This is a genomic window from Allomuricauda sp. d1 (assembly GCF_039592695.1).
GTDB lineage: Bacteria > Bacteroidota > Bacteroidia > Flavobacteriales > Flavobacteriaceae > Flagellimonas_A.
The window spans coordinates 689,878-805,220 of record NZ_JBBUTK010000001.1 but is presented as its reverse complement, the minus strand read 5'-3'; the positions used below and the strand labels follow the sequence as shown (position 1 = coordinate 805,220).

Here is a 115,343-nt window from a genome sequence, read left to right as displayed (position 1 = left end):
ACTGTTTCACGTTTATGCTATATCGATTTCTTAAAATAATATCGTCACTCGCAATGAATCGAATGGGGAAATTAGTTATTTCACTCTCTATAAGTCCTTGGGTCGTGGCAATCATAATGGAATTGGATGAAGTGGTGTTATAACAAACCCTATCTTGTTTTTCTCGTAGACGTTCTTCTACCAAGGGTGGGTTTTCTGAAATCACAAATAAATCCGTTGATGGATTGAAAGGTGATATTATCTGATAGGTCTCTTCATATTCATATCTAAAGTATGTTGTTTCATTGTTATCAGAGCTTCCATCTACCGAGATTTCGACCCCATCAGTACCATTTTCATTTACTTTTCTTGAGACACTTAACATATCTATATTTGCCGTGCTGGGCATATTTTCTTGTTTTGACTTATATATTTTGCCGTCCGAAGTTTCAATCTGCAATTGGTAAGACTCATTTTCAATAGCAGCAAATGATTGCAAAGAAAGATAGTTGCCCGGTGCGACCTCTTCAAATAAAAACTCATTTTGAGACCCCTCTACAATTGCTATGCGTGCATTTTCTTCTGGTCGGTTTGCTTGATTTTCTATGGGGGTGGTTCGTGACAATACTATTTCTTGCCTACCGAATTCATCGGTTAATGTGGCCTCTACAACAAGTATATTCTCAAAAGTTATTGTTTCGGGCTCGAATTCTTCTATACAGCTTGCCATTGTTAGAAATAGAAAAAGCATTGATGTCTTGAATGATTTAAAAAAACATAGTTCTAACCTGAGTCTGTCACATTTTCTTTTCATCCTCATCTATTCCTCCCAAAAATCAGGGACCACATTGGTTCCTAAGTTATTGCAATTGCCACATGCAGGAGAGACAATTTCATAGCTCACAGCATTATTAAAGAAACCTTCATTGATTGCGACCAATCTGTAGCCAAGACCAAGTAAAACTTTCAATTCTTCAAATTCTTCTCCTACAGGCATTATAGGAAACTCTCTGAAAACACAATCCTCAAAATATCTGGGAAAATCAACATCGGGAAAAATATCCCTGTAATTAAAAAAAATACGCTTAGAGCTTACGGAAGCTACCTCAAAAAAACCTAAAACCTTTTGGTTGGGGTCCGATGTCGATGATATGTTGCCCTCAACAAAACCTGGCTGTATCTGTGCAAAAAGATTGTCTAAATCTGAAATGGTCGACAACGTCTCATAAAATGCCTGTATTTCTCTTGACTGAACGAATTGTTTTACCAATATGCTATACCTGAACCGTAATATCGGGTTGTCATTTGGAATGAAATGGACAGGTGTATTGGTCACTCCATCTCCAATCAAATTATTGGTACTGGACAATATGATGGAATTGGACACACCGCTGGAATAGCAGACCCGCTCTTCTTGCATCTTTGGCACTGTTTCTAACACAGGTGGATTTTCAGAGACAATCACTAGGTCAATACGACTTGTCGCAAAAGGTGCTATCACTTGATAAGTCTCTTCAAATTCATAGCGAAAAAAGAAGGGGCCTTCACCGTTGCCCGAGCCCGTAGCCAGTATTTCTACACCATCCGTTCCGTTTTCATTCACAACCCGCCTTGCTGTCACCTCATCAACTTGCCCAGTGGCCGTTATTCGTTTTTCATTTGATTGATATGACCTTCCATCTGCGGTGGTAATGTCTAATTGATAATCTACGCCATCTTCAGCATTGAACTCCTCTATTGATACATATTTTCCATCTTCAATCTCTTCAAAAAGGTATTGCCGTTGATTAGAGTCTGTAATACTTACAGAAGCCCCACGTTCTGGAGCTATTGAATCATTTTCAATGGGTGTCGTTGTTGATAATATGATTTCATGTTTTTTAAATTCATCGGTCAGCATAGCTTCTACGACCAAAATGCTTTCAAATGCTATACTCTCTGCCTGAAACTCCTCTACACACCCATAGAGGTTTAAAAAAGCAATAAATAACAATGCTCTTTTCACGAATGTACTACCGTTCAGTATTGTCGCTGTTCTTTTCTGCACTGTATGTCAAAACTTGAAATTATAGGTTATAGAGGGTACCGGAATGGCAAAAATTGAACTCTGCAATGCCTTTATTTCGCCCTGCTCGGTCACAAAAAACACTGAATAGGGATTGTTTCTGCCCAGAACATTGTATACAGAAATCGTCCAGAAGCTATGGGCCAATTTATTTTTCTTGTGATTGCCTTCAATATTGAAACCTAGATCTAATCGGTAGAAATCAGGAATTCTAAATTGGTTTCGGTCACTGAAGGCCACAAAATTAGATCCACCAAAATTAAAATTACCAATAGGAAAGGTGACCGGTCGACCAGTTTGATACACAAAATTTGTGGATAAACTAAACCTTCTGGTGAATTTATAGTTTGCAATGAGACTAATATCATGGGGTTTATCAAAATTTGACGGAAAAAACTCGCCGTTGTTGACGCGCTCTTCATCAAACTCGCTGTCTAATTTGATAAACGACCTTGAATAGGTGTAGCCCAGCCATCCATTTAGCTTGCCCTGGTTTTTTCGGATGAGAAATTCAACTCCATAAGCTTTACCATCACCTTGAAGTACCTCTCGCTCGATATTCTCGTTGAGCAGAATCTGAGAACCTGTTTTGAAATCCAATATATTATCAGAAGTCTTATAAAAACCTTCTAAACTGATTTCGTACTTATTCGAATTAATGTTCTTATAAAGACCCAAAGAAGCCTGATATGCCATTTGTGGCTCTATATTTAAATCTGACAACTTCCATGTGTCAATAGGTGAGACCGTGGTATTGTTCGATAATCTATGTATGTATTGGTATGAGTTGTTGAGAGAGGCTTTAACGGATAGGCTTTCGCTCAGCAAATATCGGCCTGAAACACGCAATTCTGGCCCGATATAGGTTTTTATGACTTCATTATCATCAAATTGCAACGTGTCAACCACTGTCTCTTCACCTCTTGGGGCATTTTCATCATAGACAAATTGCGTGCTGGGGCCCAAAGCATTAAAAATATTGAGCCTGCCACCGATATCAATACTTAATTTATCATTTATGTCAATTGTAGAGGATATAAAAGCTGAAGATTCGAGTGCCTGCTCTTTTGGAATGGATAGCCGCTCTACGGAAGATTCACCTCCCTTAGGTTCTAAATCTCCTGGACGTATGCCATATAACTTGCTCGATATTCCATAATCCAACGAAACACTCGGCGATACCAAACTCTTGAATTTTGCCCTAAACCCTGTTTCTTGCACTTTGTAACCTAACTCAAAATCATTGTTCGCATCACCATCGAATTCGATGCCAAAACCATATTGGCTATAAGCAAAATTCAAATCGAGGCTTGTTTTGGTTTTAAATTGGTGATTCCAATTGAGGGACAAAAGCTTGTTATCATACACATACAATGAGTCAGAGGTAATACTAAAGTCATCCCTGCTCAGATAGCCAGTCGCTTTAACCTGATTATTCTCATTGATTTTATGCTCGTACACAATGGTTGCATCATAAAAAGAAGCTTCACTATCGTTAAGCGACTCATCGTTTAAAGAGCGCAAAATCCAATTAGAGTACGCCCCCCTTCCCGCAAGCATTACACTGGCCTTTTCGTTGATTACAGGAACCTCGACTGCTAAGTTTGCCGTGACGGGCCCAACGGATCCCTCACCAGAAAATTTTTCTTTTTCCACCTCTTTTGTGGTCAAATCAAATACCGATGATAGCCTACCACCATATTCGATTGGTATACTGCCCTTATAGATTGTCGCACTGCCCAGCACAAATGGGTTCAATGCAGAAAAAATACCAAAAAAGTGTTGTGGGCTGTACAGTACGGCATCATCGAATAAAATTAGGTTTTGATCCGATTTGCCTCCTCTAACATTGAAACCGGCCGAACCCTCACCTGCGGTTGAAATGCCCGGTAAATTGGTGGCGACCCTAAGAACATCCCTCTCCCCAAGTACTAAAGGAATGTTTTTTGATTCCTCAATGTCAATTTCTTCCACTCCGGTGTCGGTTTCTTCCACATTTTCATAAATATCTGCACTCAACACTACCTCATCAAGCTGTTCAACCTCTTCATTCAATGTCAAGTTTAGTGCTCCATCATTGTAAATGATTACCCTTATAAAAATATTTTCAATACCCAGTGAGCGTGTCTCAAGCAAATTAAGACCGGGGGGCAGCAAAATTGAATAGTAGCCTTCATCATCTGTCACCACGCCAGTTTTTGCGTCTTTTAAAAGTATGGAGAGATCTGGTATCGGATTGTTTGTCTTTGCATTCTTTACATACCCTGATAAGGCATACTTTGATTTATTATCATAGTCTGTTTCCTTCCCTATTCGATAGGTTTCCACCCTTTTTTGGGTTTTGACCTTTTCATTCACCAAAATGGGAGCTTGGGGAATATTGGTGATCTCTTGCTCTTCATGCTCCACCGTATCCTTACCAACACCGAAGAAACCATCGGGCAATTCATCATATATGAGATTGTTCTGGGTAAGGATGATTTTGCTGCCGAGAACATAAAAATTTAAAACTGTTTTATTCAATACAGCATCTAGAATCTCAGTTACATCTGCATCAGAAAAGATTCCGCTTACTTTGATGTCTGAAAGCCATTGTCTGGAATAATAAAAACGGTAGTTTGTTTTTTCTTCAATATCCAACAAGACTTTTTCAAGAGCCTCATTTTCAAATGAAAGGGAGATACGCTCTGGATTTTCTTGTGCTATAAGCGATGAAAAAGTGCAAAGCACCGACAGCATTATAATAAAAATCCTCATTCTTGAATTATTTCTCTTTGTTTGCGATAGAAATCATTCATTTTGCCTACCAATGATACCAGATGTGAATCCTTATCGTTTTTGTACAATCTTTTATTAAAATATAATCTGTATTCTTCCTTAAATTCTGGAAAGATGTTCTTGAAATCACTTGGGTTTTTAATCAAATAATGGCTGTTCAAGAACTTTAATATATATTGGCTTTTGGCATTTTTAAATTCGTAAAAAACATTGCCCTCTCTTAGAAGTTGAAATCGCTTTTTATTGTATTTCTTTAGCAACACCATATTTTTAGATTCAAACAGAACCTCGCAATATCCTTCAAAGTCAACGCCGTTTTCTTTAAAATTTAAAAAAGTGTACTCCTTGCTATACATATAAAACCTATCAACCTTGTTTTTTATCAAGATTAAGGTACCACTGCTCAGCTCATGTTCAATTTTTGTCAGGAGCTCATTTTCATAAACATTGAGTTTCAATTTAACATCAGAAAAATAAGAGCCATCATAAAAAATTGAACCATTCACAAAGTCTTGATTTCCATAGTAAGGGTGGTCTTCATCATTTGCCAAGCGGTATTTCGCGGCTAGTTCAATACCGTTATAGAGTGAGGTATTCGCTATACCTACCCTATCATCAAACTCTTTCAAGATTGTAGCTTGGTAAGTGGGCAATTGTGCGGTCAATTGGCCATAGAGCAAGAGAGACAGAAATAAAAAATACTTGTTCGTAACCTTCTTATTGATTGTAAAGCAATTTTTTGCGGGAAAAGCAGTGAAAATGTATGTTCATTAGTCAAGCCCAAAATACAAAATAGAAATGCAACGACAAATTATCTTTTCTTTGGTTTGAAAATAAATATGTCTTCTGAAGCCTCTTTTATCTCTTTTTCATTCATCATCATTGTGCGGAATTCGCCCTTGATATACATTTCTGCCTGATCTTTGTAATGTTTGCTTAACGGGTTCCCGGATTGCCCAGTTGGGAGAATACCCATACTGTTCTCAATATCTGAAAAGTCAATGATTCTTCGTGTTGAGGGGCCAGAACTTACCCGATAATGCAGTGTGCTATCATAAGGAAATGCCATGTTGTTGATGACCTCGCGGCTACCATGCACTGAAAACGGCCCCACATTGAAATATTTTCTAAGTGATGCCACCTCACCAATGGGGTGTTTATGCTCTAAGGTGTGTACTTTGTGCCATTGCCAGTCAGAAACCTTGGGGCCAAAGTCTTTTTCTAAGGATTGGTAGGCCTGTAAGAACGATTTAAGTACAATGTCATATCGCGTTTCTTTAATGTCTTCTGTGGTGGCATCATCCCACCAATACCCTTCTTCCATCATGGCGCCTTTGGCAATATGCCGCTTTACAAGGTGGGTCGAAAGAAATTGCTTGAATTGCTCAGCACCCATTTCGTCTTCAAAGGTGTTCTTCAGCACAAAATATTCACAACGGTGGTAGAACGTGCCCGCAATGGAGTTCAACGGGTAATCGCCCTCCCATTTCTGAAGGATATCCAATAACTTGACCTGCTCTTCTTTAATATCCTGTACCTGCATTGATTTCAGTAATTCGGCAAGGATCACAGTGTTCACTGTGGAAGTTACATCCAAAACCATTTCTTTTGTCGAGGCCAAATCCCAATCATTTTTTGCTTCCAACAAATTGACAATACGCCTTGCCCTGTTCTCGGGCAAGTAGTAGCCAGGATACAACATTCCGGCAATGCTGTCGGGTTGGTTATTGGCGGAATAGACATAGCCCCAAGGGGGATTGATAGCTTGCGGATTTTCAGAAAAATCCAAATAACGAAGTGGTTCTTGTTCACCTGAAGCACCGTTCAGAAAGAACTTTGTTGACAGGCTATCGGGCATCTTATACAATTTTGCCGATGCCCACCATGCCACATTGCCTTCTGCATCACCGTACATCACATTCAGCCCGGGAGCATGAATCTTTGGCAGTGCATCCTGAAATTCAGTGATATTGGTCGCATGCGAAAGACCGTACAGTGCCTGAAGTACTTCATGGTCATCAAAGCTGGTGTACACCCATGACATGGCCACAGGTTGCCCAGCGGTAACTTGGTCTGCAATGCCATTAAGAATGGGGCCATGGCGTGTCTTTTTGTAGGTAAATTGAACAGTCTCACCATCCTTGACATTGATTGTTTTATTTACATATTCGTAATCGGCCCATCCTTTTTCGGTCTTGTATTTTGTGCTATCGGATGGATGGGGTTCTTCGTAATAAAAGTTCATGTCATCATTTTGAAACATGGTCAGCCCATAAGCCAGCTTACGATCGTGCCCCAGCAATGGAAAAGGCACTCCCGCCAAATGGTATCCATATTTCTCATAGGTAGGTGTGCTCACATGCGCTTCGTACCAAACCGAAGGTTGGGCAAAACCAATGTGCGGGTCATTCGCCAAGATGACTTTGCCATTCTTTGTCTTTTCAGGGGCAATGACCCAACTGTTGCTGCCCTCAAACTGTGGCACGGGCAAATGCTCAAGTGCTTCTGTCGTAAGGGCTGTGATAGTTGAAGCGACTGAATCCAGTTTTTTTGGGTTATGGTTCCGTATCCACACGGTTGAAGTGTCAGATGCAATGGCCAAATCGTTCATGTAGGCTTCTCCCCATTGATTTTTGAGATTAGTGAGCAGCGGGTCCGTTTTATGGGCCATGGCAAAACTAAAGGCCATGTAACCCACTGTATTGTAGACATCTTCAAGAGTGAAGGATTCTTTGTCCAATCCCGTTAGGTAAAACTCCACAGGTGTCGGGCCATCTTCAATGAACTGGTTGATGCCATCAAGATAGGCTTCTGCAAGCACTACCGCTTCAGAATTTTTATCCAACCCTTTCAAAACTTTTTGGGTATTCTCATCAATGCCCAAAGCCAGAAAGAATTTATCGGTTTTAATCAGTTTTTCACCAAAGACTTCTGATAAACGGCCTTTGGCGATTCTACGCAGCAGTTCCATCTGCCATAAGCGGTCTTGGGCATGCACATAGCCGAGCGCCCTAAAGGTATCGCTCTCGTTTTGGCCATAAATATGGGGAATGCCATAGGTGTCAAAATATACCTCGACATCGGTTGAAAGCGATTTCAATTCTTTCTCGCCTTCATAAGTGGGTGTCAACGTATTCAGAAAAATAAAGAAAGAGAAAATGAGAAGTGCGACAAGGCCAAGGATGACCCAAAGCACTTTTTTGAGTTTTTTCATTGGGGGCGGTTGATAATTGGTCCTAAATTACTTATTTCATTGTTAATTGATACCGATCAAGCCCAGATTTCAACCATTCTTCATACGTTTCAGAATCTACGTATTGCACAGCTTCGTTAAGGATTTCTAAATCAGGTGACAACAAAACATAATACGGCTGAGAGGCTGCGTTAAAGTTAATGGTCTGAAAGGTGCCCCATTTTTGTCCGACAGTTTCTATGGATTTAATCCTTCCAGAAGGATATTGAAAATCAAACTGTTCACTTTCAGGAAGCTGTTTTCGGTCATCAACATAAAGTGATATCAAAACATAGTCATCACGAAGCAAGGGATAAATTCTCGGGTCGCTCCACACCTTTTCTTCCATTTTTCGGCAGTTGGCACAGGCCCATCCGGTAAAATCGAGCAAAATCGGCTTGTTCTCAGCTTGGGCATGGGCAACACCAGCGTCAAAATCCTTAAAGCAATCTAATCCCAAAGGGCAATCACTATCCGTTACCTTAACACTGTAAAAGTCAGGGGGCGTAAAACCGCTCAATAATTTTAAATGGGTCGTGCCCGTCAACCCAAGTATCAGATACACGGCAAATGCAGCACTTAAAACCCCTGTGGCCTTCCTTCCCAAAGAGAGTTTTTGTCTTGGCCCGTCATGTGGAAAGCGAAATATGCCAAAAAGGTACAGTGCCAATAGTATGAACAGCACGATCCAAATGGCCAAAAAGATTTCGCGCTTAAAAATGCCCCAATTGCCCACCAAGTCGGCATTGGATAGAAATTTGAAGGCTAAGGCCAATTCTAAGAATCCGAGAGTCACTTTTACGGTAGTCATCCATCCACCAGACTTAGGCAGTGAATTCAACCATGCCGGAAATAGGGCAAACAGAGCAAAGGGCAGTGCCAAGGCGAGGCCAAAGCCTGTCATACCGGCAGAGAGATTCACCGCGATATTTCCCTCAGCCAAGGTGGTGCTCCCCAACAGTCCGCCTAGAATCGGACCCGTACATGAAAATGAGACAATGGCCAGGGTCAATGCCATAAAGAATACACCCAACCCTCCTCCTACTTTCGCTGAGGCCGAATCCAATTTATTGGCCCAAGAGCTGGGCAGCGTGAGTTCATAATAGCCAAAGAACGAAAACGCAAAAAACACAAAGACCACGAAAAAGAAAATGTTGAGCCAAATGTTGGTGGCAATGGTATTGAGAATCTGTGAGTCAATGGAATCAAAAAGATGAAATGGCAGGCTCAACAAAAAATAGATCAACACGATAAAAAAGCCATACAATAAGGCATTTTTGACCCCTTTTGTGCGATTGCCGGTATGCTTTGTGAAAAATGATACCGTCAATGGTATCAATGGAAACACACATGGGGTCAATATAGCGATCAAACCACCCAAAAAGCCCAGGCCAAAAATCATCCAGAGACCAGAACCAGCCGTTGGTCCTGAGAGCGAACCCCGTGTCAACAGCCCCTTGTTCTTCAAATCAATCTTCAGGGCCTTGCCCATGGCGGCGCTTCGCTCGTCAATGGTTTGGGCAGTAGCGGCAAATTGGCTTCCATCCAATGTAATCTGAAATACCACATCTTTTGGTATACAGACTTCTTTACAGATTTGATAAAAGAGGTTTACGGTTACCTGTTTTACCTCTGGGTCAAGCAATTTTATGCGCTGGGTAAAAATGGCTTCCTTTTTGAAAAAGGTTTCGTCCACTTCAAAAATATCGCTGTACTCGGTTATCGTTTCACTCTCTTTGGTTTTCCCAAGCAGTTCATAATCCACACCAGCTTTCTCAAAAGTAAATTCACTGGGCATGGACCCGCCCTCGGCCGTGTATTGCGAATAGATGTGCCAACCCTCATGGATTTTCGCCTTGAAAATCAAATCGTGTTCCGTATCAGATATCTTTTTCACTTCATGGCTCCACAGAGCAGGATTTTCGTCCGACTGGGCATATCCGATGGTAGACATCGTAATAAATAGTAGTATCAGCGGCACCAAATTCTTTATCATACAATCGTCAACTTTAAAATATTTTTTGTTTCTCGGGTTACTTTGAACCTGTCGTCGGCCCTACGCCCGATCACCCAGACAATCTCATCGCCTGAACAGAGTAGCCACTGTTTTTCTTTGGATAGGATGTCAACTTTTTCGTCCTTAAAAAACTTGGCCACCTTTTTCTTGCGCTTCATACCGAAAGGATAAAAATAGTCGCCATTTTGCCACTTTCTTATCAATAACGGATAGTTTAACGTTTCCTTATCTACGTAAATAGTGTTTTTCGAGGGGTTTTCCAACGTATCGACGGTCTCAATTTTCATCTGAAAAGGATCGTGGACAACAGTTTGTGCTTCACCGATTTGATGATGTTCTGAAACAACTTCTCCGTTTTCACTCAAAAGCAAATAGTTGCGGTCTTTGACCAATCGATGTGTTTTAGATGCTAAAAATTTACCGCTTGGGGCTTTCAGCAAGTCTTTTAAATTCTCGATTTCCGTGAAGCCATACTCTGAGAACAAAAAATAGAGACTTGATGTTATTGGTTGTATTTCTTTAAGTTCTTCTATTTTGATTTTTATGATGTTATCATATTCTATGAAAAGTTTTTGTTTAATTATTTTTATTTGCTCTTCAAGCCATACCTGTGTTTGGTGCAAGTGGCTTTGTGTGGATTGAAAATTCTTCAAAAATGCGGGATGCAACTCCTTCAATAATGGCACCACCTCATGGCGAATTTTGTTGCGCAAATATTTGGTTTCGGCATTGCTGCTGTCTTCTCGCCATTGCAAATCCTGTTCTTTGGCAAAGGCAAGTAGCTCTTTTCTAGAGAACGGAAGCAATGGACGGATAATATTCCCGTTTTGTTCTGGAATGCCCGAAAGTCCGTCAATACCTGCCCCTCTGGAGAGGTTGATTAGAAAAGTCTCTAAACTGTCATCAGCATGGTGGGCGGTGAGCAAGAAGTCAAAATTTTTGTTCTTTTGAAGTTCTTGAAACCAGGCATAACGCAAATCGCGGGCCGCCATTTGTACGGAACCTCCCTTTTTGTTGATATAGCCAAGTGTATCAAAAGTTCTAGTAAATACTTGAACATCAATCCTTTTTCCCAATTCCTCGACGAATTGCTGATCACCGTCACTTTCATCGCCCCGAAGTTTAAAGTTGCAGTGGGCCAGGGCAAACTCCAGTTGCAGTTTATAACAAAGGTGGGCCAGCACCACGCTATCCAATCCGCCGCTGCAGGCCACCAGAATTTTGCCCTTTGAAAGAAATGGCAGTTTGTTTTCAATATGTTTTTTGAAACGTTCAAGCACAATGCAAAATTATGAAATACGAAATGGGAAATACGAGGTATGAAGTTTGAAGTACGAAATACGAAGTCAGAGGTACGAATGTAGAATTAAGGATGATGTAAAAATATTGGAATTAACAATATCAACAATAAAAGTACACTGCGCACAGCATAAAGCGTAAAGCGAATAGCGAATAGCGAATAGCGAATAGCGAATAGCAAAACTACCCTTCTAGCACACTACGCATCGCCTTGGCCTTTAGCAAACACTCTTGATACTCTTTTTCTATGCTCGATTTGGCGGTGATGGCACTGCCTACAGAATACGACACATAGTTGTTTATGGCATTGTACAAAATGCTGCGAATCACCACACTGAAATCAAAATCCCCACTCGGATTGAAATATCCGACCGCGCCACTGTAAAGCCCACGTTTGGTCTCTTCCAATGCTTCAATGAGCTGCATTGCCGAAATCTTGGGAGCACCCGTCATGCTGCCCATCGGGAAAGTTTTTTTGATGATTTCAATCAAGTTCATCTTCTCATCGACCGAACAGCTGATGGTCGAGACCATTTGATGCACCTGTCTATACGAATGTACGTTACACAATTCTTCAACTTTTACCGTGCCCCTTTTTGCAAATCGGGAAAGGTCATTGCGGACCAAATCGGTAATCATAATGTTTTCAGCACGCTCTTTGTCGTTGGATGCCAATTCTTCTTTGAGCATCTTATCTTCCTCGAAGTTTTTTGACCGGGGCGCAGTACCCTTAATGGGTTGTGAAATGATTTTGGCCCCCTTTTTTCTGAGATATCGTTCTGGCGATGCGGAAAGCAAGTAACGTTCACCCAATTTCATAAATGTGGCAAAAGGTGGGGTGGATATTGAATTTAGCTTCAAATAGGTAGAAACTGGGTCAATTTCAGTATTAAGGGCATAGAATTCTTGGCAAAAATTCGCTTCGTAGACATCGCCTCTATGAATATGCTCCAACAGTCGCCCCACTTTTTCAAAATACGCATCCTTGTGAATGCGAAGCTTGATTTTAATGCCCTGTTCAACACATTTTTTAGGCTTGGCTGAGGGATTTTTTATCTGTTTAAGATCTTCCTGCAACTCGTGAAAGCAGCTTTCTTGATAAAGAAGTTCTGCAGTTCCATCGTTAAAACGAATTATTTTGTCAGGTACGAAAAAGTCAAGCTGTCGAAAGCCCAGTCCATCATAATTATTAGAGCTCAATTGCTCCAATTCATTTTTTAAGTCATAGGAAAAATATCCGAAGAGCCAATCCCCGAGATTCTCCAGCTTGGCTTGAAGCATCTCTAGGGTATGGAAGGATTTATTATTGCCTCCTACGGCCAAAAGTGCATCAAACGCACCATACTTGTCGGCATGGTTGTTTCCATCAAGCCAAATCGCATTTTCATACTGAATGGCCCAGCCCAAAAGATGTTCTTTAAGCGGTTCGTTCAGTTTGACCTCAAAAAGTTGCTTTTTGCGCAAAGCATCTGAATTTACAGGGTACTCGAGAACTTGTTCAAAGCTTCTTGGTGTGATTTCTTCAACTTCTCATCGATGATGCCATCGGTATCATTAAAACTATGGTTGAACGAAGGAAGGGAGAAAGTTGCGACAATTTCTGCGCCGAAACGGGGCAGCATTTTTTCTATGGTTCCCAATGCGTTTGCACCACCGCCCCTCCCGGTTGAGGTCGATAACAAGAAAACTCTTTTTTCGGCCAAGAACTTGCGTTCCAATCGCGATAGCCAATCCAACAAATTCTTGAAATAGGAAGAGGGATTGCCATTGTGCTCGTTCACACCGATAATGAGTGCGTCAACACTTTGCATGTCATTTTTCAATTCGACCAACGAATTTGAATACCCTTTTTGTTGTTCAACGTCAGCGCTGTACATGGGGAATGGGTAATTTGACATATTCAAAAGTCGCACCTCATGCCCTGACACCAAAGACACAGTGTGGCGAACCAAGCGATAATTGATGGATGTTGAAGAATTACTACCGGCAAATGCTAAAATCTGGGCCATATTATCTAAAAATCATGATTTTGCTAAAATAGCCCAAATGCAGAACAGTTGTTTGAATTTTGGTTAATTTTGCTGCGCAAACATCCAAAGCGGCTGTTCTGCAAGTATATAGGGCAATGAAACCGAAATCTACAAGACTGTTTTTTATTGACGCCATGCGTGCATGGGCAATCCTCATGATGTTGCAAGGGCATTTTATTGACGGTCTGTTGGACACCATCTTCAGAAATCCTGAGAACCCCATCTACACGATTTGGTTATACTTCAGGGGCATTACGGCCCCCGTGTTCTTTACCGTATCCGGATTCATTTTTACCTACCTTTTGGTTCGGGTGCCGCAGACGGGGTGGAACAACCCCCGTGTAAAAAAAGGAATTCGAAGGGGCCTGCAATTATTGATTATCGGGTATTTGCTTCGATTGAACATCTTCGGGCTCTTTGAAGGCAAAATCTATGAAGGTTTTTACTTGGTAGACGTACTGCACTGTATCGGTTTGTCGATTTTGGCCATCATCGGGGTTTACGTATTGACCGAAAAATGGAAAAAGTTCGCCTTCCCTTTGGTCTTGATTGCCATCACCCTTGTGCTGTTCTTGTTTGAACCGCTATATAAACAATGGTCATTTGCCTTTTTGCCCAGTGGTTTGGCCAACTACTTTACCAAGGTCAACGGGTCTGTGTTCACAATCATACCTTGGCTGGGGTATACCGCTTTTGGAGGGTTTCTTTCTCTGCTGTTCACGCGCTTTAAAGACTCAAAACATCTGTACCCGGCCGCAATCGTTCTTTCTGTGATTTCTGGAATAGAATTGATTTTCTTTTCTTCGGATGGATTCATCAAACTCTACGAACTAACGGGAATCGATTTGTTCTACATCATTCAGTTGAACAATTATTTGTTTATCCGTCTGGGGGATGTCTTTCTGGTCTTTGCGGTTTTTATGCTGCTGAGAAGTCTTTTGACAAACACTACCATCCTCAAAATCGGACAAAACACACTTTCGATTTATGTGATTCACTTTGTGATTCTCTACGGAAGCTTTACCGGATTGGGGCTTTACCGTTTCTTTTACCACGAATTGAATCCTGCAGTGGCCATATCGGGGGCCGTGGCTTTTATGGTAGCCTGTACTGCATTGGCACTTTGGTATGATAAAAACGAAAGTGGCGTTAAGAGTCGAATCACTTTTGCGATCAATTCTATTGGAGTGCAAGTGGTCATCGTCTCTAGAATGGCCTCCCTTTTAATCAGGGAATTGCTTGTACGCATTAAAATGGTGTTGTACCGCTTGTTTGGTTTCGTACAAAACTGACCATCCTACTTCAAAAAAATCACCTTAAACATGCAACGCCCTATCTTCTGTAGCGGCGAGTGCAGCTTCCTTGACCGCTTCGGCATAGGTCGGGTGTGCATGGCTCATTCGGGCCATATCCTCGGCAGATGCCCTGAATTCCATGGCAGTGACCGCCTCAGTGATCAAATCGGCACATCGGGCCCCTATCATGTGTACCCCCAAAACCTCATCGGTATTCTTGTCGGCTAAAATTTTGACAAACCCGTCAATGTCCATGCTGGCTCGGGCGCGGCCCAAGGCCCTCATGGGGAACTGCCCCACCTTGTAATCAATACCCGCTTCTTTGAGCTCTTCCTCGGTTTTGCCTACTGCTGCCACCTCGGGCCATGTGTACACGACACCTGGAATCAAATTATAATCGATATGGGGTTTTTGTCCAGCCAAGATTTCGGCGACCATGGTGCCTTCTTCTTCTGCTTTGTGGGCCAACATGGCGCCACGTACCACATCACCAATGGCGTAGACGTTTTTGATATTGGTTTGAAGATGTTCGTTCACTTCAATTCTTCCTTTGTCATCGATTTTCACACCGGCAGCTTCAGCATTCAGTCCATCGGTATAGGGTCGTCGGCCAACGGAAACCAAACAGTAATCGCCTTTGAACTCGACTTCTTCCCCTTTTTTATCATCTGCTTTTACAATGATTTCATCACCCTTTCTTTCTACAGATTTCACCCTATGGGAAAGATTGAACTTCACTTTCTGTTTTTTCATCACCTTCATCAATTCTTTTGAAAGTGAACCATCCATCGTAGGAATGATACGGTCCATATACTCAATGACCGTGACCTCAGCGCCCAATCTCTTGTACACTTGCCCCAATTCAAGGCCAATGACGCCTCCACCAATGATAATGAGGTGTTTCGGAATCTCTTTGAGGGTCAAAGCCTCTGTTGATGTAATGATGCGCTCTTTGTCAATTTCAATGAATGGCAAGGTTGACGGTTTTGACCCTGTGGCAATGATGGTATTTTTTGCTTCTATCGTGGTGGGCTTGCCTTTTCCTTTTTTGATTTCAATGTGTGTGGCATCTTTAAAACTGCCAAGCCCTTCAAAGACATCAATTTTATTTTTATCCATCAAGAACTGTACACCTTTTGTGGTCTGCTCCACGACAGCATCTTTACGGGCTATCATTTGTTTGAGATTGACCTTGACCTCTCCGGGAATATCGATACCGTGCTCTTCGAAATGTTTTATGGCATCTTCGTAATGGTGTGAAGAATCGAGCAATGCTTTTGAAGGAATACAGCCCACATTCAGGCAAGTACCCCCCAGAGTGGTATATTTTTCGATGATAGCGGTTTTCATTCCGAGTTGGGCACAGCGAATTGCCGCGACATATCCACCAGGCCCAGAGCCGATAACGGCCACGTCATATTGACTCATATAGTGTCTTTATAAAAATTTATAGAACAGATAATCTAAAACGAATGTAAAAATACGAATGTTTTAAGGAAAACAGGATGCCTTTACACAGGTGCCAAAGGAAATTTCAATGCAGCAAAAGAACCCACCCAAAGCCCGGCGACAAGAGAAAAATTCTGGAACACATCAAACCAAAATGGATTGGCACTTTGTGGGCAGCCCGTGATAAAAAACAATTGTGCCAACAATCCGAACGAAATAAGCACATGCGGCCAAAAATTTGAACGTACCACAATGAGTGAGGCCTTAAAACCGACTATGCCACCCGCTGCCATCAAGGCCATAGTTTTAAAAGCGATATCTGCTCTATTTGAAACACAATAATTGATTTCTTTAAAGAAGACATCTTGCACAAGCGTAGTAAAGAGCAAGAGTGAAAATGCGCCAATGATAGTGGCCAACGCTGTCAGAATCAAACGTACTTTTGGTTTCATTGGTTGTATGGCTTTCTGATTGATGTTGCTATAGAACAGAAAATTACCCAACCAAATTGTTGCACATTTCAGTTTTAACGCATTTTTAGGTTAAACTTTTACAAAAGACGGCCGATTTTGGACATCATGGGCCAAAATCGTAATATTACCGCTACGCAAAACCAATCAAATGGCCCAAAAGGACAAAAAAGCCAAGTATCGAGAAAACGAAAAAATCATTGAAAACAGGGAATTGAACATCTGGGAAGCCCTAATCCCCGTCTTCGTTTTGGTAGCGATGTTGGCCTATAACGTCTATGTGTTTGGTGATGATGCCTTGAGTGGTTCCAATCAATTCATTCTGTTGTTGGGCGGTGCGGTAGCCGCCATTGTAGGTTTCTTCAACAAGGTGTCGTACAAACGAATGTTGGCCGAGGTGGCAGAGAATGTGCGTTCAACGACCGGTGCCCTTCTCATTCTATTGATGGTTGGTGCACTTTCGGGTACTTGGTTGGTCAGCGGTATTATTCCCGCCATGATTTATTACGGATTGCAAATTTTGAATCCGACTATATTTTTGGCGGCCTGTGTCATTATTTGTGCCATTATTTCGATAGCCACTGGTAGCAGCTGGACGACGGCAGCAACCGTGGGCATTGCCCTGATTGGCATCGGTGAGGCCTTGGGCATATCATTGGGCATGACTGCTGGCGCCGTACTTTCTGGGGCCTATTTTGGGGATAAAATGAGCCCGTTGAGTGATACCACCAACCTGGCCCCGGCCATGGCAGGTGGAGAGCTTTTTTCGCACATACGCTACATGGCCTTGACGACCATTCCGACCATTTCTATCACCTTTTTGGTCTTTATCATCATTGGGTTTACCATTGATACCAACGGTGTGGCCGACACTGATGCCATTTTGAACACCATCGGTTCAACCTTCAATATCAATGGTTGGCTGTTCATCGTTCCGATAGTGGTGATTTTGTTGATTGTCAAAAAGGCCCCTCCCCTTTTGGGATTATTGGTGGGAACGCTCTTGGGCGGAGTTTTCGCTTTGATTTTTCAACCCGATATCGTTGCCAGAATTGGTGGTGGTGAGCTGTTGGACTTTACTTCAGGATACAAGGGTATTTTGAACGCCATCACGGTTGACACCGCCATCGAAACCCCTGACCCTGCTCTTAATGATTTATTTTCTTCAGGGGGAATGGCGGGCATGCTGGGCACCATTTGGCTTATCGTCTGTGCCATGGTCTTCGGTGGCGTTATGGATGGTATTGGAGCGTTGGAGCGTATCACCAAGTCACTGTTGAACATGGCAAAGACCACATTCGGCCTTTTTGCAAGTACTGTGGGAAGCTGTTTGGCACTGAATGTCACGGCATCTGACCAATACCTGGCCTTGGTCGTGCCCGGTAAAATGTTCTCAAAAGCATATGAAGAACGTGGCTTGGCACCAGAAAACCTAAGCCGCACGTTGGAGGATTCAGGAACGGTGACCTCGGTATTGGTACCTTGGAACACCTGCGGTGCTTATCATAGTGGCGTTTTAGGGGTGGCCGTGGGCGATTATTTTTTCTATGCCATTTTTAATTGGATGAGTCCATTTATGACATTGTTGTTTGCTGCCCTAAAAATAAAGATCAAGCAATTGGCCGTACCGGCCCGGGCATAAATAAACGCATTTTCATAGTTGGTTTTCGAGGCTTCGTTTCTTAACTTCACGCCATAAAATTACCTAGCAATGGCATCAATTACTTTAGGCGGCACACCGGTCAACACTATAGGAGAACTACCCCCTACACAGACAACCGCACCTGACTTCACATTGACAACATTGGATTTATCTGAGGCTTCGATGGATGATTACAAAGGAAAAAAAATAGTGATGAATATTTTTCCAAGTGTTGATACGGGCACGTGTGCACAATCCATCCGACAATTCAATCAAGAGGCAGCTGAGCTTGAAGACACCGTGGTACTTTGCATTTCTAAAGATTTGCCTTTTGCCCAAAAAAGATTTTGTGGCGCAGAAGGCATCGAAAATGTAGAGATGTTGTCAGATTTCAGGTCGGGAGCCTTTGGAAAAGACTATGGGGTTGAGTTTGTTGACGGGGCATTTAAAAATCTTCTGTCCAGAACAGTGGTGGTCATCGATGAATCTGGAAACATTCGTCATACCGAACAGGTTTCAGAAACTGCTGATGAGCCCAACTATAAAGCTGCACTTGAAGCCTTGATGGATGCCTAAACAATCATTCTTCAAGAACCGGGTCAGAAGTATCGGGTTTGCACTAAAAGGGCTCTTTCTTTTGCTGCGAACAGAACCCAGCATCAAAGTACAGTTTGTCATAGCACTGGTCATGACAGCTGCAGGATTCTATTTTGAAATCTCTGCCACCGAATGGATTTTACAATTGTTGGCCATCGGCTTGGTCATGGGCATTGAGGGCATGAACACCGCGGTTGAAAAATTGGCTGATTTCATACACCCTGAGTACCATCAAAAAATTGGTTTTATCAAAGATGTTTCGGCGGGCGCGGTAATGTTGGTATCGGTGTTGGCAACAGTCATCGGCCTTATCATTTATCTGCCCAAATTCTTCTGAGCAAACGTCCGTTTCAATCCCCACCCACGTAAATTTGTAACTTAGTCGCTTATTTTTGCACCTACATGGCCAAAAAACGAAGAACATCCAAATCAAAATCTACCAAGAAAAAACGCTCATACCGGCTGTCAAAGCAAAACAAGATCATTCTGGGCAGTTTGCTGATCGTGTTGAGCATCGCCCTGTTTTTTTCGTTCATATCCTATTATTTCACATGGCAGGCCGATCAAAGCACTTTAGATCAATTTGCAGATAGAGATACGGAAGCAGAAAATCTGTTGAAGAAATTTGGTGCCAATGTCAGCCACTTTTTTATGTACCGTGGCTTCGGGCTTGCATCCTTCGTTTTTCCACTTTTATTTTCTGTCACAGGCCTTTATATGTTTTTGGGTCTGGATGGAAAAGGATTGTTGGGCAAATGGATCTGGGGCCTCCTCGGTGTCATCTGGACCTCGATTGCATTGGGCTTCTTCGCGTTCGAGCAACCGCTGCTAGGTGGATTGATTGGCTATGAAATGAATGATTTTTTACAGGATTACATTGGCAAAATCGGCATCTTCTTGCTTTTGACCTTTGTTTTAATCGTGATCATGGTGCGTTTGTTCAATTTTTCCCCGGAAGGTATCGGCAATTATCTGCGCGACAACTTCAAATCAAAGGAAAAACCAATCACCAATGTTGAAACCAGTTTAGATGAGAGTCCACTGGAAATCAGTCTAGACGACACCCCCGAAGAAAAAATAGATGCCTACACCCACAAAGACGAAATACCGCCCCTGAAAGATGGTTCTGGCCTTGATGTCAACCTGCCCGAACAAGAGGAAGAAGAAATAGGCCTAGAAGTATCAGAAGTTGCAGAAGAAAAAGAGGAATCGACCATCAAAGCCGAAAAAATGGTGAAGGATTTTGGGGAGTTCGACCCAAAACTCGAACTGGGCAATTACAAATTCCCTACTCTTGACCTGTTGGACCCGCACGGGGTTTCAGGGGGCATCACCATTAACCAAGAAGAACTTGAGGAAAACAAGAACCGCATCGTCAGCACCCTCAAGAACTATAAAATTGGCATCGCCCAGATCAAGGCGACCATCGGCCCCACGGTTACCTTATATGAAATCGTGCCCGAGGCGGGTATCCGGATTTCAAAAATCAAAAATTTGGAAGATGACATCGCGCTTTCATTGGCTGCTTTGGGCATTCGAATTATCGCCCCGATACCGGGCAAGGGCACCATTGGTATAGAGGTGCCAAATAAGAACGCAACTATAGTTTCCATGCGTTCGGTCATTGCATCAAAAAAATTCCAAAATGCAGAGATGCAGCTTCCGATTGCCTTTGGCAAGACCATCAGCAATGAGACCTTCGTGGTCGATCTTGCCAAAATGCCCCATTTATTGATGGCGGGGGCCACCGGACAAGGTAAATCCGTAGGGTTGAATGCCGTGATTACTTCCCTCCTCTATAAAAAGCATCCTGCCGAAGTAAAGTTTGTTCTGGTAGACCCGAAGAAGGTCGAACTGACATTGTATAATAAGATTGAGCGGCACTTTTTGGCAAAATTGCCTGATTCTGATGAAGCCATCATCACCGACAACAACAAAGTCATCAATACGTTGAACTCCCTGTGTATTGAAATGGACAACCGCTATGAACTGCTCAAGTTGGCCATGGTAAGAAATGTCAAGGAATACAACGCCAAGTTCAAGGCCAGAAAGTTGAATCCGAATGACGGACATAAATACCTTCCCTACATCGTTTTGGTCATTGATGAGTTTGCCGACTTGATCATGACGGCGGGTAAAGAGGTCGAAACACCCATTGCCAGATTGGCACAATTGGCGAGGGCCACGGGCATTCACCTGATCATCGCCACCCAACGGCCTTCAGTAAATGTCATCACAGGTATCATCAAGGCAAATTTCCCCGCAAGGATTGCATTCAGGGTTACCTCAAAAATCGACTCCCGTACCATTTTAGATGGCCAAGGTGCAGATCAATTGATAGGTCGCGGCGATATGCTCTTTACCCAAGGCAATGATGTGACCCGCATACAATGTGCTTTTGTTGATACTCCAGAAGTCGCAAAAATCACAGAATATATTGGCGCACAACGTGCTTACCCCGATGCACACCACTTACCGGAATATGTCGGAGAGGATTCTGGCACGGGTATTGATTATGATATTTCGGAGAGAGATTCGATGTTTCGAGATGCAGCCGAAGTCATTGTGACAGCTCAACAAGGGTCAGCATCCCTTATCCAAAGAAAGTTGAAATTAGGATACAATCGGGCAGGGAGAATCATCGACCAATTGGAAGCTGCAGGTATCGTGGGGCCCTTTGAAGGCAGTAAGGCCCGACAAGTTTTGGTGCCCGATATGAGCTCGTTGGATCAACTTCTCCAAAATGAAACAAAAAACAGACATTAAAGTGACATACACCATGATAAAAAGAACACTTGCGCTATTGACACTCTTTGTTTTAGCATTTTCTATGCAGGCCCAAAATGAACAAAAGGCAAAAGCCTTGCTTGACGAGGTCTACAATAAGGTGAAGGGATACGACAACATCTACATCGATTTTAAATATGCCCTAGAAAATACCGAAGCTAACACCAAAAGTGAGACCCGTGGCGATGTGACCATCAAAGGTGAAAAATACAGGGCCAATCTTTTCGGTTCCACGCAGCTTTACGATGGTTCAAAAATCTATACTATTGTGCCCGATAACGAAGAAGTTACCATAGATGACAGGTCTGAGGACAGCAACACGGTGACACCTTCAAAAATGTTGACATTTTATAGGTCAGGGCATAACTATGAGTGGGACATCACCCAAAATGTGCAGGGAAGAAAAATACAGTACGTGAAATTGATTCCCATTGACACCAATACCGAAATCAAAAGTATTTTGTTGGGCATAGATGCCGAGACGAAGCACATCTATAAGCTTATCGAGACTGGTCAAAACGGTACCAAGACCACTATTACCGTTAATACTTTCAAAACCGATCAACCCTTGTCAGAAACCTTGTTTACTTTTGACAGGGCCAAGTATAAAAGCGACGGCTATTATATCATAGAAAATTAGTTTCGTGCCTTGCAAATCATAGATCGATATATCTTATCGAGGTTTCTGTTCAATTTCTTCAGTTCGTTTGCGATATTGATGTTCATCTTCATATTTCAAACCATCTGGTTGTTTATTGATGATTTGGCCGGAAAGGATTTGGACTTACTGATAATCGGAAAGTTTTTATTCTACTTAACGCCCAATCTTACCGAAAAGGTATTGCCACTGACTGTGCTACTCGCATCAATACTCACTTTCGGCGCTCTTGCAGAAAACTATGAATTTGCGGCCATGAAGGCGTCTGGCATCTCACTACAAAAGGCCATGCGCAGCATCATTGTTTTTGTCAGCATCTTGGGAGTGGTCACCTTCTTCTTTGCCAACAATGTCATACCTGCCTCAGAACAGAAAATATTCAACATGCGCCGCAATATTGCCAAGGTAAAGCCTGCAGCCGTTATCGTAGAAGGTGTTTTCAGTGATATTGAAGGCTCGAACATGAACATGCGGGTGGATAACAAAACTGGAGAAAAAGACAGAATTCTAGAAGGTGTCATCATCCATCAAAAATCAAAGTCAAATGTCAACACCACGGTTATCAAGGCCAATGACGGTGAATTGGTCAGTGATGAACAATCAGATTTGATTCAATTGATTTTGAATGACGGCAATTATTACGAAGAAGTACAGTCAAAATCCAGAGAAGAAAAGCGCAAATATCCTTTCGCAAAAGCTCAATTTGAAACCTATATCAAAAACATTGACATTTCTACCCTGAACAACCAAAACATAGAGGAAGAATCGGATATTACAACCGATAAGATGAAGAATGTCATCCGCTTGAACAAGGATATCGATTCTTTGAAAGACCACAACATCAAACAGGTAAAGGCTTTTTCAAAAAACATTGGCAGCAGGTTGGGTGTCTATAATTTGGCCATAGAAGATTCATTGAAAATTGAGGAATTACCAAAGAATTTGGCAGACAAGGTCAATGATGTAAGAACAAAATCTATGGATACCGTAAACTCTACCGAACAATTGGTCGATGCATTACCTGAGTGGCAGCGTTTGCAAGTCTTGGAAAATGCCAAAAATTCGGTCAGCAACATTTTGACCACGGTCAGCACAAAGAAGTTGGAATTGAACAAGCGGTACGAGGTCTATCACCGTCACATACTCTCATTGCACAAAAAATTTGCATTGGCGTTCTCTTGCATCATTCTGTTCTTTGTGGGAGCCCCTTTAGGAGCAATAATCAGGAAGGGGGGGTTGGGTTTGCCTATGGTAGTGGCCATCATTCTGTTCTTGGCCTATTATTTTATCGGGGTGTTTGCTGAAAATTCAGCAAGAAAAGGGGCCATGAACCCCATATTGGCAGCATGGCTGTCCACTTTGATTATGCTACCTTTGAGCATTTCATTGACACGTCGCGCCACTGCGGACAGGGGCTTGATGGAGTTTGGTAACTTTATGGAACGATTTAGGGCAATTTTCAGAAGAAAAAAGAAAGCTACAACATGAACGAAACTGCAACACAAACAGTAAAATTGAATACCATTCAAGAAGCCATTCAAGACATTCGCGATGGTAAGGTGATCATTGTTGTTGACGATGAAAACCGCGAAAACGAGGGTGATTTTGTAGCTGCAGCTGAATTGGTGACCCCTGAAACCATCAATTTTATGGCCACACATGGCAAAGGCTTGATTTGCACGCCTTTGACCGAAAGCCGTTGTAAAGAGCTGAACTTGCATAAAATGGTGACCCATAATACAGATCCGCTGGGAACGGCCTTTACCGTTTCTGTTGATCTGAGGGGTGGTGGCGTTACGACAGGCATTTCAGCTTCTGACCGTGCCAAAACCGTGTTGGCATTGTTAAATCCTGAAACGAAGGCCCATGAACTGACCCGGCCGGGGCATGTGTTTCCATTGATTGCCAAAGAGGGCGGGGTGTTGCGCCGCACCGGCCATACCGAAGCTGCTATTGACTTTGCACGATTGGCAGGCCTAAAACCGGCTGGGGTGATTGTTGAAATTATGGGCGACCACGGCGAAATGGCGCGCCTGCCCGAACTGATGGAAATCGCCAAAAAATTCAATCTCAAAATTGTTTCAATTGAAGATTTGGTGGCCTATCGGATGGAGCATGATAGTTTGATAGAGCGAAAAGAAGCCTTTGACATACAAACCCGTTTTGGAAAATTCAGGCTGCGCGCCTACAAACAAACCACAAACGACCAAGTGCATATTGCCTTGGTCAAGGGTACATGGAAAAGTGGTGAACCCATACTCACGCGCATCAACTCTACTTTAGTGAACAATGATATATTGGGTACGCTGACCAACAATCCCGATGAAAAGCTATCGGCCATGTTCAAGGCCTTGAATGCAGAAGAAAAAAGTGCCATGATTTTTATCAATCAAGGGTCGCAATCAAAAAATTTGTTGAGCAGGTTGGTTGAATTCAAAAAGTTACAGGCACAGGGTATCAACAAGGCTCCAAAAATTGAAATGGATACCAAAGACTTCGGTATCGGTGCACAAATCTTGCACGATCTGAACATCTCAAAAATCAGGTTGTTGAGCAATTCAGAACAAACCAAACGTGTGGGCATGGTCGGTTATGGGCTTGAGATTGTGGAGTACGTACGTTATTGAAGCTTATGTGTTTATAGTTTAGAAGTTTATTGTAGTAATTTGTAAACCCATAAACTCTTAAACTCTTAAACTACTGAGCACTTCCACCATTCTTTTTGCCCGCTCGTTCACCTCATCTTTAGACCATCCCAATTTAATCAGGCACGAAATATTGCGCCCAACCCAATGGTCGGAAAGAGAAAAATCAGTTTTGGAAAAATCTTGGAGACCATTTTGAACTTCCTCTGGAAGCTTCCCTAACGATTTTTGGTCTATGAGATGTTCCCATTTTCGATAATAGTGCCAATTGTTGTCATACCAGTAAAAACAACCGTCCACTCCCCCATCCGACAATGCCTTGTGGGCCTTTCTGGCATCGTTTTCTGTGGGGAGAAAAAAATTCAAAAACGAATAATTCTCGACTCCGCCTTCGGGCACCTTTCTAAAACTGATTTCAGAAATATTGGATAATGCTTTTCGTAAAATGGAATACTGTTTCTTTTGGATGGAAAGAAACTCATCCAACCGTTCAATCTGGGCACAGCCCACCGCAGCGTTCAGTTCCGAAATCCGGAAGTTATAGCCTAAAAAGGGATGTGCTTCCGCTCCCCTATCGTTTCCTATATGATCATGCCCATGATCGGCATATTTATGAGCGTTTTCATAAAAAGTTTTGTTGTCGGTGATCAAAGCTCCGCCCTCACCACAGGTGATGGTCTTTACATAATCAAACGAAAAACACCCCAAATCGCCAATGCTGCCCAACGGTTTGCCTTTGTAGCTGCCGCCAATGGCTTGGCAAGCATCCTCGAGTAATAACAGTCCGTGTTTTTTACAAATGGCCTGTAAAGCATCTAAATCGGCCATCGAACCGCACATGTGCACAGGCATGACCACTTTGGTCTTATCGGTAATCGCTTTCTCAACGGCTTCGGGATTCAACGTCAGGGTATCGTCCACATCGACCAGAATTGGCACGGTACCCAATGCTAAAATGGACTCAAAACTGGCCACAAAGGTAAAGGTGGGCATAATGACCTCATCGCCCGCCCCAACCCCGGCGCTCGCCAATGCAACGGTCAATGCGGCAGTGCCGCTACTGACCACATGGGCATGTTTTGTTTTGAAACGGTTACAGATTTTGTTTTCCAATTCTTGGGCTTTCCAATGGCCATTGCGCATGCCATCAAAGCCATAGCGCATGAGCACCGAAGACTCGAGCACATCTTCAACTTGTTTTTTTTCAGCTTCGCCAAATAATTCAAATCCCGGCATTGTCAAGTATTTTGCCCAAAAGTAGCATCTTCATTTGGATTATTCATTCGAAGAAAAAATACAGGAATTGACTTTTACAGGATTGAAAAAGGTTAGTATATTTGCATCCGCTTAGGAGGAATGGCAGAGTGGTCGAATGCGGCAGTCTTGAAAACTGTTGAGGGTCACACCTCCGGGGGTTCGAATCCCTCTTCCTCCGCTTAGAGCAAAGCCTAATTTCTGAAAAGAAATTGGGCTTTTGTTTTTTAGGAGTGTCAAGAGCTAGCCTCTTGTAAACGGATAAAAAGCAAAAGCCCGAAAATTACCTAAGTAATTTTCGGGCTTTATTGTCAGATGTGGATGTTGAGGGACGCACGAAGTGAATCCTTCTTCCTCAACAAAGAAAAGCTTCATAAAATTGAAGCCTTTTTGCTTAAATAGCGAACACTTTCAATAAAATCAATACCTTTAAAGTCAATCACTTGCATTCTAATCAAAGCACTTAACATGGATAATGGAGATTTTCTGGTCAATTACTTTTCTCAGTACGTCGATTTGACTGAAGAGGAAGTCGATAGTATTCGTAAAGCAGATATCATTCGAGAGTATACTAAAGGGGATGTTCTATTGCGGCAAGGGCAAATTGCGAAAAACTGCTTTTTGGTACTCAAAGGATGTGTGAAGCGCTACTACATCGATGGTGGTGAGGAGAAAATCATGGAATTTTATACCGAAAATGACTCAATTGCTCCTGTAAGCTATGCGACCAAAGAACCTTCTGAATACTATATCTCCTGCGTAGAGCCTTGTCTAATTTCTACTGGTAACGAAGAAAAAACCCAGCAAGTTTTATTACAGTTTCCTCATTTTGCACCCATTTTTATGAAAATAGGTGAAAGCGTTCAAGCAAAAAAACAGGTTTCTATGGACACCTACAAAAACCTTGAACCCGAAGCGAGGTATCAAAAACTTATGGAAACCAGACCTGACTTATTAAATCGTGTTCCACAATACATGATTGCCAGTTATTTGGGCATTCAGCCAGAATCGTTGAGCAGAATACGAAAAAGAATGGTGTCTGGTAAATAGGCGAAAAATACGAGAGACCCATATCAAAATCTGAAAACATACAACGTTTAGTACATTGCTCATCAAGAATCAACATGATACATAATGGACGAAGCAATATTCGATTTTTTATCTAAATATATCGATCTCACCAAAGAGGAAAAGGCCATCCTCAAAGAACAAAACTTGTTTAAATCATTTGCAAAGGGCACTGTTCTTTTAAAGGAAGGCGAATTGGCCAAAGAATGTTTTTTTATCCTTAAAGGTTGCATGTACAGTTATTATTTGGTGGATGGAGAAGTAAAGGTCACCGAGTTTTTTGTCGAACAGCAACCCATCACCCCTATAAGCTATACCACGAAAAAGCCCTCTGAATATTATTTGGAATGTTTGGAAGATTGTATCATAGCCATAGGCTCTGAAGAAAGAACGGAAGAACTAATGAGAAAAATTCCCCGACTCGCAATTCTTGGTTCCTGTGTATTGGAAGATGAAGTAGTGTCTCAAAAAACAAAGTATGACAATTTCATCAAACTCTCTCCTGAACAACGGTATAAAAGCTTACAAAAAGAATCGCCTGAGCTCTTAAATAGAATTCCACAGTACTTGATTGCCAGTTATTTGGGCATAAAGCCCGAATCTCTGAGCCGTATTCGCAAACGAATGCACGACAACCACAATTCTTTGCCTATCTGACAGGGTGTTCAAAGCCTATCGATTTTCTATGGTTGGCCAACGTCTTATTTCTTAACCCAAGTCAATGAAAAAAGACTTCTGATATTTCAATTTTGCCTTTCAAAACATAAAAGATATGAAAGGTTATAAAATTGAGGCACGACCCCTACTATCCACACTATGGATATTTATTCTCCTGAACATGATTTTTAGAGACCTACACCAATTTGCCAGTGAAGGTTTTATTGAAGAGATCATGTCTTTAAAAATATCGGAGGAATTGTTGCTCGTTTATGGATTCGTGCTTGAGATTCCTATTCTAATGGTGGTGCTTTCTAGAATATTGAATGACAAGGCCAATAAATGGGCCAACACTATTGCCGTTCTAATCACGGGCCTGGGAATGTTAAGTGCCTTAGCTTCCGCAGATATGGATGATATCTTCTTCACGATCATGGAGTTTGCAGCATTCACGGGCATCATAATAATTGCATTTAGATTGCCCACATCAAGTAAAAACTTGAGACTACCATAAGGTTAGGGGCAATCAAATCTGCTCTCATTTTTTTAAGCGGTTCTTTCTTAACCCAAGTCAATGACTCGTGTAGGGCCGAAATCTAGTTTTGTCCTATCAGCACAAGTTATTTTAAATCAACCTATTAGTAATGAAAAATTCAAAAAACTTGATGGCAATGCACTTAATGAAATCAATGTTCCGAACCTTGCTATTCAGTGTGTTTGCAGGGGCAACCTTGGCGAGTTGCGCAACAAATTGGGTTATGAGTCCAAGGGATAGAAGCATCAAAGAATGGGAGTCTCTTGAGAAAAGCAAAAAAGAGAAAAGTTCAGATTCTGCCAAAAGCCAATTTGCTTCCCACAAGAGTGAAGGTTACGACTTTAGAGTACGCGAAAAATCAAAAGAGAAATGACCATGAAGACTTCTCTGTACGTAATGATGGTATTCTTTTCTGCCATCCCCTTTGTGGCAAGTGATATTAAAAAAACTCCATATAGCTCAGAAAGACAAGAAATCGTTGAAGTTGGGTTATCCGGCAAGAAAAAAACCAAACTTGATGAGGTTTTAGAATTTCAGGGGCTGAGAAAAACACTATCAGCAGATTATCGACAATTGGCTGTTTTCTCAAAAAGTATAAATTCCTTCGGAATTAATGAGAAAAGCTTTGAGCAGCTGTTTTGGGAAGGTGCATTGGAATCACTTAAATTTTATCGCTCATCTGAAGGCTTCAATCAACTGTATGTTAATCAGTTAATCGAAACAGAACTGTGGCTAAACCCAAATCTGGGACACCCGTTGAAGCGGCCTGACAAATACAAGACCAGCATATCAAATGCCTTTGGAGCATTGAATCAATTTTCAGGGGAATGGCATGGTAAATGGCAAACCATGAAAGTGCATCATCTATGGCTTCCCGTAAGAGAATCCAATGAGAAAATAGAAGAAGGATTTGCACTTGTTGGCTTTCAATCATGTTTCACTGGAGACGGATTTGGATGGAACTATGTGGTAAAAGAAAACAATAACATACTGGTTTTAGGGTTTGTGTACCATTTTGATGGTGAGGGAAGCATTTCTGCGAAAAATCCACACTATGCCTTTGTGAACCCAAAAAATCAATTGACATGGGTGTCTGATGATCATATTTATTACGAATTTGTTTGTGCAGATTACAATTGCCCACACAAAAAACACTATGTCATTACCGGGGCGAAATATGCAAAACAACCCCATAAACTGAAGCTTGTTTCAGGATTTCAGGCCATTTATCTCGCTGAAGATTTTGAACTGCCCGACTTCAAACATCTATACATAAATGGCTTAAATCGTACAAAAAGCTTTCTAGCAAATAAATTGTTCATGCGTTTAAAAGTATTCTGCCTTGATAAAACCGCTTTCGCCTCAAAAAAAACTCGCAGATAGCGAGGGTTTTTTGTTCACTCTATTTCCAAAATTGCTTTGAACGCCATCATCTTATGCTTATTTTCAGCACGAATAATCAGCAAATGGATTTAAAGAACAATCTACGTACAGAAACCGGGTGGAAAATCATTGAAAAATCGTTCAATCCTGAGCAATTGGTGACAACCGGAAGCAATTTCATGATCGGTAACGGCTACATGGGCTACCGCGGTACCTTTGAAGAATGGACAGCAAAAGAATACACCGCCTGTATTGTTACCGATACCTGGGACAAAGCTGAGGGCAGCAAATGGAGCGAACTGTGCAATGTTCCGAACGGTTTGTTCACACAGCTCTTTATCGACGATGAGCGACTATCAGTGTTCTCAGGGCAAACGGCAGCCTACTACCGAGCCCTTGATATGAAAAACGGATTGAACCAAAGGCAGATGCGTTGGACATCGCCCAAGGGAAAAAAAGTCCATTTAAACGTAGAAAAATTTGCCAGTCTTGACAATCACCACCAACTCGTGTTGAACTATTCGTTTAAGGCCTTGCAAAGCGCAACGTTTACATTGGTCACGGGTATCGATGGTGATGTCTGGAGCATCAATGGCGAGCACTTTGCCAACCACAATACTTTTGAGCAAGATGGCTTGGTGGGCCTTGAGCTTGAAACCGCTGAACTGGCCACTAAAATTTCTGTTGTAGAAGGGGCTTCAATAGTGGGCAAACCGCCCACAGCTGAGACAGTCAATCATGATGGTCGCACGATTCTACGTAAATACCATTTTGAAATGGATGAAGGGGAAGAACTGACCTTACAGAAAGTGGTCGCGGTTGTTCACGATAATGAAGTGCAGCATCCTAAAAAAACAGCAATAGCCACCGTACAAAAAGGTCTCAAAAAAGGCTATGACACGCTCAAACAAGAGCATACCAAAAATTGGGAGGCCTTTTGGAAGAAATCGGATATCGACATTGAAGGAAATCTAGAAGCGCAGATCTTGGTGCGTTTCAACTTATACCAAGCATTCATAGCCACCCCTACCCATGCCAATCTTCCGATTGGCGCACGGGGCCTATCGTGCCAGGTCTATCAGGGGGCCGCTTTTTGGGATCAAGAAACCTTCAACCTTCCCATGTTTACCTATACGCATCCTGAAATAGCCAAACGCTTGGTGGCGTATCGTTATGATACTTTGCCCGGGGCAAAACGAAAGGCCAAAAGATTGGGTTACTACGGTGCTTTCTATGCATGGACGAGCGGAAAAACGGGTGATGAGCTATTTCCCGATTACTTTTTTACCGATGTATTGACAGGAAGGCCCATTCGCAACCATTTCAACTGCTGGCAAATTCATATTTCACAAGATGTGGTCTACGGCATCTGGCTCTACTATAAGGCGACCAGAGACTGGGACTTTATTATTGAGATGGGGGCTGAAGTCCTTTTTGAAGTTGCACAGTTCATTGTCTCGCGCGTGCATTTTAAAAAAGACAAAAACCGCTATGAAATCATTCGGGTCTTAGGCCCAGATGAGTACCACGAAAATGTTGACAATAACGCCTACACCAACTACCTCACAAAATATGCCTTGGAAAAAGCTTGCGAGGTCTTTGAAAAGCTGCGGGATGAAAATGCCCGTGAACTTGAAAGAATTTTAAAAAATGTGGCCATTGACCAAGACAGTGTAAAGGCATGGGAAGAAATTGCTTCTTTGTTGTACCTTCCTGAACCTGATGAAAATACTAAAGTCATTGAACAATTCGATGGGTACTTCGGTCTTGAGGATATCAATCCCAAGCAATTGAGAAAAAGATTGATAGACCCGGGTGAATATTGGGGTTGGCCCAATGGCATTGCAGTGAACACACAGGTGTTGAAGCAGGCCGATGTCATACAATTGATGGCAATGCTTGACGGATTTACCGATAATCAGCTTACGGCCAATTATGATTATTATGAACCGCGTACTGAACACGGCTCATCATTAAGCCCCAGCGTTCATGCACTGGTGGCATGCAAAGCCAAGCATTATGAAGAAGCCTATCGCTATTTTATGGAATCATCGACCATAGATTTGTACAATGCCAGCAAAAAGGTGATGAGTGGCGGGTCGTTTTTGGGAGGAATCCATACTGCTGCTGCAGGCGGAGTTTGGTTGATCGTGGTTGAAGGATTCGCTGGATTCAAAATGTATAAAGATGGAATTCGCTTTAGACCGGCACTGCCCGAAGAATGGCAAAGTCTTTCTTTTAAGTTGCATGTGCTGAGTTGTCAAATTGAGGTTTCCGTAAAGACCGATTGTTTGACCGTGCACAGTCTGGCAGCCAACAAAAAAGAAATAAAAATCTACTTTGAGGATAGAATTGAAATGCTCAAACCCTCTGATTCTATACAGTTTATATAGAATATTCCTCGTTCTACTGTTCGTTTTTATCGATTAAAACCAAAACCTATGAAAAACTCATAGGTGGTTCAGGGTGAAGTTTTATGACCTTTGTATCATAACGTCCTAAATCTTACATTATGATATTTTCAACCCTAAAAAAGATTGGCATCCCTATCATGGCAATATCGATGTGTACTGCTTTGAATGCCCAAAGTTCTGGGATGCTTGAAAAAAAGGAAATCAACCAGCGTGTTGATGATTACCTAGAGCTATTGGCCCAAGGCTATTCAGAGACTGAAATTTTTCAAGACCTTGGCAATGTCAATCTGTTGACAGAAGATTATGAAGAAGCGGCCTTTTGGTATGAAAAATTTCTGCAGGCCAATGTAAATGCAGCCTTGAAAGTAGCCTATAACGAACGGTACCAATACGTGCTTGAGCGATTGGGTAAAAAGGCTCCCGCCAATTCCAAAGACTGGCTCGCTGAAATCAGCAGTGACTACGAAAACTTTCAGGCCCAAGAGCCCTCTAATGATTTGGTCTTGACAAAAAAAACCTATCATCCGATGAAAGGTGAGTCCACCATAACGCACACCCCTTCTTTGAGTGTAACAGCAGACGGACGCGTAGCCTATTTTAGCAGGGTCTCTGAAAAAAAGCCCTTAACCGGTATTTTTTCAAAAAAGGAGGCTGTTCATGAAATTTATCGTGCCGAAAACATCAACGGTGAATGGGGCAACATGAAAAGAGTTGCCGTATGCCCAAAGTACTATTCGGCAAAACACCCGACTGTATCAAGTGACGGCACACGCCTGTTCTTTGCCTCAAACATGCCCGGCACCTACGGTGATTACGATATCTATGTAGCCGATGTCAAGGCAAACGGCAAGTTTGGAAAGCCAAAAAATCTTGGGCCCAAGGTAAATACAAAGAAGAATGACATGCACCCCAGTTTGGTTAATGGCACGTTGTTGTTCTTTGCCTCGGAAGGACACAAAGGATACGGAGGATTGGATTTATACGCCGTACAAGTGGCCGAAAACAGCCTGACCCAATCGGTAAACCTTGGTAGCCCCATCAACAGCTCAAGCGATGATTTTTCAATAGCATTGGTGCCCGAAAAAGGTATGGGCTATGTAATGTCAAACCGTGGTAATGGCAATTCCTTGACCAAAGTGGCCATTTCATACACAAAAAAGACTGATGCTGCATTGGTCGAGAAAAATGAAGAAGGCTTGATGAAGGTGCTCAACGATGAGTCACAGACCGATTTTTCTTCAACAGTGTTTGAGAACGAATAAATACAAACATCCAGTGACCCTTAACATGTCAATTGACATGTAGCCCTAAAAATACGTTCCACTTTAACCCCGAAAAGATGAACCGTTTTAACCTACATAAAAGAATGAGCTTGATGATGTTGACCATCTTGGTAGGGTTGACAGCAATACAGGCACAAGAAACCGAACCCGCTGGATATGACATAAAAAGTCCGTTCCACAATCAATTGTTCTTTAACCGATTTTTGATAAATCCCACCTTTTCATTGGTGCGTGAGAACAAGTCATATTTGAACATCTTGTTGCGCAATCAGTATGCTTCCTATGAAGACAATAACCAAAACTATTATTTAGGATTTAGCAACAAACTTGACAAAAACACCGCATTGGGCCTTGGTGTCTACGGTCACTGGTCTGGTGTCATACAAGAGTTTGGCTTTAATGCCAATTATGCCACAGGTGTGCCTTTGGGAGAAAAAAGCGCGCTGACTTTTGGGGCCAATATCAATTATCACAGTGAGGGATTAGACAAAAGTCGCATTATCGCAAGTGCCAATGACCCACTGTTGGAAACATCCCAAAAACAGAACAAGGTTTCTTTTCAGCCAGGACTTAACCTAACACTCGGTAGATTTGACATTGGGGTTTCCTTTGAAGATTTGGTACAATACAACCAGACCACGTCAGAATTGGTGACCAATTTCAATGCCCAGAATATCAACCCCACCTTACAGTACACCCATACCATGAAAAACACCAATGGGCTTTTTAAGGATGCACGTGTGATGCCCCTGTTGCAATTGGGTGTGAATGAAGAAGGTACTTTCAAGTATTCTGGAGCTTTCTTGATGGATGTGCCCAAATTTGGATGGCTTCAAGCTGCGTATGATGAAGATTACGGACTTTCAAGTGGCATCGGGTTTAACCTGAGCAAAAAACTTTCACTGGGCTACGTCATGGAAAAGAATCTAAATAGTAAAGGCGATAATTTGGGTACCAACCATGAAATTGCGCTGGGCTACACTTTTAACGATGAGCTGCGGGGTATGGGAATCAATGTCAACATTGCCAGTGCAGAAGATGCCAGGGTAGACGAAGTGGTACGAAATTATGAGGAACAAATTGTACACCTCAAGCAGCAATTGAATAAAAAGGCCCAAAGAAGAGCCAAGTTTGATGAAGAGGCACTGGGGCAATATGTCAGCATTGCGGAGGATAAAAAAGAGGACGATATCTCTTTGGCTTATGAAAATCGGTTGATTTTAGATGAGTTGATCTTGCGTCAAGACTCCATTGAAAAAGCACGTACAGAAATGTTCGAGCGTAGGTTTGAGACCATGGTGCGGTTGATTCGCCATGAAATGAAACAAGAACGCCCGCAGTCAAGGCAACAGAACCGCAGCTTGGCGAAATACCAAACGGGTGTCGCAGAAAATAACAATACGTCTGAAAAACAGGTTGAGAAGAAAAGAGAGTTTAACGAAATACCCATAAAAGCACTTAATCGGTCAGATATCGTCGGGGTTGAATCTGGTTTTTACTTGATAGTCAATGTTTTTAGCAATACTAATTATCTAAAAACATTCATGCAGAACTTAGATCAAAAGGGTTTGGATGCCAGACAGTTCTACAACAAGGAAAACGGGTTATATTATGTATATCTGGCCGATTTTAAATCAAAACAAGATGCCGATACGGCCATTGTCTCAAACTTGAACGGTGCATACCAAGAAGACAAATGGATCATGCAGGTTCAGGGCAGCACCTATGCCACGGCTGATATCGACTTTGATATGGAATAGAAGACCTTCTTTTTTGAATTATTCGAAATCTTGCTAACTGCCCCTGCGACCATACTTGTCGCGGGGGTTTTTTATTGAACAGTTGCGATAAATATTAAAATAAACGCCGCTTTAACGATTTTTCTTACAAATTATTTGTGAAATTCAAAGGTTTTTTTAAATTGGTTGCCATATTAACCCCGATAACCCAAATCTTATGAAGTTTTACTACCACTCCTACGGTAAATTCAACCACGTTTTTTACCGAAACATTTCCAAAGAATTCTAAAGTAGGAATCCACAATTTATTGGTACTCCATCACTTTGAGATGTTATTGATCTGAATCCATAGGTTTTCTAAAGGATATTCGGCACAAGAAAGGTATTTAGGCAAGTGCTGTCGTTCACCCCGAAATGACGGCATCAAAATGTCTGATCTACGTTGCTATGCATGCAGAATATCCTTTGGGCAACCATGGAGAAACCCTAATGGAATTGTTCTCCATTTAGAAAAAGAACTGTCTGTATCCAAACCCAAATCCAAAATTACCATGCTAACAAATGCTGTTAAAGTCATGATCATTGACAATGATGTCAATGAGCACCAGAGCTATGTCAACTATTTAGAAAACCAAAACGAATTCATCATCACTAAAATTTGTGATGGTGTGAGTTCGGCACTCCAAGATTTCAAAGAGCACAATCCTGAAATCATTCTCTCTGAGGTCAGTTTAAATGGGATCTCAGGTATCAACGGTATCGAACTTTTCAAGAAAAAAAGCGATTCGGCAAAAATCATATTGGTAAGCCACCGAAGTGATTTCGAGCTAATCAGGAAGGCTTTCAAAATGGGGGCCAACGGATATTTGACCAAGCCCTTGACCAAAGAACGTTTTTTAAATGCTTTGCATTCGGTACAGAGCGATGGCGCTGCCATGAGCCATGACGTGGCCAAAAAAGTAATTTCAATTTTTCAAGAAAAGAAATTCGAATGGTTCTCAAACCGGGAAAATCAAATTGTCGAATATCTGCGACAAGGTGCCACCTACAAAATGATTGCTGAAAAACTGTTTGTGACCCCAAGTACGGTCAACTTTCATATTCAGAATATATACCTAAAATTGAATGTCAATTCAAAAGCTGAAGCGTTGGTAAAACTGGAACAACTGCAGGAGTTTGGCAAAGCTTCTTAGAAACTGAAAAGCTCCACAGAAAACTGGGGCTTTTTTATTGGCCATCAAGTTCTTCAGCTAACGGCTCTTTTTGCCGCATCAAATCAACCAGATTGTCTATGGATGCTGATAATCCGGAAGTCATTTGTTTTTTGGCTCCAATGAGCATCAATAGTTTTTGAAGTGGTGTTTTGGTGCGCCAATATACTTCGACCGTAAGTTCGCAACTCGTTTCAGATATGGGGTCTAGAATATAAAACTGGTATAGCCGCTCTACGGGTGGAGGATTGAACGTTAACTCTCCATAAACCAGTTGGTGTGCAGGTACCTCTTTGATTACTGTGGTGAAATCAAAATGGCGTCCATTGATAACACAAGTATGTTCCGTACCCGTTCTTGTCACCTCATTTGCGTCATATTTGAATTCATCAACGCCTTTTACCCATTTATGGCGATGCCTATAGTTCGTAATCATTTCATAGACTTCATACGCACTTTTCCCAATTTTTACGGCCTTTGTAAAATCTGGGGGTAAATCCGGTTTGTATAAAATGGGAGCGTCAAAATTGTGCAGTTTTAATTGAGTAACATCAATATTTGCAAATAAATAGTCAATGGGCTTTCCATCGTATAAATCTACCCCTTTTTGAAATTGAAAAAGCAAGCTTTCATAGTCACTTGCCAGTTTAATTTCTTGGGCCAAGGCATTGCTGATCAACACATAATTATCACTTTTGATAGAATTTTTCAATAAGCGGTGCGCTTGGATGACAATTTCCCCAAAAGGTTTTCTGTTGCCTTGCACCGTCAAGAATTGCATCTCACCGCAATGCAAAACAATCTTTAATTCTAGGTTAGGGGCGGTGGCACAGGCGTTGCAAGGGCAGATACGATTGGTCTCCATCATGCGCAAATGACTGTAGAACGCTGTGTACATGCTTTCTATCTGTGCCAAAATCTTCTCTTGGGAAGGAATCTGACCCTCTTTATAGAAAAACAGTGCGTCACCCTCTACCTCGGCCAACTTCAGGTCTTGGGTGTTGGCTTTGATCAACACTTCTAAAAGTTCGGCGATAACATGCTGGCTGTGTTCCGCCTCTGTGGTCTGCACGAAGTTGGTAAATCCAGAGATATCAGGAATAAAAAGAAGGGATTTAGCCATATTGCAGAGGTATATCTATATTTAAAGAGTTATTGAAATTTGTAGTAAATAGGTGGATAAACTTACAGAATCGTGTAGTCATCGTATCGGTGTTATCCAGTTTATCAAAAAGACAATGTGAACAAATAAAAAGCCCCGGCATTGCCGGGGCTTTTTATTCAAACTAAACATTCTACTTACTTGACTTCCTCAAAATCAACATCTTCTACATTATCACCCTCTTTGGCATCGCTACCACCGGTTGCATCACCTGAAGCGGTATCAGCGCCATTGGCCTGTGCAGCCTCGGCTTGTGCTTTGTACATCTCTTCAGAAGCTACTTTCCAAGCTTCGTTGATTTTCTCCAGAGCGGGTTCGATGACAACCAAGTCTTTGGTCTCGTAGGCTTTTTTCAGCTCTTCCAAAGCATCTTCAATCGGCTTTTTCTTATCATCTGACAATTTATCACCGAATTCCTTCAGCTGTTTTTCCGTTTGGAAAATCATGGCGTCGGCCTCATTCAACTTATCGGCAGTCTCTTTGGCCTTCTTATCAGCTTCCGCATTGGCCTCAGCCTCAGCTTTCATCTTTTGGATTTCCTCATCGGTCAATCCGGAAGAAGCCTCGATGCGAATGTCCTGCGATTTTCCTGTGGCCTTGTCGGTTGCCGAAACCTTGATGATTCCGTTTGCGTCAATATCAAAGGTCACTTCAATCTGAGGTGTGCCTCGTGGCGCAGGTGGAATACCATCTAAATGGAATCTACCAATCGTTTTGTTATCCGCAGCCATTGGGCGTTCTCCTTGCAGTACATGAATCTCAACCGAAGGTTGATTATCCGCAGCCGTAGAGAATATCTGTGATTTCTTTGTCGGTATTGTTGTATTGGCTTCAATCAACTTCGTGTTCACGCCGCCCATGGTCTCGATACCCAGTGAAAGCGGGGTAACATCCAACAACAAAACATCTTTGACATCACCTGTCAAGACACCGCCTTGAATGGCAGCACCTACGGCAACCACTTCATCAGGGTTCACCCCTTTTGAGGGTTTTTTGCCAAAGAATTTCTCAACGGCTTCCTGTACAGCTGGAATTCGTGTTGACCCACCTACCAAAATGATTTCATCGATATCGCTTTTTGAAAGTCCCGCAGATTTTAATGCGGTCTCACAAGGCTCAATGGTTCTTTTCACCAAATCATCGATCAACTGCTCAAACTTTGCCCTGGTCAAGGTTCGCACCAAGTGCTTGGGTCCAGAAGATGTAGCCGTCACATACGGTAAATTAATCTCAGTCTGTGCTGAGGATGACAATTCAATTTTTGCCTTCTCAGCTGCCTCACGAAGTCTTTGCAACGCCATGGCATCTTCACGAAGGTCCATGCCTTCATCTTTTTTGAACTCTTCGGCCAACCAATCAATGATTTTTTGGTCCACATCATCTCCACCCAAGTGGGTATCACCATCTGTAGCCAAAACTTCAAAGACACCATCGCCCAATTCTAAAATGGAGACATCATGCGTACCCCCACCAAAGTCAAAGACCACGATTTTCTGGTCGGTATCTTTTTTATCAAGTCCGTATGCCAATGAAGCCGCTGTGGGCTCATTGATGATTCGCTCAACGGTCAAACCTGCAATTTCACCAGCTTCCTTAGTGGCCTGGCGCTGTGAATCGTTAAAATAGGCAGGCACTGTGATCACGGCGCGTGTCACATCTTGCCCCAAGTAATCTTCAGCGGTTTTCTTCATTTTCTGAAGAATCATGGCCGATAATTCTTGTGGAGTGTACAAACGGCCATCGATATCAACACGTGGGGTGTCATTATCGCCTTTCACTACTTTATAAGGAACTCGGTCTGCTTCTTTCTTAGATTCAGAAAATTTATTCCCCATAAAACGTTTAATGGAATAAATCGTTTTGTGTGGATTGGTCACTGCCTGGCGTTTTGCAGGGTCACCAACCTTGATTTCCCCATCCTCGACAAAAGCAATGACCGAAGGTGTCGTTCTTTTTCCTTCTGCATTGGGTATTACCACGGGCTCATTACCTTCCATCACAGAAACGCAAGAGTTGGTCGTACCCAAATCTATACCAATAATTTTGCTCATATCTTTTTGTTCTAGTGTTTAAATTTCATTTGTTACGACCAAAAAATGTCAATCACTGTGCCATCCGCAGAAATATGACAAGGTGGCAGTCTGAAAAGTAAGAAGTATGAAGTACGAGGTACAAAATGAGTATTCAAAGCATAAATTGTGATATGAATAGAGTAAAGAAATGTGCTTTTCCGATTTTTTCACTTCGTACTTCTAGCCTTGTACTTCATATTTCGCATTTCTTGTTTTACCTCTTCTTATATTTGAACTGAACAAGCAACAGCGCGCATGGAGTGTATCAGTGTCTTTGACATGCTTAAAATTGGCATAGGCCCCTCGAGTTCACATACGCTGGGACCTTGGAGGGCGGCTGAACGATGGATTTCAGAACTCGTTTCAGAAGGGCATTTTACCCATGTTGTCAAAATTCAAGCACAACTTTTTGGTTCACTTTCACTGACCGGAAAAGGGCATGCCACAGATTTGGCGGTCGTATTGGGGCTTTCAGGTGCTGATCCGGTGACCATTCCTGTTGAAGATATAGATGGTATTGTCGAAACCGTCAAGAAAAATAAGTCACTTTTGTTCAATGGTTTGGTAGAGGTTCCATTTGACATTGACGAGGATATTGTTTTTGAGAAAGAATTTTTGCCCTTTCATGCAAACGGTATCCGTTTTACCGCGGTCTTAAAATCCAACCAGGCCATTAACGAGACCTATTACTCCATTGGTGGCGGATTTGTGGTCAAGGAAGAACGCATCAACGCAAAGAAAAATAAGGAAACCTTTAAGACATTTCCTTTTCCCGTTGAAAACGGAAATCAACTGCTGGCTCATTGCAAGAATGAAAACAAAAGCATCTCTGAGCTTGTTTTTCTTAATGAACAATCATTGAGAGATGTGCGTGAAATCGACGATCAGCTACGGGCCATCTGGAACACCATGCTCGAGTGTATGTACACGGGCTGTCATACCGAAGGTAAATTGCCCGGCGGACTCAATGTAAAGCGGCGTGCTTTTGAAATGCATCAGAAATTAATCGGTAGTGTCCCCTACTCCAATCCCCAAGAATGGCTAGAGAGCATTCGCGAGACCGAAGTGAAATTCAGACAAATCTTAAAATGGGTCAGCTGTTTTGCACTTGCTGTCAACGAGGTAAATGCCTCATTGGGCCGTGTGGTCACAGCGCCGACCAATGGCAGTGCTGGGGTCATCCCCGCTGTTTTGATGTACTATTTGGTCATTGAAAACCATGATGGGGATTTTGATGACATAAAACGCTTTTTGTTGGTGGCAGGCGAAATTGGGAGTATTTTCAAAAAAGGAGCTACCATTTCAGCGGCGATGGGCGGCTGTCAAGCAGAAATTGGGGTGTCTTCGGCCATGGCGGCAGGTGGTTTGACAGAATTGATGGGCGGCACCACGGAACAGGTGTTAATGGCAGCTGAAATTGCCATGGAGCATCATCTGGGCCTTACCTGCGACCCTATTGGCGGATTGGTTCAAGTGCCCTGCATCGAGCGCAACAGCATGGGTGCCATCAAGGCCATCAATGCATCAGAATTGGCTTTGGATACCGACCCGGATGAAGCCAAAGTACCTTTTGACAAAGTGGTTAACACCATGTGGGAGACCGCCAAGGATATGAACAGCAAATACAAAGAAACCTCTGAAGGCGGTCTGGCGGTGGGGGTGAATATGAGTGATTGTTAATCCAAACACCCCGCCCTGCCCCTTGTATCAATCAGGTAGACAATCTTCCAATCACCATCAAAATTGATCATCTGAAATGAATTGATACCGCAATGGCTGAACTCGCCATTGTACCAAAATTCATAGCCTACCCAGGCATTCGCCATGGTTCGATCTGCCTGAATGTTCCATGAAGTGAGTTTTTCTTCAAAAGAAACACTGTCAGGGATGCTTACGATAGATTCGTACAGTTTTTCAATTTTTTGGGTGTTGAACATGGTTTTACCTTCCTTGTTGCGGCCTGTGGTTTGCAATAGAACATTATCGGCCACAAAACTTTTCATGGCGGTGGAATCTTGTTTATGAAAAGCCTCAAAAAAGCCTTCGATCACTTTTTTGACCGCTGCTTGATCAGTTTCCAATTGATTGGCCTCTTGTGCCGAAATTCCCAAAATGAAAAAAACAAACAGTGCTGCCGTGAGAATATGATGCTTCATAGTACTGATTTTATTTGCTCAAGATACGTCAAAGTTTTGTAGCTCCTTTCCCTGACCAGGGAAAGGTGTCCTAGCCTAGAGGCTAGGACGGAAAGGGTTGTTTTACCGCTCCCCTCTTAAGTTTAAAAGGGGTCTCCCGCACCAGCGGGAGGGGGAGTTCCGATTGTATGGCTGTTCGTGATTTATTTCAAAACCCTCCGTCCGCCAAAGGCGGACACCTCCCTTGATCTCAGGGAAGGAGCCTTTACATAAATACTAAATAGCTTTCCCAAAAATCTGCTTACTTTAGCGAGAAAACCTTACCAAATGTCCACAGCCAAAAAAGAATATAAACGTGTCACGGTCAAATCGTTGATCGAGATGAAGCAAAACGGTGAGAAAATTTCCATGCTCACCGCTTATGATTATTCCATGGCCAAAATCGTGGATGCCGCCAATGTTGATGTCATTTTGGTCGGTGACTCGGCGAGCAATGTCATGGCAGGTCATGAGACCACGTTGCCCATCACGCTCGACCAAATGATCTATCATGCCACCTCTGTCATACGGGCTGTGAACAGGGCACTCGTCGTGGTCGACATCCCCTTCGGAAGCTACCAAAGTGACCCCAAGGAAGCACTGCGTTCGGCCATTCGCATCATGAAAGAAAGCGGTGCCCATGCCATTAAAATCGAGGGCGGTATAGAAATCAAAGAATCGGCCAAACGAATTCTTCAAGCTGGCATTCCCGTTATGGGGCATTTGGGATTGACCCCCCAGAGCATCTATAAATTCGGCACCTACACCGTACGGGCAAAAGAAGAGACCGAGGCAGAAAAATTAAAGGAGGACGCCAAGCTGCTCGAAAAATTGGGTTGTTTTGGGATTGTTTTGGAAAAAATTCCCGCCAAACTGGCCCAAGAAGTGGCTGAAAGTGTCTCCATCCCAGTTATTGGTATCGGAGCTGGTAATGGTGTGGATGGCCAAGTACTCGTCGTGCATGATTTGCTGGGCATGACCCATGAGTTCAATCCACGATTTCTACGACGCTACATGAATCTTTACGAAGAAATGGGCAACGCCATTTCGCAATATGTGACCGATGTGAAAACCAAAGATTTTCCGAACGAGGAAGAGCAATATTGATTTTTGCCAAACTTTATCCCCATGCGTTATTTGCCCGTCATAGCATATCTTCTTTTGCCTTTCATCTTAATAGGCAATGTTGGAAAGCACAAACCGCAGGTCAAAAAGATTAACCAAAGAACCATCAATGTGCTTTTTGTGGGCAATAGTCTTACCTACAGTAATGATTTGCCCGCATTGGTAAAAGAAGAGGCTTCCAAAATTGATTTTGAAGTGAAAACCAAAACGGTGGCGCATCCTAACTATGCGCTCATGGACCACTGGAATGACGGAAAAGTGCAAAAAATGATAAAAAATGGTAATTATGATTTTGTGATTGTACAGCAAGGGCCTTCCTCCCAAGAATTTGGAAAGCAAGTGCTCTTTGAATACGGAGAAAAATTTAAAAAGCTCTGTGGCAAAAACGGTGCGAAATTAGTGTATTTCATGGTTTGGCCATCTAGAACGTACTACAGAACATTTGATGCGGTCATAAAAAACCACAATGATGCAGCGAAAGCCAATGATGCGCTCGTATGCCCAGTCGGTGAAGTCTGGAAGCAACATTTTGATACCACAAATGATTTCTCTTACTATGGCGATGACGGCTTTCATCCATCGTTGGAGGGCAGTAAAGTAGCTGCCCGAGTTATCTGTGAAACCCTTTTTTAAAATTCCAGAATATCAAGACAACCGGCTTTGACAATTTAAAGGTACTCTTTGAAGACAACCATTTGATTGTGGTCAACAAAAAACCTGGTGACATCGTACAAGGCGATAAAACTGGTGACAAACCCCTCAGTGAGATTGTCAAAGAGTATCTAAAAAACAAATACAATAAGCCCGGTAATGTGTATTTGGGAGTCACCCATCGCTTGGACCGACCTACTTCAGGAGTCGTAGTTTTTGCCAAAACATCAAAAGCATTGCCAAGATTGAACAAGCTCTTTTCTGAAGGAAAAACCGAAAAAAAGTACTGGGCGGTTGTAAAGAACATGCCCCCCAAAGAGCAGGACACCTTGACGCATTGGCTGGTAAGAAATCCAAAACAAAACAAATCGTATGCCCACGTGAATGAAGTGCCGCATTCAAAAAAAGCGGTCATGGCCTATCGGTTGCTCAAGAAACTGGATTATTATTATGTATTGGAAATTGACTTAAAAACTGGCCGTCACCACCAAATTCGGGCCCAATTGACTGCTATTGGTTGTACCATCAAAGGTGACCTGAAATATGGCGCTAAAAGGAGCAATGAGGATGGAAGCATCCACCTGCATGCGCGAAGCCTTAGTTTTGAACATCCTGTAAAAAAAGAAAACGTAGCGTTTGTGGCCGACCCACCCGACGACCCGGTATGGAATGCTTGTTTGTAAATTTTCTTACTTTTAAGAAAACACTATCCATGAAAAAATTGGCTTTCATTTTTTGTACCGTTCTGGTATCCGCTTGCGGAAGTTATAACTCCATCGACAACTTTTACAAGGCCCATAAAAATGATGCGCAGGTAACAGCCATCAGAGTGCCCAAATTCATGTTCTCGTTGATCGGGGAAATTTCACCAGAGATGAAATCGATGGTCGGCAACACCAAAGATTTGCGTTACATGCAATTCCCCAGTGCTACAGATGCACAATCCCGTTTTCTGAACAACCAGATGAACAATTTCACTTCAAACTCTTTTATCGAAGTTTTTAGAAAGAATGATGAGCTCAAACGCAATGTTGTCGCCCTCAGGGAAAAACGTGATGTTGTAAAAGAGATATTGATTTACAACAATGACAACCTCAAAGGTTCGTTTCTGTATTTCAGTGGCAACTTTGACCCCCAAAAAGTGCGTGAGCTGGCCAAAAGCAACGAATTTCAAAATTTTTCTGAGGGATTCGTACCGCAGTTCAACTTACAAACACCAGGTATCAACGAGTAACGGCCAAAGCCTTCTCGCGTATGATCTCTGCCACAGGCCTGTTTTGCAAATGGCTTTCCAACCATGAAAGAATATCGAGGTACAAAAATGCTCGCTTTTCATACGGGTGGTCTTCATAAACCTTGAGCCTGTCGTAAAGCTTTTGGAATTCATTCCGCAATTCATTGGGATAAATATCACCCAATCCCCTTAAAAACTTAATCATCTCTTTTTGAACCGCATGCAAATCGTTCATCTTGAGCAAAAACTTGTACGTGCTCTTCAATTGTACCTCAAGATGGTAATCCATGCCCGCTTCATAATGTGCAACCAAATTCAAAACCCGGGCAAAGCACATCAAGTCTTCGCGCATCTTTAACTGTTTATTCTCAATGATTTTTTTGAGATAGACGATACAGTTCTTGTGGTCGCCATTGCCAAAATAAAGACAAGCAATCTTGTAATAAAGCAACATGACATGGTGCTGGTCAATACGGCCTGCATGCTTTTTGATGCCATATTCAACGATATTGACCAAATAGAGGCCTTTTTGAAAAGTGCCTTCTAAAAAATGATGGTTCAGTTTGTTCGAATTGAGGTACAGAAAAGCCAATGAAGCGATGTTGTCATTGCTCGGAAAGGATTTGTCACTGACAATAACCTCCAGCTTTTCAAGGGTATCCTTGAATTGCGAACTGTATCTGACTAAAAAGAGCGACTCGAGCAGGTAATGGTTTCCCTTTAAAAAGAACACAGGGTTGAGTCTGATCATCTCCTCATATTCGTAGAAAAGGTCGACCCATTTGCTGGCATATTTATAGGATGACAAAAAATCTTGGGTGAGAAAGCTGTACCAAAGCTGTGCCTTGTACAGCCACAATTTTTCACGGAAACCCAGTGCTTCCAAATCATACTTTGGAAGGTGTTTTTCAAAATACCGCTGTACCCGTACCAAATCTTCATCATTTCGCACATAGCCCACCTTGAGCATCATGCTGTACAATTGCAACGACAGATTGCTCAACTTGCTGGCTATCAGGTTTTGGGCCGAGAGTTCCTTCGCCTGAACGGCCAGTTCGTCTGCTCGGTCAGGTATACTGCGGGTAATGTACTGGGTCTCGATGATTTTTTCGAGCTCAACAATCTCGTAGGCCACATTTTTTTCTTCATGCTCAATGGCCATATTCTTGGCCTTGTCCAGAATCTTGAGGCTTTGTTTGTACAACCCTTTTTGATATAAAATAGTGGCAAAATCTAGCTGCTCACGAATCTGGATGCGTATGTTTTGATTGACGGGATTCAGTCTGAGGCTCACCAAAATCTGTTTGTAAAGGTGTGCCTTTAAATTTGAAAGTTGTGATTTTTTTACAATGCCACTTTCAAGAATCGATGCTTCATTGTATGTCCGCATCTTGTCCAAATGGTTGAACAATGCTAAAAACTTTGCATCAGAGTTTGTTCCCAAACGGCCAACATACAATTTAAACTGTCGTTTCTCTGATTTTGAAAGAGACTTTACAAGAATAAAGAGCGCATCTCTTTGGGCATTCGTCATCGTAAAAAATATTCTTTATCGTTCTGTTTTACAGCAATTTAAACTTTCCGAAAAACGATTAAGCGTTGTAATGGTTCTTCTGTAAAAATACTGTGTCACGTTCACCTTCTTATTTTCGTATAGTTTAGCTAATACCACTGAAACTAATGAGTAAAGATAAGGTACAAATTTTTGATACCACGCTTAGAGATGGCGAACAAGTACCCGGCTGCAAGTTGGATACCAAGCAAAAATTGATCATTGCCGAACGGTTGGATGAACTTGGCGTTGATGTCATTGAAGCTGGATTTCCCATTTCAAGCCCCGGTGACTTTAAATCTGTTCAAGAAATATCGCAATTGGTCAAAAATGCCACAGTTTGTGGGTTGACCCGTTCTGTAAAAAAGGATATTGAGGTCGCCGCGGAAGCTATCAGAGATGCTAAAAGACCGAGAATCCACACGGGCATCGGCACTTCAGAATCGCATATCAAACACAAGTTCAAGTCAAATCAAGAAGACATTCTCAAAAGGGCGGTCGAGGCCGTGACCTATGCCAAGAACTTTGTTGACGATGTGGAATTTTATGCCGAGGATGCCGGCCGTACCGATAATGCATACCTGGCCAGTGTCTGTGAGGCCGTAATAAAGGCAGGTGCGACCGTTTTGAACATTCCTGATACTACCGGATATTGTTTACCAGAAGAATATGGTGCAAAAATGAAATACCTCAAAGAACATGTAAAAGGTATCGAAAAAGCCACGCTATCGTGCCATTGCCATAATGATTTAGGGCTTGCCACCGCAAACTCGATTGCGGGTGTCATCAATGGGGCACGACAAATTGAATGTACCATCAACGGCATTGGCGAACGTGCCGGAAACACCTCTTTGGAAGAAGTGGTCATGATCTTGAGGCAGCACCCTGACCTGAATTTAGACACCAACATCAATAGCAAATTGTTGTTTGATACCAGTAGGATGGTCTCTGAGAAAATGGGCATGGTCGTACAGCCCAATAAGGCCATCGTCGGCTCGAACGCCTTTGCACATAGCTCTGGCATTCATCAAGACGGTGTCATCAAAAACCGGGAAACCTATGAAATCATTGACCCCGTTGATGTGGGTGTCAATGAATCTTCAATTGTCTTGACAGCGCGAAGTGGTCGTGCGGCACTCGCCTATCGGGCCAAGAATGTAGGCTACGAATTGACCAAGGTACAGTTGGACGAAGTCTACCAGAACTTCTTGCGATTTGCAGATGTGAAAAAGGAAATCGTAGATGAAGACATTCATCAAATTGTTGAAACCAGTAATATTGATTTGAAAAGCTTGGCGTAGTTGGTAAAGGCCCTGACCAAGTAAACTTTGAAAAACCTACCCTGTCAGCAACTCTTGAACTGTTTTGTGGAATTCTCTTTTGAAACTTTCATGTTTCTCGCCCGTGGCCGGGCCGTTAAACCCTGTATGTATTTTTTTGACCTTTCCGGCTTTATTGATATAAATCGTGGTCGGGTACGACAGCACATGGTTCAAGGCTGGTAGCTTCTCGTTGGCCTTTATCTTGTTCGATGTGCCGTACTGGGCCAACAGTATTGGGTAAGGTACGTCAATTCTTTCCTTCAGACGTTTGATGCCCTCGAAAGCCTTCTCTTCGGTTTTGGCATACTCAAACGCCAGTGCGACTATTTTCAAATCCTCATTGGGATTCTTCTTCAGATAATCCACATAAAATTTGGTCTCATCCAGACAGTTCGGGCACCAAGTGCCCATGATCTGTACCAATACTACCTTGTCTTTGTATTCCCCATCTTTTAAACCGACCATTTGCCCATCAGCATTCGGGAATGAAAACTCGAACGAGTCATAACCCTCATTCAGGTAGGTCAATGTATTGGCATCGGGCAGTTCAAAGTCAGCATTGCGGTTGGCCCTAAATTTTTCTACGGAATGGTTGCCCGAGTAAAACGCACCCTCTAAAGTGCTATCAGAAACTTTGGCGGTGAACAAAAAAGCATGGGCGCCGTCAAATGTTGAAAGTTTTAAAGAATCACCTTCGACGACACCTTCTAAATAACGATAATCTCCTGTTTTGGTCCTGAAGGTGCCCATCACCTTGTTTCCCTCTTGCTCAAATATTCCTTTTGCAGCATAAGGAGCATCGGTATCGTAATCAAAATAGGTCTCCCAAACGCCAGAAACATCGACCGAGGCATCCTGATTGGTGCTGAATCGTGGTAAATCTCCTGGCCTTGCAGAAAAAGGAACAATACGGTTAAGGCTTTCTTTAATGAAATCCCCGGTAATCACATCCGCAGAAAAAATTCCCGCAATATATCCTTCAAAAACAGGCATTTGAATTAAGATAGAATCCCCTTTGGTTTCAATCTCATCCACAGTGATTACTTCATCCGCATTATACATTTTAATGACTGGGGTATCATTAAGGTAACTTAGGGTGAAATTGAATGGTAGCACCTCAGTATCAGAGACCTGTAATTGCCCCAGCCAGTCACCCTCAACAAGTTTTGGAGAGTCCTGCCCTTTCTGCTTGCAAGAAAACAACACTGAAAGAACAACAATAAAGAAGAACGTTTTTTGCATGTGTGAATATTTCTTCAAGTATATCGAAAAATTGTTCCACTCCTTACGTTATCCATAAAATCTTTATCCTGAACTCATTCATTGAATGTCACAGGGCAAAGTTTTATATTTGCGGACTTTTAAAACTAACTGATGAAGATTTCGTACAACTGGTTGAAACAGTTCATAGAGCTGGATTGGGATGCCCATAAGATAGGAGAGCTACTCACAGATTTAGGCCTTGAAGTTGAGGGAATCTCATCGTTTGAATCCGTCAAAGGTGGGCTTGATGGCATTGTTGTCGGTGAGGTGCTGGAATGCGAGAAACACCCCAATGCAGACCGGCTCAAACTCACAAAAGTTACTATTGGCCAAAACGACCCCGTACAGATAGTCTGTGGCGCACCCAATGTTGAAAAGGGCCAGAAAGTTCCCGTGGCCACCATTGGAACAACACTTTACACACCCGAAGGCGAAGCCTGGAAAATCAAGAAAGGAAAAATTAGAGGGGAAGAAAGCCATGGTATGATCTGTGCCGAAGACGAACTCGGTCTCGGCGATGACCATGATGGCATCATGGTGCTCGATGAACACCTCAAGCCGGGAACGCCATGCAGCGAAATCTTCGAAATAGAACTTGACCAAGTGTTCGAAATCGGATTGACACCCAACCGATCAGATGCCATGAGTCATTTTGGGGTGGCGCGTGATTTGAGAGCCGGCCTTGAACAACATGAAGTCTTTAAAAAAGTAAATACCCCGTCAACGAGTAATTTTTCTGTTGACAATCGCTCATTGAAAATTGATGTAGAGGTTGAAGACAACACTTTGGCGCCACGGTACTGTGGTGTGACCATCAGTAATATCTTGGTTCAAGACTCACCTTTTTGGCTGCAAAATCGTTTGAAGGCCATTGGCCTTTCACCCATCAACAATGTGGTGGATGTCACCAACTATGTGATGCACGAACTCGGGCAGCCTCTACACGCTTTCGATGCAGCCAAAATAAAGGGCAACCAAGTAGTTGTCAAAACACTTGCAAAAGATTCAAAATTCATTACGTTGGATGGCGTCGAGCGCACGCTTGATGAAGAAGACCTCATGATCTGTGACAGTGAAAAACCCATGTGCATCGCCGGCGTTTTTGGGGGAATCAATTCAGGGGTGACCGAAAATACGACTTCCGTCTTTTTAGAGAGTGCCTATTTCAATCCCGTTTCGGTGAGAAAGACGGCAAAACGGCATGGGCTCAATACCGATGCGTCATTTCGATTTGAGCGCGGTATAGACATCGATCTCACCGATTATGCATTAAAACGGGCCGCGCAGTTGATCAAAGAGATTGCCGGTGGGGAGATCAGCTCTGACCTTGTTGATGTATATCCGAACAAAAAAGAAGATATTCAGGTTTTTTTGACTTTTGAAAAGGTAAACAAACTCGTCGGTGAAGAAATTCCCAAAGACAGCATCAAAAGTATATTGGCCTCTCTTGAGATCAAAGTGGTCAGCGTGACCGAATCAGGCCTTGGGCTCATCATACCCTCTTACCGTGCTGATGTGTTGCGTGAGGTGGATGTCATTGAGGAAATTTTAAGGATCTACGGCTACAACAAAATAACGTTCAACGAAAAGTTTACCACTTCAATCGCGGTCACTTCGAAGATTGAAAATCACAAACTGCAGTCTATACTGGGCGACCTTTTGGCGTCCAGAAGTTTTTATGAGATCATGACCAATAGCCTGGTATCACAAGGGTCAAATGCGATTGGTGGTGCAACAGAAGTAGCACAGGTGGCAATGCTCAATCCGTTAAGTGCCGATTTGGCGGTCATGCGTACTTCAATGTTGTCTTCAGGATTGGAAAGCATTGTGCACAACCTTAACCGGAAACAGCAAAACCTAAAGCTTTTTGAATTTGGAAAGGTTTACAATGATGACAAAAAAGGCTTTAAAGAAAACGAACATCTATGCCTTTGGATAACGGGCAATGTCACTGAGGATTCATGGTCTGCTGCTACCCAACCCACAGGGTTTTTCTATTTGAAGGGCATTGTCAATACTTGTTTGGAACGTATCGGACTGAACAGTTTGGAAGAAAAAACGGTTTCTAACCCAATATTTTCTGAGGGGCTGTCCTTGAAACAGAACAACAATCAACTGGTTGAATTTGGGGTGATCAAAAATGCTGTTCTCAAGGAATTTGATATCGAATCAGAGGTATTCTATGCAGACTTTGATTGGGAAGCCATTTTGAAATCCATCAAAGAGGAAACGGTCAAGTTCACAGAAATTCCCAAATTTCCTGAAGTGAAAAGAGATTTGGCCCTACTGGTAGACGAAAACGTTCAATTCAAAGACCTACATGACCTTGCGCTCAAGACAGAAAAAAAATTATTGAAAAAAGTTTCGCTGTTTGATGTCTATACGGGCAAAAACCTTCCAAAAGGAAAAAAATCGTATGCCTTGAGCTTTGCCCTGCTGGATACATCAAAGACCCTCACTGACAAAAAAATCGACGCCATCATGGGAAAGCTTCAAGATGCCTTCAAAAAAGAATTCGGGGCAGAGCTTCGTTAAAAGTCTAGATGCGGCTTGGTAAGATGACCCTGTCTATTTGATGAATGAATCCGTGGGATTGCTCCAAGTCGGCAACCGTAATTCGGGCAGAGTTTCCTGTGTTGTCGGTCAATAAAATGTCCGAGCCTGTAAATGAGACCCTGATTTTGGTACCCTGTACTGTGGTCAACGTCGTTCTTCCGCCTCCTCTGCAAAGGGCCTTTAGAATTTTAGAAGCACTCCATTTACCTTTGATGATGTGATATTTCAACAATGATTTCAGTTGCATCTGATCTTCTGAATTCAATAGTGCACGCATTTTGGCACTTGAAACGTTGTCGAAGGCTTTGTTGGATGGAACAAATATGGTGTATGCTTCTTCCTCATTCAACAAACAGTCCAATTCAGCTGCTTTCAAGACTTTGAAAAAGGTTTGGTGATCTACATTTTCATCAAAATCATTGTTCGCATTCGCAAAGACATTGACACGGTCATAGACCGATGCAGGAGCAGCGACCAGACTTTGGGTTTGTGAATGTGCAGTTGAGACAAAAGCAAGGAATACCAAGGTAACGTAGGGAAACAGATTTGGGGAACTCATAAGTGTTCAGGTGTATTAATAATTATTTCAAAAAGCACTTGCCGCCACCCTATCGACGAAATGCACAAAAACATCGACAAGATAACATTTCTGCCTTATTAGCCACGTTAAGAGAACTGACGGTTCATAGAATTTAACAAAAAATTAACGTTTTTGTACTTTGCATCACCCTGTATCTTAAAAGTGCAAATGATTAATTTTGGAAAAAAGGCTAAAATTATCTGTCATGCTATTGAAAAAGACGAATATTGAGACCCGTTTGCGTACATCCAAAAAGAAGCACGGGAATCTGGATTTGTTGGCCCAAGTGCAACAAATTCTAGAGGAAGACCAAAAAAAGGAAGATCGAATCATCAACACCTTGTCAGGTTCAAAATCCTCAGAACCCTTTAATCATTTTATCTTCGAACATCTGGATAATGAAAACATTTTTCACATCGAGCAAATCAAGACCATCTGCATCGACTACAGACTTCGTTTTTTGGATTCCAAATATTTTAAGGGTGAAATACCGAGAAAGGCCATTGAAAAAATAAAGGCGTTGGAAAAGCTTCACGACACCGAATTGAAAGGCTTTAAAGTCATGGCGCCATCAAAACTTTTCAAGCTTGCCGATAAGGATGACCCATTACTCTTTGCTCCCATAGGTAACGACTATTTTTACCTAATACATAAATGGGGCAACGATTTGCATCCACTACGGAAACTTTTGGTCTGGCCTTTCAAGAGCATTGTCAACTTGACCCTGTTCACACTTTTGATCAGTTATTTTTGCACTTTACTGGTGCCTTCAGGATTATTTTCAAAATCAGGAGCAGCCTCAGAGTTTTGGATCATTTACTTTTTTATGTTCAAGTGTATTGCCTCGGTAGTTATTTTCTATGGATTTGCACTGGGGAAAAATTTTAATCCCGCCATCTGGAAAAGTAAATATTTCAACGCTTAAGCTAATCGGGCTAAACTGGCTGGGCATACATTTTTTCCCGCTGCTCACGAATTGCTTTGTCAGACATATACTCTTCAAAACTAAGGTAACGGTCGACCACGCCTCTCGGTGTCAGCTCAATGATTCTGTTCGCTACGGTATGAACAAATTCATGATCGTGGGTGGTCAACAACACATTGCCCTTAAAGTTTTTAAGCGAGTTGTTGAATGCTGTGATACTCTCTAAATCGAGATGGTTTGTGGGTTCATCCAACAACAGTACGTTGGCCCTGAGCATCATCATACGACTCAGCATACAGCGAACCTTTTCTCCACCCGAAAGCACAGTACACTTTTTTAGGGCTTCCTCGCCGCTAAAAAGCATTTTACCCAAGAATCCTCGAATGTAGACCTCTTCACGCTCTTCTTCCGTTTTTGCCCATTGGCGAAGCCAATCCACTAAATTGATATCTTTTGTGAAGAATTCAGAATTATCAGCGGGCAAATAGGATTGTGTCGTGGTCACCCCCCATTGAAAACTACCGGAGCTGGGCTTTTTGTTGCCCATGATGATTTCGTAGAATGCGGTCGATGCCCGTGAATCTTTTGAGATGATGGCAACCTTGTCCCCCTTGGCCAGGTTGATGTTCACATTTTCAAAAAGCAGCTCTCCTTCATCGGTTGTCGCTGCCAATGCGTCAATATTTAAAATTTGGTCACCCGCCTCGCGCTCGCGTTCAAAAATAATGGCAGGATACCTTCTGCTGGAAGGTTTAATGTCATCGACCTTGAGTTTTTCCAACATTTTCTTGCGTGAGGTCGCTTGTTTGCTTTTGGCCACATTGGCACTGAACCGCTGAATGAATTCTTGCAATTCCTTTGCTTTTTCTTCAGCCTTCTTGTTCTGTTGTGCGCGCTGTCTTGCGGCCAATTGGCTACTCTCGTACCAAAAGGTGTAATTGCCAGAGTAGAGGTTGATTTTTCCGAAATCAATATCGGCGATATGGGTGCAGACCGCATCAAGAAAATGTCGGTCGTGCGAAACAACAATAACAGTATTGTCATAGTTGGCCAGAAAACTTTCCAGCCAGTTGATGGTGTAGTAGTCCAAGTCATTGGTAGGCTCATCCATGATCAACACATCAGGATTGCCAAAAAGTGCCTGTGCAAGCAGCACACGTACCTTCAATTTGGCATCCATATCTGCCATTGTGGTATAATGCAGCTCTTCTGTGATGCCCAAGTTGGACAAAAGGGCGGCGGCATCACTCTCGGCATTCCAGCCGTTCATTTCTTCAAACTGTACCTGTAGTTCCCCTATTTTTTCAGCATTTGCATCAGAATAATCGGCGTACAATGCATCAATTTCCTTCTTGATTTTGAACAATGGCTCATTGCCCATGACCACGGTTTCGAGTGTGGTGAAATCATCGTAAGCATTATGGTTTTGCTCAAGAATTGACATTCGCTTCTCAGGCTCGAGATGTACATGGCCTGAAGTGGCATCCATCTGGCCGGATAAAATCCGTAAGAACGTTGATTTTCCTGCGCCATTGGCTCCAATGATACCATAACAGTTACCTTGGGTAAATGATACATTTACCTCGTCGAACAAAACTCTTTTTCCAAATTGGACAGATAAATTGGAAACTGACAGCATAGCTTTTAAAATTTTTGCAAAAATAGCTAAAAATAGCCCCTTCAGCCAATTGAATTTTACTGAAAAAACAGCGTAAAAAATCGTTTCACAACATTTAACCTACTATTAACAAGTCTGATATTGCGCTATTGTTAGCTTTGTTTGATGATTGAATGGATGGTGCATATGACAAAACTACTACTCGCACTACTTTTACTTTTTACCTTTTCATGTGGCAAAAATGATACTGCCCCACAAGCGGTCTATTTCGGCGGAGAAATCGTTAATCCAACCAGCGACCATGTTGTATTGTATAGAAATGACGCAGTTGTCGACTCTGCCAAGTTGGATGAAAACCATCGCTTTTCTTTCAATCTGAACAATATAGAAGAGGGCCTCTACCACTTTGATCACAAGCCGGAGCTACAATACATCTACTTAGAGGACAACGATAGCGTCTTGATTCGTTTGAACACTGTTGATTTTGATGAATCCCTTGTTTTTTCAGGTGAGGGAAGCGAAATCAACAACTTCTTGATTGAAATGTTTTTGGCTTTTGAAAATGAGCGTCCGCTTATTTACAAATATTATAAGTTAGATCCCGAAGTGTTTTCGGCAAAGGTCGATTCGCTCAGGAACGATAAATTGACCCTTTTGGAAGAACTCAAGGCTGATGGAAATCTTTCAGAAAAAGCGCTTGAGATTGCCAAGGCGTCCATTGATTACAATTCTTTCATCTACAAAGAAAAATATCCTTTCTACCACAAAAAAAGAACGGGCGAGAAGGCCATACATCTTTCTGAAAATTTTTACAACTACCGCACAGAGATTGATTTGAACAATGTGAATCTGGCTTATTTCAAGCCGTATTACGATTTCATGCTGTACCATTTGGGCAATGTCGCTTACATGACCTGCAAAAAAAATTGTGGAACCCATGTTGGCAAGCACGATAACTTGCTTCATTTTAATCGTCACAAGCTAAAACTTGTGGATAGTTTGGTGGTAAAAGAAGAGTTGCGCGATATACTCTTTAGAAACATTGCCATGAATTACTTGTTGAAAGAACACCAAACCAATGATGAAAGCCAAAAATTCATTGATGAGTTCTGCAAGCTTTCAAAAAGTGACGAGCACAAAGAAGAAATCAACTATCTATACAAAGGAATCAAACGCTTGCAACCGAACAGTGAACTTCCAAATTTGATAGTGCTTGACACGGCAGGGCGCAACATCTCTTTACAGGAAATCGCTGAAAACCAAAAAACGGTCTTCTATTTCTGGACGGGCTCCCAAAAGATGCATTTCAACAAAATTATCAATAGGGTTGCCCATTTAAAAGACAAACATTCGGAATATCAATTTGTAGGCATCAACATACGTACCTCTGAAGACCAGTGGATGCTCATGATGAAGACAGCCGGGCTAGACCCCTCAAAACAATACCGATCTGATGAGTTCGGCGAAATGCAACATGCCCTCGTCATTGATGGCCTTGACAAATGCGTCATCGCGAAAGATAAAGAGGTGATCGATGGGTTCGCCAATCTTTATCACTCCTTCTAATTCTGTATTCTATTATTTTACGAATTGCCCTTTTTGTAGTCAGCCAAGAACTTTTCGAGCCCAATGTCCGTCAAGGGATGTTTTAAAAGGCCTTCGATAGCTGAGAGCGGTCCGGTCATGACATCGGCCCCGATTTTCGCACAATCGATAACATGCATGGTATGCCTGATGGAAGCTGCCAAAATCTGGGTTTCATAACCATAGTTGTCATAAATGTGGCGAATCTCAGAAATAAGGTTGAGTCCATCGGTGGAAATATCATCCAAACGACCTATAAATGGAGATACATACGTAGCACCTGCCTTAGCGGCCAAAATGGCCTGGCCCGGTGAAAATACCAAGGTACAGTTGGTCTTTATGCCGTTATCAGAAAAATACTTCAACGCTTTTACACCTTCTTTGATCATGGGCACCTTCACAACGATTTGGCCGTGCAGTTCTGCCAATTCTTCACCTTCTTTCACAATGCCGTCAAAATCTGTGGATACCACTTCAGCAGAAACATCGCCATCTACAATGGTACAGATGTCAACGTAATGTTTCATGATGTTGTCCTTACCCGTGATGCCCTCTTTGGCCATTAACGATGGATTTGTGGTCACACCATCCAACACCCCCAATTGCTGGGCTTCCCTGATTTGGTCTAAGTTTGCGGTATCAATAAAAAATTTCATTTTTCCTTGTTTTTTGAATGTGTTTTAAAACTACAACTTATAATGGTTCAACAATAGCTTTTCATAAACTTTATCGGGCAAAATTCGCTTTAACAAAAGTGATATTTTTTGGGTGAATGCACCCACGGGATAATTCACTTTCGGACGACTCTTTTTGATAATGGCATATACCTTTTCGGCAACCTTGACAGGGTCTTCGCCGGCATCGACATCATCGTTTATCGAATTCAATGCTTTTTGATAGTTGGTTCGGTAAGGAGAATCTTCTTTTATCGGAGCGTGGTACCTTCCGGAAGCAATATTGGTGGCGAAATCACCGGGTGCCACATTGGTGACCTGAACACCAGAATCTTTGGTTTCCATGCGCATGGTTTCGGTGACCAACGCCAAAGCCCCTTTTGTCGCAGAATAAATTCCACGAAAGGGCAAGCCCATGTGACCCGCAATTGAAGTGATGTTGATGATGAGCCCTTGTCCCTGCTTTCGCATTTGCGGCAATACGGCCTTCATCACGCGAATCGGGCCATTGAAGTTGGTGTCAAAAGCTTTAAGGATTTCTTCATCGGGAGTTTCCTCAATGGGACCCGTAATGCCCACCCCAGCATTGTTTATCAAGACATCAAGCCGTTTTTCTTTCTCGAGGATTTCAGATACGGCCCTCTCTATTGATTCTGGCTTGGTAACGTCCAACGACAGCAAGGTGAAGTCATTGAATTCTGGGTAACGGTCAGGGTTTCGTGCAGTACCATAAACCTTCATTCCCTTTTGGGAAAGATAGGTGCCAATAGCCTTGCCAATACCTGAAGAACCGCCCGTTATGAGAACAACTTTATCGCTCATCGTTTCACCGCAAAGAAAGTAATTAATTAAGGGTTCTCAAAAGACTAAAAAGCAAACCACCAAAGACGAACCTACTTGGCATCGAAATGAAACAAAATTTAGATTTAGACACAAGCACCGGAGCACTATAAATCTCGATTATCGCGTCAATTTTGGGCACAAAAAAAGGCAAGCTACCTACATCGCACCGCTACGACCGCATACCCTTGCTGTGTTCCCACCCTGGGGGATTCTGCAGGAGCTGGTCGTGTAGGACTTGCCAATTGCAAATATACGACCTTTTAAATTTGCCGCAATCCCATGACATTCTTAATTTCGGAATCAATATGATAAAATTGGTGACGACTATGGTGAAATCAATATGCAGCCTACTTTTGTTGGGTTTCTTTTTAGGATGCGGTGGAGAAAAAGACCCCTCAAAGTTCTTTGACATTCAATTGGAAGGGCGAAAAAACCAATTTCAACAAAACCAATCTGTAGGGGTGGCCCTAAAGAATAAAAAAGACCTGCAAATTGGTGATGTGACCTATTCCATTGATGGAAAGACCCTTCCGCTCGATGGAAACAAAATCAAGTTGGATGTAGAACGCCTGGGCAACAAAAAACTTACCGCCAGTTTTGACCTAGAGGGCAATCCCATAGAAATCACCAAAAAAATAAAGGTATTGGCTGCAACCCCGCCCCAAGTGTATACCTACGAGGTGTTGAACACCTATCCCCATAATCCATCCGATTATACACAAGGGCTTGAGTTTAATGGCCAGACCCTTTATGAAAGTACGGGAAAGAAAGGAGCATCCAAAGTCAAAAAACTTAATTACGAAACAGGCGAAGTGCTTCAAGAAATTGAAATTGACAACTCTGTTTTCGGCGAGGGCATCACCATCTTGAACGACAAACTGTACCATCTTACTTGGCAAAGTGGTATCGGGTACGTATATGATGCTTCAAATCTGAACCGACTCGAAAGTTTCACGTATGGCCAGAGCAAAGAAGGTTGGGGGCTGTGCAACAACGGTGAAGTGCTCTATAAAAGTGATGGTACAGAAAAGATATGGATGCTCGACCCCAATACCTTGACAGAGCAAGGCTTTATTGAAACGGTCACCAACAAATCAATTTTCAACAAGGCCAATGAACTGGAATATGTTGATGGTAAAATCTATGCCAATGTGTACCAAAAAGAAAGCATGATGATTATTGATGCCGCAACAGGTGCCATTGAGGGGGTCATCAATTTCGGCGGTCTCAAGAACAATGTCTCAAAAGGTGGTGCCGATTGGGATGATGTCAACTCTGTTCTGAACGGTGTGGCCTACAATAAAGAACGGGGCACTTTTTTTGTGACAGGAAAGAATTGGGACAAACTTTTTGAGGTCACCATTAAGAAAAAATAGTGCCCAGCAACTTTACCAAAAATATAGCGGTTACCTACAAAGACCTTGACGAGCTCAACCATGTCAACAATATCCGTTACATCGAATGGATTCAAGAAATTTCAAGGGAACATTGGCAAAAGGTCAGCAAAAAACAATTTGACCATGCGTTTCTTTGGGTTGTTCGCAAACATGATATCACCTATCATCATGCCGCCCAAGAGAATGATAATTTGCTCGTTTCGACCCATATTGCGCTTTTTCATGGGCCTATTTCAAAAAGAATAGTCGAAATCAAAAACAATAAAACGGGGCAACTTTTGGTTAGGTCAATAACGGATTGGTGTCTGGTCGATAAAGTGGACCTGAGACCAAAGAGAATTCCAGAATCCATGTCAAGTCTATTTGAATAACATGCATCGCATTTATACATACCTATGGGTCGCCGCCTGCCTCATCATGGTCATCACGGCCTCGTGCAGAAAAGACTTTGATTATCCGCAGAGTTCTGGGCAATTACAATTTTCAAAAGACACCGTTTTTTTAGATACCGTATTTACCAACATTGGCAGCAGCACCTATACCTTAAAGGTTTACAACAGCAGTAGTGACGATGTTCAAATCCCTTTTATCGGGCTGAAAAATGGGCTTGAAAGTGGCTACCGATTGAATGTGGATGGGCTACCGGGCAAAGAATTTAGCGACATTCCCATTTTGGCGAAAGACAGTCTGTTTGTTTTTATAGAAACGACCTTTGGCATTACCACAGTTGGTGACAATGAATTTTTGTACACCGATGCCATTCAATTTGGCACTGAAGCCACCCGGCAAGAAGTGCAGCTGGTCACGTTGGTCAAAGATGCTGTTTTTCTGTATCCAAGAACCTTGTCAAACGGTATGAAAGAAACGCTCCTGCTCGGATTTGATGAAGAGGGAAATGAAATCAGAATCGAAGGTTTTTTTCTTGAGGATGCCGAACTGAATTTCTCCAACGAAAAGCCCTACGTGGTTTATGGTTATGCAGCGGTCGCTGAAGATAGGGCCCTGACCATTGATGCGGGCGCACGTATCCATTTTCACAAAGATTCTGGCATCATCGTGACTTCAGGAGGTTCACTGAACGCCAACGGGTCATTGAGTGAAGACCAAGAACTGTCAGAAAATGAAATCATTTTTGAGGGTGACCGATTGGAACCTGATTTTTCAGAAGTACCCGGCCAATGGGGCACTATTTGGTTGGCTGAGGGAAGCAGAGCTAATTCCCTTGACTATGTGACCATCAAAAATGCCACAGTCGGCGTATTGGTCGATGGCAGTCCAGAAGCTTCACCCCCTACCCTAACGTTGCGAAATTCGAAAATACAAAACAGCTCCAGTGTCAACCTCTGGGGAAGAAACACCAGTATAGAGGCCCAAAATCTAGTGGCTGGCAGTGCGGGAGAAATTTCGGTGTACTGCAATCTCGGTGGAAATTATGATTTTAAACACGCCACCATTGCCAATTATTGGAACGATGGGTTTAGAAGTGGCCCTAGCCTGCTCATCGATAATTTTGTCGAGACTGCATCAACTATCGAATCAATGGACTTGGAGCGTGCGAATTTTGCCAATTGCATCATTTACGGTAACAGGTCCGTCGAGCTGCAGCTCGCAGACAATGGGTCAAAAGCATTTGATTTCAACTTCAAAAATTGTCTGATTCGCTTTGAGGATTCAAACGGCACTTTTGACGGAAATCCATTATACGATTTTGAAAATCCAATTTTGTACGAGAATTTGTTAGTTAATGGGCGGCCAGGGTTCTCAAATCCCTTTGCTGGTGATTTCAGTTTAACTACTGAATCGGAGGCTATTGATAATGGTGATGTACAAACGGCATTAGAAGTTCCTTTGGATATTTTTGGCAATGACCGGACCCTGTCTCCCGACTTGGGTGTTTTTGAGTTTTTTCCAAATAACTAGACTTTTTTTTGCAAGAAAGTAAGAAAATCCTTAACAAATCGCCTAAAACTGTGTAAAAACCACAGTTTTTTTAAGGTTAAGCTATAATGGTATTTCGCTGGCTATCACTAACTTGCAAGCAATCTACTTGGGTATGGATTATTCATTCATCATAATCGATTCTAACGCCACCTCATGCCTACAATTGCAATTGATGCTCAAGGATTATGGTGACTTCTCATCGTATGGTACCGCAAGAGATTCACAGGATGGGCTGAACCAAATCATGAAGTTTCTTCCCGACGTTGTACTGGTCAATCTTGATGGCCAACCAGCATCCTATTTTCTTATGATGACAGAGTTGCACCGGTATCTCGATGAAGTTCCACTGTTTATTGCGTTCTCTAAATCAAAAGAGCATGCCTATGACGCCCTCAAATATGGGTTCTTTGACTACTGGCTGTTGCCCCATGATGAAATGGAGATTCGAAAGACCATATTCAAACTGAGAAAATTAAATCCAAAAACCGATATCCCGGTCACACTTTGTCTAAAATCGTACCGAGATTATCATTATATAAATACCAAGGATATTCTGTACCTAAAGGCGGACAACAATGCCACCGATTTCTTTATGAAAGATGGCAGTACCATCAGTGCGTTCAAAACCTTGAAAACTTTTGAGAGCCAATTGCCCCATAACTTTATACGCATTCACCAAAGCTATATCTTGAATGCTGACTACGTATCACGTATCAACTACGGTAAGGCGACCTGCACACTAAAAGTGGATGAAAACCGTTTACCTTTCTCGAAAACGTACCTAGACCGCATAGATACCTTAAAGCAAATCCTCTCCAAAAACGCCGTTCAGGCCACTTGAGACACTAATTCTAGCAGACTCCCTGTACATACTAGCAAACCAAGTATAGGCACTAACTTTTTATGCTTTTTTTAGCAATCGCCCTGACCCTGCATATCTTGCTTGTAAGAAATTACTTAACTAATTACATTTTAACACTTTAAACGAGACACAAAGATGAAAAAGACACTTGCAATTATGGCCGTATTGGTATTTGGAATGGGAATGATTTCTTGCGAGGCAGACACTAGCGTTGAAGATACGGAAGCCCTTTTTGAAACCTTGGATACGGATGCTACGGATGGTGACGTCACTGAATCAGAGGAAAGAGATGGCGGCAGCTAAGTCTTATACAAAACAACTTATGAAGCCTCAAACTAGTTAGTTTGGGGCTTTTTTGTATCTTCAAAGTAGGATTTTACTGAATGACCTTGAAAAACCACATGCAAAAACTATTTTTTTTGTTGGCATTATCCTGCTTAATTTTTAGTTGTCAAAACAAAAATTCCAGCCCAAGAACTTCTGCTTCCACCTCAAAAGACAGTATTTCTATATGGCTTTCTGAAGCCAGAGATAACAGCAACTCTAAAGAAAAAAAAAGGGAATTGTTGGACAAAATTTTACGTAAAAGCGAGACTTTAAATTCAGATACGACCCGTACCAAGTTATTTTCAAAAGTTTCCTTGGCATATAAAAGAATTGGGGATTCCACTAAATTCAAAAAAGTTAATGCGGATTTGCGCAACATTGCCAGTGAAATTGGTGATTACCAATCCTTAGGGGAAGCTTATTGGGATCTAGGAAATTATTATAAATACGCCCAACCCGACAGTGCCTACTTCTACTATAAGGAAGCTTATGACAATTTTTTTAAGGCCGATTTATCAGAAGGTGCCAAGGAGTATCCCGGCCGTATGCTCTATGCTATGGCTAAAGTGAAGGATAGAAACCGGGACTATGTGGGGGCTGAAAAACACGCCGTAGATGCGATAAATTTTTATAAAGAAAAAAACATCAATAGCCGATTATTTTCTACATATACTTTTCTTGCAACAACTCAGAATGGGTTGAACAATTTTGAAAAAGCAATTCAATACCATAAGCTGGCTAGAGACTATATTAAATATCGACCAAAAGAATCCCAATCGTTAGATAGTATTTATAATAATGTGAATATTGCAAATACCTATTCTCGAAATGATCATTATTCAAAAAGTTCTAAGGTTTATGAAGAAATTCTTGCTGATGATAGCTTACAAACGAAAGACTCCAGAACCTATGGAAAAGTCTTGGCCAGTTTAGCATATAACAAATTAAAGAGCGGCGATACCGATTATGATAATATGGCCAACCTTATTGATAAGTCCACAAAGGTGTTGGATAGTCTGGGCGACACCTACCACCAGGCCCGTAACCAAGAGTTTCTGGCCGAGTTGATGATTGCTCGGCATGACACGGCCAAAGCCGTTCAAGCTGCATCAGAAGCCAAAGAAATCGCACAACAAACCAACAATAACGATAGATTGTTGAGCAGCGTGCAATTGTTGACCAAAATTGACAGGCCCAACAGTGCCCAACACGCACAGTACTATTTTGCACTAAGCGATTCGCTGCAAACCCAAGAACGGAACATACGCGATAAATTTGCCCGTATCGAAATGGAGACCGACGAGGTCATACAAGAAAATGAGGCCTTGGCCCGCCAGAAAAAAATATGGGCGGGCATTGCCTTTGGCCTTATGCTTATGGCCATAGCGACCTATATCATCATCACGCAGCGTGCGCACAACCAACGCCTGCGCTTTGAGCAGAGCCAACAAGAGGCCAACCAAGAGATTTATGGTCTTATGTTGAACCAACAGGGCAAACTGCAAGAAGGCAAGCAGTTGGAGCAAAAACGCATCTCTGAAGAACTGCACGATGGTATTTTGGGTCAAATGTTGGGCATCAGGTTGATTCTGAGCGGTCTGAACGAAAGGGATGACGAAGCCGCCATTGCCCAAAGAGCAGAGCTTATTGAAAAATTGCAAGAGCTTGAAGAAGAGATACGTACAATATCACATGAATTGAACGATGCTTCTTACCAAAAAATTCATAACTTTATTCTAGCAATCGAAGATTTGGTCAAAACCATTGGGGAATCCTCAGGTATCCAGAACAGTTTCTCTTATGAGAAAAATGAAGATTGGGATGCGCTACAGGGTGAACTTAAGATAAATATGTACCGAATTGTACAAGAGTGCCTACAAAACTGTGTAAAACATGCCCAATGTGAAAATGTGACCGTAAATTTGGGCACTGAATCAAAATTATTGGAATTGACCATCGCAGACGATGGCAAAGGTTTTGATGTAAAAAAGGCCAAAAAAGGAATTGGCCTGAAAAATATCACATCAAGGGTCGATAAATTGTCTGGAACATTGCTAATAGAAAGTTCAAAAGGCAATGGCACGACGGTCAGAATAAAAATCCCGAAAGAACAAAAACGGAATAACAGCATAGAAGAAAGAAAGAATGCTAGCAGAAAACTTCAAGAGGCCTGATTCGTCAGATGACCCAAATCAAATGAAAAATACACTGCGCATCTTGGCAATCGATGATCATGAAATGACCATCTTGGGATACAAATTCATACTTGAGGGTCTATCCCTTGATGAGTTTGATATCATTGTTGATACCGCCAAGACCTATTATGATGGTAAGGAAAAAATTGAAGCTTCGGTAAATTACTTTGCGTACGATATCATCTTTTTAGATGTACAATTGTTTCCACCGGAAGCCCAAGAATCAAAAAGTGGTGAAGACTTGGGTATTCTTGCCAGAAAAGTGGTGCCAGAATCAAAGATTGTGTTCATGTCATCGTTCAGCGATAGTTATAGAATCAACAGTATCTTAAAATCCGTTGACCCAGATGGCTATTTGGTCAAGAACGATATTGACCCCAAAACGCTTGAAGATGCAGTTGTCACCGTAGCGACGAATCCGCCCTATTATTCTGCCAAAGCTTTGGCGGCAATTCGCAAAAGAATGTCAAGCAACTTTGCATTAGATGAAAAAGACAAGAAGATATTGTATCACTTATCCGTCGGCACGAGAACCAAAGATTTGGAAAATTTCATCAAGCTTTCCCCCTCCTCCATTGAAAGTAGAAAACGTCAATTGAAGTCGCTTTTTGGCATTGAAAACAAAAACGATTTAGCCCTAATCGCAGCTGCGAAAGAGAAAGGGTTTCTTTGAGCTCACATATCAGAAAGTAAAAATATTCCTACTTTTAACAAAACTTTAACATTTTTCAAAGGCGGTTTCTATGAAAACCTTTGAAAATCTAAGGTTTTTGTGTAATCCCGTGATTTTTTCTTGAAGTAACTTTATGTGTTAATGAGTTCCTCCCAAAAATTGATTATGTCAAACCGCAATCCAATTCTTCAAAGACAGTTTTCTGGTGACGAGAAAAAGACACCTAAAGCCGTTGTTGATTTTAGAAAAGACCTCGATAGGTTCTTTTTTGGAGATTCTACTATTGCCTGCATACGAAATGAATTTGGCCAAGTAACAGAATTGGTTGTTTCCATTTCTTGCAATTTTGGAATCACCGAAAGCCTACATCACTTAAACAGAGGTGATTGGGGCGGATTTGTACGTGACCGTCAATATCGCTCACAATTTGACAGGTCATTATTGGCCTTACGGAAAAAGTGTTCTCTTGAAATTGATATTTCAGAGTTCACTATAAATTTTCTGGATACCTCTATTATCATCTCCAAGATATACCCCAATAGCATTCCCGATTATTTGGATGCCATCTTGAATGCCGTGAGCCTCAACTTTGTGCATTTCACCAAAGCGATGACCGAAATGCCATACGAGATTTTTGTTCCCGTGTTTATTGAAGAAATGAATGTGCCAAAACTCGAGAAGCTCCGAAACCAAAATTTGGATATGCCGAGAAGCTATTTTGATTTTTGGGGACTTTATTTCTCTTCCAACCAAAACAACGAGGCCACTGTCTACGATGTCAATGAGAAGAAAATCATAGAAGGCGATTTTCTATTGCTTGATTTTTAAAATTCCAAAACATCACGGATTGAACAACGGCCTGTCTTGCATCAGTTCGTTCACCTTTCTTTTGATTGATTTGATTTTAGTTTCATCTTCAGAGGATATCAAAATCTCATCGATATAACCGACAATGGTTTCCATATCATCTTCTTTTAGGCCCCTGGTCGTAATGGCCGGGGTACCCAAACGTATTCCCGAAGTAATAAAAGGGGATTGGTCATCAAACGGAACCATGTTCTTATTGGCGGTAATGTCGCCATTTTCCAACGCTTTTTCAGCATCTTTGCCCGTGATGTTTTTATTCCGCAGGTCAATGAGCATCATGTGATTGTCGGTACCGTCTGAAATGACATTGTATCCCCTATCCACAAACGCTTGCGCCATGCTTTCCGCATTTTTCTTGACTTGAACGATGTAATGGAGAAAATCATCTGAAAGAGCCTCCCCGAAGGCAACCGCTTTGGCAGCAATGATGTGTTCTAAAGGTCCACCTTGGTTGCCAGGAAATACGGCCAAATCCAAAAGGCCAGACATTTTTCTCAAATTGCCGTTTTTAAGACGTATCCCAAAGGGATTTTCAAAATTATCCCCCATCAATATCAATCCGCCCCTTGGCCCGCGCAATGTTTTGTGCGTGGTCGTGGTGACGATATGGCAATGGGGAATGGGGTCGTTCATCACACCTTTTGCAATCAAGCCAGCAGGATGCGAAATATCGGCCAAAAGCAGCGCACCGACACTATCCGCTATCTCACGGAATCGTTCAAAATCCATATCCCGCGAATAGGCAGAAGCCCCGGCAATAATCATTTTGGGCTTTTCCTTCTCCGCGATCTGTTGGATGTTATCATAGTCCAAACGTCCAGATTCCCTTTCCACGCCATAAAAAACAGGGTTGTACAATCTGCCCGAAAAGTTTACCGGTGATCCATGCGTCAAATGGCCGCCATGGGCCAAATCAAAGCCCAAGATGGTATCACCAGGCTGTAAACAGGCATGGTACACCGAAGCGTTGGCCTGAGAGCCCGAGTGGGGCTGCACATTGGCATAGACTGCTCCAAAAAGCTCTTTGGCACGGTCAATGGCCAATTGCTCAACTTCATCCACAACTTCGCAACCGCCGTAATATCGCTTTCCGGGATAGCCTTCAGCATACTTATTGGTCAAAACCGATCCTGCGGCCTCCATCACCTGTGGACTTGTGAAATTCTCTGAGGCTATCAGTTCTATACCGTTCGTCTGGCGTTCCCGCTCTTTTTCAATCAATTCAAAAATACGCGTGTCTCTTTGCATTTCAATTGTGGATTAGAACCGCAAAAATACGATATCAGCACCATTCTTACGAGTAAATCCAAGCCTCAACACCAATGAGTTATCAAAGGGAAATAAACAATTCAAAAAAAAAAATTGACCTTTTGAAAAGACTTGACTTTTAATGGATTATACTATAATTCGACGCCCTTCGTTTTAAATGGACAGTGTTTTGGCACGGCAATTGAAAATATAACCCCAAACCATAAAATCGAATCATCATGAAAAAACCACTACTTATCATTCTATTGGTCATCTTGGCGGCCTGTGGGGGCGTCAAGAAAACACAAGTAGCCCTGAATACCGGTAAATATGTGACCGCTATGAACAGGGCGATTGAAAACCTATCCAAAAACAAAACAAAAAGAGGAAACCAAGAATATGTGCTGTTGTTGGAGGAAGCTTTTGAAAAACATTCGAATCGAGAATTGGAACGAATCGCCTTTTTGGAAAAAGAAGGCAATCCAGCCAATTTAGAGACCATTTATAAGGGATATCAAAGGTTGAACAGCATCCAGGAACGCATCAGGCCTTTGCTTCCGCTACCCGTTTATGACGAGAAAAGGTCAGCGGCGTTCGATTTTAAGAATTTTGACAATGCCATTCTTGAGACCAAGGTTGAGCTTTCAGAATACCTGTACGCCAATGCAACCCAGCTTTTGAAGGAGGGCAATAACAAGTTTGACTTTAGAAATGCCTACGATGATTTCAACTATTTGTATGAAATCAATCCGGGCTATGCCGATACACGGGAAAAAATGGAAGAAGCCCGTGCCAAAGGGGTAGATTATGTGAAAGTGGCGTTGAACAACGATACGGAACAAATCATACCGGAACGATTGGCCGAAGAGCTTACCGACTTCAATACGTATGGCGTAAATTCTTTATGGACGGAATTTCACACAAGTCCAGTCAAAGGTTTCAAGTATGATTATGCGATGAATGTTGACTTCAAGGAAATCAACATCAGCCCAGAACAGGTCAATGAAAAGCAAATTATCAGAGAGAAGCAGATCAAAGATGGCCATGAGGTGCTGTTGGATGATAACGGCAATGTGGTAAAAGACAGCTTGGGCAACGAAATCTTGATCGATAGATTGAGAACCGTTCGTTGTAATTTTTATCAGTTTACCCAGTTTAAAAGTGCCCAGATCGGTGCTAAGGTGAGCATGATAGATTTGAACAGTGGTCAGGAAATCAATGCCTATCCCCTATCAAGCGAATTTATCTTTGAACATGTTTACGCCAATTATAGTGGTGATAGAAGAGCACTGGATACTGATTTGATTGCCTTATTGGATTTGGCCGCCGTACCTTTTCCGACAAACGAGCAGATGATCTACGATGCAGGCGAAGACCTAAAATTGCGTCTCAAAGACGTCATAAGAAGAAACACTTCCAGTTTAACGCAATCGAATTTTTCAGATTAACGCCCAAAGCTTCCTGATAAGAATTTGAATCAATTAAAGTCCCCTGTGATGGTTATCACGGGGGATTTTTTTACAGCAATTCCTGAAGAGTTGTTTCTGTTATGGCACCATGGGATGCGTGGTAGGTTACCTGTTCATTTTTGATCACGATGAGTTGTGGCGATTGGTGCATAACTCCCAACCGTTGTGCCGCCTCATCTGAAATGGCACGATGGGCGTGCAAATCGAGAAAATAGGCATCAACTACATTCTCGGCGGAATAATTGTCACTAAATATATTCAGTACCATCCTACTGATGCCACAGGTCGTCGAATGCTTGAACAACAACTGCGGTTTTTCATTTGATTTTTGGATGATTTCATCCAGTTGTTCCATACGCTCCAATGCAATCCATGGAACAGAATTTTTCTCCTTTTTCGTTGCTTTAGTTTTACTGAATAAATTTCCGAACAATCCCATTTTGCGAATTTAAAGTATAGAAGTGATTTGAACTTTTTGGATTGAAGCGAAAATTCATGATTTTTTACCGTTTTGAAGCCTTTTTAGAGTTGCATAGCAGAGCTACGGAAGGAGAAAAAGTCGAAAAAAGGGTGAAAAAGCATCATTTTTTAGCCAATTGAAAAAGTTTAAATCACTTCATAGGTCGAGCAAGTCCAAAAAACTTACACTCTGACGAAATGTCGTTCGTTTTCAACAATTTACAGACATTTTGACTGCCTTTTTCTGATGGTAAGATTCTTGCTTCCCTTAAAAAAAACTGAAAATGAATTTAAATAATTACACCATAAAATCACAAGAGGCCATTCAACAGGCGCAGTTATTGGCGCAAGAGTTTGGTCATCAACAGATAGAAAACGAGCATCTCTACAAGGCCATGGGCACTGTAGATGAAAATGTGTTGCCCTTTATATTGAAAAAGCTCAATGTAAACGCGGCAATGGTCGACCAAATTTTGGATAAGGAACTCAAAAGCCTTCCGAAAGTTTCGGGTGGTGACATTATGTTGTCACGAGAAGCGGGCAAGACGCTCAACGAGGCGAGTATTGTGGCCAAGAAGATGAACGATGATTTTGTATCGGTCGAGCATTTGTTGTTGGCCCTGTTCAAATCAAAGAGTAAGATTGCACAGATATTGAAAGACCAAGGTGTCACCGAAAAAGGTTTGGAAGCCGCCATGGAAGAATTGCGAAAAGGCGGGCGGGTAACTTCCCAGAGTGCTGAAGAAACCTATAACGCGTTGAGCAAATATGCCAATAACCTCAATGATATGGCCGATAACGGAAAGTTGGATCCCGTTATAGGCCGTGATGAAGAAATCCGTCGGGTATTACAGATTCTCTCTCGTCGCACCAAGAACAATCCGATGCTAGTGGGTGAACCCGGGGTTGGTAAAACCGCCATTGCCGAGGGCTTGGCCCATCGTATCGTTCAAGGTGATGTTCCTGAAAATCTAAAGGAAAAAACCATTTATTCTTTGGATATGGGGGCGCTCATTGCCGGTGCAAAATATAAAGGTGAGTTTGAAGAACGCTTGAAATCGGTCATCAAAGAAGTGACCACCTCTGACGGTGATATCGTACTCTTCATTGATGAAATCCACACCCTTGTGGGTGCCGGGGGCGGTCAGGGCGCCATGGATGCCGCAAACATTCTAAAACCCGCTTTGGCCCGTGGTGAGCTGCGTGCCATCGGAGCGACCACCCTTGACGAGTACCAAAAGTATTTTGAAAAGGATAAGGCCTTGGAGCGCCGTTTTCAAAAAGTGGTCGTTGATGAGCCCGATACTGAGAGTGCCATTTCCATCCTTCGGGGAATCAAAGAAAAATACGAGACCCATCACAAGGTTCGAATAAAAGATGAGGCGGTTATTGCGGCTGTGGAATTGTCACAGCGCTACATCACCAATCGATTCTTGCCAGATAAAGCCATTGATTTGATAGATGAAGCCGCATCGAAACTGCGGATGGAAATCAACTCGAAACCCGAAGAGCTTGATGTTTTGGATCGTAAAATCATGCAGCTCGAGATTGAAATCGAGGCCATCAAGCGTGAGAACGACAAAGAGAAGTTGAAAAGTTTGGACTTGGAATTGGCCAATCTCAAAGAGGAACGAAAAGAAATTTTTGCCAAGTGGGAAAGCGAAAAAACCTTGGTAGACAATATTCAAAAGACCAAGCAAGACATCGAGAACTTCAAATTGGAAGCTGAACGTGCCGAGCGAAACGGCGACTATGGCAAGGTTGCAGAGCTTCGATACGGTAAAATCAAAGAATCTCAAGAAACGCTTGAAAAGTTGCAAGATGAACTTGCGGAACAACAGCGTGGTGAAACCCTCATTAAAGAAGAGGTGACCAACGACGACATTGCCGAAGTGGTCGCCAAATGGACAGGCATACCCGTGACCAAGATGTTGCAGAGCGAGCGAGAAAAATTGCTCAAGCTTGAAGATGAACTGCACAAACGAGTGGTGGGCCAAGAAGAGGCCATTCAAGCGGTTTCTGATGCCATCAGAAGAAGCCGTGCAGGGCTTCAGGATACCAAAAAGCCGATTGGTTCCTTTCTTTTTCTTGGTAATACGGGGGTAGGAAAAACCGAATTGGCCAAGACCTTGGCAGCCTACCTCTTTGACGATGAAAATGCCATGACCCGTATTGATATGAGCGAGTACCAAGAACGCCATTCGGTCAGTCGATTGGTGGGTGCACCCCCAGGATATGTCGGTTATGATGAAGGCGGACAATTGACCGAGGCGGTGCGAAGAAAACCGTATTCTGTCGTATTGTTGGATGAGATTGAAAAAGCACATCCCGATACATTCAATATCCTCTTACAAGTACTGGATGAAGGTAGGCTGACAGACAATAAGGGCCGTGTCGCAGATTTCAAGAACACCATCATCATCATGACCAGTAATGTGGGCAGTCAAATCATTCAAGAAAAGTTTGAAGATACTGATGACGTTGAAAGTGCCACCGCTGCAGCCCGGATTGAAGTTCTCGGTTTGTTACGAAAAATGATGCGCCCTGAATTTTTGAACCGAATTGATGACATCATCATGTTTACGCCTTTGAACAGGTCACACATTAAAGCAATTGTTGAACTGCAGTTGAATGCCCTTAAAAAAATGGTGGCCAAACAGCACATCACTTTTGATGCCACCGATGAGGCCATTGAATATTTAGCCAAAAAAGGGTATGACCCACAATATGGTGCGAGACCCATCAAACGATTGATACAAAAAGAAGTGTTGAACAAGCTCTCAAAAGAACTTCTGGCCGGCAATTTACAACGTGACAGTATCATACTGTTGGATTCTTTTGACAACGAATTGGTCTTTAGAAACCAGTCAGAATTGGTCAACTGATGGTATATGTCAATAAATTTTAGCCCTTTCCAATTGGAAAGGGCTTTTTTATACCGTACAGTATGTCTTTTTTTTTATCTTAGACCCCTGCATCTCAGTTAACCGTAAATGACCACAAAAGCCGAAAGAACCACAGCCTATATCATTGAAACCGTTGCACCCATATTCAATAAGTTTGGATATGTGGGCACTAGTATGAGCGACCTTACCGAAGCGACGGGCCTCACTAAAGGTGCTATTTATGGCAATTTTGAGAATAAAGAAGCATTGGCCCTCGCCGCTTTTGAGTACAACAGAAACCACCTCTTGAAAACTTTGGACGAAAAGCTATCTGTGGATGGAAAAGCACTTGATAAAGTGTTTTCCCTAATAGATTTTTACAGACAATATGATGCGTTCACACTTCCCTTTGGGGGATGCCCCATACTCAGTGTAGGTACAGATGCCCAGCACAACAACAAGTTGTTGGCGGCCGCGGTCAAAGAAACCATCAAGGAAATTGAGGGTAAAATTGCCCTTGTACTTGAAAATGGGAAAAATAACCAAGAATTTAAACTGCCCGTACCCCCACTGACCTTTGCAAAACAGCTCTTTACCATGTTGCAAGGAGCGGTTGCCATGGCAACCCTTAATCAAGACCGTAAGTATTTGGCAAACACCACTGCCTATCTAGAGCAATTGGTGAAGAGAGAGTTTAAAAACTGATCGTTCTTACTCTAGTCTCACCCTGAAAATCCAAGTTTTATCAGGATACTTTCCATTGAACTTACTATCTCTCGCCTTGCGTGCCTCTTCAACCGTATCGTAACGTTCTAGGTATACGTAATTGTACTTATTGAGTTTACGATAGAACGATTTCGGATTCAGCCCTTTCTCCTGTAGCGTCTTCATGAAATTGTCAAAGTATTTCTTCGTGCCGAACACGTTGGCAATCAAATAGAACCCAGGCTGAAGTCCGTCTTCATTTCTGGTGACTTCTTCATATTTTTCACCGGGCTTGACCTCAACTTCTTCCTGCTGCTGTAGTTTGGCGATACTATCCAATCGCTGTTGTTCACGAAGTGCTTCGGCTTCTTTCCGTTGTTGTTCAGCAATACTGTCCGCTCGTTGCTGCTTCTGAAGTGCCTCGGCCTGTTCTTTTTCTTGCTGTAGTTCGGCAATACTATCGGTTCGCCGCTGTTCAATTATAGCTCTGGCTTCTTTTTCCCGAACTTGGGCAAGACTGTCCAAACGTCGCTGTTCGCGAAGTGCCTCAGCTTCTCTTTCTTGCTGCTGAAGTTTGGCGATACTGTCCAATCGTTTTTGTTCACGTTGTGCATCCGCTTCTTTTTGTCTGGTCATTGCAATGGAATCTTGTTCCCTTTGCTGCTTTTGTTGCGCATTCACACGACGTATGGAATCTTGTACTTGTCGCTGTTTGGCTTCGGCCAAAGCTTGGTTTATTGAATCCCGCTCTCGCTGCAAGCGTTCCGCTTCCTGTTGTCTTTTCTGCTCATCTTGTTCTTCCTGCTCTTCTTCCACCTTGGGCAACTCATCGGCAAGTTTTACCTCTTCTTCCACTCCTGATTCAACTTCTTGGTCTGGTTTGGCCTTACCAAAGTGGTATGATACCAGCAGTTCAAATGTAGAATCCTCTCCATCCAAATCATCACCTGTTGAAAATTCCATCAATCCGCCAACTGAAAAATGTTTGAAAAAAGTAAGTCCGAGCCCCAGTGAAGGACCATAAAAATTGTTGTAACCTCCCTGAAACCAAAACTTCGAAGTTGAAAATAGCGCGTTCAGACCAATTTGGGTATCGGCATTCGGTATCGTTTTTACATATAATAACGGCCGTACAAAACTATTGCCCAGACCCTCTGACAAATAAACGGGGAAATCATTGCTCAACGCTCCGATAAATATACTGCCAAGACCATCTCTGTCGCTGTCTGTAAGGTTGATGTCAATGGCATTTTCGAGTGCCAGTGCAACGGAAAAGTTATTGACCAACAATCGCGCACCGGGCGTGAACTGTAATAAAAAATCATTGGTTTCACTAAACACAGGCAGGTCAATATCGGGATTGGGCATGAACCGGTCATCGGCCAATTCTTGCTGAAAACCCAAAATATTGGCCCCTAGAAGAAGTTTGATATTGGGGTCAAAGTTTATGGCATGGGTATAGTTCAAAAGTCCACCGGTATTGAGAAAGGTGCCCGTGTTATGCTGTATGAATCCACCACCAATGGTGGAAGCAGCGCTTAGCTTATGCGTGTATGAAAAAAAAAGCGTGGTAGGATCGCCATCAATGGTCTGCCACTGCCACCGGCTCCAAAACGAGGCTGCATGGGGGCGATTCCAATCGTATGAATAGGTTGGGTTCAACAAGCTCGCATTGAATTGGGTCAGGTTATGTTGGCGCAAATCTTCAGGAAGCGAAACCTCTTGTGCCTGTGTGCCCACAAGCAAAAAAAGGCAGAAACAGATACCAAAGGCTTTGCGCATGACGTTTATAAAAGTGAAAAGTTTATTTTAGTGGGATTGAACCAAACGATATGCAACGAATATACCCTTTAAATAGAAGTCTGACCGTCAATTTCTCTCTCATTTTATTAACGATTTGTTCACTGGTAGCCTGTAAAAATGATGCTACAGTAAATGAAGACAACCGAGAACCTGTCGTTACCACTTTTTATCTGATCAGGCATGCTGAAAAGGATAGAGAAAATCCTGAAAATCCTGATCCAGAGCTGAACCAAGATGGTCTGACCCGTGCTATGCAGTGGGCCAATATTTTTGAGCCCCTCGCTTTGGATGCCATTTATTCCACCAATTACGAACGTACGTCAATGACCGCGGCACCCACCTCGGTCAAGAAAGACATCGATATAAAATACTACGAACCCGATATGGATATCGAGTCGTTCAAGAAGGAAAATGAGGGCCTTAACGTGCTTGTGGTCGGGCATAGCAATACGACGCCCGTGATAGCCAACCAATTGCTCGGTTTTGAAAAGTACAGCCAGATGGACGATAATGACAACAGTAGCCTTTTCATCATCAGAATCATCAATGGCAACGCCACCGACATTCGTTTGAGCATGGATTAGTGCTCTCGGATTACCTCAATAGCTTCCAATTCAATTTTTGAGAGCAATTCAAGACTTCCTTTTTCGAATAGACTGTCCACTTTCATGAAATCCACCTCATCTGGATCTGCCTTGAAATTTCTGTAGTCGACAAATCTTATACCATTGACATAGCGCTCATTGAAGGCCTCTCGAAAGCGAATGCCGCCGCCATCTACATGAAATTCATACGCCAGAAAATCAGGTTTCAGTGTTGCTGTATTGAACCAGTACAGATACGCATCCTCAAAATCCTCACCTCCATTTTCCTCAGCAAAAGTTACCTTAATTTTGTAATAATCCTTTCCGTTTAAAGGCACTTTGCCCAATAATTCTTTGTTTACGGCTGGGTCGTTCAAGCCATATGGTAATCGTGCAAAATAATGCACTGAATTCACCGAATTGGCGTAACGGTTCGCCACTGAATCGGGCAATCTGATCAAGTTGTCATTGAAAAACCGTTCAAAAGACATATTGGTCTTGACATCGGTAATGGTCAATGAATCTGTGGTAGTTTGCCTTTCCAGTACTTTTCTTCCATCTTTTATGTACGCCACATAGTTTCTATCCCTAAAACGAAAGGAAACCTTGCTCGAGTCGTGAAGATGGCCTCCTGAAACTTCTATGGATTTGTTAATTATCTGTTGTGCAGTACGTTCGTTGTCCTTTTCTGAACAAGAACAGCAAACCAGCAATATGAGAAAGATGAAGAATTTATTCATTCGATTGTTTTGATTCAGTAATCGAAAAACCAAGAGAAACATTACAGTTCAGCCGTTTTGAGTTATTGAACTCGCTTAGAGTTCACTATTTTTGCCCCTCATGCAGAAAAACATCAACATAAAGAACAAACGGGCGAAATTCGATTACGAGATTCTGGACAAATATACAGCCGGAATCGTATTGTCGGGTACTGAAATAAAGTCCATTCGAAATGGCAAGGCCAACCTGTCGCAAAGTTTCTGTGAGTTCAACGACCGTGGTGAGCTTTTTGTCATCAACATGCAGGTTGATGAGTACAGCCATGGCACACATTACAACCACAAACCCAAAGCTGAGCGAAAATTGCTGTTGAACAAACGTGAGCTCAAAAAACTGCACAAAGAGGTCACCGCTTCGGGGCTGACCATCATACCCTTGAACCTATTCATCAACGACAGGGGTTTGGCCAAAGTCAACATCGGTTTGGCCAAGGGTAAAAAACAATACGATAAACGCGAGACCATAAAAGATAGGGATAGCAAACGCAATCTGGCCCGCATCAAAAAGAGTTTCAACAATTAATTCTTGTCTTCCAAAAGGGGCACAAAACGAAACAGACCCATCTCTTTTTTCTCGAACTCTTTATTCGATTTTCGAACATAAAGGGTCATCACCTGTTCTTCAATGCCCACAGGGATTACCAACCTTCCCCCTACTTTCAGCTGTGACAACAAATCTTTTGGGGTTTCTGGTGCGCCGGCGGTCACAATGATACCATCGAACGGAGCTTCTTCAGGCAATCCTTTGTAGCCATCACCAAAAACCATTTTCTTAGGTCGATAGCCCATTTTGTCGAAAAAAAGCTTTGTGCTCTTAAAAAGTTCTTGCTGGCGCTCAATGGTATACACTTTTGCTTTCAAATGCAGCAGAATGGCTGTTTGGTAGCCGCTGCCCGTGCCAACTTCCAAGACTTTATCGTTGGGTTTGACCCGTAATAATTCTGTTTGAAATGCCACGGTGTAGGGTTGTGAAATGGTCTGTTCGGCACCGATAGGAAATGCCTTGTCTTGATAGGCATGGTCTTCAAAACTACTGTCTAAAAAAAGATGGCGTGGTACCGCCTTGATGGCATTGATGGCCGAAGCAGCCTTAATGCCCTTGTTCTCAATCACCTGCGCCAATTGATTGCGCATGCCCTTATGTTTATGGGTATCTTTCATGTTTTGGTTTGGTGCATCGAAGTTAAAAAAGTTCCTGGTTAAAGTGCCAGCCCAATTCTGGATTTTTTATGCGGTGTGCACCCATATCCGTATTTTTGAAAAAAACCATAGCTGATGTTAAAAGTTGGTGTTCTCGGGGCTGGTCATTTGGGCAAAATCCACCTTCGTTTATTGAACCAATCCGAGAAATATGAACTCATTGGTTTTCATGATCCTGATGAAATCAATGCCAAAAAAGTGAGTGATGAATTTGGTTACACCTACTTTGACAACATCAATAATCTGATTGATGCTGTGGATGTGGTGGACATTGTCACCCCCACCCTTTCCCATTTTGATTGTGCCAAAAAAGCGATGCAGCAAAAGCGGCATGTTTTTATTGAAAAGCCCGTGACCAATACCACTGAAGAGGCAGAAGAGCTTTTGCAGCTTGAAAGAAACCATAGTGTTAAAGGGCAGGTGGGCCATGTTGAGCGGTTCAACCCTGCCTTTTTGGCTGTAAAAGACACCATTGAAAACCCCATGTTCATTGAGACCCATCGTTTGGCAGAGTTCAATCCCCGGGGTACCGATGTGCCCGTGGTGCTCGACTTGATGATCCATGACATTGATGTGATTTTGAGCGTGGTGAAATCAGAGGTCAAAAAAATCGACGCAAGCGGTGTTTCTGTCATCAGCAAATCACCTGATATTGCCAATGCCCGCATTCAATTTGAAAATGGGTGTGTCGCCAATTTGACAGCAAGCCGTATTTCGTTGAAGAATATGCGCAAATCACGGTTTTTTCAACGGGATGCCTATATTTCTGTGGATTTTCTGGAAAAAAAGGTCGAAGTGGTCAAAATGAAGGATGCCCCTGAGAATCCGGGGGATTTTGATATGATCCTGCAAAATGCGGAAGGAGAGAAAAAACAAATCTATTTTGAAAATCCAGAAATCATCTCGAACAACGCCATTCTGGACGAATTGGAAACCTTTGCGGATGCCATCAACAACAATACTGAACCCATGGTGACCCTTAAACAGGGCACAGCGGCACTGCAGGTAGCGTTGCGGGTGATTGAGGCTTTTGGAAAATAATTCCAAGGCTTTTGTTGTGAATTTCTTAAGCAGATTAATATGCAAAAAATCATCCAAGAATACTCAGAAACACTTATAGAAGTTCTACAAGATGTTTCTAAAAACAATTCACTTATACAAAAATCCTATGTCTTCGATTGTGAATGGCTAAGTAGTCTAAACCCTGAAAAAGTAAGAGAAACTGACGAGCATAAAACATATCAAGAACTATTCAGAAATTTGAAAGGGCCAGTTCTTTATTGGTTTAGAATAATATCTGACACATCGTCATCTGATATAAGACAAAAACTACAAGAGTATAAATCTTTAAATAGTTTAGACAAAAAAGCGACCCCTTCATTAAGAAACAGTTTTAATCCAAGTTCAAAGATTTTATATGTTGGAAAGGTCAAAAGAAATTTTTGGAGCAGAGTTATTCAACATATTGGTATTTATGAAAATAAACAAACTCAAGGGTTACAGTTAATGCATTGGACTGGAGGACTGGACTTAAGAGTAGAGTTAAATGCCATTGAATTCGATGAAGGCATGTCCAATCTTATTTCCATTTTTGAGTGGAAGCTATCTAAAATTAAAAAGCCGATAATTGGAATACATTAATCTTGACAAAATATTAAAATGAAAAGTATAGCAGTTATAGGAGCAGGTACCATGGGCAACGGAATCGCCCATGTTTTTGCACAGCACGGTCACGAAGTAAATCTTATTGATATCTCGCAAACCTCACTTGACAAGGGGTTGGCCACCATTACCAAAAATCTGGACCGGATGTTGGCCAAAGAGTCCATCTCTGAAGAGCTCAAAAAAAGTACTCTCGACAACATCACCTCGTTTACCGAGCTGAAAAAAGGGGTTGCCGATGTTGACCTTGTCGTTGAGGCCGCCACTGAAAATCTGGACATCAAACTCAATATTTTTAAAGAATTGGATAGTATCTGTGATGAAAAGACCATTTTAGCCACCAATACCTCCTCCATATCCATAACACAGATTGCCGCTGCGACCGAAAGGCCTGAAAAAGTGATTGGTATGCATTTTATGAATCCCGTGCCCATCATGAAACTGGTTGAGATCATACGAGGCTACAACACTACTGACGGAGTCACCGAGAGTATCATGCAGCTTTCGAAAAAGCTCGGCAAAACCCCGACGGAAGTCAATGATTATCCAGGTTTTGTTGCCAACCGCATTTTGATGCCCATGATCAATGAGGCCATAGAAGCCTTGTACAATGGCGTTGCAGGTGTACATGAAATTGACACGGTGATGAAATTGGGCATGGCCCACCCGATGGGTCCGTTGCAATTGGCTGATTTTATCGGGTTGGATGTTTGTTTATCCATCTTGAATGTGATGTACGATGGATTCAAAAATCCGAAATATGCACCTTGTCCATTACTCGTCAATATGGTGACCGCTGGCAAATTGGGGGTAAAATCAGGAGAAGGTTTTTACGATTACTCCGAATCGAGAAAGGCAGAAAAAATAGCCGGCCAATTTGCTTAGCCCATGGCATTGATCAAACCCTTTCGGGCCATAAGACCAGCCTGTGACAAAGTCGCCTTTGTCGCCTCACGCTCTTATGAAGAATATAATCAAGATGAGCTCAACGCCGTATTGCGGTACAATCCGTTTTCGTTTTTGCACATCATCAACCCTGGTTTTAAGTTCAGTAAATCTGTTACGGGCCAAGAGCGCTTCAAGTTGGTCAAAAACCGATATCTTGAGTTTTTGGAAGACGGTATTTTTCTAAAGGATGAAGAACCCAGTTTTTATCTCTATGAAATTGGGATGGGAGATTTCAAAACGCTGGGGCTATTTTGCGCCACAAGCGTTGAAGATTATCGAAACGATGTCATCAAAAAACATGAGGATACCATTTTGAAGCGTGAAAAGCTGTTTGCAGAATACCTGCAAACCGTTGGTTTCAATGCCGAGCCCGTATTGATGACCTATCAGCAAGATGAAACTATTTCAAAGGTCATTGACAATGAGGTCTCAAAAGAGCCAGAGTACGATTTTACCACAACGGATAAAATTCGTCATCGATTATGGCGTGTTTACGATGAAAAGACTGTAAACCATATCAAAAAAGCATTTGAAGGTATTGATTCGTTCTATATAGCCGATGGCCACCATCGCAGTGCCTCATCAAATCTACTGGCCGAAAACTCTGAAAAAGCAAACAGCAAACACTCAGGCGGTGAGGCGTATAATTTTTTTATGAGCTACTTGATTCCTGAATCAGAAATAAAGATTTTTGAGTTCAATCGAATGGTGAAAGATTTGAACGGACTGTCAAAAAAAGAGTTCTTGGTTCGGTTGGATACCCATTTCCGCATAGAAAAGCGCGATGACGATGTGTACAAACCATCAAAAAAGCATCATTTCAGTATGTATTTGGATGGGGATTTTTACTCCCTCTACCTACGAAAAAAAATCTACAACTTTACCGATGAACTCAGCCAATTGGACACCCAGATTCTCTACAAGACCATTTTAGAACCGATTTTGGGCATCAAAGACCTTAGAAACGATAAGCGGATTGCCTATGGTTACGGGAAATACAATTTGATTGTGATGAAAGACAGCATTGACAAAGGCGAATTTGCCGTCGGGTTTGGTATGTTGCCCATCACCATTGATGAAATAAAGGCCATTGCCGACGCAGGATTGGTCATGCCGCCAAAAAGCACCTATATTGAACCAAAACTCAGAAGCGGACTGACGATTTATGAGCTATGAGATTACTGATTACTGATTACTGATTACTGATTACTGAGAATAAAAAATGCAGATAAAAGAAAATCTTCAACATGTAAAAAAATCACTCCCAGAGGATGTGACCTTGGTTGCCGTGTCAAAAACCAAATCCAATGAAGAGATTTTGGAAGCTTACGATGCTGGGCAGCGCATTTTCGGTGAGAACCGTGTGCAAGAGATGGCCGAAAAACGGCAAGGGCTTCCCAAAGACATTGAGTGGCACATGATTGGCCATTTGCAGCGCAATAAGGTCAAATACATGGCCGAGTTTGTCGCATTGGTGCACGGGGTTGACAGCTTCCGGTTGCTGAAAGAAATCAACAAGCAGGCCGAAAAGCATAATCGTACCATTCCGTGTTTGTTACAGATGCACATTGCTGAGGAAGAGACAAAATATGGTTTGGATGAAAAAGAACTGAACGAAATTACCACCTCATCCGAATTTAAATCCCTGAAAAACATCAAGATTGAGGGATTGATGGGCATGGCAACCTTTACCGACAACATGGACCAAATCAGAAAAGAGTTTCGTTATCTCAAATCTGTCTTTGACAAAACAAAAACACAGTTGCCAGAGATTTCAATTTTATCCATGGGGATGAGCGGCGATTATCATATCGCTGTTGAAGAGGGGAGCAACATGGTCAGAATCGGAAGTAGTATCTTTGGTGCCAGAAACTATTCGTAAAGCACATCCATGTATGCCATTTTAGACATTGAGAGCACCGGGGGAAAATACAACCAGGAAGGCATCATGGAAATTGCCATACACCGTTTCGATGGGCACAAGGTGGTTGATAAGTTCATCAGCCTTGTGAATCCTGAGCGTGAAATCCAAGCTTTTGTCACCAAACTAACGGGGATCAACAACAAAATGTTACGTACAGCCCCAAAATTTCATGAGGTGGCAAAGCGTATCATCGAGATTACCGAGAATGCCGTTCTTGTGGCCCACAATGCCCAGTTTGACTATCGCATTCTACGTACTGAATTCCGTAGGTTGGGCTATGATTTTCAACGAAAGACACTCTGCACCGTTGATTTGTCGCAGCAGCTTATTCCAGAAGCTGAATCACACAGCTTGGGCAAATTGGTACGCTCTTTGGGCATAGCGGTCAGTGACCGTCACCGAGCCAATGGCGATGCGTTGGCCACACTCAAACTGTTCAAGCTATTGTTGGCCAAAGACGTGGATAAATCCATCATCAAATCGGTGATTCGGGAAGAGACACATGGCGAACTTTCACCAAGGCAATTGGACATTATTGAAAGCCTCCCTACCGAAACAGGCATCTACTATATGCATGACAAAGACGGGGAAATCATTTTTCTTGGCAAGTCAAAGAATATAAAGAGAAAAGCTAATCAACATTTTATCAGTCCCGGCAAATTGGGTCGAAGCCTACAAAAAGAGACCAAAAAAATAAGTTTTGAATTGACAGGCAGTGAATTGGTCGCCCACCTGAAAGAGTATCAAGAAATCAAAAAAAACAAACCCAAGTACAACAAACCATCTAAGTTTAAAGGAAAGTACTACGGAGTCTATCCCCAACAAGACGAAAATAGCCTTTTGGTACTTCGCCATGAAAAAGCCAATGGTCAAAGCGACCGTATCAGCAGTTTCGGTACACTCAAGGCATCCAAAAATTTTATCTCCAAAATCGGTATTCACGATATTCCCGCTTCGGAAAGACCTGAAAGAATAGAAGAAATACAGTCAAAATACAGTATTCAAAATAGAAATATGTTGCTGATGGACAAAGGTCGTGACATCGGAGAAAAGAGTGTTGTATTCATTAAAAACGGACGATTACAAGGTGTCGGGTTCATTGAACTCAACCATCAAATCAATAATATTACTATCTTGGAATCATTGATTACCCCTATGGAAAGCGATTCAAATACCACTTTCATCATCGAATCGTACCTCCGTCAAAAGCACAGGGTGAAAATCATTGAACTAAACCATAACCTTGAAAGAGCATAAGGTACACACGGGTTGGCGAAACCGCCTTCATGAAATCATCTATGAAGCCGATACCCCAGCAGGGAAGTTTTTTGACATTGCCCTTTTCGTTCTCATTATTGTCAGTGTCATTTTGGTCATGTTGGAGAGCGTTGACGAAATCGATGCCAAATACCACCGGGTGCTACTGGCACTGGAGTGGGTGGTCACCATTTTCTTCACTTTTGAATATATAGCCCGGGTCATCAGCATCAAAAAGCCTTTCAAATATATTTTCAGTTTTTATGGCATCATTGACTTTGTTTCGACCATTCCGCTGTATTTGTCTTACATTCTTGCAGGCTCTCAGGTGCTTTTGGCGGTAAGGGCTTTTAGGTTGCTCCGCGTTTTCAGAATATTGAAACTGGTCAAATTCTTGGGTGAAGCCTCTCAATTGAAACACGCCCTAAAGGCCAGTAGAGCAAAAATTGCGGTATTCATTTATGTGGTGCTGATTCTATCGGTCATCATGGGCACCATTATGTACATGATTGAAAGCGATGAGGCGGGTTTTACCAGCATTCCGCGAAGTATCTACTGGACGATAGTCACGTTGACCACTGTGGGATACGGTGACATTGCACCGCAGACCAATTTGGGTCAGCTCATTGCGACCATCATCATGATTTTAGGATATGGCATCATCGCAGTACCCACGGGAATAGTAACCGTTGAATTTTCAAAACACGGTAAAAAGAAAAAATCAAGTGATGCCATGACCGTGGTGCACACCAACACCCAGTCATGCCCCAGTTGCTCAAAAGAAGGTCATCGCGATAACGCAAAACACTGTTATAATTGTGGTGAACCATTATGAGCAAAAAAGTATTGATTGCAGTCGTTGGGCCTACGGGTATCGGCAAGACCAAGTTGGCGATTTCACTCGCACAACATTTCAATACCGAAATTCTTTCTGCGGATTCTAGACAGTTTTATACAGAGATGAGCATTGGCACCGCTGTGCCTTCAAAAGAAGAGCTGCAAGCGGCACCACACCATTTCATACAACATAAAAGCATACACGAGAGCTATTCAGTAGGTGATTTTGAGCGGGATGCCCTATTGCTCTTAGAAAATCTTTTCAAAACCCGAGACATTTTAATCATGGTAGGTGGAAGCGGGCTGTATGTAGATGCCGTGGTCGATGGATTGGATGATTTTCCCGAAGTGGATGCAGAAATTCGTATTGCCTTGAACACCAAACTCAAAGAAGAAGGGCTCCAGGCACTCCAAAAAGAACTAAAAATTGCAGATCCACAGTATTATCAAAAAGTAGATTCAGAAAATCCGCATCGGCTCATCCGCGCTCTTGAAATATGCCGTGGTACGGGCAGACCATATTCTACCTTTTTGGGTAGTGAAAAAGCATCCCGACCCTTCAAGACTGTCTATTTGGGAATCACAGCAGATAGGGATGTAATTTATGGCCGTATCAACAAACGGGTTGACCAAATGATTGAGAACGGACTTTTGGAGGAGGCCAAGAATCTTTATGCTCACAAATCACGCAACGCATTGCTAACCGTTGGCTATCGCGAACTTTTTGCCTATTTCGACGGAAAGTGTGATTTGGATTTCGCCATTGAGGAAATCAAAAAAAACACCCGCAGGTTCGCCAAAAGGCAATTGACCTGGTATCGCAAGAACGAGTCCATTTTATGGGTACAGCACGATGCTCCGCTCGAAGAAATCATTGAGAAATTGCAGCACCGAATACAAACTGTAGAAAATGCCTGAAAAACGCATCATATTTGTCATGGGGGTTTCAGGTTCGGGCAAGTCCACCATCGGAAAAATGTTGGCCGCAACATTGAGCAGTCCTTTTTTTGACGGCGATGATTTTCATCCCAAAGAAAATATTGAGAAAATGGCTTCAGGTGAGCCATTGAATGATGATGACCGATTCGGATGGCTCAAATCATTGAACCAATTGGCCAAAGAACATACAAGAGACGGAGCTGTTATTGCTTGTTCTGCACTTAAAGAAAAATACCGAGCACTATTGTCAGATAGCATTGCAGAAAAGGTAGCATTCGTGTACCTCAGGGGCTCATTTGAAGAAATCAAGGCGAGAATGCAACAACGCGAGGGCCATTTTATGGCTGCAGACATGTTGCAATCGCAATTTGATACCTTAGAACCACCAAGTGGAGCGATTACCGTATCGATTTCAGAAACGCCAAAACAAATGGTACAAACCATTCTAAACCACCTGAACTGATGGAAATCAATCTTATCATTGCAATCATATCTGGGATTGCCCTTTTACTTTTTTTAATCCTACGCCTTAAAATCAATGCCTTTATCGCTTTACTTATCGGTAGCATCACCGTCGGCATTATTGCGGGTTTGGATGCCCGACAAATCATTGAAACCGTTCAACTGGGTATGGGCAATACGCTTGGCTTTGTGGCAACGGTAGTGGGTCTTGGGGCCATGTTCGGAGCCATTCTAGAAGCTTCAGGCGGTGCCAAGGCCATAGCCAATTTCATGGTCGGTAAATTCGGATTGAAAAATGCACCAACTGCCATGGTGGTTTCGGGATTCCTCATAGCGATACCCGTATTCTTTGATGTGGCCTTCATCATTTTGGTGCCCATGATCTATGCCCTACAGCGGAAGACAAAAAAATCATTGCTGCTCTATGCGATTCCACTGCTAGCGGGTTTGGCCATTACCCATGCCTTCATTCCCCCTACTCCTGGGCCGATTGCAGTCGCTGAGATTATTGGTGCCGAGTTGGGGTGGGTCATCTTGGTCGGTTTTTTGGTCGGGATACCCACAGCATTGGTCAGTGGACTTGTCTTTGGAAAGTTCATCTCAAAAAAAATTCATGTTGAGGCACCGTCCCAGATTGAAGAAAATGAAATCAAAGCCTTGCCCCCAATAGGTTTGACATTGTTGATCATAGGAATCCCCATCTTATTGATTCTGCTCAACACTGCTTCATCAAGTGGCCTTTTGGGGCTTGAAAATAAGATATTCTTGAACTTGATCGCTTTAATTGGGCATCCGTTTTCGGCATTGATCATTGCCAATATCTTGGCATGGTATTTTTTTGGAATCAAACGCGGTTTCACCAAACAAGAACTTTTTAAGATTACCACAAAATCACTGGCCCCAGCAGGAACCATCATTTTATTGACCGGAGCTGGCGGAGTTTTTAAACAGGTGTTGACCAACACTGGTGCTGGCGAGCTTTTGGCAACCTCATTGAGCAGTATCGGCTTCCCCATTTTGGCATTTGCCTTCGTCGGTGCGGCCATAGTGCGCATCATTCAAGGATCGTCAACTGTGGCAATGATTACAGCGGCTGGGCTTGTTTCGCCTTTGCTGATAAATTCAGAATTAAGTCAATTTGAACTTGCGTGCATGGTAATTGCGATTGCCTCAGGTGCAAGTATCTTCTCGCATGTCAATGATAGCGGTTTTTGGTTGGTCGGTCAATATTTGGGAATTTCAGAGAAACAAACGTTCAAATCTTGGACGATGATGACCACGCTACTTGCACTCACTGGTATCTTGACCGTATCACTCATTTATCTGCTGGCATAAAAAAACCGCTCATAAAAAGCGGTCTTGTTTTCTATTGATGCTCCTGACTATTAGCTACGCCTCGTTCTTTACCACCAAACGGAAGCCTTCACCGTGAATGTTCAGAATCTCAGCTTTATCGTCTCGCTTCAAATACTTGCGCAATTTGGCAATGTAGACGTCCATACTCCGTGAGGTGAAGTAGTTGTCATCCCTCCAAATTTTTGTCAGTGCCAATTCGCGAGGCATCAAATCATTTTCATGTAGTGCCAAAAGACGTAGCAATTCATTTTCTTTGGGTGACAGCTTAATGGGTTCTTCATCTTTATATTTTAAAAAACGAAGCTTTGAATTCAAATGAAAGTTTCCTATTTCAAACTCAAATTGTTTGCTGTCTGCAAGCGTGTTGGATGCTTTTCTTTGAAGTATCGCTTTAAGTTTCATCAACAACACTTCTGAGTCAAATGGTTTGTTCAGGTAGTCATCTGCCCCAGCCTTATAGCCCTTCAAGACATCTTCTTTCATGGTCTTTGCCGTCAAAAAGATAATGGGGATGTTCTCGTCTTTCTCACGAATCTCTTTGGCCAAGGTAAAGCCATCTTTATAAGGCATCATGACATCTAGAATGCAGACATCAAAATTGTCTTTTTTGAATTTTTCAAAGCCTTCCATACCATTTTTGGCGAGAACGACATCAAAGTCATTCATCGAAAGGTAATCTTTCAATACAATCCCGAAATTGGGATCGTCTTCAACTAGCAATATTTTTTTGTTTTCAGTTTCCATAATTTTTTAGATTAAGGGAAGTTTCACGTAGAAAGTACTGCCTTTTCCTTTTTCACTTTCTGCGTAAACCTCGCCCTGATGATCGTCTACTATTCGTTTTACGTACGCCAAACCTAAACCATGGCCCTTAACGTTATGTATATCACCGGTATGCTCCCGGTAGAATTTTTCAAACACTTTTTTTAAGACCGCCTTGCTCATACCAGCCCCTTGGTCTTGTATCTTAATGACTATATGGTTTTTGACCACTTCTGTAAAGACATCGATTTTTGGCGATTCAGGCGAATATTTTACCGCATTGTCCAACATATTCACGATGACATTGATAAAATGTGTTTCATTAGCCAAGATTTCAGATCTTGATGCATCTAAATGTGCTTTCACATATCCTCCCCGATCCAACACAATCAGCTCAATATGGCTAATGGCATCTTGGATGATGTCATGAGCATCTACCCTGTCTTTACTGATATCCAGTTGGTTCTTCTCCAATTTAGAGATACGCAGTACATTTTCGACTTGGGCATGCATACGTTTGTTTTCATCCCTGATCATGCCAAGATATCGCAAAACCTTTTCCTTGTCTTCAATTGACTTGGGATTTTTGATGGCCTCAACCGCTAGATTGATGGTCGCGATAGGTGTTTTGAACTCATGGGTCATGTTGTTGATAAAGTCAGATTTGATTTCTGAAATCTGTTTTTGTTTTATCAACTGATAAATGGCACTTGAGTAGGCCACTACAATGACCAACGTAAAAATCAACGACATAATGGCCATGCCCATGATCGAACCCAGCAAAAACCGTTTCTTTTTCGGGAATGTGAGCAACAATGAAAAATTGGTGTTGCCCTCGCTATCTTTAAAAATTGGTGTTTTGTAAAAGGCTGATTGGCCAAATTTGAATTTTTTTGACTTTACCTTGGTTGGGTACCCCTGACTGTATATTCCGTATTCATAATCGATATCGATTCCACGTTTTTCCAATTCCCTGTTCAACAAAAGCTCTATCTCTTGTTTTGAGACCCTGTCGTGAATGGGCACTTTTTTGGCTGCTTCCATGAACACGTCGTCGAACATGACCTTATCCATGGCTGTCAAACCACCAAACTTTTCAATTTTTTGTATGGGCGTAAACTTATAGCCCTTGCCATCAAGCCCATAATCTTCTTTCAGAATCGTTGTGGTTCTTTTACTCGTGTAATTTCTTATCGAAGTAGAATCGTCATTAAGATTGTCAAAGAACGTAGATGAAATGCCATAATCCTCTTCAAGAATACCGTGCGAATAGAAGAGAATCTCATTTGAATTGATATCGCGGTCAACAAAGAAAAAATTTCTTAGTTGGGTAGATTTAGGTGTTCCCACACTATCTACCAATGAGGCAAGACGGTCGTAATAATCGCTTCGCTCTCTACTTTCAACTTTATCGGCAACCTCATCAAGTATGTCAGCAATCGCACTTGAGAATTGTTCTTCCTTATCCTCAACCGAGGTTTTGATCCAATAGCCCTGAACAAAAATGATTCCGATTAGGGACAAACTCATCAAAATGACGAGAAGAACAAACAACTTCTTGTTCATCGCAGTAAAATTAGAAATTTAACATTCAGGCCCTTTTCCGTTTAACCAAACCTTAACAAAAATGTTAAAATTCAGTGTCCTTTTGCGTCGGCAACAATTGCTTCATGAATTTTGTGGACTTGCTCTCGCGTCAAGTCAGCATTAACGTTGTCAATGATAAAATGAGCATGTTTTCTTTTTTCCCCATCATCCAATTGCTCTCCCATTCTCATCAAAACCTGCTTTTTTGTTTGATCGTCACGTTGCATAACCCGCTTTATTCGAAGTGCTTCAGGGGCCACCACCAAGATAATGGCGTCGTATCGGTCTTGAATGTTGTTTTCGAAAATCAGGGCCGTTTCCTGTATAACGTAGGGTGCATTCTGATTTTTGCACCAATTCAAAAAATGTTCTTTGACAGCGGGATGCACGATGGCATTCAAATCTGATAGCAATTTTGAGTTGCCAAAAACTTTCTCAGCAACAAAAGCCCGGTTCAGTCCCTCATCATAGTAAGCATTTTCACCCAATAAACCAATTATGGCCTCTTTTAGTGGCGAAGAAGAGTGCATCAATCGCTTGGCTTCAAGGTCGGAATCATAGACAGGTATGTCCAGTTCCTTAAAAATAGCGGCCACAAAACTTTTGCCACTGCCTATGCCGCCTGTTAGTCCGACTATCTTCATTGCTCTTCCAGTAACAAGGTCACCTCATTCTCCATAAGCCGTGTGTCATAGACCCCTTCGGGACTCTTTTTAAGTGTCAAAAGCACTTTATTATCGGTTTTCACCTCATTGTAGTCGGCAACTAGCATAAAATCATCGTCTTCAATGGTCTTCAACAATTCAACGGAAGCCTTGCACAAAATTGACACCGTATTGGGGAATGTCTTTGCGCTGTACCCCTCTGGAACATTCTCGACATCAACATTTACCTGATACACCTTCTCAGAAAAACGCATCACTTTGCCAGAGACTGTACTGGAATTTACCAACAATTCAGAATTTTCAAGCTTTGAGGGCCTGACCAAATTGGCTTGAACCGAAAAATCTGAAGTGACCTTGTCGAGGTTGATCCTGGCGGTCTTTATTTTCTTGATCTCATCAAGTTCGCTTTTTGGCCCTTTGATGGTGACCGTATCAGGATTGATTTTTACGCCCCCTTCTAAAATATGGTTCTGCTCCAGTTTCAGATTGATATCCACTTGTATGGGCACTTCTTTTTTGACCACTTGGTAAACATCCAGAAATAGCGTATCTCGATTAAAATCGAGCACCTGTACCGAATTGCTCAATTGGTTTTCAAACGCACTGATAAGGTCATTTTGGGTCAGAAAAAATCTGGAATTCTTTCTTTGCGCCTTCGATATATCAAGAGTGATCCGTTTCGGACCAAGGTTATAATTGAACAATCGAAAGCCCGATGCCCTTACTTTCACAAACAGTTGCTTCTTTGCCTTTTTGCTTACCAACAGTGTGTCGGGCACGTTCTCATAGTCTATTTCAAAAGCTGTTCTTGACTCATAGACCCCTGATAGGTTGCTGACCAACCACGCCAGCAGCGAAGCCAGCAAGAATAGCGAGAATACCTTGGCCTTGCGTCTGCCAAAATAGGAGCCAATATTTTTTAGAATTGCCACTTAACGTTTAAAAAATAATTGGGGAAACAATTGTTCTGGTTCTTTACCGCTAAAATTAACCAAGATCGTTGATTTCAAAAAACCCCTACCGTAACCGAAAAATTGAATGGCCGTAGAAAAGAGCGATAAAAATGCTATGGTCACGCTCTTGGTTTTGAATACTGAGGCAATCAGCACTGCACCAAAATAGGCACCGTATAAGAGCATTGGCCAGTAGAATCCAAATAACATTAGAATACATGATCCGACAAAACCCATCAGGAATAAGGTTGGAAACCAATAGGTCAACTTTGATGTTTGTGGGTGCCATTTGTTCAAAATGGGCCGCACCATGCCAAATTTATTGACCTGCTTATAAAATTTTCCCCAATCAATTCGCCGTTTGTGGTATACATACGCTTTTTCAAAAAGTCGTGTCTGATAGCCAGCTTCCCATATACGAAAGGTCAAGTCAGGGTCTTCGCCAGGATGGATTTGACCGAACCCTCCCGTTTTCTCAAACACCTCTTTCGAAATGCCCATATTGAAACTACGTGGCTGAAATTTGCCGATTTTTTCTGACCCGCCCCTGATTCCCCCTGTGGTCAAAAATGAGGTCATGGTAAAATCGATGGCTTTTTGGATGTTTGAAAAGGATGGATGTGCCGCATCTGGACCGCCAAAACAGTGTACAAAATCATTTTGAAGCGCTTTTTCAATCTCATTGAGATAATGGGCGGGCAGCAAACAATCAGAATCGAGCACTATGAAATAGTTGCCCTTGGCCCGTTGCATACCGAAATTTCTTGAATCGCCCGGCCCGGTATTTTTTTTCTGATAATAAGAGATGGAAAGTTGATCCGCGTAGTGCCCAATTACAGAATCAGAAGGTTGTGAAGAACCGTCTTCAACGATGACAATCTCATACTTTCCTTCGTAATTCATGCGCAAAAGGCTTTCCAACAACTCTCGAATTTCTTCAGGTCTATTGTAAACGGGAATGATAAAGGAGAACTGTAAATCCATTTAAAACATAAAAGACCATCTACCGAAGGCAGATGGCCCTTAGAAACCGTTAATTCTTTATTTTGAAAACTCGTCAATCACCTCTTGGCTCACCCCGGTGTTCGAAAAGCCACCATCGTGAAAAAGATTTTGCATCGTGACCTTTTTGGTCAAATCTGAAAACAAGGTTACGGTATAATTGGCGCAATCATCTGCTGATGCATTGCCCAATGGTGACATTTTTTCAGCGTAGTTGATAAAGCCATCAAATCCTTTAACGCCCTGACCGGCAGTTGTAGGTGTCGGAGATTGTGAAATGGTGTTCACACGAACTTTTTTCTCCTTTCCAAAAAAGTATCCAAAACTACGCGCCACTGATTCAAGATAGGCTTTGTTATCGGCCATGTCGTTGTAATCTGGAAACGTTCGCTGGGCCGCCATATAGGTCAAAGCAACGATACTGCCCCATTCGTTCATGGCATCAGCCTTGTAAAGTGTCTGCATCACTTTGTGAAAAGAAAGTGCGGAGACATCCCAACCCTTGGTCGTAAAATCATATTTTTCATCGGTGTAGGCCCTGCCCTTTCGAACATTGACCGACATGCCTATAGAATGGAGAACAAAGTCTAACTTTCCGCCCAAAATCTCCATGGCCTTGGCAACCAAGTTTTGTAAATCTTCTTCATTGGTGGCATCGGCCGGAATGATTTCAGAACTTGTTCTCGTGGCCAATTCATTGATTTGGCCCATGCGCATGGCTATCGGCGCATTGGTCAGCACAAATTCTCCACCTTCTTCGTGCACCTTTTCCGCAGTTTTCCAAGCGATGGAGTTCTCATCCAATGCCCCAAAAATGATTCCTTTTTTTCCTTTCAATAGATTATGGCCCATGTATTTCAGCTATTTTGTTTAATGCGGCAAAGATAATAAGAATACGATGGTTTTAAAGGTTTCTGTTGTTTCAGGCTTCTATAGTTTCTGTTTGGAAAAGAAGATGAAATCCGAAACCAGAAACATTAAACTTTCAGAAGTTGTTTGGCATGGGCCAATGCGGAATCTGAAATTGATTTTCCTCCCAACATCTCGGCCAGTTCGACCACACGCTCATCTTCGGTCAACTGTTTTATTTGGGTATGGGTCTTGCCATCCGACTCTCGCTTGTAGACTTTAAATTGGCTGCTGCCCTTAGAGGCAACCTGTGGCAAATGGGTAATCGAAAACACCTGCATGGTCTCGCCCATCTGTTGCATGATATCGCCCATTTTGTTTGAAATCTCACCGGATACTCCAGTGTCGATCTCATCAAATATCATCGTCGGAAGCTGTTCGTACGTGGCCAAAACAGATTTTATGGTCAGCATGATACGAGAAAGTTCCCCTCCTGAGGCCACTTTCTTCAGTTCGCCGAAATCTGAACCTCTATTTGCGGAAAAAAGAAAGGTCAATTCATCTTTCCCATTTGGTTTAAAGTGCTCTGAGGGTTTGATGTCTATCTTAAAGCTGGCTGAGGGCATGCCCAACTCTGCCAGATTTTGCAACAAAAAACTTTTCAGTTTGGGAATCACAGAATTTCGATGTTCCCGAATTGTGTCAGCTTCACGTTCCAAGTTGGCTTCCAGCTCTTTTACTTCACTATTTTTCGCCGCTATTTTTGAATCGATATTCGCAACTTCTTCCACCTTTTGGGCCAAACCATCCTTGATGGCCATCAATTCTTCAATGGATGCCACTTGGTGCTTTTTTTGAAGATTGTACAGCGTCTGCAATTGCCCGTTCACTTCCTCCAAGCGATTTGGATTCATATCCACTAGCTCTTCGAGACCTTCAATTTCACTTGAAACGTCTTGAAGTTCAATCAATACAGACTCTAGCCGTTGATGTAGGGTTTTATAAGCATCGCCATAATTGGCGAGGTTGTTAAAAATACGTTTGAGTTCGGCTAGCTGTTCCACAAGCCCCAACTGCTCATTTTTAAGCAATTGGCTACCCTGTGACAACGATTCAATGATGCTCTCAGCATTGCTGAGCTGACCTTGTTCCTCTTCCAATGTTTTTTGAATGCCCGGGTTCAGTGGGGCGGCCTCTAATTCTTGCAATAAAAAACTATGGTAATCATGTTCTTTGTCCGCGGTTTGCTGCAACTCTTGTAAGGCTTCCAGCTCTTTTTTTGCCGTTTTGAAGGTGGAAAGTTTTTTTGAGTAGGTTTCCAAATACCCAGCATTATCTGCCAGGGCATCAATCACCCGAAGCTGAAAATCATTCTCGGTCAGGCGCAGCGTCTGATGTTGTGAATGGATGTCGACCAGACGACCGCCAAGGGCCGAAAGCACATCTAAGGTCACTGGGGTATCATTGACAAACGCCCGAGATTTTCCCGAGGGTAAAATTTCTCTACGGATGATGGTCGTATCGGCATAATCCAAATCATTTTTCCCAAAGAAATCGGACAAATGGTAGCCATTAATAAAAAACTCAGCTTCGATGATGCACTTGGTTTCCTTATCCATCAATGAGGATAAATCTGCACGTTTGCCCAGCACCAAAGACAATCCGCCCAGTAAAATGGATTTACCCGCACCGGTTTCGCCCGTGATGGTGGTAAATCCTTCAGAAAATGACACTTCCAAGGTGTCAATCAACGCATAATTTTTGATGGAAAGACTTTTGAGCAACTTCGCACGATTTGAGCGATAAAGATAATCGTCTTTATAGAAAAAGGCTAGGGCTTAGTAATTGATTTCATTCCACGTCGAAGAATAAAACGGAGCCACGCGGTTCAGGGTTTCCTTGAGTTTGACGATATCAACCTTGGGACCATCGGAAAAAATATTCTGTATCTCCTCCGATTTTGCATCAAAAAATGTTTGGATCAAAAACGCATTGGGTCGGCGTTTTATCAAGGTCTCAAAAAGGCGCAGACTGCCCGCGATGACCTGTTTGCCCGTACTGTTGTTGTCGGCCAAAACGTCCAATCCTTTACGATGGTAGTTGTACATCACGATGCGATATTCACGAAATGAATTGGAAAGCAAATTGTCGAGCAGTTCAAAACGTGTACGCTCGCCGGTTTCTTGTGCCCAGCCCTTAAAATTAGAGCCCTGTGCCTGTGTCACGATATTCAATGCTTTTCGATAGTGGTCGTCACCACCCTGCAATGAAAAGGTGTCTGCATCAAGACCAAGAATCAAATAGACGTAGTATGAAATGACCCCGACCAAATTGGAATCAAACGAATTTGGGTTGTACACCAAAGGTTCAAACTCTTGGTACTGAAAATCAAAGGCATTGTCTTTGTAATTGAACACCGGACTTTCATAGGAAGTATTGTAAATGGGCCGATTGGATTGTACCTGAACATTGGCCTCAAAACGATCTGACTCATACTGCGTTACCGTGATAAACATGCGACAGTTGATGCGTTCGTTTTCTTTGAACACCCGGTTGGTCCATTTTGTTTTGTTCACAAAATCGTTGAGAGAACGTTCAAGCGTGGTAAAAATCTGTTGGTTGGTCTGCCCCACCTGATCTGAGTTCACCGTTACGGTACAGTTCAGCTCCTGGGCCGGCAAGAAAGCCGCCATTGTGACCAGCAACAAAAAAAGTATGGTGTTACGCATGAATGCGAGAGATGATTTCTTTCCAAATATCGATGGCAACTTCTGCCTTCGTCTTTACCTCAAACGTTTTTACGTTGAGATTCTTGTCTATAAAGGCTATTTTATTAGTCTCTGAGCCAAAACCGGCCCCTGGGTCATTCAATGAGTTCAAAATAATGGCATCCAAATTTTTGCGCTGGAGTTTGCCTTTGGCATTTTCAAGTTCGTTTTCGGTTTCAAGTGCGAAGCCAACCAAAAACTGCTGCTTTTTTTGCGTTCCCATGGATTTCAAGATATCAGGGTTGCGAACCATGCTGATGCTCAAATCACCCTCTTGCTTTTTGATTTTTTGGTCGGATACGGTTTTGGGGCGATAATCGGCCACGGCAGCGGCAGCGACGGCGACATCAACTGTACCAAAATATTGGTGCACGACATCGTACATTTCTTGGGCCGAGGTAATATTTATTGTGGTAATATTTTCGTGGGAAGCTTCGAGATTGGTTGGGCCTGAAACCAGAATGACCTCCGCACCAAGTTCCGCGGCCCATTCGGCAAGTCGGTAGCCCATGGTACCCGTGGAATGGTTTCCCAAAAAACGAACGGGATCCAATGCTTCATGGGTCGGGCCTGCCGTAATCAATACTTTTTTCCCCTTGAGGGGCATTCCATCCGAAATAAATGCTGTCAGTTTTGCAACAATCGTCTCTGGTTCTGCCATTCTGCCCTCACCGTGCAGCCCACTGGCAAGTTCACCTGATTCAGCGGGAATCATGATGTTGCCGAAGGATTGCAATTTCTGAAACGTTTCTTTGGTCGAAGGGTGTTGGTACATATCCAAATCCATCGCCGGGGCAAAAAAGACAGGGCACTTTGCAGAAAGATAGGTGGCCAGCAATAAATTGTCACAGGTGCCATGTGCCATTTTAGAGAGCGTATTTGCCGTTGCCGGGGCAATGACCATCAAATCGGCCCAAAGACCGAGCTCCACATGGTTGTTCCAAGAAAGGGAACCGTCTTCTTCATTCACAAAATCCAACAAGACGGCGTGCTTGGAAAGTGTGGCGAGTGTGAGCGGGGTCACAAAAGAACTGGCGCTCTGTGTCATCACTACCTTGACACTGGCGCCAGCTTTAATCAGTAATCGAACAAGAAAAGTGGTTTTGTAAGCGGCGATTCCCCCGGTGATGCCCAGAAGGATGTTTTTGCCCCTTAACATCTCAATCTTCTTCCTTTTCTGTGTTTCGATAGTATATTTTGTCTTCTAACCATTCTTCAATGGCCAAGGCATGGGGTTTGGGCAGTTTTTCGTAGAACTTAGAAACCTCAATCTGTTCTTTGTTTTCAAAAATTTCCTCCAAACTATCGCTGTAGGTAGCAAACTCTTCCAATTTTTCGAGCAATTCTTTTTTAATTTCAGAATTGATCTGTATCGCACGTTTGGCCGTAATGGATATGGCCTCGTAGATGTTCTCTGTCTTGTCATCAAACTCGTCGCGGTTGTGGGTCATCGTGGTGACCGGCGCATTGGTGTTTTTCAAGTCGTTCATAAATGTAGTTAAATCTTATTTTGAATATTGTTGCATCTCTCTCTGAAGAGTTTCAAAAAGTCTGTCCGCATCTTTTGCAAATGTTGTCTCTGGATATGATTTCTTCAATACGTTGTATGCAGAAATTGCTTCTTCAAGACGTTCTTTCTTTTTGTTTTCGGTACTGTTGAGCGCCAAATCGGTCGCTGCTTTCAGCTTGTAGAAAAAAGCTTCTTCACGGTAAATCGACCCTGGATTTTCAGAAATAAAGTTATCCAAGGCAGTCATGGCTGAAATCAATATCGGGTAATTGAATTCCCCCAATTTCGCAAACTGTTTGGCTATTTCAATCTGTTTTTTCTCTTTTTTGGTCGTCAACTCTTGTGCCATTTGGTTGGCCTCGTCAAAATATTCTGATTCAGGATATGAATTGATAAAAACCTGCAGTTTGCTCAAGGCTTTATCAGTATCGGTCTGATCCAAAGAATATCTTGGTGAGAGCTCGTAATAGCTTTTGGCGCCCAAAAACGAAGCTTCTTGAATCTTGTCACTCTTAGGATACGATTTCACAAAACGCTCAAACTGATAGCCCGCCAAATAAAAATCATCGGTCTTAAAATAAGAATCCGCAAAAAAGAAGGCCACGCGCTCACCTTGGGGCTTACCGACATATTTTGGGGCAATCTGCTCAAAAAGACGCTTCGCGCGTTTGTAATCGCCTGCATCATAATATTTTTCGGCTAGGTCGTACTTTGCCTTGGTATCATCATTTTTGAGCACCTTTTGATACTCGTTGCACGATGACACTATGAAGAGTGAAAATAAAACAGGGAAAAATGCCCGCATCCTGAAAAAATATTTTGCAAAATTAATGATTATCAATGGATTTACGAAATGCAACCATGGATTCAAAATTAGGCGTAAAAAAGGGATGAGTACAGCCTTTAGCGAACTTTTAACGGTTCAGGCGCGTACTTTTTCCACCGAGTTGACAAACACTTTCAATTTGTTTTTCAGTGTGGGGGAGGCTTCGACCAAAGGCAAGCGCACCAAGGCAGTTGACAATCCCAATAACTCAAAAATGGTCTTGATGCCCGCTGGATTGCCTTCCTCAAAAATCAATTTCATCCCATTGAGCAAAGCATTATGGATTTCATAGGCAGCATCTGAGGCTCCATCCAATCCCAAAGAAATCATGGTGCTGAATTCCGAAGGAAGGCCTTGCCCCAAAACAGAAATTACGCCGCTACCCCCAGCCAGAACCGTGGGCAGTGCGGTGAAGTCATCCCCAGAAATCACATGGAAATCTTCTGGTTTTTGTTTGATAATGGTATTGACCTGCACCATGTCGCCCGATGCTTCCTTGATGGCGACTATGTTTTCGATGTCATGGGCCAAACGAAGTGTCGTCTCCGGTAGCATATTGCTGCCCGTTCGCGAGGGCACGTTGTAGGGAACCACGGGCAGTGGAGACGCTTTCGCGATTGCACGAAAGTGTTGGTAAATACCTTCTTGGGTGGGCTTATTGTAATAGGGCGAAACGGACATGATTGCATCAAAATCCTCAAAATCCGAGGTTTTCAGTTCATCCACCACGGCTTGGGTGTTGTTGCCACCGACCCCGACGACCAAGGGCAAACGCCCTGAATTGACCTTTGCCACGGTCTGCATGACCAATTGCTTTTCTTTCTTGGAAAGCGTAGCAGATTCGCCCGTGGTGCCCAACACCACCAGATAATTTATTCCTCCATCGATACAGTGCTCCACAACTTTTTGAAGTGCGGCGACATCGACCGAAAAATCGTTTTTAAAGGGCGTGACCAATGCTACCCCCGTGCCTATCAAACCATCCATATCAAATCTCTTGAAATACTGTTAAATACTTTTTCAACTCGGTCTTAAAGGTCTTAAAGTCATCAAGTGGCGTGTTGAGAATCAAATCGTTGATTTTTGCGTCGACAGAACCAAATCCGACCCTTAACCGTGCTGGGGTCTTGACCGATAGCAACTTCATCATCAGATTGTCATCGGTGTAGTAGTTGATGAGCATATCATATTCGCGGCTCAAAAACTCCATCACGTACCCGTTCTCTATTTGCCCCTTCTTGCCCAAATCCTTATCTCCGAACATTTGTATCGCATAAGGTGAAGCGGTATCAAAATCACGCTTGTAGCCGATAATCTTTACCGCATTGGGCCTGAGCGAAAACTCTTCTATCAAATCATAAAATGCCTCTGCCCTGACAAAGGCATCGGTGTCTACAATACAACCTACAGCGGTGATGCCCTTATCCCTGAGTACCTCTTGCGGAGGTTGCTGTAACTTCTGTTCCAAAATTTTTTGGGCAGATTTAACTTTAAATTTATCCTGCAGCCCTTTGAATAACATTAATTTTTCACATTTTTACAAATGTAATCATTAGGCCCGTTCACCACACAAAGATAACTTCGTTGAAGATTTTAAAAATACAACTTTTTGTTTTATTTGTAACAATTGGGTTCTTCTCATCCTGTCGGCAAGAACCGCAGATGGTGTCAAACATCAATGCTTCACAACTGCCCATAGACAATTCGTTGCCGCAAATTGATTCCATCGAAAACTTCATAGCACCCTACAGAAAAAGAATCAACGAGGTGATGGATGCCCCTTTGGCGTACGCTCCCAATACCTTGACCAAAGCAGATGGGGAGTTTAATACCTCAGCGGGCAATCTTTTGGCAGATGCCATTTTAGAGCAGGCCAGTCCAATTTTTAAATCAAGAACGGGAAAGGATGTCGATTTTGTGGTTTTTAACCACGGAGGTGTCCGCGCCATCGTTTCAAAAGGACAGGTCACCACAAGAACGGCCTATCAGGTCATGCCCTTTGAAAATCGAATCGCGGTTGTGGAATTGTCCGGCACCGCAGTGCGCAAGATGGTTGGTTTTTTAATGGCCTCAGGTCGGCCCCACCCAATTGCAGGTATACAGATTGTTCTGGATAAGGACGGAAGCCTACAATCGGTCACCATCAACGGTGAGCCTTTTGATGAAGAGCGTACCTACCGTGTTGCCACCTCTGATTATCTGGTGCAAGGCGGGGATGAGATGGGTTTTTTTAAAGACCGTACCGATGTACACGTGATGGAATATCTGGTGCGAAACGCGCTTATTGACTATTTCAAGGCAAACGATACCCTTGTGAACAAGGTTGATCACCGTTTTATAAAATTATGATGGATAGACGCACTTTTTTACAGAACTCGGTAGCCTCCGCAACCTATTTGGGATTGGGAGCTGCGGGACTACAATCCTGCTCAGGTTTTGAAAAAAAGCACATCACCATTTTGCACACCAATGATGTGCATAGCCATATCGACCCTTTTCCTTCAGACCATTCACGATACGCCAATTTGGGCGGATTGGCCCGCAGGGCGAGCCTTGTTCAACAAATACGTGAAGAGAATCCAAATACGTTGCTGCTTGATGCGGGCGATATTTTTCAGGGTACGCCCTATTTCAATTTTTACGGCGGTGAATTGGAGTTCAAATTGATGAGTAAGCTCAAATATGATGCAGCGACCATTGGCAACCACGATTTTGACAATGGTATCGAGGGCCTTTTGGCCCAAATGCCCCATGCAGAATTTGAATTGCTCTCTGCCAATTATGATTTTTCGAACACGGTCATGAACGGTTTTGTAAAACCGTATCAAACCTACACGCTCGATGGCCTCAAAGTTGGGGTATACGGAATCGGAATCGCTTTGGATGGATTGGTCCTCAAAAAGCTGTACAAAGAGACCGAATATTTGAATCCCTATGAAATTGCATTGGACGCAGAGCGAAAGTTGAAGGAAGAAGAAAATTGCGACCTTATCATCTGCCTGTCACACTTGGGGTATGATTATGATAATAATCCCAATCGCCCTGATGATGTGACCCTGGCAGAAAAAACCGAACACACACAGTTAATTATCGGCGGGCATACCCATACCTTTTTAGAAACACCTGATGTGCGCACCAATAAAACAGGTAAGCAAGTTTTGGTCAATCAAGTGGGCTGTTATGGTATCAATCTCGGCCGTATTGACTTTTATTTTGATACTGCAGAAGCAGTTGCCTCGGAAGGAATCAGCATAAAAGTGTAACAATCGATTTTTCTCGTCATCTTTAGGGAAACATCAATCAAAAACAATGCAATCAATCATCAAAAAGGCAATGATACCCCTGTGTTTCATTGCCTTTTCATTTTTGGCCCATTCACAGAGCAAATCCATTTTTAACGATATCAACTTCTATGAGTCCATGACGGTCGTCAAAGAGAAAATTGGCGATGATGTACTCTCACATTCCGTTATTGATATCGATAAACCCAGTTTTCCACTGGCAAAAAATACCGAGTCGCATTTGGTTTGTACCAATTTAAAGACCAAAAATGGCACCTTGGCCCAAGTGGTCTTCACTTTTGCCGATGACCAATTACACTATATCGAGGCCCATGGCAATGCCATTAACACTTTGATTGAATCAAGAAAGGACACCACAGATGTTTTTATGGGCTATAAAGTGTATTTTGAGGAAGGAATCTTTGCCAAAATGGATGAGGATGTTGTCTGGATATTGACCAAAGAGGCGATACATCCCAACCTTTTTGTTTGGAAAAATCCTTATTTGACCGCTGGAAAAGCAGTTGAAACAAACTATTCGGAAACAGGAAAAATTCCAAAATTCATTGAAATGGGTGGCACTTTAGAAAATCTCAGGCCAAAGCTCGGGGCCAACAGCCAATTGGTTCACGAACAAGAATTGGATGGTTCTGACCCCAACGCACAATTGCAATTGAACTGCTTCGGTATCGAGTATGCCGGCTTCCCTCGGAAAATAGAGGCCCGTTTCGGCGACGGAAAGCTGAATACAGCATGGATTTTAACCGGTAAAGGTGAAGAAGACCGTATTCGTAAAAAGCTTGAGTCTGCGTACGGCAAACCCATTTTTGTCAACGATGCTTGGGAAATTTTCAATGATTGGACCATCGGACTCCGAAAAGACAAACCCGAAGTACTGCTGCTGACCAAAGAGCTGGGGCAATTCTACAAGAAAGAGTTTTTTAAACAATAGAACAGTCCCTTATCAAAGCCATTCGCACACGATAAAAGACCGACCACACAAGTGTATCTTTCTTAACCACATGATAACACTGCCCAATGCATGAAAAGTAGTAGCTTGAAGAAGTTTTTAAATACTTATCATGGAACAAGTACAAATTTTTTGGGATCCCAACGGCATCGAATTGGAACAGTTGGGCAAAAAGACGAAATCAGGCGACCCAGCCGATGGTGACACCCCATTTGTTCGCATGCCGATTCGCATGCTCGGCATTGATACTCCCGAAACCAATTATCAAGGCGGCGAAGCTACCGCAAATGCCAAGTTCGCCCAACTTAAGACCGAATTGGAAACTGGTAATTTTGACAATTGGATCGACCCCGAACTGAAAGCCCTGCTTTTGCCCAAACTCACCAATGCGGGCACGCTACAGATCACCCAGGGCAATCAGGCCAAAGAGGTTTTCAAACAATTGTTGGACGACCGTTTGGCCAGACCCAGTGGCACGAACCGCCAATTGTTTATTCATTCTGCAGATGAACACTTTGATAGTTTTGGCCGCTTGCTGGCCTATATTGCCCCAAGTTACACCAAAACAGAACTTGCAACTGTTTCTTTGGAGCAGCGAAAAACCTTCAACCTCTTGATGTTGGAGTCGGGCTGGGCCTCAAACATCATCATCTACCCAAACTTGCCCAAAAACTCAGATTTACGATTGGCCAGAGAAGCCGTCAAAAATGCAGTTGAAAACAATCTCGGCGCATGGGCCGACCCCAGTATGCTGACAGGTTATGAGTACCGTATGTGCCTAAAGCTGCTTTCGGCCATTAAAAAGGCCAAACCGAGCAACGGCTTTTTTATTCGTGAGTCAAGCTGGGTGCAGCGTTTTTGTATCGATATGACCACACTCAAGGTCTATAATCCCCAAAAGTATCATTTGGTCAAACCCTACAACCGCCTCTTTATCTGGCCGATGGACATTCGCAATGCGGTCGGGGAACTCAATTTGATTGCGGCGGAATGATCTCAAAGTTGACCTGCAAGGTTTTTGAAACCTTGCAGGTCGGGGGGTGGACTTCCTTCCTTTTAGGAAATACGACTTATACAAGTTTCCGTTTAATAATCAAGAAGGGCGCTTTGTCAGGAATTTGTTACCTGCGAAGCTAAATCGTGAGATTCTTTTGTGAAAAACAATGTGAGCAGCATATTTTTTTTGCCTTATCTTATTAAATAATACAGATATGGAATAGCAATAGTTGAAAACCTACAACCATGAACCACGGAAGAATAGAATATGTCAGAAATGATAAAAAATTCAAAGAAGACCTTATAAGGGCGGGAAGGCTTTTGCAAAGATTTAACTTGGCGAACTACGAAAACGATGAATTAAAAAGAAGGGTTTTAGGGGAACTTTTCGGTTCTGTTGGAAAAGGAGTTACCATTGACCACAATTTTCATTGTGATTTTGGTTACAATATTCATGTTGGAGAAAATTTCTATGCAGGATTTAACTGTACAATTTTAGATATTGCCGAAGTAAGGATTGGAGACAATTGCCTTATTGCACCGAATGTTGGAATTTACACTGCGGGACACAGCATACATCCAGTTGACCGCCACAAATCAGGCTTTGCAGAACCGATAACTATCGGGAACAATGTATGGATAGGTGGACACAGCTCCATAATAGGAGGCGTAGAAATAGGAAACAATTCAGTTATAGCGGCAGGTTCCGTGGTAATAAAAGATGTTCCTGATAATGTGGTTTTTGGTGGAAATCCTGCAAAAAAGATTAGGGACATTGACTCGACACAATAATCGACACCCTTTAGAAATAATACGTTTTGGAAAACAGTATGGCAACATTTATAAAACTATCAAAATGACACGCAAAACAAATTACTTGACATCGGCTTTTTGCATTTTCTTTATTTTAATTTCTTCTTGTGAAATGCCCAAAGATTCACAGGGAGGATGGCAAAAAGTGTTTCAAAACGATGCGAACGGTGAGGTTACTTTTGGAGAAAAATCAAGATTGATTGATGCCGTTCGATTGGGTTATCCCATCAGGATCGGCTGGGGAAGCAACAGAGTTGAACATGTAGCCGATGCCGACTTCTTGACCATTTTTGAAGATGAGGAAGTGTTTGCACAAATCAAAACTATTGTTGGACAAGCCCCACAAATTGAAGAAGATTCACTTAAAATCAGATTTAGATCACAGAACCACTGGACCAAAATTGCTGGAACCAATGGGTATTCGACCGCTTTCATGATAGATTATTTTAAAGATAGTATTGTTGGTGGTGGAACGGATAGATACACTGCCACCACGTGGTATGTGTTGTATCCCAATCATATAACAGATATAGAGGCCCGCCCACTATGGCGAAAAACATCTCCACATTGGGAAAAGTGGAATAATCGGAACGAGAAGAAAAATTAAATCTTTCCAAATCAAAACCACTTAAGAAAGTATTTCCAGAACCAATTGTTTTGCCTCTTCATCCAGCGTCATTTTTGGAAAAGATTTCCCAGCTTGGCGGTACCAATACCCAGCATTCCATTCGTCGCCTTCTTTTCGGTGTAGGTAAGCATGTATCCATTTAGCCGTAGAGTCATTTGACCCGTCTATTAGGTCATGGGCGGTATGCCAATTGCCTTTGGCATCGTACCAAAGTGATTGTAGTGCTTTGGGCCAAGTATCAGGTGGTGCTTGATTGGCCAAAGTCTCTTGAAATGCATTGTAATCATTGGGCAGCTTCATCATGAATATATTGGGGCCACGCCAAGTGGGCCATAAGTCCGCCGCTCAACATCACGGCCAAATGAATTTCTGTACTGAGGTCTTTGGGCAACAAAGCTCCCAAAGTGGCAAGCAATAGGCAGATCGCAACGAAGGCAAAAAAGCCCGAGATTTCTTTTCGCCTTACCAATACTTTTCGGTTATAGAATATTTTAGAGATGAGGCCACCCAACAGAAAACTGAGCCACATCCATTCTGTTCGGTTTTCTTTGACAACCTCGCTGAACGTAGGGTATTTTTCCTTTAAAAAAACGGCCAGAACAATATCAATCACTATCATGGCGGCAAAAATAATGACCATGGCCAATCGGATTCTTTCGATAGTTTCAAGATTTCTTCTGACAAATGTTCTCAAGCCACTCATACCATCATAAAATTTTGTGACCAGATAAAATGACCATATACCAGACCTATCACCAACAATAGGGTAAGAAAACCTTTGGATTTTTTCGAAGGCATCCAAAATCCCGCACCCAACATCAGTAGGCATAGGGCAAAGAGCAGTGTTACAGCCCATCCTCCTGAAATACCGAAGTAGTTTGTTTGAGCTCCCAAAAACAGATGTCCCATAATGGCCCCCAAAGCAAAGGGTATAAAGAAATACTGTTCTTTGGAGGCTTCCAACAATACAATATTCGAAGTGTCATCATCCAACTCATTTAAATTCAGGTATACTTCAAATACCACATAGAGTATGGCAAAAAACAACATCACGTAGGTGATGATTCGGTAGGATTCAGGAGAGAAAATGGATTCCATTTTCCAAATTTAAGACACCATTGTTAAAAATTCTCGTTCAGAAATGATGGGCACGCCCAAACTTTCTGCCTTCGTGCGTTTGCTGGGACCCATATTGTCACCGGCCACCAAAAATGAGGTTTTTGAAGATACCGATGAGGCCACTTTGCCCCCATTGTCTTCAATCAGTTTCTTCAATTCGTTTCTACCGATGGACTCAAAAACCCCCGAAACCACAAAGGTTTGGCCTTTCAGGGCATCTGATTGGTTTTGAAGCTGTGCTTCGGAAAGTGAAAACTGTAATCCGTAGGATTTCAAACGCTCTACGATTTCACGATTCTTTTCTTCGGAAAAAAACTGCACCACACTTTCGGCGATACGCCCCCCAATTTCATCGACGGCCACCAATTCTTCTTCACTGGCCGCCATCAAAGCATCGATGTTTTTATAGGCCTTGGCCAACTTTTTGGCCACGGTCTCACCCACATAACGGATGCCCAAAGCGAACAACACCCGCTCAAAAGGAATTTTTTTAGAGGCTTCTACCCCATTCACCAAATTCTCGGCCGATTTTTCAGCCATCCGCTCCAAGGGGATGATTTGCTCCACAGTCAGTTCATACAAATCCGCATAATTTTCAATCAATCCTTCTTTAAAAAGCAGTTCAACGGTCTCACCGCCCAACCCCTCAATGTCCATGGCCTTTCGGGAAATAAAATGCTGAATACGACCGGTTATCTGCGGCGGACAGCCCATATCATTCAGACAGAAATGTTGCGCTTCCCCTTCCTTACGGATTAATTCCGTACCACATTCAGGACAATATTCAATGTATTTCGTCGGTTCAGAATCTGGATTGCGTTTAGTAAAATCAACCGCAATGATTTTGGGGATGATTTCACCGCCTTTTTCCACAAAAACAGTGTCGCCCTCACGAATGTCAAGTTTGGTAATTTGGTCGGCATTGTGCAACGAGGCCCGTTTTACCGTCGTACCTGCCAATAACACGGGTTCCAAGTTCGCCACTGGCGTAATGGCACCGGTACGCCCCACTTGATAGGTAATTTCGTGCAGAACCGTTGAAACTTGTTCCGACTTGAACTTGTAGGCCATGGCCCAACGTGGTGCCTTTGCGGTATACCCCAGCTCTTCTTGCTGTTGCAGGTTGTTCACCTTGATGACCACCCCATCGGTTTCATAGGGCAGTTCATGTCGGTGCACGTCCCAATAATCCACAAACTGTAAGACCTCATCAACTGATTTACAGAGTTTCGCTATTGAAGGCACTTTAAAGCCCCATTCACGGGCTTTTTCCAACACTTCGAACTGGGTTTTGAGTCCTGATGCGCCTGCGATGCTGTACAAAAGACAATCCAACGGTCGGGCAGCGACCAAAGCACTGTCTTGGAGTTTAAGACTGCCCGAAGCCGTGTTTCTCGGATTCATGTACGGTTCTTCACCATTGGCAATACGCTCTTGGTTCATTTTGGCAAAACCTTTCAAGGTCAAAATAATCTCGCCACGAATGTCAAATTTCGGGGGATAACCCCCTTTCAATTTCAAAGGGATGGAACGGATGGTCTTCACATTAGTCGTGACATCATCGCCCTGAAAGCCATCACCTCGTGTCACTGCTTTAACCAATGCTCCATTTTCATAGGTAAGACTGATGGAAGCTCCATCGTATTTCAGCTCGCAGGTGAATTCGACGGGCACATCGCCCAAAATGCGTTGAATGCGCTTTTCCCAATCCTCTAAATCATCCTTGGAATAGGAATTGTCCAACGAATACATACGATGTTCGTGCACTACGGTCTCAAAATTCTTGGTCACTGCTCCCCCAACCCGAAGCGTTGGTGAATTCGGATCATGAAATTCTGGATGGGCGGCTTCCAACCCTTGTAATTCCTTGATTTTCATATCAAACTCATAATCGGAAATCACCGGGGCGTCAAGCACATAGTAGCTGTAATTATGTTCGCGCAGTTCGTTGCGTAGGGTTTCTATTTTTTGCTTCACATCCATCAAACCTGACCTTTTTTAATCCATTTCGGAACTGGGATGGGTTGATAATTCTCCATTTTCTCCAGTAGCGCATCAACATCTTCATCTACCTGTATCATTTCATAATTGATCCTTTTCAAAAAGCCTTGTTTTACCATTTTCTCCAGCATGGCCAGCAGCTCATCGTAAAATCCACCTGTGTTCAAAATACCGATGGGCTTTTGATGCAGGCCCAACTGTGCCCAAGTGATCATTTCAAAAAATTCTTCCAATGTGCCATAGCCACCAGGAAGCACGATCACCCCCTCCGAAAGTTCGTGCATCTTGGTCTTTCGCTCGTGCATGGATGCTGTGACGATTAACTCGCTCAAACTGGAATGGTACACCTCTCGCAGCATCAAAAAATCTGGGATAATACCGATGACCTCGCCCCCATTGTCCAAACATGCTTGGGCGACGTGGCCCATGACCCCAATGCGTGCGGCACCATACACCAAAGTGATATTTTTTTTGGCCAAGGTACTGCCCAACAAGGTGGCATCCTTTAAAATCTTGGAATCCTCGCCCTCACTGCTGCCACAAAAAACTACTATGCTATTCATGCTTGGTTGCTTTTATCATGCGGTCATTTCCAAAAATATCCTTTTTTAGTTCAATCCCATGAAAACCGTGATGCTTTAAAAGTGATATGGTTTCTTCGGCTAGATATTGATTGATTTCCAAGTACAATTGACCACTCTGCTTCAAATGCCTTTTACAAAATCGGGCAATGGCTTCGTAATACACCAACGGATGCTCGTCAGAAACATACAAAGCCCCTTCTGGCTCATATTTTTTGACATTGTTTTGCATTTCGGCCTTTTCTTGCTCTCGCACATAGGGGGGGTTTGAAACGATGGTATCAAATTTTGAATTGCGATTTACGAATGTAGATTTTAGAATATCATCCTGTAGAAAATGAATGTCAACATTGTTGGCTTTTGCATTTTTCTTGGCAACTTCCAAAGTCTTTTTAGAAATGTCAATAGCGTGCACTTCTGCTTCTGATATATTTTTGGCCAAAGCAATGGCGATACAACCGCTGCCTGTGCCGATGTCTAAAATTTTGAGGTTTCGACTGCGCTCAACCTGACATTCAATTATCCACCTGGCCAACTCCTCTGTTTCTGGCCGTGGAATCAACACATGCTCATTGACTCTTAGTGTCAAATCCATAAACTCCGTCTCACCAAGAATATACTGGAGTGGTTCTTCTTTTTTTAGGCGCGCCATGGCTTCGAACAACGGCTGCTCTTCCGATTTGGTCAACGAAAGTTCGGGTCGTACGACCAATACAAATCGTTCAAGATTCAAATAGTGCTCAATCAGCCTGTAAAAAAAACTGTCGATTTCCTCTTTTGTGTATAAATCCCCCAATTCTTGGTGAAATATGGTTTTTATTTCTTTTACTAGCATTTGTCAAAAATATCGGAAAACACCCCTAAAGTCCCCTCAAGGGGACACTTCTTCTGACAACTTTTTGAACATATACACGGGGCATGAGGTATGGCCAGTGCAGCCCATGGGCGAATCAATGTATTCAAATCCATTTTTTAGATACAGTTTTTGGGCTGCATCCATATTGGGCATGGTTTCAAGATAGCAACCTTCAAATTTGAATTCCTTGGCTTTGTTCAAACAAACTGCAATCATTTTGTAGCCCAGACCCCTGCCCCTTGCCGCTTTACCCAAATACATTTTTTGTAGTTCACATACATTTCCTTCATAATTGTCCAAAGGGGCAATTCCGCCACATCCGATGATTTTATCCGTTTCAACAATCACAAAAAAGACTGATTTTGGGCGATCATACGCCAAGAACATATTTTCCAAAGCTTTATCTTGATAAGCAGAACCTACTTTTGGAACTCCATACTCTTCCAAAACACTTTTTATTAATCTTTCCACTTGAAGGTTGTCACCTATTCGGATTTCACGAATTAGCATTTGCTTTTCCATCGGATTGAATACGCTACTTTTGCATGGTGAATATAGACCAAAAATTCATGCTCCGTGCCATTGAACTGGGCAAAAATGCCATCGGTTCTGCAGCGCCGAACCCCGCTGTGGGCTGCGTCATTGTTCATGATAAAAAAATCATCGGTGAGGGCTATACCAGTGAATATGGCGGCAACCACGCTGAAGTAAATGCCATCGCATCGGTCAAAGACAAGTCACTGTTGAGGAAAGCTACGCTGTATGTTACCCTGGAGCCTTGCTCCCATTTTGGCAAGACCCCGCCCTGTGCGGATTTCATCATCGAGAATCAAATCAAGAAGGTAGCCATCGGATTGCAAGATCCACACCATAAAGTTGCTGGGCAGGGCATCAAAAAGTTGAAGGAAGCTGGTTGTGAGGTTTTGGTTGGGATTTTGGAATCAGAATGTCGTGAACACCACAAACGGTTTTTGACCTATCATAAGAAAAAACGGCCCTACATTATTTTGAAATGGGCTAAAACCGTGGATGGATTCATAGCTCCAGAAGATTCGACACGACAAAAAGATGCCCAACCGTATTGGATCACCAATACATACTCTCGGCAATTGGTACACCAATGGCGTAGCCAAGAGCAGGCCATTTTGGTGGGTACGGAAACCGTATTGAAAGACAACCCAAAATTAAATGTTCGAGATTGGTCAGGAAATAATCCGATTAGAGTGGTTCTGGACAGGCAATTGCGGATTCCAAATTCGTACCATGTTTTTGACGGTAGTGTGAAAACCATCATCCTTACCGAAAACAGCGAACAAAATCCATCTAAAGAAAACATTCAGTATGAAATATTGGGTTTTGATAAGCAAATGGCCGAGCAGATTTGTGAAATTTTGTGCCGACACAATATAGCGAGTGTCATCATCGAGGGAGGCGCCCAAACACTGCAAGCCTTTATTGATGCGAATCTTTGGGACGAGGCGCGCGTCTTTACGGGCACAACTACATTTAAAAAGGGGATTAAAGCTCCAAACATTACAGGAAAAGTCATTGAAAAGAAAAATAGCATCGATGACATTTTAATTGTACTTGAGAATGATTAAAAACATCATTTTTGATTTCGGCGATATTTTTATCGATTTAGACAAACCGGCCACAGGAAGGGCGATGGCACCATTCGGGTTCACAGAAATCACCCCTGAACTCGACAGCCTCTTTAAAGCTTATGAAAAGGGCATTGTCAGCTCTGACGATTTTTTGGAAACCACAGGAAATCTGTTTCCCAAAGCGAACAAGCAGCAATTAATCGATGCATGGAATGCCATTTTGCTTGATTTTCCGTTGCATCGATTGACCTTTTTAGAACAACTGGCAGAAGAGGGCAACTATCGCCTGTTTCTGTTGAGCAATACCAATGAGATACACATTCAACACGAAAAAGAAAAAATGGGCGAACATTTCATGCGCTTCAAAAACTGTTTTGAGCAATTTTATCTTTCGTATGAAATGGGAATGCGTAAACCCGACGCTGAGATTTTCGAGTTTGTACTGCAACAAAATGGATTATCTGTCAACGAAACCCTGTTCATTGACGATACGCTCGAAAATATTGAGTCCGCAAGCACATTGGGCATCAGAACATGGCACTTACAGGTAGGCTCTGAAGACATTACTGAACTTAACCATCGTTTGTAAATGCTTGATCTCGCCCTCAGTGTACTGTGCTCCAGTCTCATTTTTGTTGTTTTTAAGCTTTACGACAGGTTTAAGGTGCATACACTTTACGCCATCATCTTCAACTACATCACGGCATGTGTTACCGGCCTGCTGTTGTACGAAAAGACAGTGAATATTACTGAAATTGTCAATGCACCTTGGTTGTGGGGTACGTTGGCATTGGGGGTACTCTTTATCCTTATTTTCAGAATTATGGCAAAATCCTCACAGTTGAACGGGGTTGGGGTCACTTCTGTCGCGACAAAAATGTCATTGGTGATTCCCGTTGTTTTTGCGTTGCTGGTCTACAAAGAAAAGCTCTCGATCTTACAAATCGTTGGCATACTGATGGCCTTGGCTGCGGTTTATTTTGCATCACTCAAGAAGGGAAGTATTGCCATACAAAAAAATTCACTGTTACTGCCCACATTGGTTTTTTTGGGTTCGGGCGTCATTGACACCAGTATCAAATATTTGCAGGAAACACAATTGCGAACCGAGGAATATCCTGTTTTTTCAGCCACGGTTTTTGCAGCCGCCGCTACCACTGGAATCGTGTTTGTCAGTCTTCGATCTTTTGTTCAACGCCCAAAAATTCATTTTAAGGATGTTCTTGGCGGAATCGCATTGGGCATACCCAATTATTTTTCCATTTTCTTCTTGTTGCGCGCCCTGCGGAATGATGCTTTGAACAGTTCTTCAATATTTACGATCAACAATGTGGCCATTGTCATGTTTTCGACATTGTTGGGCATACTGCTTTTTAAAGAACGTCTCAGCATAAAAAATTGGGGCGGTATCGCATTGGCGGTCATTAGCATTTTGCTCGTTGCACTTTTTTAGGACAAAAAAGGCAAAATCACATCAATTTTTCAAGTATGTATTTTGGGCATCTTTTGGGTTTGCCCGTGGCCATATCAATAAACACCAAAACGGTATTTGCCTCGGCCAACAATTCCCCATTTTCACCATAGACTTTATAGTCGAATTCTATCCGAACGGTCGGTATTTTTTTGAGGGTGGTCTCAACGGTTATCAAATCATCATATTTGGCAGATTTCTTGTAATTGATTTGTAAGAAAATGACCGGCAACTTGGTTCCAGTTTCTTCCATGCTTCTATAGGTTATGCCCAGAGCCCGCAGCCACTCTACCCTGCCCATTTCTAGGTACTGTGCGTAGTTGCCGTGGTAGACAATGCCCATCTGGTCAGTTTCAGCATATCTGACTCGAAAAGAAAAAGTGTTAAATTTCATGAAGTTAGAGGAAAAATTATATATTTAGAGGCTCGCCTTTTTCGAAAGAGAACATGCGAAAAAAAAAAGGAAAATTCAACCCGTAAATGATTTTTTTTTTAAAATTTTTGTTCACATATTTGTCGCATCCTGAGCAACGGGAAACCCCCGAAAGTTTTAATCTAAAACTGATACACTAACCAACACAATAAGGAGGCCTTTCTATGGATGTTACTGCAGATTCAGTTTGGAACAACTGTTTGTCTTTTATCGAAGATAACATCCAACCGCAGGCATTCAAAACTTGGTTTGAACCCATACGCCCTGTTCGCCTTACCGATAGTGCACTGAGCATTCAAGTACCCAGTAAATTTTTTTATGAATGGCTTGAAGAGCATTATGTGAAATTGCTCAAAGTGGCCCTCACCAAAGAACTTGGCAATAGTGCCAAATTGGTCTACATCATCAAGATGGAAAACAAATACGGTAACAGCGAACCCTTTACAGAAAAAATACCCAGCTCAAATCGGTCAGCAATGGAGCCCCAAGAATTGGACGTGCCAGTTACCTCAAAGAACCCAGAGTTGAAGAATCCGTTTGTGATTCCAGGCATCCGTAACATCAAAATCGAGTCACAGCTTAATCCGAGCTATAATTTTGAAAACTTTCTTGAAGGAGATTCCAACCGCTTGGCACGTTCGGCAGGTATGGCCGTGGCGAACAAACCTGGTGGCACTTCGTTCAATCCATTATTGATTTTTGGTGGTGTCGGTTTGGGAAAAACCCATTTGGCCCACGCCATAGGCGTTGAGATCAAGGATAAATATCCAGAGAAAACAGTACTTTATATTTCCGCCGAAAAGTTTACGCAACAGTACATTGAATCGGTCAAGAAAAATACCCGGAACGATTTCATCCATTTTTATCAATTGATCGATACCCTCATCATTGATGATGTGCAGTTTCTTTCGGGCAAGTCAGGTACGCAAGATGTCTTCTTCCATATTTTCAACCATTTGCACCAAAACGGCAAACAGGTCGTGTTGACCTCTGATAAGGCACCTGTAGACATGCAGGATATCGAACAACGTTTATTGTCGCGTTTCAAATGGGGGCTGTCGGCAGAATTGCAGAGCCCCGATTACGAAACAAGGGTAAGCATCCTCAAAAACAAACTGTACCGTGATGGGGTCGAAATGCCCGAAGAAATCATCGACCATGTTGCCAAGAATATCAAGACGAATATTCGAGAACTTGAGGGAGCCATCATCTCATTGATCGCACAATCTTCGTTCAACAAGCGTGAGGTCACCTTGGAACTGGCACAGCAAGTGGTCGAAAAATTTGTCAAGAACACCAAGAGGGAAGTGTCCATCGACTACATTCAAAAAGTGGTCTCAGACTATTTTGAGATGGATGTGGCCACGCTGCAATCAAAGACCAGAAAACGGCACATCGTTCAGGCCCGTCAATTGGCCATGTTCTTTGCGAAAAAATTCACGAAGGCTTCTTTGGCGAGTATCGGCTCGCAGATTGGCAAACGTGACCATGCCACCGTACTCCATGCTTGCAAGACCGTTGACAACCTTGCGGAAACCGACAAGCAGTTCAGAAAATATATTGAAGACCTGAACAAAAAATTCACTTAAACCGACGCTGAATGACCAAGGTTTTGATGGTCTGTTTGGGCAATATCTGTCGCTCTCCACTGGCTGAGGGCATTCTCAAGTCAAAAGTTGCTGCTGAAAACGTCACGGTCGATTCTGCCGGTACCGGAGGATACCACATAGGAGAGCCGCCTGACCCACGCTCCATCGATGTTGCAAGACAACACGGACTCGACATCAGCATGCAGCGTTGTAGAAAATTCCGTTCTTCAGATTTTGAAGCGTTTGATTTGATTTATGTGATGGACAACAGCAACTACGCCAATGTACTGGCCCAAGCCGCTACAGAAGCTGAAAAGCAAAAAGTAAGATTGCTGCTCAAAGAAGCAGATTTGGGGATAACCGAGGTACCAGACCCATATTATGGCGGCACCAAAGGTTTTGAAAATGTATATCAGATGATTGATAGCGCCTGTTCGGCCATTGCCCAAAAACTAAATCGGTCATGAAAGATAAGGCACCAGGTTTGATCACCGGGAAATTGTACCTAATACCCTCGACTTTGGGCGATACGGCTCCTTTAGAGGTGCTTCCGTTATCTGTGCGGGCCGCCATAGACCAGATTGACCACTACATTGTCGAGAATGAAAAGACGGCAAGACATTTCATCAAAAAAATCACGCCACAAAAATCCCAGCCCAATTTGAAGATTGAGGTGTTGAACAAGTATACCGAAGCACATGAGTTGCCCACTTTTTTGGAACCCTGCATTCACGGTATCAATGTGGGCCTGCTGTCAGAGGCCGGTTGCCCGGCAATTGCAGATCCAGGAGCGGAAATCGTAAAAATTGCGCATCAAAAAAACATTCCGGTGGTGCCACTGGTCGGTCCTTCCTCAATACTCATGGCATTGATGGGCAGCGGTATGAACGGCCAGAATTTTGCGTTCAACGGCTATTTGCCCATTGAAAGTGCGGAACGTAAAAGTGCCATCAAAAAATTTGAAAAGGCTTCAAAAGAGTCGAACCAAACCCAAATTTTTATTGAGACCCCGTATCGCAACGAAAAACTGTTCATTGAACTTAAGAAGCATTTGAAGCCCGAAACCCGATTGTGCATTGCAACCGACATTACATTGGAAACGGAGTCGATTGTCACCAAAACTATCAATGAATGGCAACGCATTGAGGTGGCCATCAACAAACGGCCCACCATCTTTATTTTTCAAGCATAAAAAAACCGAAACTCTAGTTCCGGTTTTCTTTGTAGTCTTCGATCCTTTAAATTCTCGGGTTGTGTTTGGCCTTGACTTCAGAGGTGTCAAACCCTCCAAATTTTCTGATGTAGTACGATATATTACTGCCGTAGGCATCGGCAACGTCTTCTTTTCCATAAGAATGGAGGTATTTCTTGACATTTCCAGCTCCCGCTAGATGCGCTGCTGCAATGATACCAGATTCTGTAATCGTCGTACCTCTAATGCGTTTACCACTGTACCTTTTGATTTCGCGGCGCAATAT

Annotated in this window: 109 protein-coding genes, 1 tRNA gene and 1 other RNA gene (2 of these 111 only partly in view); 62 read left to right on the top strand and 49 right to left on the bottom strand. The window is 42.5% G+C overall.

What is annotated here, in order from left to right:
- From AAAH86_RS03795 to AAAH86_RS03755, 9 genes are all read right to left on the bottom strand, one after another.
- Window positions 1-709, bottom strand: the 5' portion of a protein-coding gene (locus AAAH86_RS03795; protein ID WP_343486170.1) for a DUF4249 domain-containing protein. The gene continues 419 nt to the left of window position 1, outside the view; the window shows 709 of its 1,128 coding nt (coding positions 1-709); it begins with the start codon at window positions 707-709; the stop codon falls past the left edge of the window.
- A gap of 90 nt (window positions 710-799) precedes the next feature.
- Window positions 800-2,026: a DUF4249 domain-containing protein gene (locus tag AAAH86_RS03790; RefSeq protein WP_343486169.1), complete on the bottom strand. Its 1,227-nt coding sequence runs from the start codon at window positions 2,024-2,026 to the stop codon at window positions 800-802.
- Window positions 2,027-2,032: 6 nt separating this feature from the next.
- Window positions 2,033-4,801 (bottom strand): carboxypeptidase-like regulatory domain-containing protein, encoded by a 2,769-nt coding sequence (locus AAAH86_RS03785; RefSeq protein WP_343486168.1) that lies wholly within the window; start codon window positions 4,799-4,801, stop codon window positions 2,033-2,035.
- Window positions 4,798-5,475 carry a hypothetical protein gene (locus AAAH86_RS03780; protein WP_343486167.1) on the bottom strand — a complete coding sequence of 226 codons (678 nt, stop codon included), beginning with the start codon at window positions 5,473-5,475 and terminating at the stop codon, window positions 4,798-4,800. Before AAAH86_RS03780 ends, AAAH86_RS03785 begins: the two co-directional genes overlap by 4 nt.
- A gap of 158 nt (window positions 5,476-5,633) precedes the next feature.
- The gene (locus tag AAAH86_RS03775; RefSeq protein ID WP_343486166.1) at window positions 5,634-8,036 is read right to left on the bottom strand and encodes a penicillin acylase family protein; all 2,403 of its coding nucleotides are present in this window, start codon (window positions 8,034-8,036) and stop codon (window positions 5,634-5,636) included.
- A gap of 31 nt (window positions 8,037-8,067) precedes the next feature.
- Window positions 8,068-10,050, bottom strand: a complete 1,983-nt coding sequence (locus AAAH86_RS03770) for a cytochrome c biogenesis protein CcdA (protein WP_343486165.1) — start codon at window positions 10,048-10,050, stop codon at window positions 8,068-8,070.
- A complete protein-coding gene (gene tilS / locus AAAH86_RS03765; RefSeq protein ID WP_343486164.1) occupies window positions 10,047-11,351 on the bottom strand; it encodes a tRNA lysidine(34) synthetase TilS in 1,305 nt (434 codons plus the stop codon). Before tilS ends, AAAH86_RS03770 begins: the two co-directional genes overlap by 4 nt.
- Window positions 11,352-11,553: 202 nt before the next feature.
- Complete coding sequence (locus AAAH86_RS03760; protein ID WP_343486163.1) at window positions 11,554-12,834, bottom strand: anthranilate synthase component I family protein; 1,281 nt, start codon at window positions 12,832-12,834, stop codon at window positions 11,554-11,556.
- A gap of 11 nt (window positions 12,835-12,845) precedes the next feature.
- Complete coding sequence (locus AAAH86_RS03755) at window positions 12,846-13,379, bottom strand: NAD(P)H-dependent oxidoreductase (protein ID WP_343486162.1); 534 nt, start codon at window positions 13,377-13,379, stop codon at window positions 12,846-12,848.
- 116 nt (window positions 13,380-13,495) lie between these two features.
- Between AAAH86_RS03755 and AAAH86_RS03750 the strand changes: the two genes are divergently transcribed.
- Window positions 13,496-14,692 carry an acyltransferase family protein gene (locus tag AAAH86_RS03750; protein ID WP_343486161.1) on the top strand — a complete coding sequence of 399 codons (1,197 nt, stop codon included), beginning with the start codon at window positions 13,496-13,498 and terminating at the stop codon, window positions 14,690-14,692.
- 24 nt (window positions 14,693-14,716) lie between these two features.
- Here AAAH86_RS03750 and lpdA read toward each other — a convergent pair whose 3' ends face one another.
- Both lpdA and AAAH86_RS03740 read right to left on the bottom strand, forming a co-directional pair.
- Window positions 14,717-16,123, bottom strand: coding sequence for a dihydrolipoyl dehydrogenase (lpdA, locus tag AAAH86_RS03745; protein ID WP_343486160.1), 1,407 nt, complete (start codon window positions 16,121-16,123; stop codon window positions 14,717-14,719).
- 83 nt (window positions 16,124-16,206) lie between these two features.
- Window positions 16,207-16,596 (bottom strand): hypothetical protein, encoded by a 390-nt coding sequence (locus AAAH86_RS03740; protein ID WP_343486159.1) that lies wholly within the window; start codon window positions 16,594-16,596, stop codon window positions 16,207-16,209.
- 169 nt (window positions 16,597-16,765) lie between these two features.
- Here AAAH86_RS03740 and nhaC point away from each other — a divergent pair, with 169 nt between their 5' ends.
- The 7 genes from nhaC to ribB all read left to right on the top strand — a co-directional run bounded on the left by nhaC (window position 16,766) and on the right by ribB (window position 24,925).
- Window positions 16,766-18,256: a Na+/H+ antiporter NhaC gene (gene nhaC, locus AAAH86_RS03735; protein WP_343486158.1), complete on the top strand. Its 1,491-nt coding sequence runs from the start codon at window positions 16,766-16,768 to the stop codon at window positions 18,254-18,256.
- A 69-nt stretch (window positions 18,257-18,325) separates the two neighbouring features.
- Complete coding sequence (gene tpx / locus AAAH86_RS03730) at window positions 18,326-18,832, top strand: thiol peroxidase (RefSeq protein ID WP_343486157.1); 507 nt, start codon at window positions 18,326-18,328, stop codon at window positions 18,830-18,832.
- On the top strand, window positions 18,825-19,190 hold the full coding sequence (locus tag AAAH86_RS03725) for a diacylglycerol kinase family protein (protein ID WP_343486156.1): 366 nt from the start codon (window positions 18,825-18,827) through the stop codon (window positions 19,188-19,190). Before tpx ends, AAAH86_RS03725 begins: the two co-directional genes overlap by 8 nt.
- Window positions 19,191-19,255: 65 nt before the next feature.
- Window positions 19,256-21,619, top strand: coding sequence for a DNA translocase FtsK (locus AAAH86_RS03720; RefSeq protein WP_343486155.1), 2,364 nt, complete (start codon window positions 19,256-19,258; stop codon window positions 21,617-21,619).
- A 13-nt stretch (window positions 21,620-21,632) separates the two neighbouring features.
- Window positions 21,633-22,280: an outer membrane lipoprotein carrier protein LolA gene (locus AAAH86_RS03715; protein WP_343486823.1), complete on the top strand. Its 648-nt coding sequence runs from the start codon at window positions 21,633-21,635 to the stop codon at window positions 22,278-22,280.
- A gap of 30 nt (window positions 22,281-22,310) precedes the next feature.
- Window positions 22,311-23,786 (top strand): LptF/LptG family permease, encoded by a 1,476-nt coding sequence (locus tag AAAH86_RS03710; protein ID WP_343486822.1) that lies wholly within the window; start codon window positions 22,311-22,313, stop codon window positions 23,784-23,786.
- Complete coding sequence (gene ribB / locus AAAH86_RS03705; protein WP_343486154.1) at window positions 23,783-24,925, top strand: 3,4-dihydroxy-2-butanone-4-phosphate synthase; 1,143 nt, start codon at window positions 23,783-23,785, stop codon at window positions 24,923-24,925. The genes AAAH86_RS03710 and ribB overlap by 4 nt, the downstream gene beginning before the upstream one ends.
- A 57-nt stretch (window positions 24,926-24,982) precedes the next feature.
- Here ribB and AAAH86_RS03700 read toward each other — a convergent pair whose 3' ends face one another.
- Window positions 24,983-26,179, bottom strand: a complete 1,197-nt coding sequence (locus AAAH86_RS03700) for a DegT/DnrJ/EryC1/StrS family aminotransferase (RefSeq protein WP_343486153.1) — start codon at window positions 26,177-26,179, stop codon at window positions 24,983-24,985.
- A gap of 114 nt (window positions 26,180-26,293) precedes the next feature.
- Here AAAH86_RS03700 and AAAH86_RS03695 point away from each other — a divergent pair.
- The 10 genes from AAAH86_RS03695 to AAAH86_RS03650 all read left to right on the top strand — a co-directional run bounded on the left by AAAH86_RS03695 (window position 26,294) and on the right by AAAH86_RS03650 (window position 36,469).
- Window positions 26,294-26,378: transfer RNA gene (locus AAAH86_RS03695), tRNA-Ser, on the top strand.
- A 287-nt stretch (window positions 26,379-26,665) separates the two neighbouring features.
- Window positions 26,666-27,247 carry a Crp/Fnr family transcriptional regulator gene (locus AAAH86_RS03690; protein WP_343486152.1) on the top strand — a complete coding sequence of 194 codons (582 nt, stop codon included), beginning with the start codon at window positions 26,666-26,668 and terminating at the stop codon, window positions 27,245-27,247.
- An 84-nt stretch (window positions 27,248-27,331) separates the two neighbouring features.
- Window positions 27,332-27,922, top strand: coding sequence for a Crp/Fnr family transcriptional regulator (locus AAAH86_RS03685; RefSeq protein ID WP_343486151.1), 591 nt, complete (start codon window positions 27,332-27,334; stop codon window positions 27,920-27,922).
- Between the two features lie 115 nt (window positions 27,923-28,037).
- Window positions 28,038-28,436, top strand: a complete 399-nt coding sequence (locus tag AAAH86_RS03680) for a DUF6326 family protein (protein WP_343486150.1) — start codon at window positions 28,038-28,040, stop codon at window positions 28,434-28,436.
- A gap of 130 nt (window positions 28,437-28,566) precedes the next feature.
- The gene (locus tag AAAH86_RS03675) at window positions 28,567-28,830 is read left to right on the top strand and encodes a hypothetical protein (protein ID WP_343486149.1); all 264 of its coding nucleotides are present in this window, start codon (window positions 28,567-28,569) and stop codon (window positions 28,828-28,830) included.
- 2 nt (window positions 28,831-28,832) lie between these two features.
- Window positions 28,833-29,840 carry a hypothetical protein gene (locus tag AAAH86_RS03670; RefSeq protein WP_343486148.1) on the top strand — a complete coding sequence of 336 codons (1,008 nt, stop codon included), beginning with the start codon at window positions 28,833-28,835 and terminating at the stop codon, window positions 29,838-29,840.
- Window positions 29,841-29,923: 83 nt separating this feature from the next.
- Window positions 29,924-32,233, top strand: coding sequence for a glycosyl hydrolase family 65 protein (locus AAAH86_RS03665; RefSeq protein WP_343486147.1), 2,310 nt, complete (start codon window positions 29,924-29,926; stop codon window positions 32,231-32,233).
- A 119-nt stretch (window positions 32,234-32,352) separates the two neighbouring features.
- Window positions 32,353-33,516, top strand: coding sequence for a cell envelope biogenesis protein OmpA (locus AAAH86_RS03660; protein ID WP_343486146.1), 1,164 nt, complete (start codon window positions 32,353-32,355; stop codon window positions 33,514-33,516).
- A 77-nt stretch (window positions 33,517-33,593) separates the two neighbouring features.
- On the top strand, window positions 33,594-35,297 hold the full coding sequence (locus tag AAAH86_RS03655; RefSeq protein WP_343486145.1) for a PorP/SprF family type IX secretion system membrane protein: 1,704 nt from the start codon (window positions 33,594-33,596) through the stop codon (window positions 35,295-35,297).
- 530 nt (window positions 35,298-35,827) lie between these two features.
- The gene (locus AAAH86_RS03650) at window positions 35,828-36,469 is read left to right on the top strand and encodes a response regulator transcription factor (protein WP_343486144.1); all 642 of its coding nucleotides are present in this window, start codon (window positions 35,828-35,830) and stop codon (window positions 36,467-36,469) included.
- A 34-nt stretch (window positions 36,470-36,503) separates the two neighbouring features.
- Here the strand turns inward: AAAH86_RS03650 and AAAH86_RS03645 are convergent, their stop codons facing one another.
- Both AAAH86_RS03645 and dnaK read right to left on the bottom strand, forming a co-directional pair.
- Window positions 36,504-37,610 carry a DUF2652 domain-containing protein gene (locus AAAH86_RS03645; RefSeq protein WP_343486143.1) on the bottom strand — a complete coding sequence of 369 codons (1,107 nt, stop codon included), beginning with the start codon at window positions 37,608-37,610 and terminating at the stop codon, window positions 36,504-36,506.
- Window positions 37,611-37,786: 176 nt separating this feature from the next.
- A complete protein-coding gene (dnaK, locus tag AAAH86_RS03640) occupies window positions 37,787-39,700 on the bottom strand; it encodes a molecular chaperone DnaK (protein WP_343486142.1) in 1,914 nt (637 codons plus the stop codon).
- A gap of 276 nt (window positions 39,701-39,976) precedes the next feature.
- On the opposite strand from dnaK, the gene AAAH86_RS03635 reads away from it, so the two are divergent.
- The gene (locus AAAH86_RS03635; RefSeq protein ID WP_343486141.1) at window positions 39,977-41,401 is read left to right on the top strand and encodes an L-serine ammonia-lyase; all 1,425 of its coding nucleotides are present in this window, start codon (window positions 39,977-39,979) and stop codon (window positions 41,399-41,401) included.
- Here the strand turns inward: AAAH86_RS03635 and AAAH86_RS03630 are convergent.
- Window positions 41,398-41,877 (bottom strand): nuclear transport factor 2 family protein, encoded by a 480-nt coding sequence (locus AAAH86_RS03630; RefSeq protein ID WP_343486139.1) that lies wholly within the window; start codon window positions 41,875-41,877, stop codon window positions 41,398-41,400. The two genes, AAAH86_RS03635 and AAAH86_RS03630, sit on opposite strands and share 4 nt — an antisense overlap.
- A 306-nt stretch (window positions 41,878-42,183) precedes the next feature.
- On the opposite strand from AAAH86_RS03630, the gene panB reads away from it, so the two are divergent.
- The 4 genes from panB to AAAH86_RS03610 all read left to right on the top strand — a co-directional run bounded on the left by panB (window position 42,184) and on the right by AAAH86_RS03610 (window position 44,905).
- Window positions 42,184-43,002 carry a 3-methyl-2-oxobutanoate hydroxymethyltransferase gene (gene panB / locus AAAH86_RS03625; RefSeq protein WP_343486138.1) on the top strand — a complete coding sequence of 273 codons (819 nt, stop codon included), beginning with the start codon at window positions 42,184-42,186 and terminating at the stop codon, window positions 43,000-43,002.
- A 21-nt stretch (window positions 43,003-43,023) separates the two neighbouring features.
- Window positions 43,024-43,653 (top strand): SGNH/GDSL hydrolase family protein, encoded by a 630-nt coding sequence (locus AAAH86_RS03620; RefSeq protein ID WP_343486137.1) that lies wholly within the window; start codon window positions 43,024-43,026, stop codon window positions 43,651-43,653.
- 68 nt (window positions 43,654-43,721) lie between these two features.
- Entirely contained in the window at window positions 43,722-44,354 is a 633-nt protein-coding gene (locus AAAH86_RS03615; protein WP_343486136.1) for an RNA pseudouridine synthase, read from the top strand.
- Window positions 44,355-44,383: 29 nt separating this feature from the next.
- A complete protein-coding gene (locus AAAH86_RS03610; protein ID WP_343486135.1) occupies window positions 44,384-44,905 on the top strand; it encodes a DUF4252 domain-containing protein in 522 nt (173 codons plus the stop codon).
- Here AAAH86_RS03610 and AAAH86_RS03605 read toward each other — a convergent pair.
- Complete coding sequence (locus AAAH86_RS03605) at window positions 44,895-46,439, bottom strand: hypothetical protein (RefSeq protein WP_343486134.1); 1,545 nt, start codon at window positions 46,437-46,439, stop codon at window positions 44,895-44,897. The genes AAAH86_RS03610 and AAAH86_RS03605 overlap by 11 nt on opposite strands.
- Before the next feature lie 146 nt (window positions 46,440-46,585).
- On the opposite strand from AAAH86_RS03605, the gene AAAH86_RS03600 reads away from it, so the two are divergent.
- Window positions 46,586-47,758, top strand: coding sequence for a 2-isopropylmalate synthase (locus tag AAAH86_RS03600; protein WP_343486133.1), 1,173 nt, complete (start codon window positions 46,586-46,588; stop codon window positions 47,756-47,758).
- Between the two features lie 36 nt (window positions 47,759-47,794).
- Here the strand turns inward: AAAH86_RS03600 and AAAH86_RS03595 are convergent, their stop codons facing one another.
- A complete protein-coding gene (locus AAAH86_RS03595) occupies window positions 47,795-49,021 on the bottom strand; it encodes a TlpA disulfide reductase family protein (RefSeq protein ID WP_343486132.1) in 1,227 nt (408 codons plus the stop codon).
- Window positions 49,022-49,153: 132 nt separating this feature from the next.
- Between AAAH86_RS03595 and pheT the strand changes: the two genes are divergently transcribed.
- Window positions 49,154-51,577, top strand: coding sequence for a phenylalanine--tRNA ligase subunit beta (pheT, locus tag AAAH86_RS03590; protein WP_343486131.1), 2,424 nt, complete (start codon window positions 49,154-49,156; stop codon window positions 51,575-51,577).
- A 4-nt stretch (window positions 51,578-51,581) separates the two neighbouring features.
- On the opposite strand, the gene AAAH86_RS03585 is transcribed toward pheT, so the two are convergent.
- Window positions 51,582-52,157, bottom strand: coding sequence for a fasciclin domain-containing protein (locus AAAH86_RS03585; RefSeq protein ID WP_343486130.1), 576 nt, complete (start codon window positions 52,155-52,157; stop codon window positions 51,582-51,584).
- Between the two features lie 226 nt (window positions 52,158-52,383).
- Between AAAH86_RS03585 and AAAH86_RS03580 the strand changes: the two genes are divergently transcribed.
- Complete coding sequence (locus AAAH86_RS03580) at window positions 52,384-53,103, top strand: hypothetical protein (protein WP_343486129.1); 720 nt, start codon at window positions 52,384-52,386, stop codon at window positions 53,101-53,103.
- 10 nt (window positions 53,104-53,113) lie between these two features.
- Here AAAH86_RS03580 and AAAH86_RS03575 read toward each other — a convergent pair whose 3' ends face one another.
- A complete protein-coding gene (locus AAAH86_RS03575) occupies window positions 53,114-54,742 on the bottom strand; it encodes an ATP-binding cassette domain-containing protein (RefSeq protein ID WP_343486128.1) in 1,629 nt (542 codons plus the stop codon).
- A gap of 165 nt (window positions 54,743-54,907) precedes the next feature.
- Here AAAH86_RS03575 and AAAH86_RS03570 point away from each other — a divergent pair, with 165 nt between their 5' ends.
- The gene (locus AAAH86_RS03570) at window positions 54,908-56,287 is read left to right on the top strand and encodes a transaldolase (RefSeq protein WP_343486127.1); all 1,380 of its coding nucleotides are present in this window, start codon (window positions 54,908-54,910) and stop codon (window positions 56,285-56,287) included.
- Between the two features lie 17 nt (window positions 56,288-56,304).
- Here AAAH86_RS03570 and fsa read toward each other — a convergent pair whose 3' ends face one another.
- The 3 genes from fsa to ffs all read right to left on the bottom strand — a co-directional run bounded on the left by fsa (window position 56,305) and on the right by ffs (window position 58,063).
- Entirely contained in the window at window positions 56,305-56,961 is a 657-nt protein-coding gene (gene fsa, locus AAAH86_RS03565) for a fructose-6-phosphate aldolase (RefSeq protein ID WP_343486126.1), read from the bottom strand.
- A 30-nt stretch (window positions 56,962-56,991) separates the two neighbouring features.
- Window positions 56,992-57,801: an SDR family oxidoreductase gene (locus AAAH86_RS03560; RefSeq protein ID WP_343486125.1), complete on the bottom strand. Its 810-nt coding sequence runs from the start codon at window positions 57,799-57,801 to the stop codon at window positions 56,992-56,994.
- A 163-nt stretch (window positions 57,802-57,964) separates the two neighbouring features.
- Window positions 57,965-58,063, bottom strand: an RNA gene (gene ffs / locus AAAH86_RS03555) — signal recognition particle sRNA small type.
- Between the two features lie 85 nt (window positions 58,064-58,148).
- Here ffs and AAAH86_RS03550 point away from each other — a divergent pair.
- From AAAH86_RS03550 to AAAH86_RS03515, 8 genes are all read left to right on the top strand, one after another.
- The gene (locus tag AAAH86_RS03550) at window positions 58,149-59,198 is read left to right on the top strand and encodes a glutaminyl-peptide cyclotransferase (protein ID WP_343486124.1); all 1,050 of its coding nucleotides are present in this window, start codon (window positions 58,149-58,151) and stop codon (window positions 59,196-59,198) included.
- Window positions 59,198-59,590, top strand: coding sequence for an acyl-CoA thioesterase (locus AAAH86_RS03545; protein ID WP_343486123.1), 393 nt, complete (start codon window positions 59,198-59,200; stop codon window positions 59,588-59,590). The genes AAAH86_RS03550 and AAAH86_RS03545 overlap by 1 nt, the downstream gene beginning before the upstream one ends.
- 1 nt (window position 59,591) lies before the next feature.
- Window positions 59,592-61,139: a hypothetical protein gene (locus AAAH86_RS03540; RefSeq protein WP_343486122.1), complete on the top strand. Its 1,548-nt coding sequence runs from the start codon at window positions 59,592-59,594 to the stop codon at window positions 61,137-61,139.
- A 133-nt stretch (window positions 61,140-61,272) separates the two neighbouring features.
- A complete protein-coding gene (locus tag AAAH86_RS03535) occupies window positions 61,273-62,001 on the top strand; it encodes a LytTR family transcriptional regulator DNA-binding domain-containing protein (protein WP_343486121.1) in 729 nt (242 codons plus the stop codon).
- Window positions 62,002-62,157: 156 nt separating this feature from the next.
- A complete protein-coding gene (locus AAAH86_RS03530) occupies window positions 62,158-62,325 on the top strand; it encodes a hypothetical protein (protein WP_343486120.1) in 168 nt (55 codons plus the stop codon).
- A 263-nt stretch (window positions 62,326-62,588) separates the two neighbouring features.
- Window positions 62,589-64,523 carry a sensor histidine kinase gene (locus AAAH86_RS03525; protein WP_343486119.1) on the top strand — a complete coding sequence of 645 codons (1,935 nt, stop codon included), beginning with the start codon at window positions 62,589-62,591 and terminating at the stop codon, window positions 64,521-64,523.
- A gap of 22 nt (window positions 64,524-64,545) precedes the next feature.
- Window positions 64,546-65,217: a histidine kinase gene (locus tag AAAH86_RS03520; protein WP_343486118.1), complete on the top strand. Its 672-nt coding sequence runs from the start codon at window positions 64,546-64,548 to the stop codon at window positions 65,215-65,217.
- 165 nt (window positions 65,218-65,382) lie between these two features.
- Complete coding sequence (locus AAAH86_RS03515; protein WP_343486117.1) at window positions 65,383-66,045, top strand: hypothetical protein; 663 nt, start codon at window positions 65,383-65,385, stop codon at window positions 66,043-66,045.
- Window positions 66,046-66,057: 12 nt separating this feature from the next.
- On the opposite strand, the gene glyA is transcribed toward AAAH86_RS03515, so the two are convergent.
- Window positions 66,058-67,332 carry a serine hydroxymethyltransferase gene (glyA, locus tag AAAH86_RS03510; protein ID WP_343486116.1) on the bottom strand — a complete coding sequence of 425 codons (1,275 nt, stop codon included), beginning with the start codon at window positions 67,330-67,332 and terminating at the stop codon, window positions 66,058-66,060.
- Window positions 67,333-67,571: 239 nt separating this feature from the next.
- On the opposite strand from glyA, the gene AAAH86_RS03505 reads away from it, so the two are divergent.
- On the top strand, window positions 67,572-68,780 hold the full coding sequence (locus AAAH86_RS03505; RefSeq protein ID WP_343486115.1) for a hypothetical protein: 1,209 nt from the start codon (window positions 67,572-67,574) through the stop codon (window positions 68,778-68,780).
- A gap of 70 nt (window positions 68,781-68,850) precedes the next feature.
- Here AAAH86_RS03505 and ytxJ read toward each other — a convergent pair whose 3' ends face one another.
- Window positions 68,851-69,240, bottom strand: coding sequence for a bacillithiol system redox-active protein YtxJ (ytxJ, locus tag AAAH86_RS03500; RefSeq protein ID WP_343486114.1), 390 nt, complete (start codon window positions 69,238-69,240; stop codon window positions 68,851-68,853).
- A gap of 304 nt (window positions 69,241-69,544) precedes the next feature.
- Here ytxJ and clpB point away from each other — a divergent pair, with 304 nt between their 5' ends.
- On the top strand, window positions 69,545-72,145 hold the full coding sequence (clpB, locus tag AAAH86_RS03495) for an ATP-dependent chaperone ClpB (protein WP_343486113.1): 2,601 nt from the start codon (window positions 69,545-69,547) through the stop codon (window positions 72,143-72,145).
- Window positions 72,146-72,253: 108 nt separating this feature from the next.
- A complete protein-coding gene (locus tag AAAH86_RS03490) occupies window positions 72,254-72,850 on the top strand; it encodes a TetR/AcrR family transcriptional regulator (protein WP_343486112.1) in 597 nt (198 codons plus the stop codon).
- Between the two features lie 6 nt (window positions 72,851-72,856).
- On the opposite strand, the gene AAAH86_RS03485 is transcribed toward AAAH86_RS03490, so the two are convergent.
- Window positions 72,857-74,632 carry a PorP/SprF family type IX secretion system membrane protein gene (locus AAAH86_RS03485; protein WP_343486111.1) on the bottom strand — a complete coding sequence of 592 codons (1,776 nt, stop codon included), beginning with the start codon at window positions 74,630-74,632 and terminating at the stop codon, window positions 72,857-72,859.
- A gap of 50 nt (window positions 74,633-74,682) precedes the next feature.
- Between AAAH86_RS03485 and AAAH86_RS03480 the strand changes: the two genes are divergently transcribed.
- On the top strand, window positions 74,683-75,237 hold the full coding sequence (locus AAAH86_RS03480; RefSeq protein WP_343486110.1) for a phosphoglycerate mutase family protein: 555 nt from the start codon (window positions 74,683-74,685) through the stop codon (window positions 75,235-75,237).
- Here the strand turns inward: AAAH86_RS03480 and AAAH86_RS03475 are convergent.
- On the bottom strand, window positions 75,234-75,977 hold the full coding sequence (locus AAAH86_RS03475; RefSeq protein ID WP_343486109.1) for a DUF6503 family protein: 744 nt from the start codon (window positions 75,975-75,977) through the stop codon (window positions 75,234-75,236). The two genes, AAAH86_RS03480 and AAAH86_RS03475, sit on opposite strands and share 4 nt — an antisense overlap.
- A 100-nt stretch (window positions 75,978-76,077) precedes the next feature.
- On the opposite strand from AAAH86_RS03475, the gene smpB reads away from it, so the two are divergent.
- Complete coding sequence (smpB, locus tag AAAH86_RS03470) at window positions 76,078-76,539, top strand: SsrA-binding protein SmpB (RefSeq protein ID WP_343486108.1); 462 nt, start codon at window positions 76,078-76,080, stop codon at window positions 76,537-76,539.
- Here the strand turns inward: smpB and AAAH86_RS03465 are convergent.
- On the bottom strand, window positions 76,536-77,177 hold the full coding sequence (locus AAAH86_RS03465; protein WP_343486107.1) for a protein-L-isoaspartate(D-aspartate) O-methyltransferase: 642 nt from the start codon (window positions 77,175-77,177) through the stop codon (window positions 76,536-76,538). The genes smpB and AAAH86_RS03465 overlap by 4 nt on opposite strands.
- Before the next feature lie 114 nt (window positions 77,178-77,291).
- On the opposite strand from AAAH86_RS03465, the gene AAAH86_RS03460 reads away from it, so the two are divergent.
- From AAAH86_RS03460 to AAAH86_RS03415, 10 genes are read left to right on the top strand one after another with little or no spacing between them, the layout of a single operon-like run.
- Complete coding sequence (locus AAAH86_RS03460; RefSeq protein WP_343486106.1) at window positions 77,292-78,257, top strand: Gfo/Idh/MocA family oxidoreductase; 966 nt, start codon at window positions 77,292-77,294, stop codon at window positions 78,255-78,257.
- Window positions 78,258-78,296: 39 nt separating this feature from the next.
- Window positions 78,297-78,857, top strand: a complete 561-nt coding sequence (locus tag AAAH86_RS03455; RefSeq protein WP_343486105.1) for a hypothetical protein — start codon at window positions 78,297-78,299, stop codon at window positions 78,855-78,857.
- Between the two features lie 18 nt (window positions 78,858-78,875).
- Entirely contained in the window at window positions 78,876-79,763 is an 888-nt protein-coding gene (locus AAAH86_RS03450) for a 3-hydroxybutyryl-CoA dehydrogenase (RefSeq protein ID WP_343486104.1), read from the top strand.
- 3 nt (window positions 79,764-79,766) lie between these two features.
- Window positions 79,767-81,002 carry a DUF1015 domain-containing protein gene (locus AAAH86_RS03445; protein WP_343486103.1) on the top strand — a complete coding sequence of 412 codons (1,236 nt, stop codon included), beginning with the start codon at window positions 79,767-79,769 and terminating at the stop codon, window positions 81,000-81,002.
- Window positions 81,003-81,048: 46 nt separating this feature from the next.
- Complete coding sequence (locus tag AAAH86_RS03440) at window positions 81,049-81,708, top strand: YggS family pyridoxal phosphate-dependent enzyme (protein ID WP_343486102.1); 660 nt, start codon at window positions 81,049-81,051, stop codon at window positions 81,706-81,708.
- 9 nt (window positions 81,709-81,717) lie between these two features.
- Window positions 81,718-83,007, top strand: coding sequence for an exonuclease domain-containing protein (locus AAAH86_RS03435; RefSeq protein WP_343486101.1), 1,290 nt, complete (start codon window positions 81,718-81,720; stop codon window positions 83,005-83,007).
- Window positions 82,994-83,842 (top strand): ion transporter, encoded by an 849-nt coding sequence (locus AAAH86_RS03430; protein WP_343486100.1) that lies wholly within the window; start codon window positions 82,994-82,996, stop codon window positions 83,840-83,842. The genes AAAH86_RS03435 and AAAH86_RS03430 overlap by 14 nt, the downstream gene beginning before the upstream one ends.
- Window positions 83,839-84,762 (top strand): tRNA (adenosine(37)-N6)-dimethylallyltransferase MiaA, encoded by a 924-nt coding sequence (gene miaA, locus AAAH86_RS03425; protein WP_343486099.1) that lies wholly within the window; start codon window positions 83,839-83,841, stop codon window positions 84,760-84,762. Before AAAH86_RS03430 ends, miaA begins: the two co-directional genes overlap by 4 nt.
- On the top strand, window positions 84,755-85,246 hold the full coding sequence (locus AAAH86_RS03420; RefSeq protein ID WP_343486098.1) for a gluconokinase: 492 nt from the start codon (window positions 84,755-84,757) through the stop codon (window positions 85,244-85,246). Before miaA ends, AAAH86_RS03420 begins: the two co-directional genes overlap by 8 nt.
- The gene (locus AAAH86_RS03415) at window positions 85,246-86,580 is read left to right on the top strand and encodes a gluconate:H+ symporter (RefSeq protein WP_343486097.1); all 1,335 of its coding nucleotides are present in this window, start codon (window positions 85,246-85,248) and stop codon (window positions 86,578-86,580) included. The genes AAAH86_RS03420 and AAAH86_RS03415 overlap by 1 nt, the downstream gene beginning before the upstream one ends.
- Before the next feature lie 54 nt (window positions 86,581-86,634).
- On the opposite strand, the gene AAAH86_RS03410 is transcribed toward AAAH86_RS03415, so the two are convergent.
- The 13 genes from AAAH86_RS03410 to AAAH86_RS03350 form a co-directional block, all read right to left on the bottom strand.
- Entirely contained in the window at window positions 86,635-87,345 is a 711-nt protein-coding gene (locus AAAH86_RS03410; RefSeq protein WP_343486096.1) for a response regulator transcription factor, read from the bottom strand.
- A 6-nt stretch (window positions 87,346-87,351) separates the two neighbouring features.
- Window positions 87,352-88,929 (bottom strand): HAMP domain-containing sensor histidine kinase, encoded by a 1,578-nt coding sequence (locus tag AAAH86_RS03405; RefSeq protein ID WP_343486095.1) that lies wholly within the window; start codon window positions 88,927-88,929, stop codon window positions 87,352-87,354.
- 71 nt (window positions 88,930-89,000) lie between these two features.
- Window positions 89,001-89,594 (bottom strand): dephospho-CoA kinase, encoded by a 594-nt coding sequence (gene coaE / locus AAAH86_RS03400; RefSeq protein WP_343486094.1) that lies wholly within the window; start codon window positions 89,592-89,594, stop codon window positions 89,001-89,003.
- Window positions 89,591-90,547: a YbbR-like domain-containing protein gene (locus AAAH86_RS03395; RefSeq protein ID WP_343486093.1), complete on the bottom strand. Its 957-nt coding sequence runs from the start codon at window positions 90,545-90,547 to the stop codon at window positions 89,591-89,593. Before AAAH86_RS03395 ends, coaE begins: the two co-directional genes overlap by 4 nt.
- A complete protein-coding gene (locus tag AAAH86_RS03390; protein WP_343486092.1) occupies window positions 90,548-91,552 on the bottom strand; it encodes a glycosyltransferase in 1,005 nt (334 codons plus the stop codon).
- A gap of 57 nt (window positions 91,553-91,609) precedes the next feature.
- Window positions 91,610-92,422 carry an SDR family oxidoreductase gene (locus tag AAAH86_RS03385; RefSeq protein ID WP_343486091.1) on the bottom strand — a complete coding sequence of 271 codons (813 nt, stop codon included), beginning with the start codon at window positions 92,420-92,422 and terminating at the stop codon, window positions 91,610-91,612.
- A 125-nt stretch (window positions 92,423-92,547) separates the two neighbouring features.
- On the bottom strand, window positions 92,548-94,203 hold the full coding sequence (recN, locus tag AAAH86_RS03380; protein WP_343486090.1) for a DNA repair protein RecN: 1,656 nt from the start codon (window positions 94,201-94,203) through the stop codon (window positions 92,548-92,550).
- Between the two features lie 54 nt (window positions 94,204-94,257).
- On the bottom strand, window positions 94,258-95,148 hold the full coding sequence (locus AAAH86_RS03375; protein ID WP_343486089.1) for a DUF4835 family protein: 891 nt from the start codon (window positions 95,146-95,148) through the stop codon (window positions 94,258-94,260).
- Entirely contained in the window at window positions 95,141-96,346 is a 1,206-nt protein-coding gene (gene coaBC / locus AAAH86_RS03370; RefSeq protein WP_343486088.1) for a bifunctional phosphopantothenoylcysteine decarboxylase/phosphopantothenate--cysteine ligase CoaBC, read from the bottom strand. The genes AAAH86_RS03375 and coaBC overlap by 8 nt, the downstream gene beginning before the upstream one ends.
- Before the next feature lies 1 nt (window position 96,347).
- Window positions 96,348-96,677 (bottom strand): DNA-directed RNA polymerase subunit omega, encoded by a 330-nt coding sequence (locus AAAH86_RS03365; protein WP_343486087.1) that lies wholly within the window; start codon window positions 96,675-96,677, stop codon window positions 96,348-96,350.
- Between the two features lie 15 nt (window positions 96,678-96,692).
- Window positions 96,693-97,502, bottom strand: a complete 810-nt coding sequence (gene bamD / locus AAAH86_RS03360; protein WP_343486086.1) for an outer membrane protein assembly factor BamD — start codon at window positions 97,500-97,502, stop codon at window positions 96,693-96,695.
- A 117-nt stretch (window positions 97,503-97,619) separates the two neighbouring features.
- Window positions 97,620-98,510 (bottom strand): 4-hydroxy-tetrahydrodipicolinate synthase, encoded by an 891-nt coding sequence (gene dapA, locus AAAH86_RS03355; protein ID WP_343486085.1) that lies wholly within the window; start codon window positions 98,508-98,510, stop codon window positions 97,620-97,622.
- Window position 98,511: 1 nt separating this feature from the next.
- The gene (locus AAAH86_RS03350; RefSeq protein WP_343486084.1) at window positions 98,512-98,991 is read right to left on the bottom strand and encodes a hypothetical protein; all 480 of its coding nucleotides are present in this window, start codon (window positions 98,989-98,991) and stop codon (window positions 98,512-98,514) included.
- A gap of 194 nt (window positions 98,992-99,185) precedes the next feature.
- Here AAAH86_RS03350 and AAAH86_RS03345 point away from each other — a divergent pair, with 194 nt between their 5' ends.
- From AAAH86_RS03345 to AAAH86_RS03320, 6 genes are all read left to right on the top strand, one after another.
- Window positions 99,186-99,872 carry a 5'-nucleotidase gene (locus AAAH86_RS03345; protein ID WP_343486083.1) on the top strand — a complete coding sequence of 229 codons (687 nt, stop codon included), beginning with the start codon at window positions 99,186-99,188 and terminating at the stop codon, window positions 99,870-99,872.
- Window positions 99,872-100,786 (top strand): metallophosphatase, encoded by a 915-nt coding sequence (locus tag AAAH86_RS03340; protein ID WP_343486821.1) that lies wholly within the window; start codon window positions 99,872-99,874, stop codon window positions 100,784-100,786. The genes AAAH86_RS03345 and AAAH86_RS03340 overlap by 1 nt, the downstream gene beginning before the upstream one ends.
- Before the next feature lie 46 nt (window positions 100,787-100,832).
- Complete coding sequence (locus AAAH86_RS03335; RefSeq protein WP_343486082.1) at window positions 100,833-101,756, top strand: hypothetical protein; 924 nt, start codon at window positions 100,833-100,835, stop codon at window positions 101,754-101,756.
- A gap of 130 nt (window positions 101,757-101,886) precedes the next feature.
- The gene (locus AAAH86_RS03330) at window positions 101,887-102,768 is read left to right on the top strand and encodes a thermonuclease family protein (protein WP_343486081.1); all 882 of its coding nucleotides are present in this window, start codon (window positions 101,887-101,889) and stop codon (window positions 102,766-102,768) included.
- Window positions 102,769-103,016: 248 nt separating this feature from the next.
- A complete protein-coding gene (locus AAAH86_RS03325; protein WP_343486080.1) occupies window positions 103,017-103,562 on the top strand; it encodes a sugar O-acetyltransferase in 546 nt (181 codons plus the stop codon).
- 64 nt (window positions 103,563-103,626) lie between these two features.
- Window positions 103,627-104,190 carry a hypothetical protein gene (locus AAAH86_RS03320; RefSeq protein WP_343486079.1) on the top strand — a complete coding sequence of 188 codons (564 nt, stop codon included), beginning with the start codon at window positions 103,627-103,629 and terminating at the stop codon, window positions 104,188-104,190.
- Between the two features lie 21 nt (window positions 104,191-104,211).
- Here AAAH86_RS03320 and AAAH86_RS03315 read toward each other — a convergent pair whose 3' ends face one another.
- From AAAH86_RS03315 to AAAH86_RS03285, 7 genes are read right to left on the bottom strand one after another with little or no spacing between them, the layout of a single operon-like run.
- Window positions 104,212-104,514, bottom strand: a complete 303-nt coding sequence (locus AAAH86_RS03315; protein WP_343486078.1) for a hypothetical protein — start codon at window positions 104,512-104,514, stop codon at window positions 104,212-104,214.
- Window positions 104,495-104,914 carry a hypothetical protein gene (locus AAAH86_RS03310; protein ID WP_343486077.1) on the bottom strand — a complete coding sequence of 140 codons (420 nt, stop codon included), beginning with the start codon at window positions 104,912-104,914 and terminating at the stop codon, window positions 104,495-104,497. The genes AAAH86_RS03315 and AAAH86_RS03310 overlap by 20 nt, the downstream gene beginning before the upstream one ends.
- Entirely contained in the window at window positions 104,911-105,309 is a 399-nt protein-coding gene (locus AAAH86_RS03305) for a hypothetical protein (protein ID WP_343486076.1), read from the bottom strand. The genes AAAH86_RS03310 and AAAH86_RS03305 overlap by 4 nt, the downstream gene beginning before the upstream one ends.
- 9 nt (window positions 105,310-105,318) lie before the next feature.
- Window positions 105,319-107,313 carry an NAD-dependent DNA ligase LigA gene (ligA, locus tag AAAH86_RS03300; RefSeq protein ID WP_343486075.1) on the bottom strand — a complete coding sequence of 665 codons (1,995 nt, stop codon included), beginning with the start codon at window positions 107,311-107,313 and terminating at the stop codon, window positions 105,319-105,321.
- Window positions 107,313-107,894 carry a TIGR00730 family Rossman fold protein gene (locus tag AAAH86_RS03295; protein WP_343486074.1) on the bottom strand — a complete coding sequence of 194 codons (582 nt, stop codon included), beginning with the start codon at window positions 107,892-107,894 and terminating at the stop codon, window positions 107,313-107,315. The genes ligA and AAAH86_RS03295 overlap by 1 nt, the downstream gene beginning before the upstream one ends.
- Window positions 107,887-108,747, bottom strand: a complete 861-nt coding sequence (gene prmC, locus AAAH86_RS03290) for a peptide chain release factor N(5)-glutamine methyltransferase (protein ID WP_343486073.1) — start codon at window positions 108,745-108,747, stop codon at window positions 107,887-107,889. Before prmC ends, AAAH86_RS03295 begins: the two co-directional genes overlap by 8 nt.
- Before the next feature lie 36 nt (window positions 108,748-108,783).
- Window positions 108,784-109,290: a GNAT family N-acetyltransferase gene (locus tag AAAH86_RS03285; protein ID WP_343486072.1), complete on the bottom strand. Its 507-nt coding sequence runs from the start codon at window positions 109,288-109,290 to the stop codon at window positions 108,784-108,786.
- Window positions 109,291-109,316: 26 nt separating this feature from the next.
- On the opposite strand from AAAH86_RS03285, the gene ribD reads away from it, so the two are divergent.
- The 3 genes from ribD to AAAH86_RS03270 are packed head-to-tail and all read left to right on the top strand — an operon-like array spanning window position 109,317 to window position 111,825.
- On the top strand, window positions 109,317-110,369 hold the full coding sequence (gene ribD, locus AAAH86_RS03280) for a bifunctional diaminohydroxyphosphoribosylaminopyrimidine deaminase/5-amino-6-(5-phosphoribosylamino)uracil reductase RibD (protein ID WP_343486820.1): 1,053 nt from the start codon (window positions 109,317-109,319) through the stop codon (window positions 110,367-110,369).
- Window positions 110,362-110,961, top strand: coding sequence for an HAD family phosphatase (locus AAAH86_RS03275; RefSeq protein WP_343486071.1), 600 nt, complete (start codon window positions 110,362-110,364; stop codon window positions 110,959-110,961). The genes ribD and AAAH86_RS03275 overlap by 8 nt, the downstream gene beginning before the upstream one ends.
- Window positions 110,962-111,825: a DMT family transporter gene (locus AAAH86_RS03270; RefSeq protein WP_343486070.1), complete on the top strand. Its 864-nt coding sequence runs from the start codon at window positions 110,962-110,964 to the stop codon at window positions 111,823-111,825.
- 16 nt (window positions 111,826-111,841) lie between these two features.
- Here the strand turns inward: AAAH86_RS03270 and AAAH86_RS03265 are convergent, their stop codons facing one another.
- On the bottom strand, window positions 111,842-112,237 hold the full coding sequence (locus AAAH86_RS03265; RefSeq protein WP_343486069.1) for a thioesterase family protein: 396 nt from the start codon (window positions 112,235-112,237) through the stop codon (window positions 111,842-111,844).
- A gap of 203 nt (window positions 112,238-112,440) precedes the next feature.
- On the opposite strand from AAAH86_RS03265, the gene dnaA reads away from it, so the two are divergent.
- Genes dnaA through AAAH86_RS03250 form a run of 3 tightly spaced genes read left to right on the top strand, consistent with a single transcriptional unit; the run spans window position 112,441 to window position 115,057 of the window.
- Window positions 112,441-113,865, top strand: coding sequence for a chromosomal replication initiator protein DnaA (dnaA, locus tag AAAH86_RS03260; protein WP_343486068.1), 1,425 nt, complete (start codon window positions 112,441-112,443; stop codon window positions 113,863-113,865).
- Window positions 113,866-113,876: 11 nt separating this feature from the next.
- Entirely contained in the window at window positions 113,877-114,332 is a 456-nt protein-coding gene (locus tag AAAH86_RS03255) for a low molecular weight protein-tyrosine-phosphatase (RefSeq protein WP_343486067.1), read from the top strand.
- Window positions 114,329-115,057, top strand: coding sequence for an SAM-dependent methyltransferase (locus AAAH86_RS03250; RefSeq protein WP_343486066.1), 729 nt, complete (start codon window positions 114,329-114,331; stop codon window positions 115,055-115,057). Before AAAH86_RS03255 ends, AAAH86_RS03250 begins: the two co-directional genes overlap by 4 nt.
- Window positions 115,058-115,103: 46 nt before the next feature.
- Here AAAH86_RS03250 and AAAH86_RS03245 read toward each other — a convergent pair whose 3' ends face one another.
- On the bottom strand, window positions 115,104-115,343 hold the end of the coding sequence (locus tag AAAH86_RS03245; RefSeq protein ID WP_343486065.1) for a hypothetical protein. The gene runs 405 nt beyond the window's last position; the window shows 240 of its 645 coding nt (coding positions 406-645); its start codon lies beyond the right edge, outside the window; its stop codon occupies window positions 115,104-115,106.

Coding starts and splice junctions, on each gene's coding strand:
- AAAH86_RS03605 (WP_343486134.1), bottom strand. CDS start 46,439: ATGACGAATGCCCAAAGAGATGCGCTCTTTATTCTTGTAAAGTCTCTT.
- AAAH86_RS03255 (WP_343486067.1), top strand. CDS start 113,877: ATGACCAAGGTTTTGATGGTCTGTTTGGGCAATATCTGTCGCTCTCCA.
- AAAH86_RS03270 (WP_343486070.1), top strand. CDS start 110,962: ATGCTTGATCTCGCCCTCAGTGTACTGTGCTCCAGTCTCATTTTTGTT.
- AAAH86_RS03250 (WP_343486066.1), top strand. CDS start 114,329: ATGAAAGATAAGGCACCAGGTTTGATCACCGGGAAATTGTACCTAATA.
- AAAH86_RS03295 (WP_343486074.1), bottom strand. CDS start 107,894: ATGAATAGCATAGTAGTTTTTTGTGGCAGCAGTGAGGGCGAGGATTCC.
- prmC (WP_343486073.1), bottom strand. CDS start 108,747: ATGCTAGTAAAAGAAATAAAAACCATATTTCACCAAGAATTGGGGGAT.
- clpB (WP_343486113.1), top strand. CDS start 69,545: ATGAATTTAAATAATTACACCATAAAATCACAAGAGGCCATTCAACAG.
- AAAH86_RS03415 (WP_343486097.1), top strand. CDS start 85,246: ATGGAAATCAATCTTATCATTGCAATCATATCTGGGATTGCCCTTTTA.
- AAAH86_RS03515 (WP_343486117.1), top strand. CDS start 65,383: ATGTCAAACCGCAATCCAATTCTTCAAAGACAGTTTTCTGGTGACGAG.
- AAAH86_RS03375 (WP_343486089.1), bottom strand. CDS start 95,148: ATGCGTAACACCATACTTTTTTTGTTGCTGGTCACAATGGCGGCTTTC.
- AAAH86_RS03485 (WP_343486111.1), bottom strand. CDS start 74,632: ATGCGCAAAGCCTTTGGTATCTGTTTCTGCCTTTTTTTGCTTGTGGGC.
- AAAH86_RS03310 (WP_343486077.1), bottom strand. CDS start 104,914: ATGAGTGGCTTGAGAACATTTGTCAGAAGAAATCTTGAAACTATCGAA.
- AAAH86_RS03595 (WP_343486132.1), bottom strand. CDS start 49,021: ATGCAAAAAACGTTCTTCTTTATTGTTGTTCTTTCAGTGTTGTTTTCT.
- AAAH86_RS03700 (WP_343486153.1), bottom strand. CDS start 26,179: ATGCCGGGATTTGAATTATTTGGCGAAGCTGAAAAAAAACAAGTTGAA.
- AAAH86_RS03770 (WP_343486165.1), bottom strand. CDS start 10,050: ATGATAAAGAATTTGGTGCCGCTGATACTACTATTTATTACGATGTCT.
- AAAH86_RS03490 (WP_343486112.1), top strand. CDS start 72,254: ATGACCACAAAAGCCGAAAGAACCACAGCCTATATCATTGAAACCGTT.
- AAAH86_RS03550 (WP_343486124.1), top strand. CDS start 58,149: ATGGTGAAATCAATATGCAGCCTACTTTTGTTGGGTTTCTTTTTAGGA.
- AAAH86_RS03410 (WP_343486096.1), bottom strand. CDS start 87,345: ATGGAAACTGAAAACAAAAAAATATTGCTAGTTGAAGACGATCCCAAT.
- AAAH86_RS03335 (WP_343486082.1), top strand. CDS start 100,833: ATGCAATCAATCATCAAAAAGGCAATGATACCCCTGTGTTTCATTGCC.
- coaBC (WP_343486088.1), bottom strand. CDS start 96,346: ATGTTAAGGGGCAAAAACATCCTTCTGGGCATCACCGGGGGAATCGCC.
- pheT (WP_343486131.1), top strand. CDS start 49,154: ATGAAGATTTCGTACAACTGGTTGAAACAGTTCATAGAGCTGGATTGG.
- AAAH86_RS03585 (WP_343486130.1), bottom strand. CDS start 52,157: ATGAGTTCCCCAAATCTGTTTCCCTACGTTACCTTGGTATTCCTTGCT.
- AAAH86_RS03660 (WP_343486146.1), top strand. CDS start 32,353: ATGATATTTTCAACCCTAAAAAAGATTGGCATCCCTATCATGGCAATA.
- AAAH86_RS03610 (WP_343486135.1), top strand. CDS start 44,384: ATGAAAAAATTGGCTTTCATTTTTTGTACCGTTCTGGTATCCGCTTGC.
- dnaA (WP_343486068.1), top strand. CDS start 112,441: ATGGATGTTACTGCAGATTCAGTTTGGAACAACTGTTTGTCTTTTATC.
- AAAH86_RS03385 (WP_343486091.1), bottom strand. CDS start 92,422: ATGGGCCATAATCTATTGAAAGGAAAAAAAGGAATCATTTTTGGGGCA.
- tpx (WP_343486157.1), top strand. CDS start 18,326: ATGGCATCAATTACTTTAGGCGGCACACCGGTCAACACTATAGGAGAA.
- AAAH86_RS03575 (WP_343486128.1), bottom strand. CDS start 54,742: ATGCTGTCAGTTTCCAATTTATCTGTCCAATTTGGAAAAAGAGTTTTG.
- AAAH86_RS03690 (WP_343486152.1), top strand. CDS start 26,666: ATGGATAATGGAGATTTTCTGGTCAATTACTTTTCTCAGTACGTCGAT.
- AAAH86_RS03675 (WP_343486149.1), top strand. CDS start 28,567: ATGAAAAATTCAAAAAACTTGATGGCAATGCACTTAATGAAATCAATG.
- AAAH86_RS03420 (WP_343486098.1), top strand. CDS start 84,755: ATGCCTGAAAAACGCATCATATTTGTCATGGGGGTTTCAGGTTCGGGC.
- AAAH86_RS03520 (WP_343486118.1), top strand. CDS start 64,546: ATGAAAAATACACTGCGCATCTTGGCAATCGATGATCATGAAATGACC.
- ligA (WP_343486075.1), bottom strand. CDS start 107,313: ATGGATGTGAAGCAAAAAATAGAAACCCTACGCAACGAACTGCGCGAA.
- AAAH86_RS03600 (WP_343486133.1), top strand. CDS start 46,586: ATGAGTAAAGATAAGGTACAAATTTTTGATACCACGCTTAGAGATGGC.
- AAAH86_RS03405 (WP_343486095.1), bottom strand. CDS start 88,929: ATGAACAAGAAGTTGTTTGTTCTTCTCGTCATTTTGATGAGTTTGTCC.
- AAAH86_RS03715 (WP_343486823.1), top strand. CDS start 21,633: ATGATAAAAAGAACACTTGCGCTATTGACACTCTTTGTTTTAGCATTT.
- AAAH86_RS03450 (WP_343486104.1), top strand. CDS start 78,876: ATGAAAAGTATAGCAGTTATAGGAGCAGGTACCATGGGCAACGGAATC.
- AAAH86_RS03320 (WP_343486079.1), top strand. CDS start 103,627: ATGACACGCAAAACAAATTACTTGACATCGGCTTTTTGCATTTTCTTT.
- dnaK (WP_343486142.1), bottom strand. CDS start 39,700: ATGAGCAAAATTATTGGTATAGATTTGGGTACGACCAACTCTTGCGTT.
- lpdA (WP_343486160.1), bottom strand. CDS start 16,123: ATGAGTCAATATGACGTGGCCGTTATCGGCTCTGGGCCTGGTGGATAT.
- AAAH86_RS03275 (WP_343486071.1), top strand. CDS start 110,362: ATGATTAAAAACATCATTTTTGATTTCGGCGATATTTTTATCGATTTA.
- AAAH86_RS03285 (WP_343486072.1), bottom strand. CDS start 109,290: ATGGAAAAGCAAATGCTAATTCGTGAAATCCGAATAGGTGACAACCTT.
- AAAH86_RS03580 (WP_343486129.1), top strand. CDS start 52,384: ATGCTATTGAAAAAGACGAATATTGAGACCCGTTTGCGTACATCCAAA.
- AAAH86_RS03265 (WP_343486069.1), bottom strand. CDS start 112,237: ATGAAATTTAACACTTTTTCTTTTCGAGTCAGATATGCTGAAACTGAC.
- AAAH86_RS03720 (WP_343486155.1), top strand. CDS start 19,256: ATGGCCAAAAAACGAAGAACATCCAAATCAAAATCTACCAAGAAAAAA.
- AAAH86_RS03365 (WP_343486087.1), bottom strand. CDS start 96,677: ATGAACGACTTGAAAAACACCAATGCGCCGGTCACCACGATGACCCAC.
- panB (WP_343486138.1), top strand. CDS start 42,184: ATGTCCACAGCCAAAAAAGAATATAAACGTGTCACGGTCAAATCGTTG.
- AAAH86_RS03330 (WP_343486081.1), top strand. CDS start 101,887: ATGGAACAAGTACAAATTTTTTGGGATCCCAACGGCATCGAATTGGAA.
- AAAH86_RS03785 (WP_343486168.1), bottom strand. CDS start 4,801: ATGAGGATTTTTATTATAATGCTGTCGGTGCTTTGCACTTTTTCATCG.
- miaA (WP_343486099.1), top strand. CDS start 83,839: ATGAGCAAAAAAGTATTGATTGCAGTCGTTGGGCCTACGGGTATCGGC.
- AAAH86_RS03345 (WP_343486083.1), top strand. CDS start 99,186: ATGGTGTCAAACATCAATGCTTCACAACTGCCCATAGACAATTCGTTG.
- AAAH86_RS03465 (WP_343486107.1), bottom strand. CDS start 77,177: ATGAAAGATACCCATAAACATAAGGGCATGCGCAATCAATTGGCGCAG.
- bamD (WP_343486086.1), bottom strand. CDS start 97,502: ATGCGGGCATTTTTCCCTGTTTTATTTTCACTCTTCATAGTGTCATCG.
- AAAH86_RS03325 (WP_343486080.1), top strand. CDS start 103,017: ATGAACCACGGAAGAATAGAATATGTCAGAAATGATAAAAAATTCAAA.
- AAAH86_RS03630 (WP_343486139.1), bottom strand. CDS start 41,877: ATGAAGCATCATATTCTCACGGCAGCACTGTTTGTTTTTTTCATTTTG.
- AAAH86_RS03750 (WP_343486161.1), top strand. CDS start 13,496: ATGAAACCGAAATCTACAAGACTGTTTTTTATTGACGCCATGCGTGCA.
- coaE (WP_343486094.1), bottom strand. CDS start 89,594: ATGAAGATAGTCGGACTAACAGGCGGCATAGGCAGTGGCAAAAGTTTT.
- AAAH86_RS03645 (WP_343486143.1), bottom strand. CDS start 37,610: ATGGCTAAATCCCTTCTTTTTATTCCTGATATCTCTGGATTTACCAAC.
- AAAH86_RS03635 (WP_343486141.1), top strand. CDS start 39,977: ATGGAGTGTATCAGTGTCTTTGACATGCTTAAAATTGGCATAGGCCCC.
- AAAH86_RS03460 (WP_343486106.1), top strand. CDS start 77,292: ATGTTAAAAGTTGGTGTTCTCGGGGCTGGTCATTTGGGCAAAATCCAC.
- AAAH86_RS03440 (WP_343486102.1), top strand. CDS start 81,049: ATGCAGATAAAAGAAAATCTTCAACATGTAAAAAAATCACTCCCAGAG.
- AAAH86_RS03740 (WP_343486159.1), bottom strand. CDS start 16,596: ATGAAACCAAAAGTACGTTTGATTCTGACAGCGTTGGCCACTATCATT.
- AAAH86_RS03755 (WP_343486162.1), bottom strand. CDS start 13,379: ATGGCCCAGATTTTAGCATTTGCCGGTAGTAATTCTTCAACATCCATC.
- AAAH86_RS03505 (WP_343486115.1), top strand. CDS start 67,572: ATGAAAAAACCACTACTTATCATTCTATTGGTCATCTTGGCGGCCTGT.
- AAAH86_RS03775 (WP_343486166.1), bottom strand. CDS start 8,036: ATGAAAAAACTCAAAAAAGTGCTTTGGGTCATCCTTGGCCTTGTCGCA.
- AAAH86_RS03655 (WP_343486145.1), top strand. CDS start 33,594: ATGAACCGTTTTAACCTACATAAAAGAATGAGCTTGATGATGTTGACC.
- AAAH86_RS03570 (WP_343486127.1), top strand. CDS start 54,908: ATGACAAAACTACTACTCGCACTACTTTTACTTTTTACCTTTTCATGT.
- AAAH86_RS03560 (WP_343486125.1), bottom strand. CDS start 57,801: ATGAGCGATAAAGTTGTTCTCATAACGGGCGGTTCTTCAGGTATTGGC.
- AAAH86_RS03680 (WP_343486150.1), top strand. CDS start 28,038: ATGAAAGGTTATAAAATTGAGGCACGACCCCTACTATCCACACTATGG.
- AAAH86_RS03390 (WP_343486092.1), bottom strand. CDS start 91,552: ATGGATTTACAGTTCTCCTTTATCATTCCCGTTTACAATAGACCTGAA.
- smpB (WP_343486108.1), top strand. CDS start 76,078: ATGCAGAAAAACATCAACATAAAGAACAAACGGGCGAAATTCGATTAC.
- fsa (WP_343486126.1), bottom strand. CDS start 56,961: ATGAAATTTTTTATTGATACCGCAAACTTAGACCAAATCAGGGAAGCC.
- ytxJ (WP_343486114.1), bottom strand. CDS start 69,240: ATGGGATTGTTCGGAAATTTATTCAGTAAAACTAAAGCAACGAAAAAG.
- AAAH86_RS03685 (WP_343486151.1), top strand. CDS start 27,332: ATGGACGAAGCAATATTCGATTTTTTATCTAAATATATCGATCTCACC.
- AAAH86_RS03475 (WP_343486109.1), bottom strand. CDS start 75,977: ATGAATAAATTCTTCATCTTTCTCATATTGCTGGTTTGCTGTTCTTGT.
- AAAH86_RS03670 (WP_343486148.1), top strand. CDS start 28,833: ATGAAGACTTCTCTGTACGTAATGATGGTATTCTTTTCTGCCATCCCC.
- AAAH86_RS03480 (WP_343486110.1), top strand. CDS start 74,683: ATGCAACGAATATACCCTTTAAATAGAAGTCTGACCGTCAATTTCTCT.
- AAAH86_RS03620 (WP_343486137.1), top strand. CDS start 43,024: ATGCGTTATTTGCCCGTCATAGCATATCTTCTTTTGCCTTTCATCTTA.
- AAAH86_RS03305 (WP_343486076.1), bottom strand. CDS start 105,309: ATGGAATCCATTTTCTCTCCTGAATCCTACCGAATCATCACCTACGTG.
- AAAH86_RS03530 (WP_343486120.1), top strand. CDS start 62,158: ATGAAAAAGACACTTGCAATTATGGCCGTATTGGTATTTGGAATGGGA.
- AAAH86_RS03535 (WP_343486121.1), top strand. CDS start 61,273: ATGGATTATTCATTCATCATAATCGATTCTAACGCCACCTCATGCCTA.
- AAAH86_RS03540 (WP_343486122.1), top strand. CDS start 59,592: ATGCATCGCATTTATACATACCTATGGGTCGCCGCCTGCCTCATCATG.
- AAAH86_RS03435 (WP_343486101.1), top strand. CDS start 81,718: ATGTATGCCATTTTAGACATTGAGAGCACCGGGGGAAAATACAACCAG.
- dapA (WP_343486085.1), bottom strand. CDS start 98,510: ATGGATGGTTTGATAGGCACGGGGGTAGCATTGGTCACGCCCTTTAAA.
- AAAH86_RS03455 (WP_343486105.1), top strand. CDS start 78,297: ATGCAAAAAATCATCCAAGAATACTCAGAAACACTTATAGAAGTTCTA.
- ribB (WP_343486154.1), top strand. CDS start 23,783: ATGAACGAAACTGCAACACAAACAGTAAAATTGAATACCATTCAAGAA.
- glyA (WP_343486116.1), bottom strand. CDS start 67,332: ATGCAAAGAGACACGCGTATTTTTGAATTGATTGAAAAAGAGCGGGAA.
- AAAH86_RS03665 (WP_343486147.1), top strand. CDS start 29,924: ATGGATTTAAAGAACAATCTACGTACAGAAACCGGGTGGAAAATCATT.
- AAAH86_RS03650 (WP_343486144.1), top strand. CDS start 35,828: ATGCTAACAAATGCTGTTAAAGTCATGATCATTGACAATGATGTCAAT.
- AAAH86_RS03725 (WP_343486156.1), top strand. CDS start 18,825: ATGCCTAAACAATCATTCTTCAAGAACCGGGTCAGAAGTATCGGGTTT.
- AAAH86_RS03340 (WP_343486821.1), top strand. CDS start 99,872: ATGGATAGACGCACTTTTTTACAGAACTCGGTAGCCTCCGCAACCTAT.
- nhaC (WP_343486158.1), top strand. CDS start 16,766: ATGGCCCAAAAGGACAAAAAAGCCAAGTATCGAGAAAACGAAAAAATC.
- AAAH86_RS03445 (WP_343486103.1), top strand. CDS start 79,767: ATGGCATTGATCAAACCCTTTCGGGCCATAAGACCAGCCTGTGACAAA.
- AAAH86_RS03315 (WP_343486078.1), bottom strand. CDS start 104,514: ATGATGAAGCTGCCCAATGATTACAATGCATTTCAAGAGACTTTGGCC.